The following is an 85,581-nucleotide window of genomic DNA, read 5'->3' as shown; positions in this document are numbered from 1 at the left end:
CTATGCCTTAACCAATTTAATTAACACCAACGCGTAAACAGGGCGTTATGACACCGATTGAACTACAGACAACCAGCCATCTGCTCGATCAGCAAGTGCTGGCTGAATTTATCCGTCATGCCGGGGAGATTGAGCATCCGCGTGAGATGATCATTGACGTGCTGCGCGCTATTCAGTTGCATCATGGCTGGGTGCCGGATGAAGGGGTGGAGCTGACGGCATCGATCCTTGGCCTGACCCCGGTTGAGGTTGAAGAGATTGCCACCTTTTATGACAAGATTTTTCGCCGCCCGGTCGGTCGCTTTGTCATTCATCTCTGTGATTCTGTTTGTTGCTGGACCCGGGGAGCCGACGAGATTGCTGCTCATCTGCAAAAAACCTTGAATATTGAATTTGGTCAGACCACGGCAGACGGCCTCTTTACCCTGCTGCCGTCCTGTTGTCTGGGCTGCTGTGGGATCGCCCCGGCAGTGATGATCAAACAACAATTCTACGGGCCCCTGACCCCGGAAAAGGTCGATGAGCTGATTGCGACGCTGCGCCAGGAGGGATCGGCATGAGTCAGACAACGCAGCTTCTATTCAAGAATCGGGTTCCGGGGAAAACTGTTTTCTTTAAGGATTTCTGTGCCAATGGGGGTTATCAGGGGCTGAAAACTGCAATCCAGACCATGTCGCCCCTTGAGATTCGCGATCTGGTCAAAGCTGCAGCCTTACGTGGGCGCGGCGGCGCCGGTTTTCCTACCGGAGTCAAATGGGGATTCTTCCCGGCCGACAAGCCGGGCATCAAGTACCTGGTGTGCAACTGCGACGAAATGGAGCCGGGCACCTATAAGGATGGCGTCCTGCTGGGAGCGGATCCGCATCAGTTGGTCGAGGGGATGATCCTCTCAGCCTTTGCCCTGCAGACTCAGGTCGGTTATATCTTCATTCGTTACGCTTATGAAAAACAGGCGGAAAACCTGCGTCGCGCCATCGCTGAAGCAACGCAGGCCGGCTACCTGGGTAAGAATATCCTCGGCAGCGGTTTTGACTTTGAGCTGCATGTCCACGGCAGTGCCGGCCGCTATATCCTCGGCGAAGAGACAGCGTTGCTCAATGGCCTTGAAGGGATTCGTCCCAACCCGCGGTCAAAACCGCCTTTTCCTGCGGTGCGCGGACTCTTTGGCCAGCCGACAACGGTCAATAATGTCGAAACCATCGCCAATATTCCTCACATTGTTACCGGCGGTGCCCAGTGGTTCAAGGATCTGGCTTTGACACCCGATGGTTCGGGAACCAAACTGTTCGGACTGTCGGGACATCTTAACCGCACCGAGTGTTTTGAGTTGCCGGTCGGGATCAGCCTGCGTGAAGTGGTTGAAACCTATGGTCAGGGGATGTGGAAAAACAAGCAATTCAAGGCCTGTCTGCCCGGTGGCGCTTCGACCCCTTATCTGACCCGCGAACACCTGGATGTTGCCCTTGATTTTGCCTCGCTGGAAAAGGTCGGCAGCCGCTTTGGTACTGCCGGGGTGACGGCCTTTGATGACGATACCTGCATGGTCGCCGTAACCCTTAATCTGATCCGCTTTTTTGCCCGCGAGAGTTGCGGCTGGTGTACTCCCTGTCGTGACGGACTGACCATGGTACGCTGGCTGCTGGAGATGCTTGAATCCGGCCAAGGAACGCCTGAGCATCTGGAAATGCTCAAGGATCAGCTGAAAAATATCTCCGGCAAAAGCTTCTGCGCGCTGGCAGAAGGGGCGATGGGGCCGGTTGCCGGTCTGCTGACCCATTTTGAGCAGGAAATTGTTGATCACATCAAGGGCGGACGTTGTCCGTTCTGCAAATAGAAATTGACCTTGACTATGCCGACACTGACCATCGACAACCAGACAATTAGTGTTCCCGAAGGGAAGACCATCCTTGAGGCTGCTGAGGCCCTCGGCATCATGGTCCCCCATTTCTGTTATCACAAGGAGCTGGGAGCCGTCGGGGCGTGCCGCATGTGTGCCGTGACGGTTCATACCGGCCCCATGCCCGGTGTGAAAATGGCCTGCCTGATTGCGGTCGAGGAGGGGATGGTGGTGACCACCGGCGATGAAGCGTCGGTAGCCTTCCGTGAGCGGGTCGGCGAATGGCTGATGCTCAATCACCCCCATGATTGTCCGGTCTGCGATGAGGGCGGGGAATGCCAGTTGCAGGAGATGACCATCTCCAGTGGCCACGGCATCCGTCGTTATCAGGGGGAAAAGGGCACCTATACCAATCAGGATCTTGGCCCCTTTATCGCCCAGGAAATGAACCGCTGTATCCAGTGCTATCGCTGTGCGCGGACCTATAAGGACTACTGTGGCGGCCGCGATTTCGGCGTCATGGGTTCGCGGAACCGGGTGTTTTTCGGACGCTTCAAGGAGGGGATGCTGGAAAGCGATTTTTCCGGCAATCTGGTTGATCTGTGCCCCACCGGGGTTTTTACCGATCGCACCTTCCGCTTCAAATCACGGGCCTGGGATCTGGAACAGGCTGATTCGGTTTGTCCCCAGTGTGGCGTTGGCTGTGCAACTATTCCCGGTGGGCGCCTGCGTGAGCTGCAGCGGGTGCGCAGCGGTGATAATCCGCTGGTCAATGCCACCTTTATCTGTGACCGGGGGCGTTTCGGCAGTGGCTACGCCAATCATCCCGAGCGTCCGCGCCAGGCGCGCCAGGAAGACCAGACCGTCAGCATTACTGCTGCCCTGACTGCTCTTGAGACCCAGATCCGTGCTACGGTAAAACAGCATGGCCCGGAAGCGGTGCTGCTGGTCGGCTCCGATCGGGCTTCGCTGGAAACCAACTGGCTGTTGCAACGCACCGCCAAATATTTCGGCTGTCGTGTTCCGGTGCTCAATGCCCATCGTCATCGTCATCAGACCGCGCAGATGGCAGCTTTTGACTTGTCTGAGCGGCTCGCCTCATTGCAGGATATTCGCTCCAGTGATCTGGTCCTGGTCTGCGGGGTTGATCCTCTGGCCGAAGCGCCGCTGCTGGCGCTGGCCCTGCGGCAGGCCGTGCGTAAAGGGGGACGGGTGGTGGTGTATGACCCGCGCCCGGTGGAACTGCCTTGCGACGCTGATCGGGTGGCTGTTTCGCCGCTGGCCTTGCAGGAGTTACTGGCTGATGGAGGGGTCGAGGGGCGTCACCTGTGCGATTTGCTCTCGCAGGCAAAGAACCCGATGATTGTTGCCGGTGCCGATCTGCTGGGGCTTGCCGGGTTACAGAACATTCGGACATGGGCTGAAAAGACCTCGAATGAAGAACGTCCATGCCTGGTTTATCCGGTGCTTGCCGGTCCCAACAGTTTCGGTACAGCATTACTGAGTTTGCCGGAGCAGGATGACCTGTTGACCCGTCTTGCTAGTGGTAAGGTCAAGATGCTGGTCTGCGTGGATGCTGATCCGCTATTGGAGGCTCCCGAGGGTGAGCGCTTTGCCGCCGCCCTGACCCGCCTTGAACAGTTGGTGGTGCTCGATTATCTGCCAACCTCGTTAAGTCGGCATGCCAATCTGTTTATCCCCACCTGCCCGCCGGTTGAGGACAGTGGAACCTTTATTAATAACGAAGGGCGTCTGCGTCGTTTCCAGCGGGTACTTAAACCAGGCTTAAGTCTGGCCCGGACCGCGGCCGGGGAACATCCGCCGCGCGAATTTTCCCTGGACACCCCGGGCAGCGATCCGCAACCGGCGGCCCTGCTGTTGCAGCGCCTGATCGGCCAGGAGCAGACCTTGACTGAGCTGCATCGGCAACTGGTGCTCGAACAGCCGCGTCTGGCTTCATTGGTCAAGCTCAAAGCAGGTGAAGCAGGTCCACGAGTAGTTCCTGCTGTAGCACGTCCGCAATCCCTGGATCCGCTACCTGAACAACCGGCCCAGACCCTCGAGCTGGTGGTGTCTCCGGCGCGCTATGGCGGCGATCTGTTCAGCCGTTATGCCCCAAAGCTGGAACCCCGCAAGCGGCAACCATATTTCTATCTGCATCCTGATGAGCTTCAGGCCCACGGGTTAAAAGACGGAGATGCTGCTGTTGTTGAGACCGATTTTGGCAGTTTTACCTTGCCGGTACGCAGTCAACCCGACATGGCTTTGGGCTGTGTTCTGGTGGAAAACAGCGAGGCTTTCCCTCAGTTAATCCCGGGGGCAGGGCTTGGTTATTGTGTGATCAGCGCGGGAGGTACCAATGAGTGAAATGCTGGTAACCCTGGCCCTGATCCTGGGGAAACTTTTGTTTATCTTTGGTGTTGTTCTGTTTATGGCAGCCTATCTGGTGCTGGCGGAACGCAAGATCTTAGGACGTATGCAGCTGCGTTACGGTCCGAACCGGGTCGGTCCTTTTGGCCTGATGCAGCCCCTGGCTGATGTCATCAAGCTGTTGACCAAAGAAGATTTCGTGCCGGCACGGGCCGACAAGTGGCTGTTTCTGATTGCGCCGGGGATTACTGCGGTAACCGCCCTGCTGGTTTTTGCCGTGATTCCTTTTGGTCCAACCCTGGAGATCTTTGGCCGGCAGGTTCCCCTGGTGGTGGTTGATCTGAATATCGGCGTACTCTATTTCCTCGGTGTGTCATCCATGGCGGTCTACGGTGTGGTGCTTGGGGGGTGGGCCTCTAACTCCAAATATTCGTTGCTCGGTGGCGTTCGCGGCTTGTCGCAGATGGTCAGCTACGAGCTCTCGTTAGGTCTCTCGCTGGTACCGGTCATCATGATGGCGCGGTCATTTTCGTTGACTGATATCGTTATGGCCCAGCAGTCAATCCCCTTTATGTTGCTCAATCCGGTGGCCTTCGGGGTCTTTTTTATCTGTGTCCTGGCCGAGAGCAATCGTATTCCTTTCGACCTGCCGGAAGCGGAAAACGAGCTGGTTGGCGGCTTTCACACCGAATATTCCGGGATGCGTTTCGGTCTGTTTTTCGTCGGTGAATACATCAATATGGTGGTTTTAGGTTCGCTGGTGACGGTGTTTTTTCTCGGTGGCTGGCACGGCCCCTGGCTGCCGCCGCTGCTCTGGTTTTTGTTCAAGGTGCTGGCGGTGTGCGCCATGTTCATCTGGATACGCGCCAGTATGCCGCGCCTGCGTTACGATCAATTGATGAATCTGGGCTGGAAAATTCTTCTACCCCTGTCGCTGGTCAATATTCTGGTGACCGGCGCTGTCTTGTTGGGATTGGGTTAACAGCATGCATGTTATCAGAGGCATTCGCGGAACCTTTCAGCCCTTCTGGGTGACATTGCGCAATATGTTCCGTAAGCCGGTGACGATCCAATATCCGGAAGAGAAACAGCAACTCCCTGAACGCTATCGGGCGCGGCTGATCTTGACCCGAGACCCGGACGGGGCCGAACGCTGCGTTGCCTGTCACCTGTGCAGCGCTGCCTGTCCGGTCGATTGTATCTCCATGCAGGCTGCTGAAGCCGAGGACGGGCGCCGCTATGGCGCCTGGTTCCGCATCAATTTCACCCGCTGTATTTTCTGTGGACTCTGTACTGAGGCTTGCCCGACCCTGGCGATCCAGGTGACGGCAGATTTTGAACTGGCCGGTCGCGATCCCCTCAAGCTGGTGTATGAAAAAGAGGATCTGCTGGTCGATCATTGTGGTAACAACAACAGCTACAACTTCTACCGCCAGAGCGGCATCGGCGTTGCTGCGCCACGCGGCACAAACCCCGGTGAAACACCCCCGGCGGACGTCAAGGATCTGATGCCATGATTGCGACGGTCATGTTTTATCTGCTCGGTGCCGTGGCGCTGGGAGCAACCGGGCTGGCTATCATCCAGCGCAACCCGGTCTATGCGGTGATCTATCTGGTCAAGAGTATCTTTGCCCTGGCGCTGATTTTTTATCTGTTGGGCGCTCCGCTGGTCGCAGCGTTGCAGGTCATTGTTTATGCCGGCGCGATTATGGTGCTGTTTCTGTTTGTCATTATGATGCTCGAGATCACCCCGACCAGTGCTACCCAGTGTACTGCTCCGGGGTGGGCTCAGTGGTCTCCGGTGCTGCTTCTGGCTCTGACTCTGGTAACCCTGACCCTGCTATTGATCGGGCTCGATCCGCTGGCGTCTGAAGGTGTGCCGCGCTGGCATGCCAGTCCCCGCGATTTCGGCTATGCCCTGTTCAAAGAGTATGCCCTGGCGGTCAAGATTATTTCGTTCCAGCTCTCCTTTGCAGCGGTTGGGGCTTTCCATGTCGGCATGACCGAGCGCAGACGCGCGCAGTTGGAGGATGAATCATGATTGTGCCGCTGGAACATCTGCTGATTCTTGCAACCCTGCTCTTTGCTATGGGGCTGGGGTGCGTGCTGGTACGGCGTAATCTGATTATGATTCTGATCGGAGTCGAGATCATGATTAATGCTGTCGGTCTGGTGCTGATTGGAGCTTCGGCCTTCTGGCAGCAGGTTGACGGCCAGATCATGGTGCTGATCCTGATGGCTATTACTGCTGCCGAGGTGGCCATTGGTCTGGCGCTGGTGGTTTATCTCCATCAGCAGAAAAAGAGTATTGATGTCGGCATTTTTGATGAGATGAGGGGCTGATGGATATTCTTCTGACCCTGATACTGTTGCTCCCCCTGGCTGGTGGCGTGATCAATGCCTGCTTTGGCAAGCGTCTTCCGCGGCCGGTGCCGGTGTTTATTGCCTGCGGATCGGTGATCGGCAGTTTTCTTGCCGCTCTCGGCAGTTTTACCCTGGCCACGGGCGACGGCTACCGTCTGGTACTGTTTGCCTGGCTGAAAAGTGGTAATTTCCAGGCCGATGTCGGCCTGCTGTTCGATCCGCTGGCGGCGATCATGACGCTGATGGTTACCGGTGTTGCCAGCCTGATTCACCTCTATGCGGCCGGTTACATGGAGGATGATTCCGATCAGGTGCGCTTTTTTGCCCTGCTTAACCTGTTTGTTTTTGCCATGCTCACTATAGTCCTGGCCGATAATCTGCTGTTGCTGTTCCTTGGCTGGGAAGGGGTTGGTTTCTGCTCCTACGGCCTGATCGGTTTCTGGTATCGCAAAACCGAAAATGCCGATGCCGGGCGCAAGGCCTTTATTGTCACGCGGATTGGTGATCTGTTTTTTGCGGTAGCGCTGTTGTGGCTGTTTACCCTGTTTGGAACCATCAGCATTGAAGGGATCAATGCCCAGGTGGCGGGGCTGGATATGACGACCGTTACCCTGCTCAGTTTGCTGCTCCTGGTTGGCGCCTGCGGCAAGAGTGCGCAGCTGCCGCTGATGAGCTGGCTGCCGGATGCCATGGCCGGACCGACTCCGGTGTCGGCGCTGATTCATGCCGCCACCATGGTCACCGCCGGGGTTTATCTGCTGTGTCGCATGTTCCCCCTGGTGTCACTGTCGCCTACCGCGATGGCCGCCATTGCCCTGGTCGGTATCGCTACGGCCCTGTATGCCGCGACCTGCGCCCTGGCGCAAAACGAAATCAAACGGGTGCTGGCCTACTCCACCATGAGTCAGGTCGGCTACATGTTTCTGGCGGTTGGACTGGGCAGTGTTTCAGCGGCCATGTTTCATTTGATCACCCACGCATTTTTCAAGGCGCTACTCTTTATGGCGGCCGGCTGTGTTATCAATCTGGCCGGTCACGAAAATGACATCCGCCGCATGGGCGGTATGCGCCAGCGCTCCCCCCTGGTATTCTGGCTGTTTATCGCCGGGCTCTTGTGTCTGGCCGGTGCCCCCCTGACCAGCGGTTTCTTTTCCAAAGATCTGATTCTGGCAACCGCCTTTGCCCAGGGTGACATCTTCCATCAGGGAATTTACGCCTTAGGGGTGATGACCGCGTTACTGACGTCCTTCTATTGTTTCCGGCTGGCCTATCTGGTATTTGGCGGCGATTATCGTGGCGATGAGTTGCCCGATGAGCCCAATGGCTTGATGTTGTGGCCGTTGTTGCCGCTGGCATTGTTGGGGCTCGGCGCCGGGCTGTTGAATCTTCCCCATCTGTTTGCCGGCGGTTCCTGGCTCAGCGGTTGGCTGGAGCGCGAGCAGGATGTGCTGCACCTGGCCATTGCCACTGAATATCTGCTGATCGGCACGGCGGTGGCGGTTTTTGTCCTGGGCTGGTTGCTGGCCGCTTTACGCTACCGCAGATATGTTCAACGTCCAGCGTCGATAACCGGCAAGTTTTTACTCAATGGCTGGCGCGCGGATGACCTGTTCGATCTGCTGTTGGTGCGACCGTTCAAGAAGATCGGACGGTTCTGTTCTCAGGGAGTTGAAATCGGGCTGATTGATGGAGTGCTCAGCGGTACCGTCCGTCAATGTAACGGTCTGGGAATACGTTTGCGTGGACTGGGTGCCGGCAAGGTTAGTCTGTATCTGCAGGGTCTGGTGTGGGGCTTTGTGGTGATTGTCGGCTGGTTTTTATTGCGCGCCCTGATCTAGAAATGTTTCATCAAGGAATTTATCTGATGTTGATGATGCCGGAAAGTAAAGGATAACTGCAATCATGGCGATTGACTTTCCCTTGTTAAGCTTCTTGCTGTTTACGCCGTTGGCGGGTGCCCTCGTGTGTCTGTTCATCGGGGTGGGAAACAGTGTGGCTCCGCGTTGGGTGGCCCTGCTCACCGCAGGTGGCGTGTTTGTCGTCAGCCTGCTGCTGTGTCTGTTGCAGCCGCCGACAGCAGGCTGGTTGCTCTATGAGGATTATCGCTGGATTGAGCAGTTCGGCATCCGCTATACCCTGGGGCTCGACGGTATTTCAGCGGTGCTTATTCTGTTGACAGCTTTTCTGCAGGTCCTGGCGGTGCTGGTCTCCTGGCGTCAGGAACGTGCCCCCGGCGTGTATTTCGCGTTGCTGCTGGTATTGGAGATGGCGGCATTTGGTGTTCTGCTGGCGCTGGATCTGATTCTCTTCTACCTGTTCTGGGAGTTGATGCTGATTCCCATGTTCTTCCTCATTGGTGTCTGGGGTTATCAACGCCGTTTTCAGGCTGCGGTCAAATTCTTTCTCTATACCCTGGTTGGCAGTTTGTGTCTGCTGCTGGCAGTGATCGGCCTGTATCTGCTGCATGGCGATCAGACCGGGACCTACACCTTTGCCCTGGAAGCATTAAAGCAGACCGAGCTGAGTACAACCCAGGAACTGGTGTTCTTCCTCTGCTTCATGGCGGCTTTTGCAGTCAAAGTCCCCCTGTTTCCATTCCACAGCTGGTTGCCCGATGCCCATGCTGACGGTCCGGCCGCCGGTTCGGTTGATCTGGCCGGGCTGCTGCTTAAAACCGGGGTCTACGGCATGATCCGCTTTGCTTTTCCCCTGTTTCCGGTTGCTGCGCAAAAAACCCTGCCGTTGCTGGCTGGGCTGGCGTTAGTGGGGCTCTTTTATGCTGCCTGGGTGGCTTATCAGCTGGTCGATATCAAACGGATCGTTGCCTTTTCATCGATCTCGCATATGGGCTTTGTGATTCTTGGTTTGGCGGCCTGGAATCAAACTGCATGGGAGGGAAGTTTATTGCTGATGGTAAATCATGCTATTACCACCGCCGGTCTGTTTGCCGTTGTCGCCATGATTGAACAACGTACCGGTACCCGCAGCCTCGATCAGTTGGGCGGGCTGTGGAAAAGCCATCCGAATATGTCGGCTTTTTTTCTGCTGTTCTGTATGGCGTCCCTGGGGCTGCCGGGGCTGGCAAACTTTGCCGGTGAAATTTTGATTTTGATCGGTGTTTTTACCGTCAAGCCCCTGTGGGCAGTGATAGCGGTTGGCGGCATCCTGTTTTCTGCAACCTACACCTTGCGCCTTGTTCAGGGAACCCTGTGGGGGGGAAATTGCGAACCCCACGACAAGCAGGATCTGCACTCACGGGAATGGCTGGTGTTAGTTCCCCTGGCGGTACTGGTAGTAGCCCTGGGATGTTACCCGCAACCGGTGCTCGACCTGTTGCGAGAGCCTCTTAGTGCTCTGTTGCTGGTGGGAGGGATGCCATGACCCTGGAGTCGTTACAATCTCTACTGCCCCAGATTCTGCTGGCTTTGGGTTCAACCGCCATTCTCCTTGGCGGGGCCTGGGTGCGCAACCGGCGCCTGTGGTTGCTGGTCGGCGCCCTGGTGGCTATCGTGGCCGCCCTGGTAGCAGCCTTTGTCGAACCACCACAGATCGATATCCTCGGTATGTACTCGGCATCGGCCTATGCGCGCTTTTGTACCGTGCTCTGGTCGTTGACCGTCGCCGCGACCCTGGTGATAAGTTGTCGCTACGTCGACATCTTCCGTTTTGGGGGGGGAGAGTATGCGTCCCTCATGTTGTTTGCCGCAGCGGGGATGAGTCTGCTGTCGGCGGCAACCTCCTTTGTCGGACTTTTCCTCGGCTTGGAAGTTCTGACCCTGGCTCTGTACATCTTGATTGCCTTCCGTCATGGTGATACCCGCGGTGCCGAAGCGGGGATGAAATATCTGGTTTTTGGCGCAGTGGCAACGGCGTTTCTGGCCTTTGCTATTGCTTTGATCTATACCGCGACCGGTACCTTTAATCTGCAGGCGGCGGCCGTCGGTTTGCAGGCTGGAGATGGTTTGCGCCCACTGGGGCTGGCCGGCTGGGCGCTGCTGCTGGTTGCGGTCGGTTTTAAAATTTCCCTGGTGCCTTTTCATCTGTGGACGCCCGACGTGTATCAGGGTGCTCCGGCCCCGGTCAGCGGCCTGCTCGCGACCGCCGCCAAAGGCGCTGTATTAGCTGCATTCCTGCCCCTGCTGGTGATGAGTGGCGAGGGGGTGGCCGATATCAGGGCTGTGCTCTGGCTGCTGGCGATTGTTACCATGCTGGTCGGCACCTTTGCCGCCCTGCCGCAAACCAACATCAAGCGCATGCTCGCTTATTCGTCGGTTGTCCACATGGGTTACCTGCTGATTGCCCTGATTGTCGCCGGGGGGGATGGCAGCCGTGCCCTGTTGTTCTACCTGGTGGTTTATTCCCTGGCGACCTTTGGCGCCTTCGGAATTATTACCACCTTTGCTGACGAGAACGGCGAGATCCAGGATTATGGTGATCTGCGCGGCCTGTCAGCGCTCCACCCACGGCGTTGCGCCTTGTTGTCGGTGTTTTTGTTGTCCCTGGCCGGGATTCCGCCGTTAGCCGGGTTCTTTGCCAAGTTCGGACTCTTTCAGGCGGCATTTCGCGGAGGATATGCTGAACTTGCGGTGATCGGGGTGATCGCATCCATCATTTCGGTCTATTACTATTTGCGTCCATTGATCGCCCTTTATACCCCGGAGCCGGCCGTTGTTTGTCGCGATTTTGCGGCCTCAACGGAAACCTTGTTGTTGGTTGGTTGCGCGGTAACTATCTTGATTCTTGGTGTTTTTCCTTCTCCTTTATTGACGCTGGTGGCGCAGATTCTTCCATGACAACGGGGCCAAGTGTTTAGCAACGAGGATACCTCCTATGTCTATTGATATGAAAATTGCCCAGTTTCTCCAATCCAGGGTTTTTGCTGTCGCCGGAGTCTCAACCCGGCCGGAAAAGTTTGGTAATAAAGTCTTTAAATGTTATCAGAAAAAAGGCTATCGGGTGATTCCGATTCATCCGGTGGAAAAAGAGATAGAGGGCGTGGCCTGTGTTGCCAGTGTTACTGAGCTGCCCGATGAGGTTGTCAGCCTCTCCGTGGTAACCCCCCCTGCGGTTACCGAAAAGCTGGTGGTCAGCGCCGCAGCAAAAGGAATCAGGAATATCTGGATGCAGCCAGGGGCAGAAAGTCCATCTGCGGTGGCTTTTTGTGAGCAGCAGGGGATTAACGTCATTGCTGATGGCACCTGTGTGCTGGTCCGTTTTGACTGCCACCACTAATTTGATGGTGTAAAACGATCTTTTTCAGCCTCCTCTGCAGCAGGCTGTGCTGGATAACATCAACATCTTTGTCAGGGGCGGCACTGTGCGCCCCTTTTCTGCTTGGAAATAACGTCACAACGTCTCTTTTAAGCCTGATGGGTATGCCGGATGTTCAGTGATTTTGAATCCATCGTAAAAAACATGGGTGATCTGCCCCCTTCTCCGGTTGTGGCAACAAAGTTGCTGGAATTGATGCGTGACCCCAATTTACGCATCAAGGACCTGGCCAACGCTGTCTCCCTTGATCCGGTTATCTCGGCCCGACTGCTTAAAATCGCCAATTCTGTGATGTTTCAACAGGTCACACAAGTCTGTTCCGTTGATCGCGCCTTAATTGTGGTGGGCGAAGATGTCCTGAAAAACCTGGCTCTTGAATACAGTTTGCGCAGTACCCAGAGGACTTACGGACTGTTAGAGCGGAAATTATGGGAAAATTCCATCGGTTGCGCGGTCGCCTGCCGGATGATTGCTGACAAGCTGACCGATCTTGACAAAAGCGAGGCCTATCTGGCCGGGTTGCAGCGTCATATCGGCAAGGTGGTAATGATTAACCGTGACAAGGAACTCTATCGCCAAGTGATAGAGATTGTCGAGCGTGGCGAAGGTGACTTACGGGATGTTGAGCGCGGCCTGTTTGCTTATTCTCACGAACTGGTTGGTGCGGCGCTGCTCGATCACTGGAATTATCCCAAGCGGATCGTTGAGGTGACCCTGTATCATCATGATCTGGAAAAATTGCGTCAGCGTGATGCCGTAACATTTACCTTATGTGCAGTGCTTTCCCTGGCAAGCGATTTTTGTCGCTATTTCGGCATCGGTTATGTGGAAAAACAGGATTTCGATTTAACCCTGTGCCATGGTTCTTTGGCCCTTGAGGCGAACCCGATTGTGCTTGAAGATCTGAAAGAGCTGTTTTATCCGGAGTTTGTTAAAGAGCGGAACCTTTTTCTAACGTAACCGTGAGCCTTCTGTACGGTTGTCAGCAACAGGGGATTTCATCAATGTGTAAAAAGATATTTATTGCTGCTACCGGTCAGAATTGCGGTAAAACCACGACCAGCCTGTCGCTGTTGCATTTGGCCGGAAAAAAATATCCGCGCATCGGTTTTATCAAACCTTTTGGTCCCAAGCGCACGACCTATCATGGGCGTCAGGTTGATATTGATGCTGCTCTGATAGCCCAGGTTTATGCCATGGATGATCGTCTTGATTTGATGTCGCCGGTTGTCCTTGATGCGCATACCACGCGTAATTTTCTCGATGGTGAGGCCGACAGCGCGCCGTTGTTGGAGAAGATTACCCAGGTGGTACGACAACTGGAGCAGGAGTGTGATTTTCTTATCATCGAAGGTGCCGGGCATTCCGGCGTCGGGTCGGTCATGGGGCTGAATAACGCGCAGTTGGCCCGTCATCTGGAGGCTCCGGTGCTGATAGTGGCGGGGGCCGGGATTGGTCATGTGATTGATGATCTGCATCTGAACCTGGCGTTGTTTCGTGAAACCGGTGCTGATGTCCGGATGATTCTGTCGAACAAATTGTTGAAAGACAAACGTGATACAACCCTTCATTATCTGCGCAAAGCGTTTGCAAAAACCGATATCCAAGTGGTTGGTGGTTTCAACTATTCACCGGTACTTGCCAATCCTACCTTAAAATATCTTTCGGAACTTTTGCAGGTTGAGCTCAAAGCTGAATCGCATCAGGTTCGTCGTATTGTTCATCATGTGCTGATTGGGGCCGCTTCAACCCAGCGCGTGGTCGATCTTCTCTATGATTCGAGTCTGGTTATTGTCAACAGCAGTCGTGACGAAGTGCTGGTAATGTTGGCGACCCTCTATCATCTGGTACGGTTCCGTAGCAAACTGGCGGGGATCGTCATTGCCGGTATTGTCCCGGTGGCGGATATCGTTCAGCAGGTTATCGATGACTCAAGAATTCCTTACATGCGTTGCCAGTCAACGGTTGCCGAGGTTTATACGATCATTCATGCCGATGTAGCCAAGATCGGTATTGATGATCATGAAAAGATAGAACTGATCCACCGCCTGGCCGAAACGGAACTTGATTTTGACCTGATTGACAACATCTTTTAGTCCTGCCGGCACAGGTTTGTGCGTCGGTTCTGAGCCAAAGGAAATTATTATTATGGGATTTTTCAGTAAATTGTTCGGCGGTAAAACCAGTGTTGAATCTTTGCAGCGTGCGCTCGAGCAGAAGCGTTTTGCCGACGCTCTGTACCTGGCAGAAGAACTGAACAGCGAATCCCTTGGTGAAGAAAATGTGGCACTGGTAGCCAACTTGCGGGCAGAGGCCGGTGATGGCTTGGCCCGCCTGAACCTGATCGAAGCCAAGGCCAAGCAGGACAATGGCGAAGCCCGGGAGGCTAATACCTATTTTGACATGGCCTTGCAGTACGCCCACAGTGAGCAATTAATAGAAGAGATAGGGCAGGCGCGTCAGGTGGCCGTTGACTTGGTGACCTCAGTGAAGGCCGTGACAGCACCGGGATGCGGCACCTGTGTGCCTGGCGGCGGCGCACAGCGCGGGATTAATCCCTCTGCAGGGATTGATGATGCCATTCGTTTTGATTTGATTCTGACATCCTATCCGGAAGGTCAACGAGAGCGTTATCAATACCGGGGACCCGATTTTGTCGGGGCTTTTTTGCTGGCTCATGAGGGCAATGATGTTCAAGCTGATGAGCTGTTCAAAAAAGTAAAAGAAACAGAACGGGATGATCTCTACTGGTTTGAGGTTGGAGCAGTGCAGGCGCGCATGGGCCATCTGGCGCAGGCCAAAGAATCCCTGGAGCAGTCGTTGCAACAAAATCCCGATCTGTTGCTGGCGGTTGAGGCTCTGGTTGAGGTATTGCTGAGTCTGGGGCAGGTCGAGGATGCCCGGATGTTGATTGAAGACAAACTCCGTGGGGACCATGATAACCTGTCTCCCTTCCACGCCCTGTTGGTGACCATCCATAGCCATCGTCAGGATTGGCCGGCAGCGGTCGTTCATGTCCGCCACTGTCTGCAAAGGAATTACAATGACCCTTCTTTTGTCGCTCTGGCGGCGGCAGTGATGGAAAAGGTCGGGGATCTTGCCGCGGCGGAAGACTTGCTCAAACGATTGCCGGCTGGCGGTGGCTGTAAGGGTAGCACCACCAGCCTGCAGTTGGCTGAATTCTATCTGCGCCATCAACGTGAACTGGAAAAAGCCTTCTCAAGCTTCAATGCTGCCGTTAAGCAGGACCCTGAAAATCCACGTTGGCGCTTGCGTCTGGCTCAGACCTGTTTCGCCCGCCAGTGGTGCAAAGATGGTATGCAGTTGTTGCAGCAGTTGGATGGTGATCCCTCCGTGCCGGCGCAGATAAAAAAGGAAGTGGGCTATTTAATCGAGAGATACCAAGGATAGAGCTGATGTTAGAATTACTGCGACAACGACGTAGTGTGCGGGTGTTTAAACCGCACCAGGTAGAAGCTGAAAAGATGAAGCTCCTTGCTGAGGCCTTGTTACGTGCCCCGACCTCAAGAAATCTGCAGCCCTGCACCTTTGTGATGATTCAAGAGCGCCAGATTCTTGATCAATTAGCGAATGCCAAACCTCATGGAACGACTTTCTTTTCTTCTGCGCCACTGGCTGTCGTGATTGCCGCAGATCCAGCTATCTCAGATGTCTGGATTGAGGACACTGCTGTTGCCGCTACTGTCATGCAGCTTGTTGCCGAGGGCCTCGGGTTAAAGAGCTGTTGGGCCCAGCTGCGTTCCCGTCAGCATAACGATTTAATCAGCGCTTCCGAATATGTCCGAAGTCTGGCTGCATTACCGGAGGGAATGGAGGTGCCGATGGTGATCGCTGTTGGCTATGCCGACGAGAAAAAAACAGGACATCCAGCCAGTTCGTTGCGTACTGAAAAGATCCACCAGGAGCGTTTTACTATCTAGGTTTTCTGCTGTTTTTCCGTCATTTTTTGCCTTTCGGGGGTTGATTTTCGATTAAGGAAATGACAACCTAGAGGGCAACACAGGTGGAAAAGTACTTTTTTTATTTGTGAATTAAAAAAACAGGAGATGATATGACAGCAGCAGCAACAGGGAGTAAAATCAAGGTTCACTACACCGGTACTTTTGACGATGGCGAAGTTTTTGACAGTTCACGTCAGTCAGAACAACCCTTTGAATTTGAGGTTGGTGCTGGTCAAGTGATCCCTGGGTTTGATAACGCCGTAGTCGGAATGAAAGCTGGAGAAACTAAGCAGGTCCGCCTGACCGAGGACGAAGCCTATGGGCCCTACAATCAGGAAATGGTCTTTGATGCCGATCCCAATCAGTTTGAGGATGGTTTGTCTCCCGAAGCAGGACAACAGTTTCAGACCCAGATGCAGGATGGAACCCCTTTATTGTTAACCGTTAAGGCCGTCAGTGAGGACAAGATCACCCTCGACGCCAATCATCCCATGGCGGGTAAGGCCCTTAATTTTGATCTGGAAGTTATCGAAGTAGGCTAATTCGTTCCGCCAGATATAACCATTTATGCGGCCCGATATATATTTATATCGGGCCTTTTTAACGTCTGTCCGGCTGCTTCAGCTGGTGATGGCCAGCCACCAGGCAATCATTATAAGTACTAAAGCCAGGGTGCCGCTCAACAGGTTATTACGGTTGGAAGTTTTGTTGTTTCCGGGCAACAGGGTAAAAACCACTGCCAGGATCGCTCCGCTGATAAACCCGAACAGATGGGCACCAATATCGGTATTCTCGTCACCGACACCGAACATGGCAAGTAATCCCAAGGCCGCCGCAAGTGGCAATGGCCAGCGGTGCCACAAGCTGGAGCGGTAGCGCAGCAGGTTGTAGAGTGCCAGTAAGCCGAGAGCGCCAAAAACTGCGGTTGAGGCACCGATTGATCGATGACTGGGCGATTGCAGCAGGGCATTGAGAATGTTACCCAGGGTGCCGGCAATTAAGACAAGGAAAAAGGCCACGCCGGAACCGAGGATGCGGCACAGCCGCAGAACCAGAAAGCCGCCAAAAGTGAGGTTGCTGAGTAGATGCAGGGGGCCTGAATGTAACGTCAGGGCGGTGATGGTACGCCACCATTGTCCGTCCCGGATATGGCTGACGTCGGCGTTGCCTAGTGTGAGCCAGTCGATATGTTGTGACCCAAATAACTGTAATTGGTGGTAGCTGAGATGGTGAAATACAAGCAAGGTGATGATGACCCAGAAAGTAGCTGCATAGTTGTCTTTTAAGGGAGTGGAGACGGGGCGCGGCGGTGGCCAATTGCGGTTTTCCTGCTCATAGCTGTTTAACTCTGTCAGTGCTTCTTGGAAATAATCGACGGGAACCAGTAATTGGACATCTTCCCCTTTTTTTTCGCTGCGCCAGGGGATGCGCCGTGCTTGTAATACCAGCGACCAATTTTTGAGCTGACGTTTGTTCAACGGGCGGACAGTCAGCCCATCCTTAAGCTGCGCAGGAATAACAACCCAATCGGGGCGATCAATGTCGTGTGCCGATTTCAAGTCCATGTCCTATCATGACAGAAACGGATTGTTAAGTGGCGGTCTTTTTGCTGGTATGTTCCTCCATCGCCTGGAGACTTGCGCGTGTTTGCCGCATGTGATGAAAAACAATGAATGTCAGTGAATTGGCTGTCAAATTAGATCTATGGCAGCAGATTGTTGCCGGAGTGGAATCTTGTTGTGCCGTTGCTGCGGTGAAGCACCTGTTGGATAGGCTCGCGCTTATTCCGGTAGAGTCGAGCAGGGCCAGCAGAAGGCTTGGCAGTTACGTTTTTCGCGGCAGTGAGCCGGTGTGTATCCGGTTGCAGTTCGCCCAGGAGCCGGAGAATCTGCGCCAGACGTTCCTGCACGAGGTCGCCCATGCCTGTGATCATCTGCATCAGCGAGGAGGGGGACGACGCCGGCTCGGACATGGCACCAGTTGGCGTCAGTGGGCCCTTGCCCTGGGGATCGCCAGTACCGCAACCGGTAGCAGTGCCGCTCTGGCCGCCTTGCATCAGCGGCGGCAGAAGTTGGTGGCAATCTGCATGCTCTGTGGCGCAGAAATCTATCGGGTGCGACGCCTGAACTGTAACAATCGTTACCTTCATCCCCCCTGTGGTGGTGTCCTCAAGCCGTTGTGAAGAAGACTTGTCCTTGAGGGCTGGAGTTAGCCGTTGGTCAAAAAATCAAGAACCTGTTGCGGATGTTCGGCGGCTTTAGTCACCTTGGGCCAATGTTTGATGACGATTCCCTGCTCATCGATGAGTACCGTCGAGCGGATGCAGCCAATACCGGATTTGCCGTACATCTTTTTTTCTCCCCAGGCCTGATATTCTTCCATCATGCTTATGTCCGGATCAGACAAGAGGGTAAAGGGGAGCTTGAACTGATTGATGAATTTGTCGTGAGAAGCAAGACTGTCCTTGCTGATGCCGAGCAGCTTGACATTCATCTGCAAGAGTTGTTCATGCATCGCAGCAAAAGCACAGGATTCTTTGGTGCACCCCGGGGTGTTGTCTCTGGGATAAAAGTAGATGATGAGTTTGCTGCCGGTGTAATCTGTGAGCCGGTGCTGTCCGCCGTCACTCCCTGCCAGGCAGAAATCAGGCGCAGCCTGTCCTTCCTTGATCGCCATGGTGATTATCCTTTCTCCTGCTCGTCTGTTTGGGTCAGCAGCCGGTTGAGTTTTTCCAGTTTGTTATTGATGGCTGCTTCAACCTGGTCGTTGCCGAACATCCAGCGCAATTGACCCAACATCAGGCTGGCATCAGCTAGCTCATCAATAACCGCTTGCCGGGAAATCTTGCCCCGTTTGAAATGTTTAAGGGCGGCAATCAGCTCGGCGCATTCTTCAATTGCCTGGTCATATTGGGCATCAACCCCCCAACGGGCAATGGTGGCCTGATAGATTTTTTCCATTGATCGAGCCTTGTCGGAAGACTGGTATCAAGCTATTAATTGGTTATTGAGCCACGTCAGATGGGTGCAGTTGTTGCGTTTTCTTCATGCAGGAGCAGGGTTGTCAGATAAAACCTTGCGGCTTGGATCAGATCGTGTCGGGACGCTCCTTATTTAAAAACATGGCCAGTTTTTCTTCTACCAGGGTCAGGTGTTCCATCATTTTCGCACGAGCCTGCTCCGGGTCGTGAGCTTCAATCGCTTCGAGGATTTCTCGGTGGTGATTGAGGAGTAACTCGACATATCCCTGTTTGCTGTAAAATTCACCCAAAGCGACCATGATTGTCGCTTGAAACAGGGTCTGAATGGTATTCAGTACATGAACCTGGATGGTGTTGTGGGTTGCCGCGGTGATGGTCAAGTGGAACTGAAAGTCAATTTCCGGATCCCATCCTCCGCTTTCGGCCTGTTCTTCCATCACCGTATAGATTTCGCGCAAACGGTCCAGTTCCGGTTTTTCAGCGCGTTTTGCTGCCAGGTAAGCTGACCAGGTTTCCAATCCCATGCGGACTTCAGTCAGGGCGTGGAGCATGCGTGGGTCACGGCGTTCGACCATACTGGTCAACGGATCAGTCAGGGTGACGTCGGTGAGGGAGCGGACATAGGTGCCTCCGCCCTGGCGCGACTCGAGAAAGCCCATCGCTTCGAGAACCATGATGGCTTCTCGCACTGACGGGCGACTGACTCCCAAAAAGGTTGCCAGCTCACGCTCGGACGGGATGCGCTGGCCTGGACCAAGATCCCCCCGCGAGATCAGTTCCTTGACCTGGTCGACAATTTCTTCAGACAATTTTTTGGGACGAATCGGTTTGAATACGGTGGTCATGGCTGTCTCCAGTTTGCTTGGTAAGACCTTTTAGCACAGCCACTAAGTAAACACAAGATGCGAGTTAGCCAGCGGTCAGTTGACGTCAGCCGTTGTTTACTGCCGACACTTCTGGCTGCGCTTATAACGCGTAAACCATTCTTGAAATTCCTTTTCTTCGTGTTCCATTTCAAAGGCATTAACTAATCCCCGGGCCAGAGATACGGCTACGGCACGGTTGCGTAGATTGAAGGAATCACCGTGCTTTTCGCTGTGAAACTGTTCCTGATCGAGGCCCAGCTTGTTGTAAAGTGAGTTGAGGCGACTTTGGATGCCACGGCGTGACAGGTAGCGGCGCTGCGCCATCAGGTTGTCAGTCAATCCCAGGGAAATGTCGAGCAGGGCCTCGTATTCAATATCGGACAAGGCTGTCAGGCTGTGACCAGCTCGCCCCTGAACTTTGCGGACTTCAGGAGCGATCCAGCACTGTTCATCGATCAGCACCGTGCGGATGGCTGAACTGATCTGTTCTTTGCTGGCTGATTTGAGGATATAGCCGTAAACGGTTTCCGGCGGAACGATTTTTACCAGGGAACGTACGTACATTTCATCTTTGAACTGGCTCCAGAAAACGATCCGTGCCTGGGGCTGTTTGCTCCACAGTTGCCGGGCAAACTCAACGCCATTCATTTCCGGCATCTGGATATCGCTGATGATCAAGGGGCAGTCGCGTTCGCTGCCAATTTCCAGGGCAATCATTCCTGTTGGGGCACGGGTAACATTCACCTGTTCCGGCCATTGGGAAAAAAGCTGTTCGAGAAACTCCAGATCTTTGGGGTTGTCTTCTGCAATAAGGATTTCCAGAGGGGTGGACATGGTTGACTCCGTCAGCTTGAAATAGCGGTAAGCAGGGTCAGTTCAAAACGGGTACCGGTTGAGAAGCGTGATGGTTTCCATTGGACCTGAGCTCCAATGGCCCGCGCCCGCTCACGGATGTTATTGAGTCCGCGCCCTTGCTCCCTGATCAGATTGCTCTTAAAACCACAGCCGTTGTCCTCAACGGAAAATACCAGGGTTGCCTCACGCACTTCCAGATTCACTTCGTAGCGGCTGGCCGCAGCATGTTTGTGAACGTTCTGGATCGCTTCAATAGCAATACGATAAATGGCCAGCTGTTTGATGCGATCAAGTTTTAAATCAACTACCCGTGGGTCGATATAGAGGTGGCAGGCCGGGCCGCCATCGGGTTGCCCGAGCTGGTCGATATGGGCTTCGATAGCAGCGCCCAGCCCAAGGATGTCGAGGGTTTGTGGGTGTAGATTGTTCATGATGTCGCGCAGGTTGGTGATCGCCTTATTAAGATCGTGCTCGAGGCCGATGATGCGGTCGTTGATATTGTCCTGATCCTGGCAGCCGGCCAGAGACTGCAGGCCGCGCAGAATGCCCGACAGATCCGATAGTGACTGGTCGTGGAGATCCATGGCGATACGGCGGCGTTCTTCTTCCGCCCCTTCAAGGAGTTTTTCTGTGCCGACAACCTGGATCAGCCGGGTAGCCATGCGATTAATCGAACGCGCGAGGACATCCATTTCATCGTGAATGCGCTCGGGTGCCGGGGGCAGATCGAGGCTGCCGTCGGCAATGCGTGCGGCACTGGTGGAGATGGTCTGGATACGGCTTAAGATTCGCCGGCTGAAATAGATGGAAATGGGCAACACCAGCAGGACAGCGACAATCAGTCCGACAATGGAAACCAGAACCGTGCGTTCAACCAGTTGGTTGATGTCTTGTTCATGAGCCTGACGCAAATGGTTGCGATGGTTCTGGGTCAGGTTGGAAAGACCGGAAAGTTCAGCACGCAGTTGGGCAAAGAGGGGTGCCGTGTCCTCCGGTTCGAGGCCGGCGGCGGGATTGAGGCTGCGCGCCAGATCGGCGAGATAGGCAATCTGCTCGGAGCCTTTTACCGTGCCAAAAGGCTCAATCCGGTCGATGGCAGAGAGTAGCCGTTCATAAAGATCAACGATCAAGGCCAGATCTTCAGGTGCCGCCATGCCACTGTGCTGAATCACACGCAATAAGACATGTAAGCGTCGCGCCGCCATGTCGGCTTCGGCCAGGGCGACAAAGGTTGTTTCAACGGCCCTGATGCTACGTCTTTTGCTGTTGAGATCCCAGTAGGTGTAGTGCATGAAACCCAGGAGCAGCAAGAGCAACAGCAGAATCATCCCTGGAGCGAGAAGTATTTGTTGTTTAACTGTTATGCGCATTCGCGGATGCTACCATGTTCGCTGGTGGTTGAGACTGTGCAGATACGCAGATACATTATACAAATATATTATTTTTTCAATCCGAGATGGCGAAATGCTGTGTCGGCAAGGTCGATCACCCCTTCAATGGTTTTTTTGTAGAGACGGCGGATAGGCACATCATTGACATGGAGTTGATTGTCGAACTTTTGCAGGAGAATTTTTTCGCCGGCGCCAAGGGTTGAAAGTGTTGCAGCAGCCTGTGGGTCGACGCCAATTAAAAAGCGGTAGTTGTGTTTTTCATGACGGGCGGAAATTAACAGCAGGGTGCGTTCAATTTCGCCACTGCGGAAATTGTGCCGCGATGTTTTCGCCAGCAGCCGAGCGATACAGCGTTGTTTTTCGCCGAGAATTGTCTCCAGGGTCACTGTTGCAGGTTTGAGCCGCCCAAGGAGGATCTCGTCCCTCGGCAGATTGGCTGATGGTTTGCGTTTGAGATAGCTTTGTTCGGTTTCCAGTAGCACCACAACATTATTGTTGATCGGCCCGCCAATGGAATGTGATAGGGCGGCCTGATATTGACCACTTGTCAAAAACCGATGGTTTTCAACAATTTGCACCATGCCTGTTGCCCCGAGGGGGTGGCCGCGTCCTTTCAGGCCACCGGTCAGATTGGTTGGAAAACGTCCCATCGGTCCGGTAATAGCATCGTCGAGCAGGCAGTCAAGGAGTTGCCGGCGGGGGACAATACCGAGATCGACGAGGTTGATGGGACCAAATCCATTGAATGGATCGTGCATATTGATATGGATGGATCCAGCCAGTTGATCAAGGCTATTGAGCTTCGCCTTGCCCAGGGCTTGGGCAAGGGCAATCCGGGTTGCTGGAAAGCTGGTGAAGATCAAACGGTCAGCAATGGTCGGTATGTCTGTTCCGGAGCCGATGCCGCTGATCCGGACGGTGCCCGGTGTCGCTGTTAACAGACAGGCAGCGACGCCATCCGACATAGGGCAGAAATCGTAATAATGCAGTGGATCATAATAGAGATAATTTTTGCCGTTATTGATGTCGGCAAAATAGGTTTCAACGGGGATTTCATAATTCAGGTGAGCGTTAGGATTTTTCGCGGCATAACGCTGGGCACGTTCGGTCAGGCGCGCAGAATAAGAGGTCCATGCGTCATCTGACAGGTTGAACTCGTCCATCAGGCTGCGCGCCACCAGGGCTCCACAAGCCGGCATGGTCAGACCGTATTCTGCTTCTTCACGATCAATAACGCCGGCGACAATGCGCGTTGCCGCAGCGGTTGTGGCATCAGTCATCTTCTGGATGCCGATGGCCAGGACCTGGTCGTGCTGGCCGGAAGCAACCTCAAGGTAAGCGGCCTCGAAGGCGCTGGCGCCGGAGGACGAGGCGGTATCAACCAGGATAGATTTGGCACCACTGATGCTGAGGCGGCCACTGATTTTTGCGGCCACATTGTCGATGCCGGAAAAAGCAAAGGGATTCTGGCTGCCGACAATAACACAGCCAATTTTCTGCTGGGCGACGCTATGGTTTTGCACCAGAGGCTTGAGCTGATCGACAAGCTCGAAGAAACTCATTGCCGGGCGATGATGGCCGTTATATTTGCCGACCGGGAGCATGAAAGAGTCTGCCAGATAGACTGGTCGTGGCTGGAAGGGCACTACATCACCTTGTGTTGAATAAACGATAAAAAAAACCCCGAAGACCTGGAGGGGGGGTAGGTCTTCGGGGCTGGAGTCTCCCGGAGGAGCTCCACTAATTTGAACACTACACGAAAACCTTATAAATGTAAAGTGAAAAATAGCTGGGAAATTAATAAAACAGTTCAGGATTGTCCATTGGTGCGGCTGTGCTGGCTTTTGGGTAAGGTCATGGTGAAACTGCTCCCTTTTTCGGGGGTTGAGGAGACCGCGATGGTGCCATGGTGGGCGTCAACGACCCACTTAACGATGGCCAGACCCAGTCCCGTGCCGCCGTCGTATTGATGGAACTTTTTTTCCACCCGGTAGAATCTTTCAAAGATATGCTCCAGGTGATGGTCCTTAATGCCGATACCGGTGTCACTGACACTAATGGTTACTGCAGATTCTGTAGTCGCAGCAGCGATGGTAATCTTCCCCCGGGTAGGGGTGTAACGAACGGCATTGGTCAGCAGATTCAGAAGAGCCTGTCTTAAGCGTGGTTCGTCAGCGTGGATAACGAAGTCACGGTCCGGGCAGTGCAGCTCGACCAGAATCTCTTTTTCTCTGGCGAGAATCTGCCCCTGGCGGTGCAGGTCGACAAGCAACTGGTGCAGGTTAATTTCTGCAGGCTGTAAGGGTATTTGTCCTAAATCGCTTTTCGACAAGGTCAGCAGATCGTCAACCAGAAAGCTCATACGTGTGATCTCTTCGAGATTTGACTCAAGCACTTGTCGAATGTTGGTGGTTTTACTTTTACTGCGCAGGGCAATTTCTGTTTCGCCACGCAAAATCGTCAAGGGAGTGCGCAGTTCATGGGCCACATGCGCGGCAAATTGCCGGGCTCGATGCAGAGCTGAAAACATCCGCTGGTTTGAACGATAACAGTTTTCAGCGAGTTGGCGTAGCTGGATTGAGCTGAGCTGGTCAGTGGGGAAGGGCTGTGGGGGATGGTCAGGGCTGGTGTCGTTAATGTGTTTGAGCAATCGTTGCAGATCAATGGACTGCTGGTTGCTTCGCGGGTGGAGAAAATAGAGAGCCGCCGTCGCCAGAATAAGAAGTGATCCAATGAGCAATGCCAGGCGCCAGCGCAGGAGTTGCGCCCTAAAGGGGGTCAGATCGGTACTGAGGAGCTGATAGGCGACAATCTTCTCTGCTTTTCTTGTCGGCCACAGCAGGGCGCGGCGGAATTCGCCCTGGCTGGCGGTGAAAAAAAAGGTTGCCTTGTCTGTTGGCAGTTGGCCAACCAGGGTGACCTGCGAATGGCTGTCTGATGTGGATAAGCAGATCAGGTTCCCGTTGGGTGAATAACGAGCAAAATGCCACTCGTCGGTCAGCTGTTGCAGTGGTGCCGTGACCCATTCACAGGGTTGTCCCGTCGACGTCTCTTCAGGTGGCCGGGTCTGCTCGAGATAATCGAGTATGCCGGCGGTCAGCTGCAGCTCAGCATCAAAGCGGTCAAGCATTCCCTGGTAGAGGGAAGACTGCCACAAAAAGCCGCCAATCCCCAGAATGACTGCCAGGCCCAACAGGGGGGCACAGAAAAGCTGTCTGCCGAAGGCTGAAAAGAAGGTCAAGCTATTCCGCCTCCTTGAGCATATAGCCGACGCCACGGACGGTATGAATCAGTTTTCGATCAAAGTCGCGATCGATTTTTTTGCGCAGGTAATTGACATAGACATCGATAATGTTGGTGAAGGTGTCAAAGGTGTAATCCCACACCTGTTCGGCAATCATTGTGCGTGTTAAGGCCTGATTCGGGTTGCGCATGAAATATTCGAGCAGGGCATATTCTTTGGAGGTAAGATCGATCTCCTTATCGCATCTCCAGACCTTGTGCGATACAGGGTCGACGCGCAGGTCGGCAAATGCCAGTTCGGCACCACGATCCCTGGCGTTTCGGCGAATCAGGGCCTTAGCCCGAGAAACCAGTTCGGCAAAGGCGAAGGGTTTGGTCAGATAGTCATCGCTGCCGCTGTCAAGGCCGTCAATGATATCATCGATGCTGTCTTTGGCGGTCAGGCAAAGGATAGGAGTGGTGATGTTTTTCTCGCGGAGGGCTTTAATGACACTGAGCCCATCCATTTTAGGGAGCATAACATCCATCAGAATTAAATCGTAGTTTCCATTGCTGGCCAGGGACATTCCTTCCTTGCCATCCCCTGCCAGATCGACAGAAAAATCTTCTTCTTCAAGCCCGCGCTTGATAAAACCGGCGACTTTTTTTTCATCTTCAACAACCAGGATGCGCATGGGACTGTCTCCTTTAACGTAGTACCAGCCGGGGATCTGTCTGTGATTGATTTTAATGTAAAAGAATAAATTGTTAAGCTGACCAGGATGTCTGATCAGCTTTTTAGGAGGATACAGCCACAAAAATCTTTTTTGAGTAGTGTACGCTCATGAGAAACTTTCGGAGACTTTAACAGAGTCAGATGCTCAGTGCAAGGCAAATAAAAGATTTCTTTAATTTTTACCGCGAGGGAATGTTGTCAGGGTGCCGCGGATACCATCCGCAGCTTGCTATTGTCGTACAAATCCGGTCAAGGAGAGATTCTTTGTTGATTTTCATGCATAGATTCTGTTAATTAGTGGGAATGAAAGAAAATTACGTATCCATCGATGTCGGGGTGAAAGGCGCATTCGTTGAACTGGCGAGCGCCGTGCTGATGGAGCAGGGGAGCTGTGGCATTGTTATTGAGGATCTGGAATTAGACACTTTTGATGTGCCCGACAATCCCCTGGAGGCTGACAAAGACTACACCCTTGTCGCCTATTTTGCCACCGAAACCCCTGTTGCAAGGTTACTTGACCAGTTAACATCGGCTTTTGCCGAGTTGCCGGTGTTTGCCGCCGCAACGATCAGCCTGACGGTCAGTGAATCCTTGCCCAAGGTTGATTGGGCGCAGAGCTGGAAACAGAACTTTACCAGCTTTCAGATTGGCAATCGCCTGATTGTCCACCCAAGTTGGGAAAATCCGCCTGTCGCAGAAAACCAGGTCGCTATTGAAATCGATCCGGGTATGGCCTTTGGTACCGGCACCCATGCTACCACCCGACTCTGTCTGGAAGCCATTGCCGCGCAACTGGATAAAGGTCAGCGTCCGCTGCGCTTGCTCGATGTTGGTACCGGTTCCGGCATATTGGCCATCGGTGCAGCGGCACTGGGCTGTGATCAGGTGGTTGCAAATGACATAGATCCGATCGCTTGTGGCGTGGCGCGGGAAAATGTCGCTAGAAACAACCGGGAAAACCAGGTCACCGTTACGGATGAACCCCTGGAGAATATCGATGGCACCTATGATCTGGTAGTTGCCAATATCCTTGCCGAGGAAAATATCCGCCTCAAGGCGGCGCTGCTGCAGCGTCTGCGGCCTGGCGGATGGCTGATTTTATCTGGAATTCTCAAGGAAAAAGAATTCCTCGTGACGGCAGCTTTTGCCGGCGCGGAACTTCGGGCATTGCCACCATGCAGCCGTGATGGCTGGGTTTGCCTGGTGTATCAACGGCAACAAATGGCATGAGAAGTTTTTTTGTTGCGGATGTAGATTTTCGGTTTAATGATCGTATCCCGTTGCCGCAGGAACTGCATCATCATCTGGTGCGGGTGTTACGTCTCGCGCCTGGCGCTGAATTTCGGCTTTTTGATGGCCGCGGACAGGTTGCTGATGCGGTGTTGCAGGATGATGGTCGCGCCTGGCTGCGTTTGTTGCACGACAGTTTGCCGGCGCCCTGCCGGATCCGTTTGATTCAAGGAATTCCCAAGGGCGACAAAACCGAACTGATCCTGCAGAAAGGAACGGAGCTGGGGGTCAGCCAGTTTGATCTGGTTACCACTGAACGCAGTGTCGTGCGTTTCAAGCGCGAATCGCGCCAACGGTTGCGCTGGGAAAAGATTATCCAGGAAGCGGCACGTCAGAGTGGCCAGTATCATCTGCCCCAATTGCAGTGCAGTGATTCCCTCGAAGCCACTCTGGCAGCGGATGAGGCGGATCTGAAACTGCTGCTGTGGGAGCAGAGTGAGGCTCCGTTGGCTGATCTGTTGGGCGATAAGAAACACCAGCGGATTTCGGTGATAGTAGGTCCCGAAGGGGGAATCTCTGAGACAGAGGCTGCTGTCGCCGTATCGAGCGGTTTTCAACCCGTCAGTCTGGGACCGAGAATTTTGCGGACGGAAACCGCCGGTCTTGCGATAATCGCTGTTTTACAATATCTTTATGGAGATTTATCCGGTAGTTCAGGCTCAATAAAGCGAACCTATTCATCTGGAAAGGACATGTCATGAAGTGCCCCAAGTGTGGTTACAACAGCTTCGACTATCTCGACAGCTGCAAAAAATGCGGCAAGGATCTGGTAGAGTTTAAACAGCGCTTTGGAATCAAAAGTGTTCTGTTCCCGGGTGTTACCACGGCTACGGCTGCGAGTTTGGCTGAAGATGAAGGCCTGCTTGCAGTTGAGACTTCCGAACGTGCAGCGGCCACCGCGCTCGGTGCTGCGGATGTCTCTGCGGCTGCCAAAGCTCCGGCAGCAGCTGATGACAGTTCCTCTGGTGACGACTTTGGTTTCGATTTTATGGGCGAAAGCAGTGACGAGGAAGATCTCTCCTTCGATGAACTGTTTGAAGAGGCTCCACAAGAAGAGGATATGGAAGAGACACTCGAAGCCCCTAAGGGTGCCGCTGATGCCGAACCTGCAACAGCAGGGGGCGGTGACTTTGCTTTCGATGTGCCTGAAGCTGATGACGAACTTGAGGACGATTTCGGTTTTGATGTCGAGGGTGTCGCAACGGAAGAAGCAGAACCAGGCAAGACCAAGGGCTCAGAGGAGGGCCCCTCCGACCCTTTTGACTTACCGGAGTCTTCAGCTGTCGTGGAGGCTCCGGTACCATCGATTCCAGCTAGCAACGTAACGACTGGAGCTGCCGCAATGGCGGAATCCGCGGTTGTGACAGGGCAACGACCGGATGATCAGTCAGCTGTGGAAGATAGGACTCCCTTCGCGGCAGGGGAAGAAGAGGATCTGTTTCACGATTCTGTTGTCGAACACAACCAGGGTTTTGTCCTCCCCGATGAAACAGCGGCTGAATTTCTCAGTCTGGAAGAGGGTGCGCCAGAGCTGCTGCCGGCCTCTCTGCGTGGACGTTTTGCCTCCTTTGTTTATGATGCTGCCGTTCTGCTCGTGGTCGGGGTTGGTTTTGTGGTTGCAGCCGAGGTTTCCATGTCCGGGCAGGCAGGGCCACTGCCGACACTGGACAGGCTGATTGATTTGTCGGTTCCCTACTTTCTGGTGCTCTTTTCCCTCACTTTCGGGTATTTCACCCTCTTCCATTTCCTCGCCGGGCAGACCCCCGGCAAAATGCTGACCGGTCTGCGCGTAGAAACCGATGGCGGTGAACCGCTGGCTTTTTCCCAGGCTTTTATGCGCAGCGTCGGTGGCTTGCTGCAGCTGCTCCCCCTTGGTGTGGGTTATCTGCAGTTGTTGTTCAGCGGCGATGGTCGTGGCTGGAATGACCGCCTCGCTGGTACCCGGATTGTCATGGTCGCGTCAAAAAAATAAGTTACCCCATTCTCAAAGCAATAAAAGATTCCAGATCGGGACATTTGATAAACTCATTGTGCTCCAGCTCCCAGGCGATGGTGGAGTGTGGCAGCGGACCGTAGTCGTGGCCGGGATACACCCTGGTCGCCGGCGGCAGTTTTTTCAGGCGCTGCAAGCTGGTGTAGAGCTGGCGCACGTCACTGCCGGGCAGGTCGGCGCGGCCGCAACGGCTGACAAACAGGGTGTCACCGGAGATAATCGCATCTGTTGTGACGAACACCACGGAACCGGGGGCGTGTCCCGGAGTGTCCATGACGGTGACGGATGAATTGCCGATAGGTAGTTGCATTCCCTCTGCCAGCTGGATATCGGCATCGGGAATAGCGTCCGGGTGGGCGGCAAGCTTGATGTCCCCGGCGGCCAGAATGTCGCCATTGCCCTTGATGTGATCCTGATGGCCGTGGGTATTAAGCAAAAGGTGTACGGTGACCTCGCGCCGGGCGGCCTCAGCCAGAACAAGCTGAGGTCGCATCGACGGATCGACTACAGCTCCCTCGCGGGTTTGAGGGCAGTAGATCAGATAGGAGAAGTTCTCCATAGCGCTTGTTTTAAGTTGGACGATTTCGAGGGCTACCATGGGTAGGTTACCGGTTCCTGTTTGCCGATATGGCGGATTTCCATAGCGACAACTTTAAAGCGGTCACCAGTTTTGTGTACTACCCACTCATCTCCTTCTTCAGGCGGTTGGGGAAACTCACGGGAACCTAAATAAACGTCTTCATTGCCGATCATCCCCCACCAGTCGAGGGAGCCGGTCTGCCAGATCTTGGTCTTGAGAAAAAAGGCCATTGTTTCTCCTGTGTTTGGCTGTAAGTGGTTGAGCGGTGTAAACTTAAACCTTATACTAGCAGAGAGGGTTGGGCAGCGACAACCATGGAAAATGGAGCGATGAGTCAATGAAATTCACCAAAATGCATGGCGCCGGTAACGACTACGTTTATATCAACTGTTTTGAGGAGCAGATTGACGATCCGGTGAGCTTGTCTCAAGAAATCAGTCATCGCAACTTCGGCGTTGGTTCTGACGGGTTGATCCTGATTTTGCCCTCAGGCCAGGCCGATTTGCGGATGCGCATGTTCAATGCCGACGGGAGTGAGGCAGAGATGTGCGGCAATGGCATTCGCTGCGTTGCCAAATATGCCTACGATCATGGCCTCACCCGAAAAACCGACATCAGCGTTGAAACCGGGAGCGGCGTTCTGGCGCTTCATCTGTTTGTCAATCATGACGGTCGGGTTGATCAGGTGCGTGTCGCCATGGGTCGACCCCGTTTGACCAGAGCTGAGATACCAATGATCGGCCCGGCCGGCGAACAGGTGCTGAATGTTCCTGTTGATATCGCCGGTCGGCGTCTCGAACTGACCTGCGTTTCCATGGGTAATCCCCATGCGGTGATCTATGTCGACGATGTGGAGCAGTTTCCGGTTCACCAGATTGGTCCGCTGATTGAGCATCATGCCTGGTTTCCCAGGCGCACCAACGTCGAATTTGTCCAGATTCTTTCTCCTGGTGAGGTAATTCAGCGCACCTGGGAGCGTGGTGCCGGTGAAACCCTGGCCTGCGGTACCGGCGCGGCCGCGGTGACGGTTGCCGGAGTGGTGACCGGGCGGTCCGAGGGCAGAATTACCAACCACCTGCGGGGTGGAGATCTGTACCTGGAGTGGCTTGATGACGGTGAGGTGTTGATGACCGGTCCGGCGGTCGAAGTATTCAGCGGGATTTATGCCCCAGGCTAAAAAAGGTTACAGGATGAAAGCGGTACTTTTTGATCTGGATAACACACTTTATGCGCCGGGCTGTGATCTGTTTTCCTTGATTGATGTACGCATCAACCGCTATATGGAAGAGGTAGCCGGTATTGCCCTGGCCGACGTCGATGGATTGCGGCGTCGCTACTGGCACGACTATGGGGCCACCCTGCTGGGGCTGATTCGTCATCATGAGGTCGATCCGGAGGATTATCTCGACTACGTTCATGATGTCGATGTTGCTAGTCGTCTGGTGCCTGATCCTGCCCTGCGCGCTGTTCTCAAGGATTCCGGCATCCCCAGCTATGTCTTTACCAACGGTTCGCGTGGTCACGCTGATCGGGTGCTGGGTGCTCTTGGTATCGCTGACCTGTTTGTTGATGTCTTTGATATCCGGATTGCGGGATACCAGCCCAAACCCAACCCTGACCCCTATCAGCAGGTGCTGGGGCGGCTTGCTCTGCAGGGAGAAGACTGTGTGATGGTTGAAGATCAGTTGCAGAATCTGCAAACGGCAAAAACATTCGGTATGACCACCGTCCTGGTTGCTCCTGAAGATCAGGCTGGAAGGGATGTTTCGTGGGTTGACAGTCATCTTCAGGCAGTGGGTGACATCGCGCCTTTACTCAGTCGTTGGTGTGCCGGTTTCGTTGATGGCTGAGCCTGCCACCTCGCAATTATTGCTCGGCACCCATGTGTCGATTGCCGGGGGAATGGAACAGGCTTTTTCCCGGGCCGGCGTCATCGGCGCTACCGCCATTCAGGTGTTTACCCGTAATGCCAGTCGCTGGCAGGTTCCACCCCTGAGCGAAGAAACCGTTGCGGCGTTTCGTGCGGCACGAAAAACAAGTACAGTACGCTACGTTGCTGCCCACAGCAGTTATCTGCTCAATCTCGCCAGTCCCGATCCGGATCAACGGCAACGCTCGATTCTCACCTGCCTGGACGAACTTGATCGCTGTCGGCGGCTCGGGATCGAGTCACTGGTTATTCATCCCGGCTCGCACAAGGGGGAAGGGGTTACTGCCGGGTTGACAACCTTGTGTCGAAGTTTTGAGCAGATTTGCCGGCAAGTCGGTGATGAGGTAACCATCCTGTTGGAAAATACCGCCGGCCAGGGCCATTCCCTCGGGGCGTCGCTTGATGAGTTGGCCTGGGCGCTTGAACTCCTCGATCCCGGACGTTTTGGTGTCTGTCTGGATACCTGTCACGCCTTTGCTGCCGGCTACGATATCAGTACCTCTCAGGGCTACGAACAACTGATGGAGCTGATTGACCGGTTGATCGGTATTGATCTTGTGCAGCTCTTTCACTTGAACGACAGTAAAAAACCCCTGGGTTCCAGGGTAGATCGTCACGAACATGTCGGGCAGGGGTTGATCGGCGTTGAGGGCTTTCGGTGTCTGATGCAGGATCAGCGCTTTGCCGATTGTCCCAAAATTATCGAAACGCCGCCGGGCGAAAGCAACTGTTACGATCTGGAAAATCTGGCCCTGTTACGACATCTGGCGCAACCATAGAGCTGAATCTTTAAAAGAGGACAAATTATGCGCGCGGTTGTTCAACGCGTCACCCAGGCGGGAGTGACGGTAGCAGAAAAAAAAGTTGCAACGATCGGAACTGGATTGCTGGTGCTGATCGGGATAGAGCAGGGGGATGACCACAAGGACGCCGCTTATCTCGCCGACAAGATCGCCGGTCTACGGATTTTCGAAGATGCGGCGGGTAAGATGAATCTATCTGTCGCCGCTATTCAGGGAGAGGTGCTGGTGGTGTCGCAGTTTACCCTTCTTGCTGATTGTCGCAAAGGACGGCGCCCCGGTTTCTCACATGCGGCGCCGCCGGAATTGGCCGAGCCCTTGTGTGATCATGTTGTTGCGTTGTTAAAAGGTTCGGGGGTCAAGGTGCAGAACGGGGTGTTTCGTGCTGACATGGCAGTGGATCTGGTGAATGATGGGCCGGTGACCATGCTTATTGACAGCAGAAAACTGTTATGAGCAGGAGTTTACAAATGAGAATACTGATTCTGATGATTGTTTTTGTCTCTCTTCCACTGGTGGCGGCAGCAACGCTGTATAGCTGTCGCGATAGTGAGGGGCGATTGCATGTGACTGATAATTTACAAGCGCTGCCGGATGAATGCCGGGCTGATGTACATGAAGTAGAGGCCAGTGATCCGGATAACCTTCATTTTGTTCCGGAGCGTACTCCTGCACCTGCAGTCGATCACCGTTCAGAATATCAGCGCCAGCTGCTTGAGCAACAGCGGCAGCAACAGGAGCAGCAGCAGCGCGAGGAGCAACTGATCAGGGAGGCGCAAGGGCTGGCTGACAGGTTTGATCGGGCGCAGCAGGAACGCCGCAATGCCATCAGGCGCTGGAGTGCCGAATCACGCCGGACGATTGAGTTTGCAGTGGATGAAATGGCTGCTGCCCGCAGCGGTAAGCAACGGATGCTGGCCGATCTTGAGCGGCAGCGAGTGTCGATCAGAACCTCAGAACAGGTACGGACGATTCTCGAGCAGATTCCCGAGCCCTGATTGTTCTAATAAAAGACACGCTATGAAGCCCTTCGATTGGCAACTGGCCAGGCACGAATATGCTGATAAAAAACCTAATCAAAGAGACAAAAGTGAACTTGTTGATGATCGATGTTAGTTGCCGTAGCTGAATTGCGCCATCGCACCCTCTCTCCTGCAGCACACGCGGTTAAACAATTGATTGTTGAGACCCTTGCAGCAGAACAGATAGCAACCGGTGATGGCTGAAGCGTGTGACAGGGTTTTACGTAAAACTTTTAAACTATGATATGCTTAGCTTTTAAGGTTCTCGTCCGTTAACTGGTCAACCTCAATTCTAATAAAAAGGAGAGATATCGATGAAACCGCGGATTCTTCAATATGTTGCTAAACCCATGTGCCTGCTGCTTGCTTTTTGCTTTCTTACCGTTGATGTCGGCATTCGTACCGCACAAGCCGGAATGATCAGCACCGATACAGTTCTGACAGCACAGACAAATGACGCTGCGCGGGAGCAGGTGATGGATTTTCTTGCCCGCGAGGAAGTGAAGCAGGCAATGGCCAATCAAGGTGTTGCGGTCGATGAGGTAGCTGCCCGCGTGGCGACCCTCAGCGATGCGGAAATTGCTTTGCTTGCCAATGAGATTGAGCACTTGCCGGCGGGGGCATCTTTTGGAGCGGTTATTGGTGCGGTGGTTTTCGTTTTTATCGTGCTGCTGATTACTGATGTCTTAGGATTTACCAAGGTATTTCCCTTTACCAAACCGATCCGTTAAATGCCGTCAGCTACAAATGGTGGCGCAGGTTGGCCTTGGCTTGCCTGCGCTCTTTTTTTTATTATTATCCTTTTTACCAGTGGCTGTAGCACCTATCAGTATCGGGATGTCTTGCGCCATGAGCAGGAGCGCCGGCAACTTGCCGGAGTTCCTTTCTTTGCGCAGGAAGAATATCAGTGTGGGCCGGCCGCGTTGGCCATGCTGTTAGCCTGGAACGGCGCCGAGGTGGAGTTGTCACAACTGGTGGAGCAGGTTTATTCACCGTCGATAAAGGGGAGTCTGCAGCCCTCTATCATTAGCGCAGCCCGCCGCCAGGGTTATGTGGCGTATCAGCTTAGCGGTTGGTCATCCCTGGTGGCTGAGCTTAACGGCGGGCAACCGGTGATGATACTCCAGAACCTCGGTTTATCCTGGTATCCCCAGTGGCACTATGCCGTCGTGATTGGTTATGATCAGGGTGCTGGAACGGTACTGCTCCACTCCGGGATCTATCCCGAATTGCGGATGTCTATGGGGGTGTTTGAACGCACCTGGCGCCGGGGCGATTATTGGGGGCTGGTGGTTGTTCCTCCGGATGTACTGCCGGCCAGCGCTACCGAAACCGCTTTTCTGAATGCCGTGGTCGGACTGGAGCGGGCGCAGCACTATGCGGCAGCCAAGACGGCCTATCTTACTGCGGTTAATGCTTGGCCCAGCAGTTTTGTCGGCTGGATGGGAGTGGGCAACAGTAGTTACCAAGCTGGAGATATGGACACCGCCATCAGCGCTTTTCGCCAGGCGGCGGCGGTGCAACCGGACAACGGCATTCCGCTGAATAACCTGGCTTTGGTTCTGGCAGAAGCAGGTCAGCGCGCGCAGGCGCTGGAAGTGATTGACGAAGCCATCTTCCGCGGGGGAGAATTTCAGGATGCGTACCAGCAGACCCGCCGGAAAATCCTTGCCGGCGAAGGACAGTCCAACTAAATTGCGGGCCCGCCAAGCCAGCTGAACCAAGCGTCATTTAAGCAGTTTAGCGATAATTTCGCGGTACTTGGTTTCGATGACGTGACGCTTTTTTTTCAGGGTGTTGGTCAACTCTTCGCCGGCGGTAAATTCCTTATCAAGAAAATGAATGTTCTGCAGCTTTTCAAAGGGCTTGAACCCCTTTTTGGTATTCAGTAGTTTATTGATTTCTGCCTTCACCCGATCGAGGACCTTTTGGTCAGCAAGCAACTGGTCCTTGGTTTCTGCCAGTTGCTCAGCCTTGTCGGCGATAAACTCGCGTAACAGATCCAGATCGGGGACGATCAATGCCCCCAGCCCTTTTTTATCCTGGCCGACCAGAACTGCGTCAGTAACAAAGGGGAGTTGGGTAATGGTCGATTCAATCCGGCTGGGATCAATATTCTCACCGCTGGCCAGGACAATGATCTCCTTCGAGCGGCCGGTGATCACCAACTCACCGCTCAAGGTCAGTTTGCCCAGATCACCGGTACGAAAAAAACCGTCAGCGGTAAAAGCCGCAGCGTTTTCCTCATCATTTTCGTAGTAACCGGGGAACACCTGCTCTCCGCGCACCTGAATCTCCCCCTCTTCGCCGGCAGCCAGTATTTGGCCATCATCTGCGACAATGCGCAGCTCCGTTCCTTTGGTCGGTGGACCCAGGGTGCCGAAAATCTCGCAATTCAGGGCGCGCCCGGCAATGGCCGGCGCGCATTCGGTCATACCGTAGGCGTTGACGATACGGATGCCGATGGCATCGATCCACTCATCCAGATAGGCAGGCAAACTGCCGCCGCCACTGATCGCCATGCGTAAGCGTCCACCAAAGCGCATCTGAACTGCCGCGAGGTTTTTTTGGGCAAAACAATAAGGCAAAAACAGGGTGAGCAAGATACCAAAGGAAACCAGTTTTTGCCCGGCAGCAACCAGAGGATTGGGCTGGTGGAAGCGTGGTAGCTGGTTTTTCAGGCGGCGCCGGTGAAAACGGTAAGTGGCAGAGATAGCTACAAGCTTTTTGAAAATGCGCGCCTTGCGCGGATTCTGCTTTTCGAGGGTCTGATTGATCTTGCTGTACATCGATTCCCACAGGCGCGGCACCGTTGCTACCAGGGTCGGCTGGTAGGTTTCCAGATCGGCGGCAAAGGTTTTAACCGACGAGTAAACGGTGCAGCACCCTTGTGACAGGGCCAGATATTCGCACGCCCGCTCAAAAATATGCCAGCTGGGCAGAATCGAGACAAAGCTGTCAGTTTCTTTCAGGGCGATGATTTCCGGCAGGGTGAGAACATTGTACATAATGTTGCGGTGGGTCAGGATGACCCCCTTGGGGTTGCCGGTGGTTCCCGAGGTGTAGATCAGGGTAAAGGTGTCATCAAGGTCCAGGGCGTAGCGCCGGGCGATAAATTCCTCGCGTTCGCTCGGGGAGATCGTGCGGTCGTCAAGAATGTCGTTGTAGCTGTAGACAGTATCAAACCAGCGGTGGGTTTTCCCCCCTTCGATGACGAAAATCGACCGTAGTTTCTTCGTCTTTTTGAGCATCGGGCTGTGGGCTTTGAGCAGCGCTTCTGTTTCTATTACCAGAAACTCGCAGTCGGCGTTTCCAAGAATATATTCGAGCTCCCGGGTGGGGGTGTCGCTGCCGCGCGGCACGCTGATCGCTCCTAGAGAGATCAGGGCAAAGTCGGTGACTATCCAGCCGTAGCGGTTGTCCGATAACAGCATGACCTTGCTCCCCTTGCCAACCTTGTGGGAGGCAAAGGCTTTGGCAAGAATCAACGCATCATCAAAGAGCTTGGCATAACTGACGTGAAATTCGCTGCCGGCGGCGCGGTAGGTAAAAGCGTTGTGGCCAGCGTAGTTCTCACAGCTGGCAAGTAAGGTGTCAAACAGGGTTCCCTGTGGCGCGACCGCGGTAACCATAGACGTTATTGACCGCAGCACTTTTTGAATTTTTTACTACTGCCACAGCTGCACGGGTCGTTACGCCCGACCTTGGAAACCGTCACCGGTGGGGATTTGATCATTTCCCCTTCGGTAAACAGCCAATGGTCGTCGACTTTGACAAAGTGCCCACGTTCATGATGATTACGGATCACTCCTTTGTCGCGAAAACGCGCGATGAATTCGACCTCGCCGCGCTCATCGTCAGCGCCTCCTGTGCTTGTTGCGACGACTTCGAGACCCAGCCACTGGGATTTTTCGGCCCAGCTTTTGGTGCCTTTGTGGTCGTAATTGCTGCGATGGTCCGGGTGGGTGCTGTTGTAAAGAAAATCAACCGCCACCTTGTCGTGGGCACTGTAACGGGCACGCATCAATTCTTCAGCTGTTGCCGCGATTCTGTTCCCCTTGATTACCGGCTCACAGCAGTCGGCATAATCCCTGTTTGTGCCGCACGGACAACGTCTCATGGGTGTCTCCTTGTTTCACTATGTTGCTGACAAAGAATGCCATCAGCGAACGTCTTTGTCGGGGATCCAGAATGTTCAAGCATTGCTGGACCGGATTCCCGATGAATATCATTTCGGGAATGACGAATCGACAATTTCTGCAGAAGGCTCAACAAAATTACTGATTCGCTGTTGTTTGCTCCGCTGCCATGCGTGCCCGCCGGGCTTTACGGCGTTCACGGATCATCCGCGTGTCTTCGTAAAGATCGGTATAGGCCGCCTGCAGGGCTTCTTCAAGGTTCGCCAGGTCGCCATTGTTTTCTGCCAAGAAGTCTTCTGCGCCGGATTGGTCGGCAAAGGCCCATTTGGCACGGCGACTCATGACCCCGGGGCGGTCACCACCAATCACCCAGATAGCAGTTTCAGCGTCAATCAGTTCATCGGTGAAATAGTCACCGACCAGCATCTGTACCGGTGCCTTGTCGAGATTGTTAACCATGTCTACTGCCGCACAGCGGACACTGCAGGTGCCAACTTCACTGCCGTCATCATAAATAAGCAGCATGCGGCTGAAGGAGAATTTGCTACGATCCATTCCGCAATAGGGGCAAGACGGGTGGTTGACAATGTCGCTCTGAGAGCTGATAACAAGGGTGGCCACAAGTAGCAGGGGAAAAAACAGCAGAATGGTTTTTTTCACGATAATCTCCTCTTAAGCTGGGGCGTCATTGACATAGCATAGGCACAAAAACCTGATCGCATCCTTTTACCAGTAAAAGGCTTTAACGACAAGAGCCCGGCGAATTATTGCCCCAAGCCGGCTGATGCTGCAGCAGCGAAGGATGACAGCAGATGGACCCCCTTTATTCCCTGGCATTGATGACCGGATTATTCGGTTCCGCCCACTGCATTGGCATGTGTGGCGGTATTGTTACCGCATTGTCGCTGACGGCTGATGGGCGCAACAGCGGCCCCTTGTTCCATCTGCTTTATAATGTCGGCAGAACCATCACCTACGGACTGATCGGCCTGGTGGTTGGCTGGCTTGGTGCGGCGCTGGCGCTGAGCAGCTCTTATCAGCAGGTGACCCTTGGTCTGTTGATTTTCAGTGATCTTCTTGTCATTCTTATTGGCCTTGGCAGCGCCGGGTTGTTCAAACGGATCAATCTCATGGCTCTTGAGTTTGCCGGCCCCGTTCAGTATCTCGCCCGTGCGGTCAAAGGGTTGCGTCGATTTCCGCCGGCGCTGTCAGCTTTGCCTCTGGGGTTGCTGTTCGGGTTTTTGCCCTGTGGCCTGTTATATGCCATGGCAATCACCGCCGCCGGTAGTGCTGATCCGCTACGCGGCGCCGTGACGATGATCGCTTTCGGGGTTGGCACCATTCCGTCTCTGTTTCTGGTCGGCGGCGCAGCCCAGTGGTTCAGCCGCAAACGCAACTGGATGCTTAAAGCTGCCGGCTTGCTGGTGGCCCTGATGGGCTGTTACAATCTGTTCCGGCATCTGACCATGGGTATCGTTTGTCACTAGCGCTAGCGGGCGTTTTTTAAAAACGATCTGGAGAAGTCGATGGAAGAATCAGTCAATAAAATCATTGTTCAGTTCTTGAATACACTTCATCTCAGTGGAAATTATGCCTGGATCATCCAGGCTTTTATCATTGTCCTGCTGACATCCTTTGTCAGTTATGGGGTCAAAAGGGTTTTTGACCGTCTCGAAAAAACGGCGCTGACCACCAAAACCTTCTGGGATGATTTGCTCATCAGTTCAGCCCGCAAGCCGGTGCGGATTTTTATCTGGCTCAATGGCCTGTTATGGGCGACTGAAGTTGTTCGTCAGGTTTCGAATGAGCCGATTTTTAATTTTATCGATCCGATCCGTGAAGTTTCCTTTATTGTGATCTTTGCCTGGTTTATGACCGGCTTGATCAATAAGGGTGAAGCGACAATTCAAAGCCCAAAACGCGTGGAAAAGCCCCTTGATGCAACAACCGCATCGGCTCTGGGCAAATTATTACGATTATCGGTGCTGATAACAACTGCACTGGTTGTCCTGCAGACATTGGGCTTCAGTATCTCAGGTGTTTTAGCCTTTGGCGGTATTGGTGGTATCGCTGTCGGTTTTGCCGCCAAGGATCTACTCGCCAATTTTTTCGGTGGCTTGATGATCTATCTGGATCAACCATTCAGGGTCGGCGATTGGGTGCGTTCTCCTGATAAGGAGATTGAGGGGACAGTTGAAAACATCGGCTGGCGTTTGACTTGTATCCGTACCTTTGACAAACGCCCTTTATATGTTCCCAATGCAACGTTCGCTACAATTTCTGTGGAAAATCCGTCGCGGATGACTAACCGGCGTATTTTTGAAAACATCGGGGTACGTTATGCCGATGGCAACAAAGTCGCCACGATCGTCAAACAGGTCAAAGAGATGCTGTGCGCGCATCCGGACATCGCCGCCGATCTGACAATGATTGTCAATGTTAATCGCTTTGCCGCTTCTTCCATCGATTTTATGGTTTACACTTTTACCAAAACCACCAACTGGGTGGAATTCCATGGTATCAAGGAGGATGTGATGCTTAAGATTATGGGAATCATTGAAAATAACGGTGCCGAAATCGCCTTCCCGACCCAGACGATTCACCTCGAATCACCGGAACCCGATCCACAGGAGCATTAACTCCAGGCTGTCGGGTCATCCTCATACTTAAATGCGTAAGGAGATAGGACTATATGGCAAAAGCAAGCGCGCGGCACATTCTGGTGCCGTCAGAGGCAGATTGTAATACCTTGAAAAAAATGATTGAAGCCGGTGAGGATTTTGCCGCTGTGGCGAAGCAACATTCAAAATGCCCCTCCGGTAAACAGGGTGGCGCACTGGGAGAATTTTTTCCCGGACAGATGGTCAGGGAGTTTGACGAGGTGGTTTTTTCCGGCGACATCGGCAAGGTTCTGGGCCCGGTCAAAACCCAATTTGGTTATCATCTGATTGAAATTACCAGCCGTACGGGGTGAAACCGGTCAGAATCATACCAAGTTCAACGTCCTTCCAGCGCATGGAGGAGGTCAAGCATTATCCGGTTTGCTGGAACAGGGATACCGTATTTCTCACCGAGCCTGACCACCTTGCCGGCAAACATGTCGACCTCGGTACGGCGCCCTGCTTCCACATCCTGAAGCATGGAGGTTTTGCCCACCGGTGACAAGGCATTGAGTACCGGCGGCCAGACCTCAAGATCCTGCTCGGTGAGATTGATTCCTTCCGCTTGTGCCAGGGTAATAACTTCCCGCATCAGGGTATCTACCACGGCGCGGGCACTGGCGGATTGCTGAAAAACCCCGTAAGGGGCCCGCAATATGGCCGAGGCCTGGTTGATGCCGACATTGACCATGAATTTCCACCACAACATCCGTAGCATGTCCGTTGGCGTTTCCCAGGACAGGTCGGCTTGGTCGAGGGCTTGCTGGACTGCGCTGACCAGGAGATCTTCCCCTTCATTCCAGGCTCTGCCGAAGATTAACCGGCCGACATTGGTAACGGTCACCTGACCTTTGTCACGGACCGCGTCAATGCCGACGGCAACACAGTAAAGCACCTGGCCGAAACCGCATCCGGCGGCGATCTGTTCTTCGCTGTCAAGCCCGTTCATCACCGCAAGAACGGCTGTTTCCGGGGCGACCTGAGAGCGAATCAGCGGCATGGCATCGGCTAGCTGATAATCCTTGAGGGCGACGATGACCAGATCAGCAGGGCCCCGGCATTGGGACGGGGTGATAACGTCCACGCGGAAGTGTTGGCCGTTGACCCGCAAGCCCTCCTCGCGTAAGGCTTTCCCTCTGGCTCCTTCGGCAGTCACCGCAACGGAAAATGTGCCTGCACTGATAAAGCGACTGGCATAAAAAGCACCAAGGGCACCGGCCCCGACAATAACGACTTTTTCAATGGAGCGCATATAAGTCTTCCTGAAAAACGGGAAATTTGCTGAGTTCAGCAGGGTTCAGGACGCTTTTTTACGCCGGAACAGTCCGGTTTTTAAACTCGAAACCCGATCAAGAAAGAGCAGGCCGTTCAGATGATCGATTTCGTGTTGGATGGCAATTGCCTCAAACCCTTCGGCGCGAATAACGCAGCGGGTGTTTTTTTCATCCTGATACTGGACAACAATTGCTTCAGCCCGGGTGACGTTGCCGGTATAGTCTGGAACTGACATACAGCCTTCACGGGCTTCGCACGACCCTTCGCGCTCAATGATTTCCGGGTTGACCATCTGCATCAAGCCATGATTTTCCTGTTTTTTTCCCAGTTTGCTGTTTGATACATCCACCACAACAGCCCGGCGCAGATCGCCGATCTGTGGTGCCGCAATGCCAACCGAATGGCCGGCCGCGACCATAGTGTCAACCAGATCCTGGAGCAGACTGTGTATAGAGTCATCAAATTTCTCTACAGGCGCTGAAACTTCTTTGAGCAGTGGGTCCGGATACACCAGAACGGTTTTTACAGCCATCAGTTACAACTCCACTGCTATCAATGAGCGTACAGAAATATCCACCTGCAATTCCTTCTTTAACTCTGTCATCCAGTTTTCCACTGTTTCGATTTCAATCAGTGGTGGCAGTACTGCTTCAATCATCATGATGTAGACTGGTCTTTCCGCCGTACCGATCAGCTTGGTGTTGAGGTCGGTAATATTGATTTGGCGCTCACCCAGAACCCTGGCGACCTGATAGACGATTCCCGGTTTGTCGGCACCGTAGACTGAAATCATGCACTGTTCACCCTCAAGATCGGGGCGAATCTCGCCACCGGGTTTCATGGTGCGGATGAAAACTGACAGGTTGGTCTCTTCGAGATGACGGAAATCCTCTTCGAATTGATCCTTGGAGGTGATGTGCGGGTTGGAGATGATCAGGATCATGGAAAATTGACCACCTAAGATCGAACAGCTTGAGTCGGCGATATTGAAGCCGAGGTGGAAGAGAATTTTGGTTACCTGGGCAACAATACCAGGACGGTCACGGCCAATAATGGTCAGGGCAAAATATTGCATGGCTCCTCCTTATAAATAAGAAACTGACAGAAATCGATAATGCCTGAATTGTAATAGGCAGGCAAGAGCAGGGGTTTTTTAGATTCGCAGGGGGGCGGATCTTTTTCCGATGACGGATATTATTGCTTCGGCGACAAAACAGGTAAAAGTTGAACTCACATCGTTATTCCGGCGAAAGCGGGAATCCAGTGAGATTTTAGGCTGTCAAAGAATGGATCCCCGATCCGCTGCAAAACAGATACTTTAATTTTTGACTGGTTCGATAGAACTTGCCAAGGGTCAACAGGTAACGCTAAAAATAGCCCGATACGGTTTTTTCGGGCTATGACCGACTGGAGTTTCCTGGATTGATAAAAGATCAACGGATAAATCATCAGATCGTTTTGAACCTGCACCTAAAGAGGGTTTTTTATGCCTGAACTACAACACGGGCTGATCTATGGAGCGTTTTTCTCCTATGTCGTAGCAGTGTTCCTTTATGTGTGCCATTTCCGCCGGCGTCTGACCTGGTTGTGGCGCAGTGCTTTTGTGATGGTACTCCTCGGTTTTGGGCTACAGACATTATGCCTGGCATTGCGCTGGATTATCGCCGGCTACCTGCCGATCACCAATCTGTTCAATACCCAGTTTTTTTTCAGCTGGTGTCTGGCAGCGACCTATCTGTACGTCGAATTACGTTACCGGATTCACGGCGCCGGCCTGTTTGTGATGTTTTGCTGTCTGCTGCTGTTTGCCAGTGTGCTGACCCGTGATCCGGCGATTCCACCCCTGATTGCGGCACTGGATACCCCCCTGTTTACTCTGCACGTGACTACTTCGTTTGCCGGCTACGCTTTTTTTGCCATGGCGTTTTCCATGGGGGTGCTGTATCTGGCGCAGCGCTGGGTCGGCAGTTCCCTGCTACCGGAACTGAAGCTGCTGCGCAAAATCAACGAGGAGGCGGTTTTTCTCGGCTTCTGTCTGTTCACTCTGTGCCTGATCTTTGGCGGCATCTGGGCCTATGTTGCCTGGGGGTATTACTTCTCCTGGAATATCAAGGGGGTCTGGTCAAGTTTGGTGTGGCTCTTTTACGGCGGCATGTGTCACGCCAAGTTCGTGCGGCGCTGGCAGGGCACCGGTTACGCTATCCTGTCGATCGCCGGTTTTGCCCTGGTTCTGTTTACCTATATCGGGATTGGTGTGCTGCTCAGCAGTAACCACCCCTTGACGTGATGGAGGTTGGGATGTCAGCAAACCTCTCATGGTTTCAGCGTCTTTGGTCGCTGCTCTGTTCGCTGAAGCTGGCGATTGTCCTGGCCAGTTGTGCTACCTTGATGGCAGTGGGTGGGTCATTATTGATGCCGGCAAACCCGCGGGTGTTTGCCCCCCTTGACGAGAAGATCCTCAAGGACTGGCTGGTTGACATTGCCCTCCAGTCGCCAGCCCTTACCTGGTGGGTGCCGGTGGCGGCAGTGCTGGTGCTGCTGCTTGGGTTAAACACCCTGTGCTGCGTGATTGACTGGTTGTTGCATCTCCGCTCGCGCTGGCGCAAAAGTGGCGAATATCTTATCCATTTCGGATTTTTTTTGATTGTCTGCGCTTTTTTGTGGGGCAATCTGGCCGGTTATCGCGCCGGCGGACAACCGATCTTTGTCGGTCAGAGGGTTGAATTACCCCCTTACGGGCTTGTTCTCAAGCTCGAGGAGGTGAAACCGCTGGCAGGCCCTGGGGGGCGCATCATGGAGCTGGCCAACACCTTGGCGCTGTATCGTGATGACTCATTGCTTAAACAGGTCGAGGCGCGGGTTAACCATCCCCTGACCTGGCGTGGGCTGGTGGTGATTCCGACCGATGCCGGTCAGGTCATGATGGGGGGGCGGTTGCGCACCTACAGTTTAATGACCGTCAACTATGATCCTGGTGCCAATCTGGCCCTGGCGGGGGCTGTCGCCATGGGGTGCGGCGTGCTGGTTGCATTGTTTTCCTTTTATCGCAAACGCTCCAGCGGAGACCATCCTGACATTGAGTAACCTTGGTCGGACACCTCTACTCGGCGATTATTATCGTTTTAGCGTGGGAGAAGCACGATGAAAAAACAAAATAGCCTGATCCTGACCATTCTGGTCGTGTTCGGTATTTTCACGAGCGCTGGTCCGCTCACGGCGCAGGAGTCCGATCCGATTGCGGTCAAGGTCGGTGGCGTAGGAACGAATCCGCTGACCCGTTCAGCGGCGGTGTTGCTTTATGCCGAGGCGGAGAATCTGGTCTTGCCGATTTTTATCGGCAGCACCGAAGCCGGTGCCATCAGCCGCTATCTGGATGGGGTACGCACACCGCGGCCGATGACCCATGATCTGATCAGCAATCTGCTGGATGTGTTCGATGGGCAACTCGAGCGGGTTATCGTCAGCGACTTTCGTGACAGTACCTATTTGGCGCTGCTGGTGGTCCGCGTCGACGACAAGATCATCCACATCGACGCCCGTCCCAGCGATGCCATTGCCGTGGCATTGAAACAGGGGGTGCCGATTGTTGTCGAACGCAGGGTGCTGGAAGCCCTTGGCTATCTGCACGATGGCGACGAATTTGTGCCACCGGCACATCCTCCGGCGTTAGAAGAGATTCCACCCACTGAGTGGATTTGAAGGAATGAGCCTATGAACTGGGCGGTACTGTGTGCCGCCGGACTGTTTGAAATCGGTTGGGCGCTGAGCCTGTCGTCGCCGTCCAGCTGATCAGCCTGGGGTTGATTATTGCTGGATTAATTGGGCTCAAGCTGACGCCACCGGGTTAGTATCCGGTGCCTCATTTGGCCTGCGCGCGCCAAGGAGTTAGGACTTAGCCGGCGGACGGAACCAAGGTCTGGACCCTGGCGCAGGCCGGTGGGATTGATGAGCAGCGTATCCTTATGTCCAGGGTCCATCGCGACCGGCGGATGATCGACTATATGGACTTTATCCTGACGGTTGAAGATTACCCCCGCGCCAAACCCCATCCTGACCCTTATCTGAGTGCTTTGCGCCGGTTCCAAGTGGCAGCCGATCAAGCTATCGTGGTTGAGGATTCCGCCCGCGGGCTCAAATCCGCTGTGGCGGCGGGGGTTGACTGTATTGTTGTACATAATGAGTTCACCGCCAGCCACGATCTCTCGGCAGCGACCCTGAAGATTGGCGATATTCGTGAGTTGTCGGTGATGATGAAGGCACTTATATAACGGGGCGGCTAAGCAGGCTGAAGCGGTGCCCAATGGACCTGTTTTTGAGAATCACGACACACAACGTTTAACGGTTAAAATGGAGAGCCCATGCGGATATTTCTGATCATGTTTATCCTGTTGTTTTCAGGCACAGTGTCGGCTTCAGCGCAGGAGTTGATTCAGGTTAAACCCTTGTACACCACAAACATGTCACCGATTATCCAGATTTATGGTCTGCCGGCGGCTGAAGCCGGCGATCTCACTGCCGTAGGGGAACTGTCATTACGGGTTGTTGCTGAAGTGGCGAGCCATTACACGAAAGATGATAAGGGCGCCGAATCGGTTCTTTTCGATGGAGAAACCAGCCGCGCCATTGTCTCCATGCGTTATGGTTTAGCCGAGAGGTGGGAGGTTGGCGTTGATGTGCCGATGATCTCCCATGATGGTGGTATGCTCGACAGTTTCATTGAAGGTTGGCACGATTTCTTCGGTCTGCCGCAAGGGGGACGAGACCGTGCCAGTCGCGATCAATTGCGGTACTATTACCAGCGCAACGATTCGGCCGCCCTCGATTATTCGGGCAGTAACGGCGGTGTTGGTGATCTCGCCCTGTTTGCTTCCTACCAGTTGCTCGCTGCTGAACCGGCTGCGCGCCGCGGTGTCGCCCTGCGCACCGGCATCAAATTACCGACCGGCAACAGCAGCCGTCTACGTAGTAGCGGCGCAATGGATGCCCATTTACGGTTAACCGCCAGTGATGCCGAGACCTTGGGTGAGTGGAACACCACTCTGTTCGCCAGTGGCGGGGTCTTGTGGCTGGGCAAGGGGGATGTTCTGGAAGATCAGCAGCGCCGCTGGGTCGGCTTTGGCTCGATTGGTGTCGGCTGGATGCCGTTATCCTGGGTCGATTTCAAGCTGCAGCTTGATGGTCATACCTCCTTTTACGACAACAGCAATTTATCCGAGATCAACGCATCTTCGTTGCAGCTGGGGATCGGCGGTTCATTGCATTTTTCCGAGCAAGTCAGCCTGGATCTGGCGGTCATCGAGGATGTTGTCGTTGGTAGCGCCGCTGATGTAGTGTTCCACAGCGCCTTGAATTGGCGATTTTGAGGGTTATGATAAGGCGATCGCTATGGGAGAAATCTGCAAATTCTGTCAGGCCGTGAATCTATGTTTGTAAGTCATGATGATCTACTGTGGATGTTAAGACAAGTCTACGGTCAAAGATTCAGACAGGAAGAACTGATCCGTAGATTCAGCAACCGTGGCATGTCCAGTTTATTGCCATATGTTGCTGGAATCGAATCACTCTACAATCATCATGATGATAAGACGGACGTTCTAAACAAAGCGGTTCGTGCTTTAGCCGCCAGGATCAACCGGGAGATTGATTCTGATCTTTTTCCAACCACAATAGCCTTTGCTGATTTGCAAGATCAATTGCTGCCGACCCTTATCCGTTCTATCGAGGATGAGGATTCTTCTGCCTTGGAAAAAGGGGCGCGGGTCAGCGTGCGGCTGGATAGTGACAGTCGTTATGTCAGACCCGGCAGCGAAGGTTTTATCACCGAAAAATGCAATGGTTCCTCGAGGATCCGGTTTTACTTTGCGGCCGGGCCCTATGGTACTGATACCTTATCAATCGAGATTGCTGATCAGGAGATTCAGCTGTTGACGGTTGAAAAACTTATTGCGCGGCACGGCGATGTTCCGGGCGTGGCACAGTATTTCTATAACGATTCCTTTTTAAGGGCGATGAAATCCAGTCTTGATCCCGCCGTCTATTCTTTTAGCTCCAACCTCGCTGTTCAATTCCTGCTTGATGCGGGTTTCCTGAAGGTTGATGGTGACGAACTTGCCGGTGTTCCGGACCGGATTTTCCCCGTGCTTGCCCCCGGCTTTGATCGAGCCTACCAGGATCCGAGCCTGTTCAGTTCTCCAACCTTGTCCTGTCCGCCATCCGAGCGCAAAGCCCACGTCTTGCGTTTGGAGTTAACCACCGGCTGTGATTATAATCGTTGCACCTTCTGTTCTGAATATACTGACCTGCCGGCAGTGACTAAATCTTTCGATCAATTCAAGGACCATGTCGACCGGGTGGCTGATATTATTGGTTCAGAAAAATCTCGGATCCAGCGGCTGTTTATCGGCAGCGGCAATTCCCTGGGGGTGGATACCGGGTTGCTGGTGCGATGCCTGGGTTACGCAACCGACGTTTTTAAGCCCGAGAAAATTTCCCTGTATGGCCGGACAACGTCAATCCTGGAAAAGTCCGCTGACCAGTTGAACCGACTCAAGCAAGCCGGGTTGTCCCTTATTTACTGGGGGCTGGAAAGCGGTTCTGATGAGATTCTGCATTATATCCACAAGGATTGCACCCGCGATGACATGATCGAAGCGTCGAAAAAATTGGCCGCAGTGGGCATCGAGGTGTCTGCGATGTTGATGCCGGGGGTGGGTGGCCTGAAGTTTTCGCAACAGCATATTGAGGGAACCCAGAAACTGTTGCACAATATGGACATTAAATATCTGACCCTGCTCTCGATTAACCCCTCAGAGTCTTCATTGTACGAAAAAAACATGCAAGCCGAATCTGACAATCGGCATTTAACCCCCTATGAGGTCAATGCCCAGGTTTACCAGTTACTTGCAGGCCTGAAGCCGATGGGATTTTACATCGGCATGTTCACCGAAGAAATTGATCAGGCCAGCAGCAATACCAAACGCTTTAATTGCCAATTTACCGAGGCCAATAAGGAATTTTTGTTACGGGAATTCTGGAATGCGTAGGGGCAAAAATCTTTCGCCTCTGTCGTTGGTTTTGTGAATAGGCTTTTAGTCTGTCCCTCAACAGTGTAGTATGCCAAGCTCATGACATTCTAAGAGTGTGATTATTATGTATAACATAAGGAGGTTTTCATGTCGGTTAATAAGGTCATTCTGGTAGGCAATCTGGGGAAAGACCCGGAACTTCGTTATACCCCGTCCGGCACGGCAGTGGCGACATTCTCGCTGGCGACCACAGAGCGCTACAAGGATCGTGAAGGTCAAAGGCAGGAAAAGACCGAGTGGCATAATATTGTCGCCTGGCGGCAACTGGCGGAAATCTGTGGCAAGTTTCTCCACAAGGGGAAACAGGTCTACATTGAGGGGAAAATCCAGACTCGTTCCTATGACGATCGTGATGGTAACAAGCGCTATATTACCGAGATTGTGATGGACCAAATGCAGATGCTTGGCAGCAAGGATGACGGACAACAGGGTGGCGGCGGTTACGGAGCCCAGCAGGACAGCGGCTCGTCTGCGCGCGGTGGCCAGCAGAAGTCGGCGGGCAGTTCGCGCGGGGAGGAGTTTGAAGAACCGGCATTTAACCCCGACGACGAAATTCCATTTTAGTCGAAGGTGAACCAAATAAAAGTGTAAACTATAAAGCGCAGCCTATTAAGGTTGCGCTTTTAATTTTCCTGCACGCATCAGGTGACCAATATCATTTTTTTGAGGAGAGGATCTGAGATCAGAGATGTCCCTACGTTTGGCCAGTTACAACATTCACCGTTGTTACGGACGTGCCGGGTTCTACGATCCGGAAAGTATCAAGGCAGTTCTTGACACCCTTGATGCTCACATTATCGCTCTGCAGGAGGTGGAACTGCTGCATCGCGACCCTGGTCTGCTCGACTTTCTCTGTGTCGGCAAACCCTGGCAGGCCCTGCACGATATCACCATGAACCGCACCAGCGGTCACTACGGTAACGCATTGTTAACCTCTTTACCGATACTCTCCATAGAGCGTCACGATCTCAGCGTTGCCGGCAGAGAACCACGGGGCGCGCTGCATGTTATTTTGGATAATCATGGGAAAAAAGTTGAGGTGATGGCAACCCATCTGGGCTTACGGCCTGCTGAACGGCGCGCGCAGATTCAGGCGTTACTGCAGCGGCTACAGGCATCTCCGGGAGAGCATACCAAGGTGTTGCTCGGGGATCTGAACGAGTGGTTTCTATGGGGGCGGCCGCTGCGGTGGTTACAACGGAATTTTTCAGCTACGCCTGCTCCGCGCACCTTCCCTGCGCGCTGGCCGTTGTTTGCCCTCGACCGAATCTGGGTCAAACCGCGGAGAAAATTAGTGCGATTGAGTGTGCCACGCAGTCCTCTGATCCGCCGGGCATCAGACCACTTACCGCTGGTCGCGGAGCTGTGTGATTGACTGGTTTATAAATGCAAAATAGCTAACCTCCTGATTTATCGAAGCCAATGCTTAAGTTCACTCCTGTCTTTTTCTGTAAAAATACACACCCGTTGCCGCTGTCGAATCCGCTTCAATGAACACTGGAGCGTGGCGCAGTGGACATTGATATATATACAGCCGGTGATAGACTTTCCTGATAATCACAAACTCAGGAATTATATGAATCAGGGTCCATTCAGACATGACCGCATGCGCAAACAATCACCGTTATTGGCCATTTCTGCCAGTGTGCTTTTCGTCGCGCTGCTGCTGGCAGTGATGGTCTATTTCGATGTTCATGAACAGCTGCTGCAGTTGCTACGCTGGGTCGATACCAAAGGGGCGTGGTCGGCGTTGCTGTTCATCCTGATTATGGCAGCTGTGGTTGTGCTGGTGCTGCCGGGGGTGCTGCTGACCACCGGTGCTGGTTTTGTTTTCGGCGTAGTCGAAGGTTCCATCTATGTCGTTATTGGGACAACCCTCGGTGCAACCTTTGCGTTTTTGATTGCTCGCTATCTTTTTGGACAGAGAGCACGATCTTTTGTCATATCCCGAGCTAAATTACGCCTGTTAAGTGACGAGCTCACACCGCAGGGGTGGAAGATCGTGCTACTGACGCGCTTGATCCCTTTTTTTCCGGGCAAGCTTTCTAACTATTTTTTCGGCTTGACGTCATTTTCGTTGCCCGGATTTGTTGCCGGTTCGCTGCTCGGTTTTGTCCCTTTTTCTATTCATAATGTCTATCTCGGTTCCATTGCTGTTGATATCAGCGCGCAAGCCGTCGGAAGTCTGGATCGTTCACCTCTGGGATGGGTTGTGTACGCGGCTGGTTTTCTAGCCACCGTCATCGCAGTTATTTACTTTAACCACCTCGCTCGTCGTGCATTGAAAAAATATATGAGTCATGGCAGCGGTGAGGAGGAACCATTTTGAGTGTGTTCAGGTGGTTGCCATGGCGTTTTTTTGTTCGCCGCATTGCCCGGAGCAAGGGGTTTCTCGACCCGTTCGCTCTGCTGGCTCGGCTGCACAGCTTTGCCCAGCCATCGGAAGTTGCTGAACCGATCGAACTGTTGCGTGCCGGAGTCGTATTTCATGCCCGCGGCCTGATTAACAGCCGGGTTATTCAGCATAATCTTGACTGGGTCTGGCCTTATTGGATCGAGCGGCAGTTTGATCCCCATGATGTGTCATTCATTCCACGGGCTTTTTCCCTGACCCACATCAATTTGACTCACCGCAACTGGACAGCTGTAGGTTATCCCGATTGCACGGAATTGCCGATTGTCGACCCCCGGGGCCTGCTTACCCCCTTCCATGATGGCTGGTCAATCGATTCCTGGCTGATCTGCGAAGATGGGCGATCTCTGCTGCCGTCACGTGCCCCCGAGTGCCGGCAACGACAGGATCTTGTCCCTGATGTTTGCATCACCACGGAAACACAAGGTTCAGGGTTACAGCTGACCAGCAAAGCCTGGGTACAGCTCGAAGAGGGGTTGCCGGTATGCAAATTGCGGTTGCAGGCCTGCACCGACAGCGATGCCCGGTTGGTATTGGCACTGCGCCCTTATAACCCCGAGGGAATCAGCTTCATTCACGAAATTAGTCTGTCAGATGAGCGCACCGCCTGGATGATCGATCAGACCCACCGGGTCAAATTCAGCAGTCCCGTCAAACACCACCAGGTTTCCGATTATCACAAGGGTGACGTTTTCATTCACCTGAGCGATCCGATGGAACAAACTGCGGGTCGCTGCGCCGTCGGTATGGCGACGGCGGTGGCACTGTTCCCGGTTAAAGCAGGTGCTACAGCTGATGTGACCGTCACTATACCACTCACGCCTGCTGGTCCAACAGGTGAACATCTTGTTCCAGATGCGTGGCACAAGGAGAAGCAAGGGCTGTGTAAACTCACCTGCCCGGAACCGCGCTACCAGTTTCTCTACGACGCTGCAGTCACCTCGTTGATTCTGCATTCGCCTGATGATGTCTATCCCGGCCCCTTTACCTACAAGCGTTTCTGGTTCCGTGATTCAGCTTTTATTATTCACGCGCTCCTCTGCGTTGGTCTGACCAGTCGCGCCGAACGTGCACTGGCGCGTTTTCCGAAACGTCAAACGGTGCTGGGATATTTCCGTTCCCAAGACGGAGAGTGGGATTCCAATGGGCAGGTGCTATGGATTCTCAAGCGCTATTTTGATTTGACCGGACAGCCGTTTGACCCGATCTGGCTAAAATCGGTTAAGAGCGGGGCGCGCTGGATTATGCGCAAGCGGCTTGCCGACGATCAAGGCCCCCCACATGCCGGACTGTTGCCGGCCGGTTTCAGTGCTGAACATCTGGGCCTTAATGACTATTATTATTGGGATGATTTCTGGGGGATCGCCGGCCTGCGCGCGGCAGCGACCATGGTTCAGGAACTGGACCTCGACCATGGGCGGGAGTTTGCTAAAGACGCCGACGCTTTCGCGGCGGCGGTTGAACGCAGCCTGGCTGGTTGTGCCGTGCGCCTGAAGCGTCCGGCCATGCCGGCGTCTCCCTATCGCCGTCTGGATGCCGGCGCGATCGGTTCACTGGCCTTCGGTTATCCAACCCAGCTCTGTGCCGCAGATGATCCCCGTCTTCTCGACTGCGTCGAGTTTCTGTTCGATCACTGCTTCGTCAATGGTGCCTTTTATCAGGATATGATTCATTCCGGCCTTAACGCCTACCTGACCCTGCACGTGGCGCAAATAATGTTGCGTGTCGGCGATGCGCGCTACCTTGAACTGATGGATGCCGTTGCCGCCCTGGCAACTGCGACCGGACAATGGCCGGAGGCGATCCACCCGCACACTGGGGGCGGCTGTATGGGTGATGGTCACCATGTCTGGGCGGCGGCTGAATGGGTCTTGATGGTGCGTAACTGTTTTGTCCGCGAAGAAGGTGAACAGCTGATCCTGGCGGCTGGGGTGCCTGAGCGCTGGCTTGCACACAGTGCGCCGATCCATTTTGGTCCGGCTCCAACAACCTTTGGCCCGGTATCCCTGAGTATCACGCTGGATTCCGGTCATTCGCCACGAATCGAATGGCGGGGTGACTGGCATCACAACGAGCCCCCGATTGAAATCCGACTGCCCGGTTTCGAGACGACATCTGTTGCCGCCGGCAGCGGATCGGTTATCCTGAGCAGAAAGGAATCATGATGCATGAATATACTTATTATCACCAATACCTTCACCCCGCACGTCGGCGGTGTGGCTCGCTCGGTGGAAGCGTTCGTTGCGGAATACCGCAAGCGTGACCATCGGGTGCTGGTCGTGGCTCCTGACTTTCCTGACATGCCGCAGGACGAAATTGACGTCGTGCGGATCAATGCCATTCAACACTTTAACGCCAGTGATTTTTCCGTCGCGTTGCCGATTCACCCGCATCTGACTAAAGCTATTGATGATTTTAATCCCGATATCGTTCATTCACAGCATCCTTTCCTGCTGGGGCTCACCGCATTGCGCCTGGCACGTCATCGCGGGCTGCCGTTGGTGTTCACTCACCACACCCTGTATGAGCAATATACCCACTATGTGCCGGGTAATTCCCCTAGGATGAAACGCTTTGTCATTGAGCTTGCTACCAGCTATGCCAATCTCTGCGATCAGGTTTTTGCTCCCAGCGAGAGCATCTGTGACCTGTTGGGCAAGCGTGGCGTCACGGCACCCATCACTGTGGTGCCGACCGGGGTGCGTTTGGACAGTTTCGCCAGCGGTGAAGGCGCCGCATTTCGCAAGCAGTTGAATATTCCGCAGGACGCCTTCGTTGTTGGTCACCTGGGACGACTGGCGCAGGAAAAGAACCTGGCGTTTCTGGCGCGAGCGGTCGCAGATTTTGTCAGTCGTCATCCACCAACACATTTTCTGGTGGTCGGAACCGGCCCCTCCATAGATGCTATTCGAGAGATATTTACCCGATCCAAATTGGCACAAAGGTTACACTTCGCCGGTATTCTGCAGCAGCAACAGCTAGCAGATGCATTACATGCGATGGATCTGTTTGCCTTCGCTTCAACCAGCGAGACCCAGGGTATGGTGTTGACCGAAGCCATGGCGGCCGGTTTGCCGGTGGTCGCCCTTGATGCTCCAGGTGTGCGCGAAGTGGTGAAGGACAAAGACAACGGCAGGTTGTTGCACGATACCTCAGTGGCAGCTTTCAGTGCCGCCTTGCAGTGGGTGTACGAACGGACTACCCAGCAACGTCGTGCTCTGCAACAGTCAGCACTTGCCACGGCCTACGATTTTTCCATGCCTATTTCCGCAGATACGGCTCTGACCTGCTATGCAACCCTCAGCGAACAGCTACAGGTTAAAGCTGATGCTGATGCTGATGTAAGCAATCTGGATGAGATTTTGACCTATATCAAAACCGAGTGGGACATCCTTAAAAGCTTTGCAAGAGCAGGCGATTCTGCCATCGATACCCACCTTTTTTCAGAAAAAGATTGATATGACAGGTCGTATGGAAAACATGCTCAGGCACCTCCGTCGTGTTTTCAGCCGCAGTGTCTGGTTGGCGCGGCTTTTACGCCTTCCGGCTTCAGAAGGATCATCAACCCGTCCCGGGTTAATCATGGTTCAGATTGACGGGCTCTCGCAATGCCAGTTTGAACAGGCTGTTGCGCGCGGGGAAATGCCCCTCTTACGCCGTTTGATCCAGCGCGAGGAGTATCAGTCCCACGCGCACTATTCAGGGCTGCCATCGACCACGCCGGCGGTTCAATCAGAACTCTTTTATGGTGTCAAAGGTGCGGTGCCGGCGTTCTCTTTCAGGGATCATGAATCAGGTCACATTGTTCGCATGTATGAGCCGGAAGCGGCTGCAAAGCTTGAAGAACATCACACCAAAACCGGTAACAGTCCATTGCTTCAGGAGGGCAGCGCCTATTCCGATATCTTTACCGGTGGTGCCGCAGAATCGCACTTCTGTCCCTCATCAATGGGTTGGGGTGCAACCCTCCGGGCAGCCAATCCCCTGGTGGTGCTGGCGTTTCTGTTTGCCAATCTTTACAGTTTGCTCCGGGCTGCAGTTTTGCTGCCGCTGGAACTGGGATTGGCGCTGTTTGATTTCGCCCGTGGACTGGTTCGCGGTCAGGATTTTATCAAAGAATTGACTTTTATCCCGACGCGGATCGGCATCTGTATTCTGTTACGTGAATTCTGTGTGATTGGCGCCAAGATCGATATCAGCCGCGGCTTGCCGATCATCCATATCAACTTACTCGGTTATGACGAACAAGCTCATCGCCGCGGGCCGAATTCGCTCTTCGCCCACTGGACGCTCAAGGGAATCGACGACGCTGTCGCCCGTTTGTGGCGAGCTGCCAACCACGCCCCATGGCGTGACTACGAGGTCTGGATTTATTCCGATCACGGTCAGATCAAAGTCCGCCCCTTTGACCAGGTTCAGGGGTATCCACTGGTTGAGGCCGTCAAGGCAACTTTTGCAAAATTGAATATCGCCCCTGAGAATATCCATGCCGAAAGTACCAGTAGCGTTCAGACCAGGCGGATTCGTCTTCTGGGGGGTAACACCATTCAGCGCTTGTTTTCTGTCCTTGATGGAAATGGCAATATTCCGTACGACATTCAACCGATCATGACCGCTTTGGGGCCAGTCGCGCACCTCTACATGGAAAAAGAAATTGCGCAGACAGAAAAAGCGAGCATCGCTGCTGAACTGGTACAGACTCACCAGGTTCCCGTCGTCATTAGACAGATCGCGCCTGGCAGGTTTCGCGCCTGCACCGCAACGGCTGAATTCCAAATGCCGGAGGATATCATCGCCCTGTTTGGTGCAAATCATCCATTTATAGATGCTCTTGGTGATGATCTGCTGCGTCTGTGTGAACATCCGGATGCCGGTGACTTTATATTGCTGGGCTGGTGTGACGGAGTAACTGCCCTGTCTTTTGCGGAAGAGAATGGCTCCCATGGCGGTATCTCGCCTGAAGAGACCAACGGGTTTGCACTGTTGCCCAGGGATACCTGGTTGCCTGCGCGTGAATATAGCTACCTGCGCCCAGAGGATCTGCACAAGGCGGCGTTACATTATCTTGATCGGTCGTATGAAGGGAAAACTTTCAGTCGTCCGGGCGATGAACCCGTACCTGGAAAAATTACTTAAAAATTAAAAAAAGTGAGATAATCATCTGTTTAGATATTCCTCTTTACCACAATCTTTAAAGGGGGCATCGTTGCCCGCCATGTTGCGACAGCTTTTTATCTTCAGTGCCCATAACAAGCGTCTACTGCTTATAACGGCAGGCATTTGCCTTTTGTGGAGTGGCACGCTGGTGGGGCTCTGGTTAGCTATTGAATTCCTGCAAATGACAGCCATCGGGTGGTCTGAGGTCTTTGTGCTGGTGCAGCTGTATCTGGCGGCGCAGATTATTCTGCCGGCCATCCAGTTGCAACCAGAAAAGCGCAATCGCGGATTTTATCTGTTCTGGCTGCTGCTTCTGGTTGCGCTGATCTGGTTGGTCAACCGTTTGTCAGTTGCCGAGCCCCGGTTGCTGGTGAGCGCCCTGGCCTCGGGTTTGCTGCTGTTTACCGGAACCCTGGTTGGTGTTGCACTGGCCCGTTACGTCAAGCGCCTGTGGGAAGTGCTTCCTTTGTGTCTGGTAATGATGCTCGCCGATTTTTCCAGCTGGGCAATTGGTCCAACGGCTGAGTTTGCCCGGGAGATAGAGGCCTACTATCTGGACCCTGTTGGCTCACCGCCTTTAATCGATATGGTGCTGGTCAAATTTTCCTATCCGGGGGCACCAGATCTGGTGCCTGTATTCGGCGTGTCCGACTGGATCATGGTTGTTTTCTTTGCTGCGTTGGCACGGCGTTACCGGATGAATGACAACCTGCTCGGCCCACCGCCAGGGTCTTATCCCGATCGATTATGTTGGCGCTATCTGCCGGTATCGGCTCTTGCCCTGTTTGTGGCGATCATGCTCGCCCACACCAGCGGTTCCTTTATTCCAGCCCTGCCGCTGATTGTCCTGGTTGTGGTTGTTTTTTACCTGCTGCGTACCCTGCCACAAAAGCTGTTCAGGACGAAGAACTGACATGGCTTTTAAGATGGTCAAAATGGCTCTGGTTGCGCAGGTCCTGTTCACCGCAATAGTGAGGATATATTTATGGTCTTCGTCGTGCAGCGACAGCGCCTGATGCCAGTTGTCGTCAGCCTGATTTTCAGTTGGAACGATCGGCAGACAACAGCCGTAACTATTTACCACTGTCCTTGCGCAGGGTCGGGGGGGCTGTGACAAGGGTGTTTGTCGCCATGGATGGCGACAACAAGCGGTCAGGGATGACCCAACGGGAAACAATCGCGTCCCTTGACATAGGACGCGAAGATCCGGTGCTGAACAGATACGAATAATAAAGACTTGTGGATCCACGGAAAACACGGAAAAAGCAATTAAAACGCAACAACAGTTCCCTGAAAAGGGGACCCTGTGGTTTTATGCTCCCGCTTCTGGTTTCCCGTGTCTTGCGGCGCTTTAATATTATCAGAATCGTAACATTTAATGGATATAGGCCTCGGTGACATAGCGGCGCATCATCACATGGGTGTTGAAGTAATAGGCGTTTTTGCCGATGGCGTTTTTCATCAGCTGAATCCATCCGGCACGATCGTCGAAAAACAGCGGGATGATAATTTTCTCAAGTTTGTTATACATGTCTTCGAGATCTTCATCAGCATGGCTATTGCCGTCTTTAATGTCTTGCGGGGCCGGTCCGATGGCCCAGCCGGTGACTCCTTCAATGTGGCCCTCGATCCACCAGCCATCGAGAACGCTGAAGTTGGGAACGCCATTCAGGGCGGCTTTCATGCCGCTGGTGCCCGAGGCTTCAAGGGGCCGCATGGGGTTGTTGAGCCATAAGTCGACGCCGGGGATAAACTGGGCCGCTGTTTCCATGTTGTAATTTTCCAGATAAACCAGGGCAATGGAGCCACGCATCTGTTCGGCCTGCTGGATTATGTGCTGGATGACCTTTTTCCCTTCATTGTCCTGAGGGTGGGCTTTGCCGCCGAAGACAAACTGGAGTTTTCCCGCACCCATATCGAGCAGGCGGTCCAGGTTGCTGAAGATCAGGTCGCCGCGTTTGTAGGTGGCAGCGCGGCGGGCAAAACCGATGGTCAAGAGATCGGGATCAAGCAGGGTGCCGGTCTTCTCGTGGATATACTGAAAAAACAATGCTTTGGCACCGTAGTGGGCGTCCCAGATCTCATCATCAGGGATGGTGTCAACCCGTACCAGCAGTTCCGGTTCGTTGGCCCAGCCAGGCAGGTAGCGGTTGAACAGTCTGACCATGAAGGGGGAACACCAGGTGTAGGGGTGAATACCATTGGTGATGGCGTGAATCTGAAAGCCGGGGAACATGTTCTGGGAGATTTGACCATGGCGTTTGGCAACGCCATTAATGAAACGGCTTAAGTTCATCCCCAGCATGGTCATATTGAGCTCGTCCTCGCCGGCAAACTTCTTGAGCGTGGCCAGGGGAATATCCCCCGGCAGAATCTTTTCCACCAGATCATAGGGGAAGCGGTCGTGGCCGGCGGGAACCGGGGTGTGAGTGGTAAAAACACACTGTTCAGCGACCTCGCCGATACTGCTGGCGCTGAAATCATCTGAATGGTCGCCCAGGTTCAGGCGGGTCTGGTTGAGCAGTTCCAGCGTCAGCAAACTCGCATGACCCTCGTTCATGTGGTACTTTTTGATCGAAAAATTCATCGCCTGCAGGATGCGGGCACCACCAATCCCGAGGATAATTTCCTGCTTGAGGCGCAGCGCCTGATCACCACCATACAGATGATCAGTGAGGTGCCGATCCTGATCGTCATTGCCGGGAATGTCGGTGTCAAGAAAAAGCACCGGAACTTCACCACCGGCAGGGCTCTTAACCCGGTAGAGCCAGGCCTGGATCTTGACATCACGCTGCTCAATACTGATCAGTGCCTTCTGGGGGAGCAGCTGCAGGTAGCGTTCCGGTGCCCAGTTGATGTCGTGTTCGTGTTGCCAGCCGGTGTGGTCAAATTCCTGGCGGAAATACCCTTTGCGGTACAGCAGGGTCACGGCAACCAGCGGAATACTGAGATCGGCGGCGCTTTTGATGGTATCGCCGGCGAGCACGCCGAGACCGCCACTGTAGGTGGGGATGTCGGCGTTCAGGCCGATCTCCATGGAAAAATATGCGATTCGTTGATTCTGGATATAGATATTGCGCCGTTCCATGAAGGCTCCTTATTATATGAAGAATGGAAGCCAGCCAACCATCAGGGTCACAGCTCAAGGATAACAAAAGGCGGGAGATCCTCAAGCGGATCTGGTAGCATTACAGCTGAACAAATTCGCTTTGGTGATAGATCAACACAACATCTTTGGCTATAGAGGCAAACAATCGTGAACAACTTCCCATTCAGCGCCATTGTCGGCCAGCAGGGGATGAAGATGGCGCTGTTGCTCAACGCTGTTGATCCCTCCATCGGCGGCGTCCTGATCCGCGGCCATAAGGGCACCGCCAAATCGACGGCGGCGCGGGCACTGGTGACATTACTGCCACCCATTTCCGTGGTGGCGGGTTGTCCCTATCATTGCCCACCCGATCAGCCGCAACAGATGCACCGGGAATGCCTGGAAGCTTATCAGCTAAAGCAAGAACTCCCCCCCGCAATTGTCGCAACGCCCTTGGTTGAGCTGCCGTTGGGAGCAACAGAAGACCGGTTGGTCGGCACCCTGCACCTGGAAAAAACCCTGCAGAGCGGTGAGCGTCATCTTGAGCCGGGTTTGCTGGCGGCGGCGAATCGCGGCATTCTTTATGTCGATGAGGTCAATCTGCTGGAAGATCATCTGGTTGATCTGCTCCTGGATGCCGCTGCCTCCGGCATCAACCGCGTCGAGCGTGAGGGACTCTGCGTCACCCACCCGGCGCGGTTTATGTTGATCGGCACCATGAATCCGGAAGAGGGGGAATTGCGCCCGCAGTTTCTCGACCGTTTTGGTCTGTGTGTGACCGTCTCCGGACTCGAAGACCCAGCGCAACGGAGGGAACTGTTACAGCGCCGTCTGGCCTATGAACAGAACCCTGCCGACTTTGTCGCTGACTGGTCCGGGCAGGACGCCTTTCTGACGGAGCAGGTCAGGGCGGCTCGGCAGCGCCTGGCGGATGTCTTCATCCCCGCGCAGATCTATACACTGATAACCGATCTGGCCCTGTCCCTTGGCGTCCAGGGACACCGGGCCGATATTGTTCTGCTCAAGGCGGCCCGGGCCCATGCCGCACTGCGTGAGCAAGAGCAGATCGATCAGCAGGATCTGCGCGAAGTGGCCTGGCTGGCGTTGCCCCATCGCCTGGCCGGTCCCTCTTATCCTGATACTCGGCGGCTTGATGAAGCCCTGCTGCCGTTTTTCACTGATAAGGATCAGCAAGGACAGGATGCTGAAGCGGTTTCGGCTGTGGTAGCGCTGGACGATCTGGATTGCCTGCAGAATGATTACGAGTTTCCCGGAGCGGCAGCAGCCGGCAGCATGCTGTTCGAGACCTTTAAAAAAAAAGTCCGGAGCAATACCTTTTTCTGAATGATGAAGCTGTTGATCCCCTGACGATCGAACTCCAGGCTTTTTCTTCAGCGACTAGCACCAAATGTCGCCGTCAATCCATCGCCAGTCGTAATGGCCGACATCTGCGCAGTGAGCCCTTGACCGGTAAGCATCCGGGAGTGCTGCTGGACCCTTCAGCGACGGTGCGGGCGGCTTTGTTGCGGGCGGCGCTGACCCGACAACCGCTGCGGCTGGAGTTAGCAGATCTGCAGCGCAAAGTGTGCCGGCGGCAGCAACAGTCATTGGTTATTTTTGTCGTCGATGCGTCGGAATCGATGGCGACCGGCGCAAGGCAGCGGATGCTGGCGGCGCGCGACGCCATTTTCGGGTTGTTGACCGGCGCCTATCAGCGCCGCGACCAGGTAGCCCTGGTTGCGTTCCGGGGAGAGAAGGCCGAAGTCCTGTTGCAGCCGACCGGTAGCATTGCTCTGGCCCGCGAACGTTTGCGTCACCTTGCCATCGGTGGTGCTACCCCCTTCAGTGATGGCTTGCAGCGGGCGCACCGCTTGATAGCAGCCGCCCAGCGGCGTCAGCCTTTGCTGGTACCTACTCTGATCATTATCTCGGATGGCGAAGCCAACATTCCCCTGAAGGCGGGGGGCAATGTCATGGATGAATTGTGGCAGCTGGCAGGTCAACTGGCCGGAATGAAGATTGCGGCGGTGATTATCGATACCAGCACTGTTGCCGGTGGCAGCCATGTCCTGCGGCAATTGGCGCAGGTGTTGGGCGGGGTCTATCAACGCATCCGTGATTTGCAGGCCCGACAGCTTTACAGCATTGTTCGTCAGCTGGACTGAGCGACCACAAATCCCCTCGTTTAGCAGGCGGATGGTCCACTCTGCTACCTCGTCACAACGCTGTTGATTCGAGTCAAGCTCTGCTGCCATCAGTTCAAGGATACCAAGTGCAGCCTGCCGTGCCGTGCAAGCCTATCGATGACGCGCTGCGCCAACTTAAAACGTACCACATAGATCACTTTTATGGCCTCCTCCTGGGTCGTCTGTCGGGTTTTGGCCCTTGCCTGCTGATAGCTACAAGAATAATGCACAATGGCAATCTATGTTATACACTACATGGATCCAGAACAATTTCCATCGATCAAATCATACCTGCAGCTGTTGAGCAGATGACGGAGGTGATCATGAGTGCAGGCCATATCCTTGCTATTGATCAGGGGACAACCAGTACCCGGGCGATGCTTTTTTCGGTAACCGGGCACTGCGACATTGTTGCCCAGCAGGATTTGCAGCAACATTATCCCGCCGATGGCTGGGTTGAGCATGACCCGGAGGAAATCTGGCAGGCGGTGGTCAATGTCTGTCGTCAGGTGCTGGCGCAGGCGGCGCAAAAAGGAATTCAGGTGGCCGGAATCGGTATCACCAATCAGCGTGAAACCACGGTGGTCTGGGATCGTACCACATCAAAGCCGGTTTATAATGCCATCGTCTGGCAGGACCGGCGCACCGCTGACTTCTGTCATGACTTGCGCCGCGCCGGCCATGAGGAGCAGGTGACCAGGGCGACCGGACTGTTGCTCGACCCCTATTTTTCCGCAACCAAATTACACTGGATTCTCGATCAGGTGCCGGATGCACGTCAGCGTGCCGAGGCCGGTGAGTTGGCTTTCGGAACGATCGACTCTTTCTTGTTGTGGCGTCTGACCGGTGGTCGCATGCATGCCACCGACGTCACCAATGCCTCGCGCACCATGCTTTACAATATTCATCAGTTGCAATGGGATGCGGCGTTGCTGGCATTGCTTCAGATTCCGGTTGCTGTACTGCCCCAGGTAAAAGAATGTGCCGATGACTTCGGCACAACTGATCCGGAACTGTTTGGAACAGCGCTGAGGATTGGTGGAATTGCTGGAGATCAGCAGGCGGCGGCTATTGGTCAGGGATGTCTCGACGCGGGGATGATCAAGAGTACCTATGGAACCGGCTGCTTCATGTTGCTGAATACCGGCAAGGAAGCTTTTCGCTCACAACACCGCCTGCTGACCACCATCGCCTATCGCATCAATGGGGAAACCAGTTACGCCCTGGAAGGGTCGATCTTTGTCGCCGGTGCGGCGATTCAGTGGTTGCGCGATGGCCTTAAACTGATCCGCAAAACCAAAGATATTGAAGAACTGGTGGCTGCCCTGCCGTCCAACCGTGGGGTCTATATGGTGCCGGCCTTTACCGGACTGGGGGCTCCTCATTGGGATCCCCATGCGCGCGGCGCGATTTTCGGGTTAACCCGCGATACCGGAATCGCTGAAATCGCCCGGGCGACACTGGAATCGGTGGGTTATCAGACTGTCGATCTGATGACGTCGATGAAAAAAGATGTTAATACCGGTTCCTGGACGTTGCGGGTTGATGGCGGGATGGCCGCCAATGACTGGTTTCTGCAGTTTCTTGCCGACCTCCTTGATATGCCGGTGGAGCGCCCGCATAACACCGAAACAACCGCTTTGGGTGTTGCGTGGCTGGCGGCAGTGCAGTTCGGACTGTTGCCATCCCTGACCGCCGCCGCGAAGTATTGGCAATGTGCCAGTCCCTTTGCCGCACAGATTGATTCATCTGCACGGGCAGAATTGTTGCGTGGCTGGCAGAATGCGGTGTCACGGGTAGCTAGTGGGAGGACTTAGGGAGTGGGGAGTGGGGGCTTACGGGCGGCGAGGACGATTTTTCTTGAGAAGGCACGTTTGGCCTGACCATCAAGGTGAATAGGGGCGGGAACAAGGCCGCAGTCCTGGAGCAGTGTGGTGATTTGCCGGTGGGTGAAGATCTGTTTGTGGCCATAACGGATGGTCGAGTAGAACTGACTTAAAAATAACGGGAGAGTGCCACTGCTTAAGCGATTAACGACCTGGCTGAGGCGGTAGCTGAATACCTCACGATCGGGGGTGTCGAGACAGAGCAGCCCGCCGGGTTTGAGCAGTGCCACTGCTGCAGCCAGGGTGGAATGTGGATCATCGACGTGTTCAATCACGTCCCACAGGGTGATCAGGTCGAAGCTTCCTGCGTAGCTGGATTGCCAGTAGGCATCCTCTGCCAGGTGTGGACTTAGTTCAAGATCGTTGGTTTCGCGGGCATAGGCGCGGCGTAATGCGCTCGGTTCAATGCCCAGTGCTGACGCTCCCTGCTGCTGCAACAGCAGGATAAACTGGCCGAGACCGGCGCCGATGTCGAGGGTCATGGCCCCAGCGAGGGAGCAGTGTTGCTCCACCAGTTGCAGTCGCAGGGGGTGGAGGTGCTTGCCCTCATCGATGCGTGATGCAATATAACGGCGTCCGGCAGAACTTAAGTTGGTGCTTTCTTCGCCGGCACTGCCGTCAAGCTGGTTAAGGAAATGAAAATCACAGTGGGGGCAACGGTAGATTGCCCCTTTGTCCAGGCGATAGGTCGGGGTGCTGCCGTCCTGGCCACACAGTTTGCAGCGGCTGAAGGGATCCTGGTAAGTTGGCATAGCTATGATTGATCATAAAATTTGTATTTGTGTCAATTGGTAAAATTGAATCAAGGGAGTCGTTGTGATTCTTGGTGTTACAGGTAATATCGCCTCGGGCAAAAGTTCGGTCTGCCGTGAACTGGCGCGTCGCGGGGCACAAGTGGTGGACGCCGATCAGTTGGCGCGTGAGGTGGTGGCGCCCGGCAGCCCGGTGCTGGAGCAACTGGTTGCTGCCTTTGGTGAGGATATACTCAAGGCTGACGGCAGTCTGGATCGTCAGTGTCTGGGTGACCTGATCTTTTCTGATCCGTCAGCGCGCGAACGCTTAAACGCCATTATCCATCCGGCGATTGCCGCATTATCAGCGCAGCGCCTGCAAAAGCTGCGTGATAGCGCCCCACTGGTTATTTATGAAGCGCCACTGCTCTATGAGGTGGGTGCCGAAACGCGGGTCGATAAGGTGCTGCTGGTGACCATCGACCCTGAGGTGCAACTGGCCCGCCTGATGGAGCGGGATGGTTTAGATGTTAGGAGTGCGCAGCAACGAATCGCAGCCCAAATGCCGCAGGAGCAGAAAATTGCCCGCGCTGATTACCTGGTTGATAACTCCTCCGGTCGCGCAGAAACCATTGCTCAGATTGAAAAACTCTGGCCATTATTGATGGGGGAGTTGCTGAATTCCTGATTCATGAATTCAAGGCAGCGTTGCAAAACATCATCGAGTTCGGGGTTTTCTGCGGTGGTGAGAACATGAGGAACATTATTGCCGTAAGTATGAAGTATTTTATGTGGGGTGCCGAGGCGCTCATAGAGCTTGAGGGCGGTGCCGGGAGCAATGGTCGCGTCGCCAGTGGAAGTCAGCACCAGCGTCGGTGTTTTGATCTGCGGCAGTATGCGGGGTATGTCCCGTAGTAGACGATTAATCTGGCTAATCGCCTTTAACGGGCGCAGGCTGTAGTAAAAATCCCTCTCGGACTGGTCGACAACACTCTTCTGATAAGGAAAAAAAAAGCTTAAAAAGCCGGCAAAAGGAGCAAGGTGATGACGCAATTGCAGAAAAGGGGAAAATAGCAGCAGTTTGTGCAGCGGTCGTTGTGAGGCCAGGGTCAGGGTAACCAGAGCGCCAGTACTTAAGCCGCCGACGCTGACGTTCATGCCACGGTCAGCGAGTTCGTCAAATGCGGCGCAGGCTGTTGTTACCCACTCGGCCGCCTTGCGCTTTTTCAGATCGTCAGGGCTGGTGCCGTGGCCGGGGAGCCGCACTCCGGCAACGGTATAGCGGTGATTATAAAGTGCTGTGGCGACCGGAAAGATCGATCTCGGGGTCGCGCCGAAACCGTGAATCAATACGACCGCTTGACCATTGGGTTGTTCCGGCGTCAGTAGAAAGGGAAAATTCTCGGGATGAATAACCCCTTCAGTCCGGGCGCGTTCCCGTTCTTCCTCAATCCAGCTCATAGTGTTTACCCGCAAATTTTTCTCACAAAAAAGGCCCCTGCTGCTAAGGGGCCTTCAATCTACTGTTGCTGGAACAAATCAGCCCGGGAAGCCGAGGCGGGTCGACAGCTCTCTGGCAGATTCAAGTACCAGCGGGGTCAGTTCACTTTGAATCCGCTCGTTGGAAACCCTCATGGTTGGACCGGAGATACTGATGGCACCAACGATGCGCCGGGTATAATCGCGGATAGGGGCAGCCAGACAGCGAACACTTTGATCAAGTTCCTCATCGTCAAGGGCGTAGCCCTGTTCGCGGATTTGCTGCAGTTCTTTGCGCATGGCTTCAGGACTGCTGATGGTGGTCGAAGTGTGTTGAACGTAGTCGATCTGCGGTAACAGGTCGTCGAGTTCCTCGTCGGTCATAAAGGCCAGGTGGACTTTGCCGGCAGCAGTACAATAGGCCGGTAGCCGCGAACCTACGCGAGAAACAACGCGAACAGTCAGGTTGGTCTCGACCACATCCAGATAGACAACGTGACGATCCTTATAGATGACAACGTAGGACGTTTCGTTGCTTTGCTCAACCATCCGTTCGAGAATCGGTTTGGCCTGACGCAACAACCCCATCTGCCTGATAAAGGTCTGCCCCAGTTCAAGCGCCTTGAGACCGAGACGATAGTTTTCCGTCGCCTTGTTCTGTTCAATATAACCCCGCGACTCAAGGGTGGCGAGCAGGCGAAAGACGTTATTTTTGTGGAGCTTAAGGCGCTTGCTCAGCTCTGTTACGCCAAGTTCATCCACGTCTTCATGAAACTGCTCAAGCAGATCCAGGGCATGGGAAACTGCCTGGATAATATATTCTGACTTGTCCTTTTTGACCATAGCTTCAACACCCCTATTTTTTCTGTTATGACTGTATAAAACGGCCCGGAGATTCTAGACCCGTACTGGAAACCTGTCAACGACTATCGGATCGTACATAAAAATACCATCGCTGTGAACCGAAAGTATAGAATGGTGTTTTACTTTTGTCTACAGAGAAGATTGGCTCATGGCGATTAATGGACAGATTTCATCAATTCTGCCAGCACGCTGGTCGCATAACTTCCCTTGGGAAGAGCAAATTCCAGGGTCAGACTGTCCGTTGTGGCACTGACAATTTTTGCTAGCTCCAGTGGTATCCGGAGCGGACGGCGCTCTCCCGGCATGGCCAGTCCGGGTGCCGGCTTCCAGCTGTCCAAGGTCAGGTCCGCAGCTTTGAGCAGCTCTGTTTCCGCTGCGCCCGGCTCGCCGGTCGCGATCATCACTTTGTGGCCGAACAGTGGCGCCGTCGGGCTGATCTCAAAGGTGTCGGCGCGCGGTTGTTCCAGCTCTGCTGATGCAACCAGAAAACAGGCGCCATTGACGTGTTTGTAGGCAATATCTCCGTCTTTGAGTTTTCCCAGTGTCGCAATCCGTGCATCCAGCAACTGATCAAAATAACGTGATTGCAAAGCCGATAAAAAAAAACGCAGACGTTGCTTTGGTAACCCATAAACAGCCTGCTTGTGAGATTTCCCCCGCAGCAGGTCACGTAACAGTCGTTGTTCGAGGCGCATAGCGCCGGGCAACTCTTTAAGCGCCTGTTCGAGTAGTCCGTGGCGGTAGGCCAATGCCGCTTTTTTCCAGCCTGGGTGATTGATTTTTTGTGGGTCGCCGAGCAGTTCCCGGCAGAATTCTTCATTGTCACCAAGTAGCAGCAGCTGTCCCAGTATCGCAGAGTTGCCCAAGACACCGTAACGTTGCTCGCCAAAACGATTGGGAACTCCGCATCGATGCAGCTTCGCAAGAATGGCTTCAGCCCGTGGTGCCGCGTTGGGTTTAACCTGGCCTACACGGATGGAGAAACGGTTACCGGCCAGATGGCCGAGGCGCAGTTTGTTGGTGTGGCGTTGAACATCAAGGATACGGGCATTGTTCAGATGAAGATGTTCCAGTTCCGGCTGTTTTGTCGCCGGGATGCTGAGCCACTGGCGAGTTAGGGCGCGACTGTCTTTCAGGCCGGCATAACCGATGTCGTTTTCCTTGAGTTGTAGCCCTCGTGCTAAGCGACTGATGAGCTCAGAGGTGCTGATCCCGCTTTTTTCGATCCACAGATACAGATGCTCGCCGCTGCCACAGCAAGGGTAAAGGGGTATTTCTTCAACCTCAAAATCTGTCGGAGTTTCTTTGTAGCTGCCACCAATACCGGGCAGATCGGCGGTGGCAAACTTCATGCGTCCTCCTGTGGCCAGGGGATGCGAAACCCTTTACTGATCGTTGGCGGTGCGATGGTCAGTCCTGCTTTTTTGATATAACGACTGAGGTAAATGGGCTGATGCAGATCGAGGAAGCGGCGCATATATTTGGAGACCGGATAATCTCCCAGATCGTTGGTGTAAGGGGTGCTGTTCAGGTTATCCAGGCGCGGGTCGTTATTGAGCAGCTCTGCTACTTCTTCGCCATAGTCGGTGAAATCGGTAGAGAAATTAAAAATGCCGTTGTCCTCCAGGCTATAAAGGGCGAGATCAATAAATTCGCTATTGACCAGGCGGCGTTTGCGATGGCGCTTTTTCGGCCAGGGATCGGGGCAATTGATGTAAAGCGCCCGCAGGCTATTGCCACCAAGATAATGGTACAGCAGGTAGCGGGCCTCCATGCGCATGACGCGGATGTTATCCAGTCCGGAATCTTCAACACGAGAACAGGTCGAGCGGCATCCCTGATTGAAAATATCGATGGCGAGAAAATTGTGTTCAGGTCGTTTGGCGGCTATCTGGACAATGAAATCGCCGATGCCGCAGCCGATTTCCAGTTCCAGCGGGCGCTGGTGAGGAAACAGGGCAGCACAGCTACCCCGCTTTTTCAGGGTTGCTTCCGCTACAAATACCGCTGAGTTGATCAGAATCATTCGCTGGGACATGGGATCTATTCTTTGTTAGCGCAGGTTGTAGAGATAGTTGCTGAGTTTATCGATTTCTTCAGCGGACAAGGTGGTATAGGTCAGCATTGACCGGCTTGCATCGCTGCCCGGATGGGCCACCAGGAACTTTGCGATTTCCGCGGTGGTTAAGCGCGTGCCAACCTCGGTCAGATCTGTTGCCGTCGATCCACCATATCCCAGGATGCGATGGCAACCGCGGCAGCCGAGGGCTTCGACCAACTGGATCGCCGAACCATCGGCGGCTGGAGGTGAGGAGGCGCTGACCAGGGCAGCAAAGGTCAGGGCGCTGCCCACAATGAGCAGTATACAAACGGTTAAAGAATGTTTCATGGGAGTCGTCCTTGGACATTTTAGGGACAACTGTACCTGTAGAGTAACGGCAATGCAACGGGAATTGCGGACGCCGATGTGGCGGTAAAAGGTTGCATTCACCGCAGGTGACGATTAATCTTTAGCGCGAAGACCGACGAAGCGGTTAACTAGTTTGAGGTTATGATGGAAATTCCCTTATCCCGACGTACTGCCCAGATCAAGCCTTTTCTTGCCATGGAATTGATGGAACGGGCTAATGTTTTGCAGGCTCAGGGACGCGATGTGATTTACCTGTGTCTCGGTGAACCCGATTTTCCGACACCGGCTGCTGTGGTTGCCGCTGCTGCTACGGCATTGGCGGAGAACGCAACCTCGTACACCCATTCCCTTGGTCTGCTCGAATTAAGGGAGCAGATCTGCCGGCACTACCTTCAGGTCTATGGTGTCGATATTGTGCCGGAACAGGTGATGGTGTCGGCCGGCACCAGTCCGCTGCTGCTGCTGCTTTTTTCAGTTTTGCTGGAGGAAGGGGATGAATTGATTTTCAGTGATCCCGGCTACGCCTGTTACCCAAGTTTTGTCCGTTTTGCCGGTGGGGTGCCGGTAGCGGTACAGACTGCAGCGAAAAATGGTTTTCAGCCACGGGTTGACGAGGTTCGATCAGTGTTATCGGAGCGTAGCCGAGGCTTGCTCATCAACTCCCCCTCGAATCCGGCCGGATCCACCTTGTCGCCACGGGATCTGGCCGAACTGGCGGAACTACCGATACCGATTATTTCTGATGAGATCTATCACGGTCTGACCTATGCTGGTGAAGAGCAGAGTATCCTCCAGCATACCCAGGAGGCTTTTGTCCTTGGTGGCTTCTCCAAGGCCTATGCCATGACCGGTTGGCGCCTGGGGTATCTGATTGCGCCACTGGCAGTTATGCGCCGCCTGCAGATCCTTCATCAGAACTTTATGATCTGCGCCAATCACTTCGTTCAGCGCGCCGGCATCGTGGCTCTCCGCGATTGTCAGGCCGAGGTTGCAGCGATGCGTGCTGTCTATAATCAGCGCCGCATCAAGCTGATTCAAGGTTTACGCCGCCTTGACTTCGGCGTGCATTTCGAGCCACAGGGGGCTTTCTACGTGCTCGCCGATGCCCGTCACATCGATGGTGATTCGCAACGGCTGGCTCTTGATATTCTCGAACAGACCGGGGTCGCTGTGACTCCGGGAGTTGACTTTGGTGCCGGCGCCGAAGGTTTCTTGCGCTTTTCCTATACCCGTCCGCAAGAGGACCTTGACCAGGCTCTGGAGCGAATTGCATTGTACCTGAAGCGGCGGGGTTGCCTGCCGGCCTGAACACGAAAGGACAGCTGTTATGCTGATTGTCATGCATCCTCATGCAACAAAAGAACAGATCGATGCGGTTGTTGCTGCCGTTAAGACCATGGGATTGATTGCCGAACCGATTCCCGGGAGCTTGCGCACGGCCATAGGCGTGCTGGGCAATCAGGGATATGTTGATGATTCCTCTATCCGCAATCTGTCCGGGGTGCGCGAGACCATCCATGTCAGCAAGCCCTACAAGCTTGCTTCGCGCGATTTTCACCCCCAGGCAACAATTGTCGATGTTGGCGGGGTGCGCTTTGGCAACGGTCAGAGGCCGGTGATGATTGCCGGCCCCTGCTCCATTGAGAGTGAAGAGCAGATGCAGGCGGCGGCGGCGGCGGTGAAGGCCGGCGGTGGCCAGATATTGCGCGGTGGCGCTTTTAAACCCCGCACCGGCCCCCATTCGTTCCAGGGGTTGGGGGTGGATGGCCTGGCATTGCTGCAGCGTGCCGGTCAGGCGCAGGGGTTGCCGGTGGTGACCGAGGTGATGCGCATTGAACAGCTTGATGCGGTTATGCGCCATGCCGACATGATCCAGATCGGTGCCCGTAATATGCAGAATTTCGATCTGCTCAAAGAGGTCGGCAAGTGTGGCCACCCGGTTCTGCTCAAGCGTGGAATGAGCGCGACCCTGGAGGAGTTTCTGGCGGCGGCGGAGTATATTCTGGCTGAAGGGAATCCCAGGGTGGTGCTGTGCGAACGCGGTATCCGCACCTTTGAACGGGCTACCCGTAATACCCTCGATTTGTCGGTTGTTCCCCTGATCAAGGAGCTCAGTCATCTGCCGATTATCGTTGACCCCAGCCATGCTACCGGCAAGCGCTCCCTGGTTGCGGTCATGACCCGTGCCGCTTTGGCAGCCGGTGCCGACGGCATCATGGTCGAGGTTCATCCTGATCCGGCCAGGGCACTGTGTGACGGTGCCCAGAGTCTGTCCGGTCCCGAGTTTTGTGATCTGATGGAGAGCGTCCGCAAGCTGCTCGGGTTTCTTGGTTTTGCGACTAACTGATATGCCATTGATGAACCCGGGCTGCTCATCAGCAGCGGATATGTGAGGCGATGACAAGTTTGCTGGCGGATATTGCCGTTAATGCGCCGGTGCGCAACCTGTTCAGCTACCGGGTGCCGCCAGCGCTGGCTGACAAGCTGGCGGTCGGAGCACGGGTGCAGGCCCCCTTCGGACGGCGCGCCATCATCGGTGTTGCAGTGCGTCTTTATCAGGGCGATGGCAGCGAGCTCAAGGAGTTGCGGGATTGCCTTGATGAGTCTCCTCTACTCGATGACCAACTGCTGCGCCTGTTGCGCTGGGCTGCTGACTATTATCACTATCCCTATGGTCAGGTGATAAAAAACGCCCTGCCCGGTGGCTTGATGAGAAGCAGCGGTCAGACCGAAATTGCCACTGAACACCGGTATCGGCGGATCAATAGTGACATCCGGCCTGCGGGACGGCGGCAACAGCAGATTCTCAGCTGGATTGAACAGCAGGGTGGTGCCGGCGTCAGTCAGATCCGCACAGCATTTCCCTCCCCGACCGCCGTGTTGAAACGCCTGGTGGAACTCGGTTGCCTGGAACAGCGTGCCGGTGAGCGTTTGCGTGATCCTTTTTTGCTTGAACCGATTCCCCAGGATAAACAGCTGACCCTCAATGATTTTCAGCGTCAGGCCCTCGAACAGATTACCGCAGCGTTGAGCGCCCGGCGGTTCCAACCCTTCCTGCTGCATGGCGTGACCGGCAGCGGGAAAACCGAAGTCTACTTGCGCTCTGTTGCCGAATGTCTGCAACAGGGGCGCCAGGCGTTGATTCTGGTGCCTGAGATTTCGTTGACCCCACAGCTGGTATCACGTTTTCGTGCCCGTTTTGAGCCCCTCGGGGAGCAGATTGCCACCCTTCATAGCGGTCTGTCTGCCGGTGAACGTTACGATGCCTGGCGCGCCATTACGCGTGGGCAGGTTAATATTGTCATCGGCGCGCGGTCGGCGATTTTTGCCCCCTTGCCACAGCTTGGCCTGATCATTGTTGATGAAGAACACGACGCCAGTTACAAGCAGGGAGAAGGTTTCCGCTATCATGCCCGTGACCTGGCGCTGGTGCGTGGACAGCAACAGCAATGCCCGGTGGTTCTCGGCAGCGCGACGCCCTCATTGGCCAGCTATTATCGCTGCGAGCAGGACAACTGCACCCTGTTGCCTTTGCCCGAGCGGGTACATGCCGGTGCCCTGCCGGCGGTTGAACTAGTCGATCTGCGCAGCGAAACGCTGCGCGGGGTCCTGGCAGAATCCTTGATCGCCGCTATCACGACCGCACTGGAACAGCGCCAACAGGTGCTGCTGTTGCTCAATCGTCGTGGCTTTGCCCCCTTTTTGCTCTGTACCGACTGTGGCACCAGTTTTCACTGCCCCAACTGTGAAATTACCTTGACCTATCATCAACGCCAGCGCCGCATGATCTGTCATTATTGCGACTATCAGGATCAGGTTCCGGAAGTCTGCCCGGCGTGTCGCGGAGAACGGATCATCCCGCAGGGAGCAGGGACCGAACGTCTTGAGGAGGACCTGGCGGAGTTGTTCCCTGCGGCACGAATTGCCCGCATGGATCGCGATACCACGCGCACCAAGGGCAGCCACCAGCGCATTGTTAACGGGATGATGACAGCAGAGGTCGATATCCTGGTGGGTACCCAGATGATTGCCAAGGGGCACGACTTTCCCAATGTCGCGCTGGTCGGCGTTCTTGGGGCCGACAGTCTGCTGAACCTGCCCGACTTTCGTTCCGCTGAGCGCAGCTTTGCCCTGCTGACCCAGGTTGCCGGGCGTGCTGGACGGGCCGTTGGTGGTGGCAAGGTATTTATTCAGACCTATCACCCCGAGCATTTTTCCCTGACCTGTGCTGCCGCTCAGGATGTTGAGGACTTTTACCTGCAGGAGCTCCCTTTTCGGCGTGAACTGGGTTACCCTCCTTGCGGTCACCTGGTTAATCTGATCTTTTCCGGTAATAATGGCGATCAGGTCAACAGTAGCGCGACCAAATTGGCTCGTCATCTGCAGTCGGTTGCCGGTGATGTCGAAATTCTTGGGCCGAGTCCATGTCCCTTGACCCGCCTGCGCGGCAAATACCGTTACCAGATTCTGCTCAAATCCCCCTCACGCCCCCCTTTACGGCGCATGTTGGTCGCTGTAGACAGCGCCGCCACTGAATTGCCGCGGCAGGTTTCGATCCATATTGATATTGATCCCCTGGATATGTTCTGATAGCAGCTTGTTGGTGCTTGTCTGTTTGCTCCCCTGACAGTAGTTAGAGGTTGTGGTATGTGTTTTCGTGCTTTGCTGATCGCAGGTCTGTTCCTGGTATTGATTGCCGGTTGTGCCAAAAGGCCGCCAGTCGATATTGAACCGCCGGTCGTTGAACCCCCAGTCTTTGAAGTGCCGGCACTGACGCCGGTCGAGTGGGAACATCTTGACGGTTGGCAGGATGATTATCCGTTGCCGGCGCTGGAGGCCTTTCGTAACAGCTGCGTGTCCCTGAAATGGCGTGATCAATGGCGCGAAGTTTGCTCTCTGGCCGCTCAGCTCGATGTGGTTGACGTGCTGACGGTGCGCCATTTTTTTGAGCAATATTTTACCCCCCATCAGGTACGTAACCTCGATGGCAGCACCAGCGGCCTGATGACCGGCTATTATGGGCCCGAGTTGCTGGGCAGTCGCGTATCGACGGAGGAATATCGCTATCCACTGTATCGGCAACCCGATGATATGCTGATTATCGCCCTCGATTCGGTCTATCCTGAACTTGGCAATTACCGTTTGCGTGGGCGCCTGGAAGGCAACCGCGTGGTTCCCTATTTTGACCGTGAACAGATTGATTTCGGCGAAGACCCGTTGGTTGGCCATGAACTCTTCTGGGTCAAAGATCCAGTTGATCTGTTTTTTCTGCATATTCAGGGCTCCGGCAGTGTACGTCTGCCCGATGGCGAGCGGGTGATTGTTAATTATGCCAACCAGAATGGCCACCCTTATCGCTCCATCGGCCGCTTGCTTCTTGATCGCAACGAAATGACCCGTGACCAGATGTCGATGCAGAATATTAGGCGCTGGGTTGCCAACAACCCCGAGGCGGGGCAGAAACTGCTGGCGGAAAATCCCAGCTATGTGTTTTTCCGGGAACTGCCGGCCGGCACGATTTCTCCGCCGGGTGCTATGGGGGTGCCTCTGACCCCGTTACGCAGTCTGGCGGTTGATCCGCGTACCATTCCGCTGGGGGCGCCGGTTTTTTTGTCGACCATTTTCCCCGGCACCGAAGATCAGCCCTTGCGCCAACTGATGGTTGCCCAGGATACTGGTGGGGCGATCAAGGGGCGGGTGCGTGGCGATTTCTTCTGGGGGATGGGCAACGAAGCCGGAGAATTCGCCGGGCGGATGCGTCATCCGGGAGAGCTTTGGGTGCTCTTGCCGCGAACGTTGGAGAATCCTCAAGTCAAATGATAGTCAAAATGTAACTATTCACTGCTGACCTTGCGCAGGGTCGGGGCTCCTGTGGCAAGGGTGTTTGTCGCCATGGATGGCGACAACAAGCGGTCATGGATGACGAAAAGCGTCCCTTGAAATAGGATCCCCGAGCCGGTGCTGAACAGATACGTCAAAATATTTGAACTCAGGAACTGACTGGAGCAGATTGATGACGGAACAACCTAAACATGTTCTGGTGACCAGCGGATTAGTCCGTAACGATGAGGGTCAGTTACTGCTGGTCAAGCATCGTCTGCGGGGGTGGGAGCTGCCCCAGGGGCGGGTGGAAGAAGGGGAGGGGCTGGTTTTCGCCTTGAGTCGCGAAATTCTTGAAGAAACCGGGGTGACCGTGAGTCATGCGCGGCTGGCGGTTATCTGGTCGAAGGTGAGTCATCCTGCCGCTGTTATTTTCTGTTTTGTTGCCCGCTATGCTTCCGGTAGCCTGCAGCCGAGTGACGAGACCCCTGAGGTCATCTGGTGCAGCGATGCCGACGCAAAACGGCTGGTGAGCCATCCGGTCAACCGCGATCGGATGGCATCAGTCTTTACTTATGCCGGCACCCTGAGATTACATAGCTATGCGACGGGACCCTATCGGGTTTTGAGCTGATAGATTGCTTTACCTGACAGGCTTGCGAAAGGAGTCAGCTGGTTATGAATGACGATAAACCAAAGACATCATCACAACATGTGCAGGAAATCGAGAATCAGGAATGGCGGGAGTCCCTCGATTATGTGCTTAAGGAGCATGGGCCTGAGCGAGTGCAGCAGCTTCTGCGCCAATTACAGATTCGTGCCCAGGAACAGGGGGTCAGTGTTCCTTTTACCGCCAACACGCCCTATATCAACAGTATTCCCCGCGCCCAGCAGCCGATTCATCCGGGCAATCAGGAGCTGGAGCGGAGAATCAAGTCGATTGTGCGCTGGAATGCCATGGCCATGGTGGTGCGCGCCAACCGCGAATCAAGTGGCATCGGTGGCCATATATCAACCTACGCCTCGGCGGCGACCCTGTGGGAGGTGGGTTTTAACCATTTCTGGCGCGGGCGCACCGACGATTTTATCGGCGACATGGTTTACTTTCAGGGGCATGCCGCACCGGGGGTCTACGCCCGGGCCTTTTTAGAGGGGCGCTTAAGTGAAGATGACCTGAAGAATTTCCGTCGGGAGCTGGACCCGAAGGGTGGTCTGTCGTCTTATCCTCATCCTTTTCTGATGCCTGATTTTTGGGAGTTCCCTACCGTTTCCATGGGGTTGACCGCCTTAAGTGCGATCTATCAGGCGCGCTTTAATCATTATCTGGTTGACCGCGGGCTGCGCAAGTCAAGCGGGCGCAAAGTCTGGGCCATGCTTGGTGATGGTGAAATGGATGAGCCGGAATCTTTAGGTGCCATCACCCTGGCGTCACGGGAAAAGCTCGACAATCTGATCTTTGTCGTCAACTGCAATCTGCAGCGTCTTGATGGGCCGGTACGTGGCAACGGCAAGATCATGCAGGAACTGGAAGCGGCCTTCCGCGGTGCCGGCTGGAACGTTCTCAAGGTTGTCTGGGGGGGAGATTGGGATCCTTTGCTGGAGGCAGACCGCTCCGGTAAGCTGGTCAAACGTATGGACGAAGTTCTTGATGGCGAGATGCAGCGCTATACAGCCACCAACGGCGCCCATGTACGCAACGATTTCTTTGGTCGTTACCCCGAGCTGCTGGAGCTGGTGAAGGATTTCACCGACGAGCAGCTCGGTGCTTTAAGAAGGGGAGGCCACGATCCGGTCAAGGTGCATGCAGCCTACAAGGCGGCGGTGGAGCACAAGGGTTCGCCAACAGTGATTCTCGCTCAAACGATTAAGGGCTATGGTTTGGGTGAGGCAGGAGAAGGGAAGAACATCACCCATTCCCAGAAAAAACTCAACGAGGATGAGCTCAAGGAATTTCGTACCCGGTTCAATATCCCGATCAGTGATGATCAGATCGCCGCTGCGCCCTTCTACAAACCGGCGGATGACAGCCCGGAGATGCAGTATCTTAAACAACGGCGTAAAGAACTTGGTGGATCCCTGCCGAAGCGTTTTTCCGGCAGTCAGCCGATGGCCTGTCAGACTGACTGGCTGGTACAGGAGTACCTCGGCGGTTCAGGTGAGCGTGAGTTGGCAACCACCATGGCATTTGTCCATCTGCTGGCCAAATTGTTGCGGGATGATGAGATCGGCAAGTTGATTGTTCCTATCGTGCCGGACGAGGCACGGACCTTCGGCATGGAGGGGCTGTTCCGGCAGGCGGGGATTTACAGTCATGCCGGCCAGCTCTATGAGCCGATCGACAAGGGTAGTTTGCTGTTCTACAACGAAAAAAAGACCGGCTCCATTCTTGAAGAGGGGTTAAGTGAAGCCGGTTCCATGGCTAGCTTTATCGCCGCCGGTAGCGCTTATTCCAATAATCAGGTGCAGACCATCCCCTTCTATACCTTCTACTCCATGTTCGGGTTCCAACGCGTTGGCGACCTGATCTGGCAAGCCTGTGATAGCCGGGCCCGCGGTTTTCTCATCGGTGCGACCGCTGGCCGTACTACCCTGGCCGGCGAGGGGCTGCAGCATCAGGATGGTCACAGCCAGGTGCTGGCCCTGACGCCGACCAAGATCAAGGCCTATGATCCGGCCTTTGCCTACGAACTGGCCCTGATAATTCAGGATGGCCTGACCCGCATGTATTGCCATCAGGAGGATCTGATCTACTACCTGACGGTCACCAACGAAACCTACCAGATGCCTGCCATGCCAAAGGAAAAGGGGGTGCGCGAGGGAGTGCTCAAGGGGCTCTACCGGTTCCGTGGGACCGGACTCAAAGGACAACAGGCCCGGGTTCACCTGTTCGGTAGCGGCGCGATTCTGAACGAGGTGATCAAGGCGCAGACATTGCTGGAGGAAAACTACGATGTGGCCGCCGATGTCTGGAGTGTGACCAGCTACAAAGAGTTGTATCAGGATGCCATCGAGGTTGAACGCTGGAATCTGCTGCATCCAGGCAAGAAACCGCGTAAACCCTACCTTGCCCAGGTGCTGGAGAAAGAGGAGGGGATCTTTGTTGCTGCCTCCGATTATATGAAGGTGCTGCCGGCCGTTCTGGCCAAGTGGCTGCCCGGACCTATCCATTGTCTTGGGACCGACGGATTCGGTCGCAGTGACAGTCGTGAGCGCCTGCGTGACTTCTTTGAGGTTGATCAGCGTTATATCGCCCTGGCGGCGCTGTACCAGTTGGCGGAACAGGAAGGCGGCTCGATGAAAACGGTGCAGCAGGCTCTCAAGGATTTCAATATTGATCCCGATAAATTAAACCCGCATCAGGACTAGAGGATAGGTTATGGCGATTGAAATAGTTGTCCCGCAAGTCTCCGATGGTGTTACCTCCGGAACGGTAATTTCTCTGGCGGTGGCGGTCGGTGATGAGGTGACGGAAGATCAGACCCTGCTGGAACTTGAAACGGATAAAGCGGTCGTGGCGATCCCGTCGCCACAGGCCGGAAAAATCAGCGAGATCCGGGTTGCGGAAGGCGACCAGGCCGAGGTCGGTGCGGTGATCATGTTGTTGGAAGCTGCCGGTAAAGAAGAAAAAACGCCTGAGGTTGATCGTGAAAATGATGAGCCGCAGAAAGACGTCGCTGCACAACCAGCCACTGCGCAGCGTCCGAAACCGTCTTCTTCCACTGATGAAGAAGAACAAGCAGCCGACCAGCCTCCTCTCGATCTGACAACGCGGCGTAGCGCCGATCTGGTGGCCCCGGCGGCACCCTCGGTGCGACGCATTGCGCGCGAACTGGGGGTTGATATTTATCAGGTGCAGGGCTCCGGTCCCGGTGGGCGGGTCAGTGAAAAGGATGTCCGCGAGTTTGTCCGCACAACCATGGAGCAGGTGACTGGTGGGGTTGCGGTCAGTACCGGTGAATTCCGTGGTCTTCATGCCCAGCGCCTGCTGCCCGATTTCAGTCAATGGGGCAAAATAGAACGCAAACCCCTGTCACGGGTGCGCCAGGTGACCGCTGATGCCATGGGCTATGCCTGGTCGACTATTCCGATGGTGACCCAGTATGACCGGGCGGCTGTGGGTGCGCTGGAATCCTATCGGCAGGAGTACAACAAGACCCATCCCGATCAAAAATTGACCATGACCGCTATCCTGCTGAAAATCTGTGCGGTGGCGTTAAAGCGCTTTCCACAATTTAACAGCAGCCTCGACCTGGCAGCGCGCGAATTGATCTACAAAGACTATGTGCACATCGGTGTCGCGGTTGATACCCCCGGTGGCTTGCTGGTACCGGTTGTGCGTGATGCGGACAGCAAGGGGATTGTTGCTCTGGCGGCCGAGCTTAACGAACTGGCGGAAAAAACCCGTGAGCGCAAAATCAGTCCGGTGGAGCTGGAAGGGGGCACCTTTACCATCAGTAACCTCGGCGGAATAGGAGGTAGCGCCTTTACCCCGATTGTCTACGCACCCCAGGTGGCGATCCTCGGCGTGTCGCGTACCGAAACCCGGCCGGTCTGGAACGGTCAGGAGTTTGTACCGCAGCAGATGATGCCCTTGAGTTTGAGTTACGATCACCGGGTGATTGACGGTGCTGATGGTGCGCGCTTTCTGCGCTGGATTTGCGAGGCGCTGGAACAGCCGCTTAACCTGGTGATGTGAGGAAATTGTTGGTGGGCGGGTGTGGCATCGGGACTCCCATGCCAAGGGACGCGATTGTTCCCCGTAGGGTCGTCCATGACCGCTTGACTGTCGCCGTCCATGGCGACAGTCACCCTTGGCACGGGAGCCCCGACACCACACCGAGGTAAAGTGGTGGAAACTCCATTAAGCTAACATTCATGGAAAGATAGAGAGTTTTTTATGAGTATTGATGTAGTAGTGCCGCAGGTTTCGGATGGTGTGACATCGGGTACGGTAATTTCCGTGGCGGTCAGTGTTGGTGATCAGGTTGAAGCGGATCAGACCCTGATCGAGCTGGAAACAGACAAGGCGGTGGTGGCAATTCCTTCGCCATCAGCAGGTCGTGTCCGTGATCTCAAGGTCGCGCAAGGAGATACGGTAGAGGTGGGGGCGGTAATTGCCGTGCTGGAGGAATCAGCAGCGGGCATTTCAGCAGTTAAAACTGATAAATCACAAGAGGCTGCTGCGGACGAAAAGCTTGAAGAGACTGACCGCGATGAAGCAGAAAAGCAACCATCTGGCGCGAAGCCTGCCGCACATTCAAAAGTGCCGGGCAAGGACCTGGTCGTTATCGGTGCCGGTCCCGGTGGTTACCATGCAGCTTTTAAGGCGGCGGAGTTAGGGCTCTCGGTAACCTTGATCGATCCCGAGGAAAATCCCGGCGGGGTCTGTCTGCACCGCGGCTGCATCCCTTCTAAAGCACTGTTGCATGTTGCCAAACTGATTACCGAAACACAGGAGTCAGCAGCTATCGGCATCACATTTTCCAGACCGAAGATCGATGTCGACCGGGTCCGCGCATGGAAAAATGAAGTGGTCGAAAAGCTGACCGGTGGTCTGGGGGCAAAGGTCGAGAAGCAGAAATTGACCTATATCAGAGGGACGGCACGATTCCAGGATGCTCACCATCTCGAAGTAACGGATATGAACGGCAAAACCAGCGAGCTTGAATTTTCTCAGGCGCTTCTGGCGACCGGGTCGCGGCCGATCATGCTCCCCGGTATTGCCGCAGGCAGTCAACGGATTATCGATTCGACCGGAGCCTTGAATCTGGTCGATGTCCCTGGTTCCCTCCTGGTGGTTGGTGGTGGTTACATCGGTCTTGAGCTTGGCAGTGCCTATGCGGCGCTGGGGAGCAAGGTCACCGTAGTGGAGATGACCGATGGTCTGCTCCCCGGTTGTGATCGCGATCTGGTGTCCTTGTTGAAACGGCGGTTGGATAAAACGTTCGAAGAGATTCTGCTGAAAACCAAGGTTGTTGAATTGAAAGAACAGAAAAATGCGGTCGCTGTTACCCTGGAGGATAAAAAAGGGCAGTCGACTAGCCGGCGCTTCGACAAGGTCCTGATCGCCATTGGGCGTAAACCCAACACCGAACAGCTGGGTTTGGAAAAGACTCAGATTAAAAAGAATGAAAAAGGTTTTATTGACGTTGATGGTCAGCAGCGCACTGCTGAATCCCATATTTTTGCCATCGGCGATATCGCCGGTGAACCGATGCTTGCCCATAAGGCCTATGCTGAAGCCGAGGTTGCTGCAGAGGTTGCCGCCGGTGGCATGGCAGTCTACGAGCCGCGGGCGATTCCGGCGGTGGTTTTTACCGATCCGGAAATCGCCTGGTGCGGTTTGACCGAAACGCAAGCGCGCGAGCGGAAGATCAAGGTCAAAACCGCCAAACTGCCGTGGCGTGGTAATGGGCGCTGCCTGACCCTGGGGCGTGATGACGGACTGACCAAGTTGATCGTTGACCCTGATACTGATCGGATTCTGGGTGTCGCCGTCGCCGGACCGGGTGCCGGTGAGTTGATCGCGGAAGGGGTGCTGGCGATGGAGATGGCGGCGCTTTCGGAAGATCTGCGCAAGACCATTCACCCTCATCCGACCCTGTCAGAAACGCTCTATGATGCAGCGAGGATGCTGTTTAAGGGGGAATCGACTTCCCGCTAGCAGGCGAAATGATGGGAGTCAGCTTGTGAGCAGACTCAGGGTTTCCTGGGCGGCAGCTTCAAGGACCTGAGCGTGAGCCGCAAAGTCGAGAACGGTAATCCGTTCGCGGATGGTGCGGGCATTACGGGCGGCCAGAAGAAATTCTTCTTCCGTCAGGCGCAGTTCCGTCAAGGTAAATCCGGCGCCTACGCGTCGGAACAGGTCGACAAAAAACTCCGGTGAACGTACTCCGGCAAAGAGTTGTTGTAACGCCGGCCACTGTTGGGGGAGTAAATCATCGAACTGCAGCAGGGCTTTGCGCTTGTTGTTGAATTGCTGCTCAATTTCAGCCCGGTAACTGCCCCAGATAGCAGCAATGCGTCCGGCATCGGCGGCAAATATCTGCGCCGCCCGACGCGGCAGTTCCGACCCTTTAAGCTTTGCCAGGCGGCGGTAGCAAGCGGCAGACAGCAGAATGCCCGCACCCACCTGCAGACCATGGGTCGCGTTCTTGTTCCCACCCTGGAGGTCGCTGTGAATCGGACAAGTCAGATCGAGATTCTGCGAAGTGGCCGGCAGTTTGACCTGCTGGTGATCGGCGGTGGCGCCACTGGTACCGGTATTGCTCTGGATGCCGCTTGCCGGGGTTTGAACGTTGCCCTGGTGGAAAAGAACGATTTCTCTGAAGGAACCAGCAGTCGCAGTACCAAGCTGGTTCATGGGGGGGTGCGCTATCTGGAGATGGCGGTCAAAAAACTTGATCGCGTGCAATACAACCTGGTCCGTGATGGTCTGCGTGAGCGGGGGCTGCTATTGAAAAACGCCCGCCATCTGTCCAACCGCCTGGCATTGGTGACCCCCTTATATCGCTGGATCGACATCCCCTATATTTTCAGCGGGCTGAAACTGTATGACATACTTGCGGGGCGACAGAATATTGGTCACAGTCGTCTGCTCAGTCGCAAGGAAGCTCTGCGGCGGTTCCCCGCTCTTAAGGCTGAGGGGCTGAAAGCCGGCGTCCTTTATTATGACGGCCAGTTTCATGATGCGCGGATGGCGTTGACCCTGGCATTGACTGCTGCCCGGCAGGGGGCGGTGGTGACCAACCACCTGGGAGTGACCGGGATGGTCAAAGATAAAGGCAAGATCTGCGGCGCTGAGGTGACCGATGTTCTGAGCGGTGCTGCCTGGACGATCTCGGCCCGTGGCGTGATCAACGCCGGCGGTCCCTTTATTGACAGCATCCGTCAGCTCGATGATCCGGCTGTCGCACCCATGCTCAAGGTCAGCAGCGGTATTCATCTGATTCTCGACAAGCGCTTCGCACCGCCGGATACCGGGTTGATGATTCCGGCCACAGAGGACGGTCGGGTGCTCTTTATCCTCCCCTGGGAAGGGCATGCCCTGGTGGGAACAACCGATGAGCCGGCCGAGTTGTCTGAGCATCCGCCGGCGACGGATCGGGAAATCGATTATCTATTGCGCCATGTCGGTCGTTATTTTAACCTGAAAGTCGGTCGTGACGATATCAAGGCGGTATGGTCCGGTCTGCGCCCCCTGATTTCCGACCCTGAAACCGCAGACACCGCCCACCTGGCACGGGATTATGTTCTGGCCAAAAGTTCTTCCGGTTTGCTGACAATCGCCGGAGGTAAGTGGACCACCTATCGTAAAATGGCTCAGGATACCGTCGATCATGCCCTGAAGATGTTTATGCTGAAGGCACCGCAACCACAATGTCGAACCGAACATTTGCCGTTGATCGGCAGTGCCGATTATGATGAGCAGGGGGGAGCAAATAGATTAATGTCCGACTTTGGTTGTGACGCTGATATCGCAGCATATCTCCACCGGAATTACGGTGATCAGGCCGATCAGGTCGCGGTAATGGCTGCGGAACAGGGCTTTGCGCGATTGGCGGCGGGGCATCCGGCTCTTGAAGCCGAAGTCGTTTATGCGGCCCGCTGCGAGTTTGCGGTACGGGCTATTGATGTCCTTGCACGGCGGACTCCGCTGGCACTGCTCGATCGCCGTGCCGCTGTCGCAGCCATGCCGCGTGTTCTTGAGTTGCTGGCGGCCGAATTAGGCTGGAGTCACCAGCGCTACGCTGAAGAACAGGCCTTGACTCGACAGCGTCTGGAAGAGGCTCTTTAGCAACGGCTGACACTCCGACCTATACTCCGCGGTTACTCTGTCTGCCAGCCGCCGCCCAGGGTTTTGAACAGGGTGGTGGCGGCATTGAGGCGGTCACGGGTCGCTTCCGTCAGGGCCAGCTCGGCGCCCAGCAGCTGGCGCTGGGCGTCAAGAACCTCGATAAAACTGCTGTACCCCTCCTGATAGCGTAACTCAACCAGCTCCAGGGTCTTTTGCGCCGCTTCCTGCTGGCGGCGCAGGGCGGTCTCGCGCTCAGCAATAGTACTCGTCAACAGAAGTGCATCGCGTACTTCGCGAAAGGCGGTCTGGACGGTGATCCGATAGCTGGTCTCAGCCTGATCGCGCAAGGATTTGACCGTTTCGACGCGGGCACGGTTGCGGCCGAAATCGACCAGAGGTCCGAGAATCGCTCCGCTGATCCCCCAGGTTTCGGTCGAGCTCTTGAGCAGATCGTCAATATCACCGGCGACACTGCCAAGAAACAGGGCCAGATTAAACCGTGGCAGGCGCTCAGCCATGGTTACTCCCAATTGGGCATTGGCCGCCATCAGGGTGGCCTCGGTCGCACGGATATCGGGGCGGCGTTCAAGCAGCTCTGAAGGGAGAAAGTCCGGGAGGGCTGGTTGCGGGGTTAACTGATCCAGCCGGCTATCACCAAAGTCGAGGGTTCCCATCAGTTCTGCCGGACTCATGCCGGTTAATACTGCCAGAGCACTCTCCAGACGGGTTACCTGCTCCTGACGCAGGGGGATCAACGCCCTCACCGCCTCCCATTCCGAGCGGGCCTGCTGCAGTCCTAGTTGGTCAATGATCCCGCCATCATAGCGGATTTGCTGTAATTCCAGGCTGTCTCGGCGCAGGCCCAGGGTGTGTTCGGTGATACGCAGCTGTTCCTGGGCTGCCCGCAGGTTGGTGTAGGTGCTGATCAGATCGCTGATCAGTTGCAGTTGGACGGCAGCGTGACTGTATTGTGAGGCTTCGAACTGGGCCAGGGCGCTTTCACGGCTACGCGCCAGCCGCCCCCAGATGTCGACCTCGTAACTGAGCATGCCGGTGAGGGAAAAACTGTTGTTGATCGCTCCGGCAGAGACGGCGGCGGACTGCTGACTGCGTGCCGCTTCGGCTTGACCATCAAGGCTCGGCATCCGTTGTGCGGCGGCAAATCCCAGCCGCGCATGGCTTTCACGGATGCGCTCCAGTTGCAGGCGCAGGCTGAGATTGTCACTGAGAGCGCGCTCAATCAGCTGGGTCAAGAGCGGATCCTGGTAATAGTTCCACCAGTCGTCTTCAATCTCTGAGATGTGATGGTCAGCACTGGTTTCAGCCTGTTGCCATTGATCAGGCAGATCAACATCCGGGCGTTGATAATCGGGTCCGATGCTGCAACCACCGAGCAGCAGTGCACAAAGGGTAACTGACAGGATCAGAGTTTTCATGGATTGGCGGCCTTTCGTTTATTCAGGCGGTCCCGCCGCCGGGTCGCAATATCTTCAAGCAGTTTGTAAAACAAGGGAACAAAAAACAGCGCCAGTGAGCTGGCAGCGACCATGCCACCGACCACCACCGTGCCGATTTCCTGGCGACTGGCAGCACCGGCACCGCTAGCAAAGACCAGGGGGAGGGTACCGATGATGAAGGTCAAGGCGGTCATCATGATCGCCCGGAAACGTTGTCTGGCTGCTTCGGTAGCGGCTTCCAGGGAGCTCATGCCGGCGCGGCGATTCTGGGCGGCGAATTCAACAATGAGAATCGCATTTTTCGCCGCCAGGCCAATCAGCACTAGCAGACCGACCTGAAAATAAATATCACTCGGGAAACCGCGGGTCCAGGCTGCCAGAGCCGCACCTAAAACGGCAAAGGGGATGGCCGAGGCGACAGCCATGGGCAGGGTCCAGCGTTCGTATTGGGCAGCGAGAATCAGAAACACCATCAGCAGTCCCAATCCGAACGCTGCGGCACCGGTGCCGGCTGCGGCATCGAGTTGATAGGCTTCGCCGATCCAGCCCAGCACTGTATTGTCGCGGCCAAGACTGTTAGCAACCTCTTCCATGGCAAATTTAGCCTGGCCACTGGTGAACCCCGGTGCCGGATCGGCGAGAAGTTTTGCTGAGGTGTAGAGGTT

General features: G+C 54.5%; 84 protein-coding genes. 56 read left to right on the top strand and 28 right to left on the bottom strand.

Annotated elements, in window-relative coordinates; genetic code table 11:
• The first annotated feature begins 47 nt into the window (after positions 1-47).
• The 16 genes from nuoE to AC6F7T_RS04495 all read left to right on the top strand — a co-directional run bounded on the left by nuoE (position 48) and on the right by AC6F7T_RS04495 (position 16,346).
• Positions 48-560: an NADH-quinone oxidoreductase subunit NuoE gene (gene nuoE / locus AC6F7T_RS04570; protein ID WP_500716816.1), complete on the top strand. Its 513-nt coding sequence runs from the start codon at positions 48-50 to the stop codon at positions 558-560.
• Positions 557-1,834 (top strand): NADH-quinone oxidoreductase subunit NuoF, encoded by a 1,278-nt coding sequence (nuoF, locus tag AC6F7T_RS04565; protein WP_500716815.1) that lies wholly within the window; start codon positions 557-559, stop codon positions 1,832-1,834. The genes nuoE and nuoF overlap by 4 nt, the downstream gene beginning before the upstream one ends.
• Before the next feature lie 15 nt (positions 1,835-1,849).
• Positions 1,850-4,204, top strand: coding sequence for an NADH-quinone oxidoreductase subunit NuoG (gene nuoG / locus AC6F7T_RS04560; protein ID WP_500716814.1), 2,355 nt, complete (start codon positions 1,850-1,852; stop codon positions 4,202-4,204).
• Positions 4,197-5,189: an NADH-quinone oxidoreductase subunit NuoH gene (gene nuoH / locus AC6F7T_RS04555; RefSeq protein ID WP_500716813.1), complete on the top strand. Its 993-nt coding sequence runs from the start codon at positions 4,197-4,199 to the stop codon at positions 5,187-5,189. Before nuoG ends, nuoH begins: the two co-directional genes overlap by 8 nt.
• Before the next feature lie 4 nt (positions 5,190-5,193).
• Complete coding sequence (gene nuoI / locus AC6F7T_RS04550) at positions 5,194-5,724, top strand: NADH-quinone oxidoreductase subunit NuoI (RefSeq protein WP_500716812.1); 531 nt, start codon at positions 5,194-5,196, stop codon at positions 5,722-5,724.
• Positions 5,721-6,248 (top strand): NADH-quinone oxidoreductase subunit J, encoded by a 528-nt coding sequence (locus AC6F7T_RS04545; protein ID WP_500716811.1) that lies wholly within the window; start codon positions 5,721-5,723, stop codon positions 6,246-6,248. The genes nuoI and AC6F7T_RS04545 overlap by 4 nt, the downstream gene beginning before the upstream one ends.
• The gene (gene nuoK / locus AC6F7T_RS04540) at positions 6,245-6,550 is read left to right on the top strand and encodes an NADH-quinone oxidoreductase subunit NuoK (RefSeq protein ID WP_191155201.1); all 306 of its coding nucleotides are present in this window, start codon (positions 6,245-6,247) and stop codon (positions 6,548-6,550) included. Before AC6F7T_RS04545 ends, nuoK begins: the two co-directional genes overlap by 4 nt.
• Positions 6,550-8,409, top strand: coding sequence for an NADH-quinone oxidoreductase subunit L (gene nuoL / locus AC6F7T_RS04535; RefSeq protein ID WP_500716810.1), 1,860 nt, complete (start codon positions 6,550-6,552; stop codon positions 8,407-8,409). The genes nuoK and nuoL overlap by 1 nt, the downstream gene beginning before the upstream one ends.
• A 64-nt stretch (positions 8,410-8,473) precedes the next feature.
• A complete protein-coding gene (locus AC6F7T_RS04530) occupies positions 8,474-9,952 on the top strand; it encodes an NADH-quinone oxidoreductase subunit M (protein WP_500716809.1) in 1,479 nt (492 codons plus the stop codon).
• A complete protein-coding gene (locus AC6F7T_RS04525) occupies positions 9,949-11,364 on the top strand; it encodes an NADH-quinone oxidoreductase subunit NuoN (RefSeq protein WP_500716808.1) in 1,416 nt (471 codons plus the stop codon). Before AC6F7T_RS04530 ends, AC6F7T_RS04525 begins: the two co-directional genes overlap by 4 nt.
• A 37-nt stretch (positions 11,365-11,401) precedes the next feature.
• Complete coding sequence (locus tag AC6F7T_RS04520) at positions 11,402-11,803, top strand: CoA-binding protein (protein ID WP_500716807.1); 402 nt, start codon at positions 11,402-11,404, stop codon at positions 11,801-11,803.
• A gap of 150 nt (positions 11,804-11,953) precedes the next feature.
• The gene (locus AC6F7T_RS04515) at positions 11,954-12,802 is read left to right on the top strand and encodes an HDOD domain-containing protein (RefSeq protein WP_500716806.1); all 849 of its coding nucleotides are present in this window, start codon (positions 11,954-11,956) and stop codon (positions 12,800-12,802) included.
• A 44-nt stretch (positions 12,803-12,846) separates the two neighbouring features.
• On the top strand, positions 12,847-13,938 hold the full coding sequence (locus AC6F7T_RS04510; RefSeq protein WP_500716805.1) for an AAA family ATPase: 1,092 nt from the start codon (positions 12,847-12,849) through the stop codon (positions 13,936-13,938).
• A gap of 52 nt (positions 13,939-13,990) precedes the next feature.
• On the top strand, positions 13,991-15,253 hold the full coding sequence (locus AC6F7T_RS04505; RefSeq protein WP_500716804.1) for a tetratricopeptide repeat protein: 1,263 nt from the start codon (positions 13,991-13,993) through the stop codon (positions 15,251-15,253).
• A 5-nt stretch (positions 15,254-15,258) separates the two neighbouring features.
• Entirely contained in the window at positions 15,259-15,783 is a 525-nt protein-coding gene (locus tag AC6F7T_RS04500) for a nitroreductase family protein (RefSeq protein WP_500716803.1), read from the top strand.
• 131 nt (positions 15,784-15,914) lie between these two features.
• Entirely contained in the window at positions 15,915-16,346 is a 432-nt protein-coding gene (locus tag AC6F7T_RS04495) for an FKBP-type peptidyl-prolyl cis-trans isomerase (protein ID WP_500716802.1), read from the top strand.
• 78 nt (positions 16,347-16,424) lie between these two features.
• On the opposite strand, the gene AC6F7T_RS04490 is transcribed toward AC6F7T_RS04495, so the two are convergent.
• Positions 16,425-17,363, bottom strand: coding sequence for a rhomboid family intramembrane serine protease (locus AC6F7T_RS04490; protein ID WP_500716801.1), 939 nt, complete (start codon positions 17,361-17,363; stop codon positions 16,425-16,427).
• 125 nt (positions 17,364-17,488) lie between these two features.
• On the opposite strand from AC6F7T_RS04490, the gene AC6F7T_RS04485 reads away from it, so the two are divergent.
• A complete protein-coding gene (locus tag AC6F7T_RS04485; protein WP_500716800.1) occupies positions 17,489-17,986 on the top strand; it encodes a SprT-like domain-containing protein in 498 nt (165 codons plus the stop codon).
• Between the two features lie 26 nt (positions 17,987-18,012).
• Here the strand turns inward: AC6F7T_RS04485 and AC6F7T_RS04480 are convergent, their stop codons facing one another.
• The 8 genes from AC6F7T_RS04480 to AC6F7T_RS04445 all read right to left on the bottom strand — a co-directional run bounded on the left by AC6F7T_RS04480 (position 18,013) and on the right by AC6F7T_RS04445 (position 25,813).
• Complete coding sequence (locus AC6F7T_RS04480; RefSeq protein WP_500716799.1) at positions 18,013-18,480, bottom strand: redoxin domain-containing protein; 468 nt, start codon at positions 18,478-18,480, stop codon at positions 18,013-18,015.
• 5 nt (positions 18,481-18,485) lie between these two features.
• Positions 18,486-18,764, bottom strand: a complete 279-nt coding sequence (locus tag AC6F7T_RS04475; RefSeq protein ID WP_500716798.1) for a hypothetical protein — start codon at positions 18,762-18,764, stop codon at positions 18,486-18,488.
• A gap of 127 nt (positions 18,765-18,891) precedes the next feature.
• A complete protein-coding gene (locus AC6F7T_RS04470; protein ID WP_500716797.1) occupies positions 18,892-19,629 on the bottom strand; it encodes an FCD domain-containing protein in 738 nt (245 codons plus the stop codon).
• Between the two features lie 96 nt (positions 19,630-19,725).
• On the bottom strand, positions 19,726-20,484 hold the full coding sequence (locus AC6F7T_RS04465; RefSeq protein WP_500716796.1) for a response regulator: 759 nt from the start codon (positions 20,482-20,484) through the stop codon (positions 19,726-19,728).
• An 11-nt stretch (positions 20,485-20,495) separates the two neighbouring features.
• The gene (locus AC6F7T_RS04460; protein ID WP_500716795.1) at positions 20,496-21,875 is read right to left on the bottom strand and encodes a HAMP domain-containing protein; all 1,380 of its coding nucleotides are present in this window, start codon (positions 21,873-21,875) and stop codon (positions 20,496-20,498) included.
• Positions 21,876-21,943: 68 nt separating this feature from the next.
• Positions 21,944-23,542: a thiolase family protein gene (locus AC6F7T_RS04455; RefSeq protein WP_500716794.1), complete on the bottom strand. Its 1,599-nt coding sequence runs from the start codon at positions 23,540-23,542 to the stop codon at positions 21,944-21,946.
• Between the two features lie 164 nt (positions 23,543-23,706).
• Positions 23,707-25,137 carry an ATP-binding protein gene (locus AC6F7T_RS04450; RefSeq protein WP_500716793.1) on the bottom strand — a complete coding sequence of 477 codons (1,431 nt, stop codon included), beginning with the start codon at positions 25,135-25,137 and terminating at the stop codon, positions 23,707-23,709.
• A 1-nt stretch (position 25,138) separates the two neighbouring features.
• Positions 25,139-25,813 (bottom strand): response regulator, encoded by a 675-nt coding sequence (locus AC6F7T_RS04445; protein WP_500716792.1) that lies wholly within the window; start codon positions 25,811-25,813, stop codon positions 25,139-25,141.
• 344 nt (positions 25,814-26,157) lie between these two features.
• On the opposite strand from AC6F7T_RS04445, the gene prmA reads away from it, so the two are divergent.
• Genes prmA through AC6F7T_RS04430 form a run of 3 tightly spaced genes read left to right on the top strand, consistent with a single transcriptional unit; the run spans position 26,158 to position 29,116 of the window.
• Positions 26,158-27,084: a 50S ribosomal protein L11 methyltransferase gene (prmA, locus tag AC6F7T_RS04440; RefSeq protein ID WP_500716791.1), complete on the top strand. Its 927-nt coding sequence runs from the start codon at positions 26,158-26,160 to the stop codon at positions 27,082-27,084.
• Positions 27,081-27,845: a 16S rRNA (uracil(1498)-N(3))-methyltransferase gene (locus AC6F7T_RS04435; protein ID WP_500716790.1), complete on the top strand. Its 765-nt coding sequence runs from the start codon at positions 27,081-27,083 to the stop codon at positions 27,843-27,845. The genes prmA and AC6F7T_RS04435 overlap by 4 nt, the downstream gene beginning before the upstream one ends.
• The gene (locus tag AC6F7T_RS04430; RefSeq protein WP_500716789.1) at positions 27,842-29,116 is read left to right on the top strand and encodes an RDD family protein; all 1,275 of its coding nucleotides are present in this window, start codon (positions 27,842-27,844) and stop codon (positions 29,114-29,116) included. Before AC6F7T_RS04435 ends, AC6F7T_RS04430 begins: the two co-directional genes overlap by 4 nt.
• A gap of 1 nt (position 29,117) precedes the next feature.
• Here AC6F7T_RS04430 and AC6F7T_RS04425 read toward each other — a convergent pair whose 3' ends face one another.
• Both AC6F7T_RS04425 and AC6F7T_RS04420 read right to left on the bottom strand, forming a co-directional pair.
• Positions 29,118-29,735, bottom strand: coding sequence for an MBL fold metallo-hydrolase (locus AC6F7T_RS04425; RefSeq protein WP_500716788.1), 618 nt, complete (start codon positions 29,733-29,735; stop codon positions 29,118-29,120).
• Complete coding sequence (locus AC6F7T_RS04420) at positions 29,729-29,947, bottom strand: hypothetical protein (protein WP_500716787.1); 219 nt, start codon at positions 29,945-29,947, stop codon at positions 29,729-29,731. Before AC6F7T_RS04420 ends, AC6F7T_RS04425 begins: the two co-directional genes overlap by 7 nt.
• A gap of 107 nt (positions 29,948-30,054) precedes the next feature.
• On the opposite strand from AC6F7T_RS04420, the gene dapF reads away from it, so the two are divergent.
• The 7 genes from dapF (at position 30,055) to AC6F7T_RS04385 (ending at position 35,163) form a co-directional block, all read left to right on the top strand.
• Positions 30,055-30,894, top strand: coding sequence for a diaminopimelate epimerase (dapF, locus tag AC6F7T_RS04415; RefSeq protein WP_500716786.1), 840 nt, complete (start codon positions 30,055-30,057; stop codon positions 30,892-30,894).
• 13 nt (positions 30,895-30,907) lie between these two features.
• Positions 30,908-31,567 (top strand): pyrimidine 5'-nucleotidase, encoded by a 660-nt coding sequence (locus AC6F7T_RS04410; protein WP_500716785.1) that lies wholly within the window; start codon positions 30,908-30,910, stop codon positions 31,565-31,567.
• Positions 31,560-32,426 carry a deoxyribonuclease IV gene (locus tag AC6F7T_RS04405; RefSeq protein ID WP_500716784.1) on the top strand — a complete coding sequence of 289 codons (867 nt, stop codon included), beginning with the start codon at positions 31,560-31,562 and terminating at the stop codon, positions 32,424-32,426. Before AC6F7T_RS04410 ends, AC6F7T_RS04405 begins: the two co-directional genes overlap by 8 nt.
• 27 nt (positions 32,427-32,453) lie before the next feature.
• A complete protein-coding gene (gene dtd, locus AC6F7T_RS04400; RefSeq protein ID WP_500716783.1) occupies positions 32,454-32,903 on the top strand; it encodes a D-aminoacyl-tRNA deacylase in 450 nt (149 codons plus the stop codon).
• Positions 32,904-32,917: 14 nt separating this feature from the next.
• Positions 32,918-33,445 (top strand): DUF4124 domain-containing protein, encoded by a 528-nt coding sequence (locus tag AC6F7T_RS04395; RefSeq protein WP_500716782.1) that lies wholly within the window; start codon positions 32,918-32,920, stop codon positions 33,443-33,445.
• Positions 33,446-33,783: 338 nt separating this feature from the next.
• Positions 33,784-34,200: a PA2779 family protein gene (locus tag AC6F7T_RS04390; RefSeq protein ID WP_500716781.1), complete on the top strand. Its 417-nt coding sequence runs from the start codon at positions 33,784-33,786 to the stop codon at positions 34,198-34,200.
• The gene (locus AC6F7T_RS04385; RefSeq protein ID WP_500716780.1) at positions 34,201-35,163 is read left to right on the top strand and encodes a PA2778 family cysteine peptidase; all 963 of its coding nucleotides are present in this window, start codon (positions 34,201-34,203) and stop codon (positions 35,161-35,163) included. It begins immediately after the preceding gene.
• Positions 35,164-35,196: 33 nt separating this feature from the next.
• Here the strand turns inward: AC6F7T_RS04385 and AC6F7T_RS04380 are convergent, their stop codons facing one another.
• The 3 genes from AC6F7T_RS04380 to AC6F7T_RS04370 form a co-directional block, all read right to left on the bottom strand.
• On the bottom strand, positions 35,197-37,101 hold the full coding sequence (locus AC6F7T_RS04380; protein ID WP_500716779.1) for an AMP-binding protein: 1,905 nt from the start codon (positions 37,099-37,101) through the stop codon (positions 35,197-35,199).
• A 5-nt stretch (positions 37,102-37,106) separates the two neighbouring features.
• A complete protein-coding gene (locus AC6F7T_RS04375; RefSeq protein ID WP_500716778.1) occupies positions 37,107-37,589 on the bottom strand; it encodes a YchJ family protein in 483 nt (160 codons plus the stop codon).
• Positions 37,590-37,746: 157 nt separating this feature from the next.
• The gene (locus AC6F7T_RS04370; RefSeq protein WP_500716777.1) at positions 37,747-38,268 is read right to left on the bottom strand and encodes a nitrous oxide reductase accessory protein NosL; all 522 of its coding nucleotides are present in this window, start codon (positions 38,266-38,268) and stop codon (positions 37,747-37,749) included.
• 152 nt (positions 38,269-38,420) lie between these two features.
• Here AC6F7T_RS04370 and AC6F7T_RS04365 point away from each other — a divergent pair, with 152 nt between their 5' ends.
• Genes AC6F7T_RS04365 through AC6F7T_RS04355 form a run of 3 tightly spaced genes read left to right on the top strand, consistent with a single transcriptional unit; the run spans position 38,421 to position 40,582 of the window.
• Entirely contained in the window at positions 38,421-39,095 is a 675-nt protein-coding gene (locus AC6F7T_RS04365; RefSeq protein ID WP_500716776.1) for an urease accessory protein UreH domain-containing protein, read from the top strand.
• Between the two features lie 39 nt (positions 39,096-39,134).
• Complete coding sequence (locus AC6F7T_RS04360) at positions 39,135-40,247, top strand: mechanosensitive ion channel domain-containing protein (protein WP_500716775.1); 1,113 nt, start codon at positions 39,135-39,137, stop codon at positions 40,245-40,247.
• Between the two features lie 53 nt (positions 40,248-40,300).
• Entirely contained in the window at positions 40,301-40,582 is a 282-nt protein-coding gene (locus AC6F7T_RS04355; RefSeq protein ID WP_500716774.1) for a peptidylprolyl isomerase, read from the top strand.
• A 23-nt stretch (positions 40,583-40,605) separates the two neighbouring features.
• Here AC6F7T_RS04355 and AC6F7T_RS04350 read toward each other — a convergent pair whose 3' ends face one another.
• From AC6F7T_RS04350 to AC6F7T_RS04340, 3 genes are read right to left on the bottom strand one after another with little or no spacing between them, the layout of a single operon-like run.
• On the bottom strand, positions 40,606-41,520 hold the full coding sequence (locus AC6F7T_RS04350) for a 2-dehydropantoate 2-reductase (RefSeq protein ID WP_500716773.1): 915 nt from the start codon (positions 41,518-41,520) through the stop codon (positions 40,606-40,608).
• A 45-nt stretch (positions 41,521-41,565) separates the two neighbouring features.
• Complete coding sequence (def, locus tag AC6F7T_RS04345; RefSeq protein ID WP_500716772.1) at positions 41,566-42,075, bottom strand: peptide deformylase; 510 nt, start codon at positions 42,073-42,075, stop codon at positions 41,566-41,568.
• A gap of 3 nt (positions 42,076-42,078) precedes the next feature.
• Positions 42,079-42,618, bottom strand: a complete 540-nt coding sequence (locus tag AC6F7T_RS04340; RefSeq protein WP_500716771.1) for an ACT domain-containing protein — start codon at positions 42,616-42,618, stop codon at positions 42,079-42,081.
• A 411-nt stretch (positions 42,619-43,029) separates the two neighbouring features.
• Here AC6F7T_RS04340 and ccsA point away from each other — a divergent pair, with 411 nt between their 5' ends.
• From ccsA to AC6F7T_RS04275, 13 genes are all read left to right on the top strand, one after another.
• The gene (gene ccsA, locus AC6F7T_RS04335) at positions 43,030-43,830 is read left to right on the top strand and encodes a cytochrome c biogenesis protein CcsA (protein WP_500716770.1); all 801 of its coding nucleotides are present in this window, start codon (positions 43,030-43,032) and stop codon (positions 43,828-43,830) included.
• 11 nt (positions 43,831-43,841) lie between these two features.
• A complete protein-coding gene (locus AC6F7T_RS04330; protein WP_500716769.1) occupies positions 43,842-44,627 on the top strand; it encodes a hypothetical protein in 786 nt (261 codons plus the stop codon).
• Between the two features lie 57 nt (positions 44,628-44,684).
• Positions 44,685-45,242, top strand: a complete 558-nt coding sequence (locus tag AC6F7T_RS04325) for a bifunctional nuclease domain-containing protein (RefSeq protein ID WP_500716768.1) — start codon at positions 44,685-44,687, stop codon at positions 45,240-45,242.
• Between the two features lie 263 nt (positions 45,243-45,505).
• Positions 45,506-45,811, top strand: a complete 306-nt coding sequence (locus AC6F7T_RS04320) for an HAD-IA family hydrolase (protein ID WP_500716767.1) — start codon at positions 45,506-45,508, stop codon at positions 45,809-45,811.
• Between the two features lie 90 nt (positions 45,812-45,901).
• Entirely contained in the window at positions 45,902-46,906 is a 1,005-nt protein-coding gene (locus AC6F7T_RS04315; RefSeq protein ID WP_500716766.1) for a DUF3187 family protein, read from the top strand.
• 159 nt (positions 46,907-47,065) lie between these two features.
• On the top strand, positions 47,066-48,586 hold the full coding sequence (locus AC6F7T_RS04310) for a radical SAM protein (RefSeq protein WP_500716765.1): 1,521 nt from the start codon (positions 47,066-47,068) through the stop codon (positions 48,584-48,586).
• A 129-nt stretch (positions 48,587-48,715) separates the two neighbouring features.
• Entirely contained in the window at positions 48,716-49,192 is a 477-nt protein-coding gene (locus AC6F7T_RS04305) for a single-stranded DNA-binding protein (protein ID WP_500716764.1), read from the top strand.
• A 124-nt stretch (positions 49,193-49,316) separates the two neighbouring features.
• Entirely contained in the window at positions 49,317-50,003 is a 687-nt protein-coding gene (locus AC6F7T_RS04300; protein WP_500716763.1) for an endonuclease/exonuclease/phosphatase family protein, read from the top strand.
• A 201-nt stretch (positions 50,004-50,204) separates the two neighbouring features.
• Positions 50,205-50,957, top strand: a complete 753-nt coding sequence (locus AC6F7T_RS04295) for a VTT domain-containing protein (protein ID WP_500716762.1) — start codon at positions 50,205-50,207, stop codon at positions 50,955-50,957.
• Positions 50,954-53,206: a hypothetical protein gene (locus tag AC6F7T_RS04290; protein WP_500716761.1), complete on the top strand. Its 2,253-nt coding sequence runs from the start codon at positions 50,954-50,956 to the stop codon at positions 53,204-53,206. Before AC6F7T_RS04295 ends, AC6F7T_RS04290 begins: the two co-directional genes overlap by 4 nt.
• Before the next feature lie 3 nt (positions 53,207-53,209).
• A complete protein-coding gene (locus AC6F7T_RS04285; protein WP_500716760.1) occupies positions 53,210-54,499 on the top strand; it encodes a glycosyltransferase in 1,290 nt (429 codons plus the stop codon).
• Between the two features lie 22 nt (positions 54,500-54,521).
• Complete coding sequence (locus AC6F7T_RS04280; RefSeq protein ID WP_500716759.1) at positions 54,522-56,177, top strand: alkaline phosphatase family protein; 1,656 nt, start codon at positions 54,522-54,524, stop codon at positions 56,175-56,177.
• A 79-nt stretch (positions 56,178-56,256) separates the two neighbouring features.
• Positions 56,257-57,111, top strand: coding sequence for a hypothetical protein (locus tag AC6F7T_RS04275; RefSeq protein ID WP_500716758.1), 855 nt, complete (start codon positions 56,257-56,259; stop codon positions 57,109-57,111).
• 462 nt (positions 57,112-57,573) lie between these two features.
• On the opposite strand, the gene glgP is transcribed toward AC6F7T_RS04275, so the two are convergent.
• Positions 57,574-59,286 carry an alpha-glucan family phosphorylase gene (gene glgP, locus AC6F7T_RS04270; RefSeq protein WP_500716757.1) on the bottom strand — a complete coding sequence of 571 codons (1,713 nt, stop codon included), beginning with the start codon at positions 59,284-59,286 and terminating at the stop codon, positions 57,574-57,576.
• A 168-nt stretch (positions 59,287-59,454) separates the two neighbouring features.
• Here glgP and AC6F7T_RS04265 point away from each other — a divergent pair, with 168 nt between their 5' ends.
• From AC6F7T_RS04265 to glpK, 3 genes are all read left to right on the top strand, one after another.
• Complete coding sequence (locus tag AC6F7T_RS04265) at positions 59,455-60,630, top strand: ATP-binding protein (RefSeq protein ID WP_500716756.1); 1,176 nt, start codon at positions 59,455-59,457, stop codon at positions 60,628-60,630.
• A gap of 119 nt (positions 60,631-60,749) precedes the next feature.
• Complete coding sequence (locus AC6F7T_RS04260) at positions 60,750-61,451, top strand: VWA domain-containing protein (RefSeq protein ID WP_500716755.1); 702 nt, start codon at positions 60,750-60,752, stop codon at positions 61,449-61,451.
• A gap of 344 nt (positions 61,452-61,795) precedes the next feature.
• Complete coding sequence (gene glpK / locus AC6F7T_RS04255) at positions 61,796-63,289, top strand: glycerol kinase GlpK (RefSeq protein WP_500716754.1); 1,494 nt, start codon at positions 61,796-61,798, stop codon at positions 63,287-63,289.
• Here glpK and AC6F7T_RS04250 read toward each other — a convergent pair.
• Positions 63,286-64,110, bottom strand: a complete 825-nt coding sequence (locus tag AC6F7T_RS04250; protein ID WP_500716753.1) for a methyltransferase domain-containing protein — start codon at positions 64,108-64,110, stop codon at positions 63,286-63,288. The two genes, glpK and AC6F7T_RS04250, sit on opposite strands and share 4 nt — an antisense overlap.
• A 64-nt stretch (positions 64,111-64,174) precedes the next feature.
• Between AC6F7T_RS04250 and coaE the strand changes: the two genes are divergently transcribed.
• Positions 64,175-64,777 carry a dephospho-CoA kinase gene (coaE, locus tag AC6F7T_RS04245; RefSeq protein WP_500716752.1) on the top strand — a complete coding sequence of 201 codons (603 nt, stop codon included), beginning with the start codon at positions 64,175-64,177 and terminating at the stop codon, positions 64,775-64,777.
• Here coaE and AC6F7T_RS04240 read toward each other — a convergent pair.
• The 5 genes from AC6F7T_RS04240 to AC6F7T_RS04220 form a co-directional block, all read right to left on the bottom strand.
• Complete coding sequence (locus tag AC6F7T_RS04240) at positions 64,726-65,550, bottom strand: alpha/beta fold hydrolase (RefSeq protein ID WP_500716751.1); 825 nt, start codon at positions 65,548-65,550, stop codon at positions 64,726-64,728. The two genes, coaE and AC6F7T_RS04240, sit on opposite strands and share 52 nt — an antisense overlap.
• 78 nt (positions 65,551-65,628) lie before the next feature.
• Complete coding sequence (locus tag AC6F7T_RS04235; protein WP_500716750.1) at positions 65,629-66,411, bottom strand: IclR family transcriptional regulator domain-containing protein; 783 nt, start codon at positions 66,409-66,411, stop codon at positions 65,629-65,631.
• A 176-nt stretch (positions 66,412-66,587) separates the two neighbouring features.
• Positions 66,588-67,784 carry a tRNA pseudouridine(13) synthase TruD gene (truD, locus tag AC6F7T_RS04230; protein ID WP_500716749.1) on the bottom strand — a complete coding sequence of 399 codons (1,197 nt, stop codon included), beginning with the start codon at positions 67,782-67,784 and terminating at the stop codon, positions 66,588-66,590.
• Positions 67,781-68,470, bottom strand: a complete 690-nt coding sequence (gene trmB, locus AC6F7T_RS04225) for a tRNA (guanosine(46)-N7)-methyltransferase TrmB (RefSeq protein WP_500716748.1) — start codon at positions 68,468-68,470, stop codon at positions 67,781-67,783. Before trmB ends, truD begins: the two co-directional genes overlap by 4 nt.
• A 15-nt stretch (positions 68,471-68,485) precedes the next feature.
• A complete protein-coding gene (locus tag AC6F7T_RS04220) occupies positions 68,486-68,821 on the bottom strand; it encodes a hypothetical protein (protein ID WP_500716747.1) in 336 nt (111 codons plus the stop codon).
• Positions 68,822-68,983: 162 nt separating this feature from the next.
• Between AC6F7T_RS04220 and AC6F7T_RS04215 the strand changes: the two genes are divergently transcribed.
• Genes AC6F7T_RS04215 through mltA form a run of 4 tightly spaced genes read left to right on the top strand, consistent with a single transcriptional unit; the run spans position 68,984 to position 74,662 of the window.
• Positions 68,984-70,150 carry an aminotransferase class I/II-fold pyridoxal phosphate-dependent enzyme gene (locus tag AC6F7T_RS04215; protein WP_500716746.1) on the top strand — a complete coding sequence of 389 codons (1,167 nt, stop codon included), beginning with the start codon at positions 68,984-68,986 and terminating at the stop codon, positions 70,148-70,150.
• A gap of 19 nt (positions 70,151-70,169) precedes the next feature.
• Positions 70,170-71,189 (top strand): 3-deoxy-7-phosphoheptulonate synthase, encoded by a 1,020-nt coding sequence (aroF, locus tag AC6F7T_RS04210; RefSeq protein ID WP_500716745.1) that lies wholly within the window; start codon positions 70,170-70,172, stop codon positions 71,187-71,189.
• 50 nt (positions 71,190-71,239) lie between these two features.
• Positions 71,240-73,432: a primosomal protein N' gene (locus AC6F7T_RS04205; protein ID WP_500716744.1), complete on the top strand. Its 2,193-nt coding sequence runs from the start codon at positions 71,240-71,242 to the stop codon at positions 73,430-73,432.
• A 57-nt stretch (positions 73,433-73,489) separates the two neighbouring features.
• Positions 73,490-74,662, top strand: coding sequence for an MltA domain-containing protein (mltA, locus tag AC6F7T_RS04200; RefSeq protein WP_500716743.1), 1,173 nt, complete (start codon positions 73,490-73,492; stop codon positions 74,660-74,662).
• Between the two features lie 14 nt (positions 74,663-74,676).
• Here the strand turns inward: mltA and AC6F7T_RS04195 are convergent, their stop codons facing one another.
• Positions 74,677-74,820: a hypothetical protein gene (locus AC6F7T_RS04195; protein ID WP_500716742.1), complete on the bottom strand. Its 144-nt coding sequence runs from the start codon at positions 74,818-74,820 to the stop codon at positions 74,677-74,679.
• A gap of 35 nt (positions 74,821-74,855) precedes the next feature.
• Between AC6F7T_RS04195 and AC6F7T_RS04190 the strand changes: the two genes are divergently transcribed.
• From AC6F7T_RS04190 to lpdA, 4 genes are all read left to right on the top strand, one after another.
• Entirely contained in the window at positions 74,856-75,296 is a 441-nt protein-coding gene (locus AC6F7T_RS04190) for an NUDIX domain-containing protein (protein ID WP_500716741.1), read from the top strand.
• A gap of 44 nt (positions 75,297-75,340) precedes the next feature.
• Positions 75,341-78,028, top strand: a complete 2,688-nt coding sequence (gene aceE / locus AC6F7T_RS04185) for a pyruvate dehydrogenase (acetyl-transferring), homodimeric type (RefSeq protein ID WP_500716740.1) — start codon at positions 75,341-75,343, stop codon at positions 78,026-78,028.
• A gap of 10 nt (positions 78,029-78,038) precedes the next feature.
• Positions 78,039-79,358 carry a 2-oxo acid dehydrogenase subunit E2 gene (locus AC6F7T_RS04180; protein WP_500716739.1) on the top strand — a complete coding sequence of 440 codons (1,320 nt, stop codon included), beginning with the start codon at positions 78,039-78,041 and terminating at the stop codon, positions 79,356-79,358.
• Positions 79,359-79,559: 201 nt separating this feature from the next.
• A complete protein-coding gene (gene lpdA / locus AC6F7T_RS04175) occupies positions 79,560-81,326 on the top strand; it encodes a dihydrolipoyl dehydrogenase (protein WP_500716738.1) in 1,767 nt (588 codons plus the stop codon).
• Between the two features lie 18 nt (positions 81,327-81,344).
• Here the strand turns inward: lpdA and AC6F7T_RS04170 are convergent, their stop codons facing one another.
• The gene (locus AC6F7T_RS04170; RefSeq protein WP_500716737.1) at positions 81,345-81,794 is read right to left on the bottom strand and encodes a hypothetical protein; all 450 of its coding nucleotides are present in this window, start codon (positions 81,792-81,794) and stop codon (positions 81,345-81,347) included.
• Between the two features lie 45 nt (positions 81,795-81,839).
• On the opposite strand from AC6F7T_RS04170, the gene AC6F7T_RS04165 reads away from it, so the two are divergent.
• On the top strand, positions 81,840-83,459 hold the full coding sequence (locus AC6F7T_RS04165) for an FAD-dependent oxidoreductase (protein WP_500716736.1): 1,620 nt from the start codon (positions 81,840-81,842) through the stop codon (positions 83,457-83,459).
• A 32-nt stretch (positions 83,460-83,491) separates the two neighbouring features.
• Here AC6F7T_RS04165 and AC6F7T_RS04160 read toward each other — a convergent pair whose 3' ends face one another.
• The gene (locus tag AC6F7T_RS04160) at positions 83,492-84,895 is read right to left on the bottom strand and encodes an efflux transporter outer membrane subunit (protein WP_500716735.1); all 1,404 of its coding nucleotides are present in this window, start codon (positions 84,893-84,895) and stop codon (positions 83,492-83,494) included.
• Positions 84,892-85,581, bottom strand: a 690-nt coding sequence (locus AC6F7T_RS04155) for an efflux RND transporter permease subunit (protein WP_500716734.1), incomplete at its 5' end; no start/stop codon positions are given. The genes AC6F7T_RS04155 and AC6F7T_RS04160, both read right to left, overlap by 4 nt.

This window comes from Pelovirga sp. (genome assembly GCF_059864205.1).
This window is presented reverse-complemented; position numbering and strand designations above follow the sequence as displayed.

Excerpts from the sequence above, each read along its gene's own strand:
- aroF (WP_500716745.1), top strand. The coding sequence starts at position 70,170 with ATGCTGATTGTCATGCATCCTCATGCAACAAAAGAACAGATCGATGCG.
- AC6F7T_RS04220 (WP_500716747.1), bottom strand. The coding sequence starts at position 68,821 with ATGAAACATTCTTTAACCGTTTGTATACTGCTCATTGTGGGCAGCGCC.
- AC6F7T_RS04395 (WP_500716782.1), top strand. The coding sequence starts at position 32,918 with ATGAGAATACTGATTCTGATGATTGTTTTTGTCTCTCTTCCACTGGTG.
- trmB (WP_500716748.1), bottom strand. The coding sequence starts at position 68,470 with ATGTCCCAGCGAATGATTCTGATCAACTCAGCGGTATTTGTAGCGGAA.
- AC6F7T_RS04510 (WP_500716805.1), top strand. The coding sequence starts at position 12,847 with ATGTGTAAAAAGATATTTATTGCTGCTACCGGTCAGAATTGCGGTAAA.
- nuoH (WP_500716813.1), top strand. The coding sequence starts at position 4,197 with ATGAGTGAAATGCTGGTAACCCTGGCCCTGATCCTGGGGAAACTTTTG.
- AC6F7T_RS04520 (WP_500716807.1), top strand. The coding sequence starts at position 11,402 with ATGTCTATTGATATGAAAATTGCCCAGTTTCTCCAATCCAGGGTTTTT.
- nuoI (WP_500716812.1), top strand. The coding sequence starts at position 5,194 with ATGCATGTTATCAGAGGCATTCGCGGAACCTTTCAGCCCTTCTGGGTG.
- AC6F7T_RS04315 (WP_500716766.1), top strand. The coding sequence starts at position 45,902 with ATGCGGATATTTCTGATCATGTTTATCCTGTTGTTTTCAGGCACAGTG.
- AC6F7T_RS04405 (WP_500716784.1), top strand. The coding sequence starts at position 31,560 with ATGGCTGAGCCTGCCACCTCGCAATTATTGCTCGGCACCCATGTGTCG.
- AC6F7T_RS04380 (WP_500716779.1), bottom strand. The coding sequence starts at position 37,101 with ATGGTTACCGCGGTCGCGCCACAGGGAACCCTGTTTGACACCTTACTT.
- prmA (WP_500716791.1), top strand. The coding sequence starts at position 26,158 with ATGAAAGAAAATTACGTATCCATCGATGTCGGGGTGAAAGGCGCATTC.
- AC6F7T_RS04190 (WP_500716741.1), top strand. The coding sequence starts at position 74,856 with ATGACGGAACAACCTAAACATGTTCTGGTGACCAGCGGATTAGTCCGT.
- AC6F7T_RS04365 (WP_500716776.1), top strand. The coding sequence starts at position 38,421 with ATGGACCCCCTTTATTCCCTGGCATTGATGACCGGATTATTCGGTTCC.
- dapF (WP_500716786.1), top strand. The coding sequence starts at position 30,055 with ATGAAATTCACCAAAATGCATGGCGCCGGTAACGACTACGTTTATATC.
- glpK (WP_500716754.1), top strand. The coding sequence starts at position 61,796 with ATGAGTGCAGGCCATATCCTTGCTATTGATCAGGGGACAACCAGTACC.
- AC6F7T_RS04375 (WP_500716778.1), bottom strand. The coding sequence starts at position 37,589 with ATGAGACGTTGTCCGTGCGGCACAAACAGGGATTATGCCGACTGCTGT.
- AC6F7T_RS04500 (WP_500716803.1), top strand. The coding sequence starts at position 15,259 with ATGTTAGAATTACTGCGACAACGACGTAGTGTGCGGGTGTTTAAACCG.
- nuoG (WP_500716814.1), top strand. The coding sequence starts at position 1,850 with ATGCCGACACTGACCATCGACAACCAGACAATTAGTGTTCCCGAAGGG.
- truD (WP_500716749.1), bottom strand. The coding sequence starts at position 67,784 with ATGAAGTTTGCCACCGCCGATCTGCCCGGTATTGGTGGCAGCTACAAA.
- AC6F7T_RS04240 (WP_500716751.1), bottom strand. The coding sequence starts at position 65,550 with ATGAGCTGGATTGAGGAAGAACGGGAACGCGCCCGGACTGAAGGGGTT.
- AC6F7T_RS04390 (WP_500716781.1), top strand. The coding sequence starts at position 33,784 with ATGAAACCGCGGATTCTTCAATATGTTGCTAAACCCATGTGCCTGCTG.
- AC6F7T_RS04285 (WP_500716760.1), top strand. The coding sequence starts at position 53,210 with ATGAATATACTTATTATCACCAATACCTTCACCCCGCACGTCGGCGGT.
- AC6F7T_RS04515 (WP_500716806.1), top strand. The coding sequence starts at position 11,954 with ATGTTCAGTGATTTTGAATCCATCGTAAAAAACATGGGTGATCTGCCC.
- AC6F7T_RS04350 (WP_500716773.1), bottom strand. The coding sequence starts at position 41,520 with ATGCGCTCCATTGAAAAAGTCGTTATTGTCGGGGCCGGTGCCCTTGGT.
- nuoK (WP_191155201.1), top strand. The coding sequence starts at position 6,245 with ATGATTGTGCCGCTGGAACATCTGCTGATTCTTGCAACCCTGCTCTTT.
- AC6F7T_RS04295 (WP_500716762.1), top strand. The coding sequence starts at position 50,205 with ATGAATCAGGGTCCATTCAGACATGACCGCATGCGCAAACAATCACCG.
- AC6F7T_RS04470 (WP_500716797.1), bottom strand. The coding sequence starts at position 19,629 with ATGACCACCGTATTCAAACCGATTCGTCCCAAAAAATTGTCTGAAGAA.
- AC6F7T_RS04385 (WP_500716780.1), top strand. The coding sequence starts at position 34,201 with ATGCCGTCAGCTACAAATGGTGGCGCAGGTTGGCCTTGGCTTGCCTGC.
- AC6F7T_RS04180 (WP_500716739.1), top strand. The coding sequence starts at position 78,039 with ATGGCGATTGAAATAGTTGTCCCGCAAGTCTCCGATGGTGTTACCTCC.
- mltA (WP_500716743.1), top strand. The coding sequence starts at position 73,490 with ATGTGTTTTCGTGCTTTGCTGATCGCAGGTCTGTTCCTGGTATTGATT.
- AC6F7T_RS04300 (WP_500716763.1), top strand. The coding sequence starts at position 49,317 with ATGTCCCTACGTTTGGCCAGTTACAACATTCACCGTTGTTACGGACGT.
- AC6F7T_RS04425 (WP_500716788.1), bottom strand. The coding sequence starts at position 29,735 with ATGGTAGCCCTCGAAATCGTCCAACTTAAAACAAGCGCTATGGAGAAC.
- AC6F7T_RS04250 (WP_500716753.1), bottom strand. The coding sequence starts at position 64,110 with ATGCCAACTTACCAGGATCCCTTCAGCCGCTGCAAACTGTGTGGCCAG.
- AC6F7T_RS04505 (WP_500716804.1), top strand. The coding sequence starts at position 13,991 with ATGGGATTTTTCAGTAAATTGTTCGGCGGTAAAACCAGTGTTGAATCT.
- AC6F7T_RS04525 (WP_500716808.1), top strand. The coding sequence starts at position 9,949 with ATGACCCTGGAGTCGTTACAATCTCTACTGCCCCAGATTCTGCTGGCT.
- AC6F7T_RS04460 (WP_500716795.1), bottom strand. The coding sequence starts at position 21,875 with ATGCGCATAACAGTTAAACAACAAATACTTCTCGCTCCAGGGATGATT.
- aceE (WP_500716740.1), top strand. The coding sequence starts at position 75,341 with ATGAATGACGATAAACCAAAGACATCATCACAACATGTGCAGGAAATC.
- nuoE (WP_500716816.1), top strand. The coding sequence starts at position 48 with ATGACACCGATTGAACTACAGACAACCAGCCATCTGCTCGATCAGCAA.
- AC6F7T_RS04310 (WP_500716765.1), top strand. The coding sequence starts at position 47,066 with ATGTCCAGTTTATTGCCATATGTTGCTGGAATCGAATCACTCTACAAT.
- AC6F7T_RS04275 (WP_500716758.1), top strand. The coding sequence starts at position 56,257 with ATGTTGCGACAGCTTTTTATCTTCAGTGCCCATAACAAGCGTCTACTG.
- AC6F7T_RS04330 (WP_500716769.1), top strand. The coding sequence starts at position 43,842 with ATGTCAGCAAACCTCTCATGGTTTCAGCGTCTTTGGTCGCTGCTCTGT.
- AC6F7T_RS04410 (WP_500716785.1), top strand. The coding sequence starts at position 30,908 with ATGAAAGCGGTACTTTTTGATCTGGATAACACACTTTATGCGCCGGGC.
- def (WP_500716772.1), bottom strand. The coding sequence starts at position 42,075 with ATGGCTGTAAAAACCGTTCTGGTGTATCCGGACCCACTGCTCAAAGAA.
- AC6F7T_RS04530 (WP_500716809.1), top strand. The coding sequence starts at position 8,474 with ATGGCGATTGACTTTCCCTTGTTAAGCTTCTTGCTGTTTACGCCGTTG.
- AC6F7T_RS04495 (WP_500716802.1), top strand. The coding sequence starts at position 15,915 with ATGACAGCAGCAGCAACAGGGAGTAAAATCAAGGTTCACTACACCGGT.
- AC6F7T_RS04430 (WP_500716789.1), top strand. The coding sequence starts at position 27,842 with ATGAAGTGCCCCAAGTGTGGTTACAACAGCTTCGACTATCTCGACAGC.
- AC6F7T_RS04360 (WP_500716775.1), top strand. The coding sequence starts at position 39,135 with ATGGAAGAATCAGTCAATAAAATCATTGTTCAGTTCTTGAATACACTT.
- AC6F7T_RS04445 (WP_500716792.1), bottom strand. The coding sequence starts at position 25,813 with ATGCGCATCCTGGTTGTTGAAGATGAAAAAAAAGTCGCCGGTTTTATC.
- AC6F7T_RS04475 (WP_500716798.1), bottom strand. The coding sequence starts at position 18,764 with ATGGAAAAAATCTATCAGGCCACCATTGCCCGTTGGGGGGTTGATGCC.
- nuoF (WP_500716815.1), top strand. The coding sequence starts at position 557 with ATGAGTCAGACAACGCAGCTTCTATTCAAGAATCGGGTTCCGGGGAAA.
- AC6F7T_RS04480 (WP_500716799.1), bottom strand. The coding sequence starts at position 18,480 with ATGGCGATCAAGGAAGGACAGGCTGCGCCTGATTTCTGCCTGGCAGGG.
- AC6F7T_RS04160 (WP_500716735.1), bottom strand. The coding sequence starts at position 84,895 with ATGAAAACTCTGATCCTGTCAGTTACCCTTTGTGCACTGCTGCTCGGT.
- nuoL (WP_500716810.1), top strand. The coding sequence starts at position 6,550 with ATGGATATTCTTCTGACCCTGATACTGTTGCTCCCCCTGGCTGGTGGC.
- AC6F7T_RS04545 (WP_500716811.1), top strand. The coding sequence starts at position 5,721 with ATGATTGCGACGGTCATGTTTTATCTGCTCGGTGCCGTGGCGCTGGGA.
- AC6F7T_RS04235 (WP_500716750.1), bottom strand. The coding sequence starts at position 66,411 with ATGGTCAAAAAGGACAAGTCAGAATATATTATCCAGGCAGTTTCCCAT.
- AC6F7T_RS04325 (WP_500716768.1), top strand. The coding sequence starts at position 44,685 with ATGAAAAAACAAAATAGCCTGATCCTGACCATTCTGGTCGTGTTCGGT.
- AC6F7T_RS04205 (WP_500716744.1), top strand. The coding sequence starts at position 71,240 with ATGACAAGTTTGCTGGCGGATATTGCCGTTAATGCGCCGGTGCGCAAC.
- AC6F7T_RS04420 (WP_500716787.1), bottom strand. The coding sequence starts at position 29,947 with ATGGCCTTTTTTCTCAAGACCAAGATCTGGCAGACCGGCTCCCTCGAC.
- AC6F7T_RS04280 (WP_500716759.1), top strand. The coding sequence starts at position 54,522 with ATGCTCAGGCACCTCCGTCGTGTTTTCAGCCGCAGTGTCTGGTTGGCG.
- lpdA (WP_500716738.1), top strand. The coding sequence starts at position 79,560 with ATGAGTATTGATGTAGTAGTGCCGCAGGTTTCGGATGGTGTGACATCG.
- AC6F7T_RS04215 (WP_500716746.1), top strand. The coding sequence starts at position 68,984 with ATGATGGAAATTCCCTTATCCCGACGTACTGCCCAGATCAAGCCTTTT.
- AC6F7T_RS04465 (WP_500716796.1), bottom strand. The coding sequence starts at position 20,484 with ATGTCCACCCCTCTGGAAATCCTTATTGCAGAAGACAACCCCAAAGAT.
- ccsA (WP_500716770.1), top strand. The coding sequence starts at position 43,030 with ATGCCTGAACTACAACACGGGCTGATCTATGGAGCGTTTTTCTCCTAT.
- AC6F7T_RS04435 (WP_500716790.1), top strand. The coding sequence starts at position 27,081 with ATGAGAAGTTTTTTTGTTGCGGATGTAGATTTTCGGTTTAATGATCGT.
- AC6F7T_RS04305 (WP_500716764.1), top strand. The coding sequence starts at position 48,716 with ATGTCGGTTAATAAGGTCATTCTGGTAGGCAATCTGGGGAAAGACCCG.
- glgP (WP_500716757.1), bottom strand. The coding sequence starts at position 59,286 with ATGGAACGGCGCAATATCTATATCCAGAATCAACGAATCGCATATTTT.
- AC6F7T_RS04355 (WP_500716774.1), top strand. The coding sequence starts at position 40,301 with ATGGCAAAAGCAAGCGCGCGGCACATTCTGGTGCCGTCAGAGGCAGAT.
- dtd (WP_500716783.1), top strand. The coding sequence starts at position 32,454 with ATGCGCGCGGTTGTTCAACGCGTCACCCAGGCGGGAGTGACGGTAGCA.
- AC6F7T_RS04340 (WP_500716771.1), bottom strand. The coding sequence starts at position 42,618 with ATGCAATATTTTGCCCTGACCATTATTGGCCGTGACCGTCCTGGTATT.
- AC6F7T_RS04320 (WP_500716767.1), top strand. The coding sequence starts at position 45,506 with ATGTCCAGGGTCCATCGCGACCGGCGGATGATCGACTATATGGACTTT.